Source organism: Pseudoalteromonas sp. NZS127, from assembly GCF_015864805.1.
Classification (GTDB): Bacteria; Pseudomonadota; Gammaproteobacteria; order Enterobacterales; family Alteromonadaceae; genus Pseudoalteromonas; species Pseudoalteromonas nigrifaciens.
On record NZ_JADYWN010000003.1, the window covers coordinates 55,970 to 171,312 of the forward strand.

The following is a 115,343-nucleotide window of genomic DNA, read 5'->3' on the forward strand; positions in this document are numbered from 1 at the left end:
CTTGCGTCTTGGTCTAAACTTTATTAATGATACAACTATAAACAGTAAAGATGTGACTTATGTTGGTCACTCACTGGGTTCAATTGTAGCGCCGGCGTTTATTGCCCAAGCAAATAGCCCAATGGCTGAAACACTTGACCCACTGTTTAACGTTAATACAGTTGCGCTTGCAAGTGGCGGCGGTGGTATTGCCAGTTTCTTACTAGAATCACCTGCGTTTGGCCCATTTATTCAAGGTTCGGTGTTATCACAAGCAGGTACAACCGAAGCAACGGAGTTTAATGCATTTTTACAAGGTGATGCAATTTCTAACTGCGGTGTGTTACTGCCAAATATGCAAGACTTCCTATCATGTGGTTACACCGAATATGCAACGGCTTTAACTATGGCTGGCGAAACGGGTAAGCTGGCAAATATTAAAGGCGTAATGACACAATTTGCTTTTGCAGCGCAAACTGCACTAGATAGTGGCGACCCAACTAATTATGCCGCAACCGTTAAAGCACTCGAAACGCCTGTATATATGAACGTGGTAGTGGGTGATGGCGCAGGCAATAAGTCAGATCAAGTTATTCCTCCAAGTGTTGCTAGCAATCCGCTTGCAGGTAGTTTACCACTGGCCAACTTTATGGGCTTAGAAACAGTGAGCACCTCACAAGCACCTAGTGCCACGCCGTCTAGCTATTTAGTTAAATTTACTAAAGGGCATCATGGTTCAGTATTAACACCAGCGCCTAGCGAAGAGGCGGGTTCGGATGCTGCAGGTAGCTTAGCTGCTAACTCTGAAATGCAATTGCAAATTGCAACTTACTTAGCCGCTCGTGGTCGCTTGTTGTTAATTACAAATAGTGATGTTGTGACCGATTAATAGCTTACAACGCAATTAAGTAACCAAAGCCACTGTTTAGTGGCTTTTTTTTGTTAAAAAGCATGCTAAATTAGCTGAAATTTATAAATGGAGAAAAGTGTTGGAATTTTTATACGAATACGGTTTGTTTTTCGCTAAAACGGTTACTTTTGTTATTGCTATAGCCATTATTTTAATGCTGATAGTTGGTGCGGCAGTTAAGCCAAAAGCTAAAAAGGGTGAAATACAAATAGATAATATATCTGAACAACTAGATAATATTAAACAAAGCTTTTTACACAATACTTTAGGTAAAAAAGAACTTAAAGCACATCAAAAAAAGCTTAAGGCAGACAATAAAAAAAATGACAATAAAGAGCCAAAACCACGATTATATGTGGTTGATTTTATAGGCAGTATGGATGCACATGAAGTAGAGAGTTTAAGAGAGGAAATAACCGCTATTATTTCTATTGCTGATGCGAGCAAAGATAAAGTACTGATTCGTTTAGAAAGTGGTGGTGGGGTAGTTCATGGTTATGGGCTGGCAGCTTCACAGTTACAGCGCATTAAAAATGCAGGTATACCTTTGAGTGTTGCTATAGATAAAGTGGCAGCAAGTGGTGGTTATATGATGGCTTGTGTTGCTGATGAAATTATTGCAGCGCCATTTGCTATTGTAGGCTCGATTGGCGTAATAGCGCAGATACCTAACTTTAATAAAATATTAAAGAAAAACGATGTGGAATTTGAGCAAATAACCGCAGGGGAGTTTAAACGCACCCTTACTTTATTTGGCGAAAATACTGATAAAGCGCGTGAAAAATTTCGTGAAGAAATTGAGCAAACTCATGGTTTATTCAAAACTTTCGTAAGCACACAGCGCCCAAGTTTAGATATAAGCTCAGTGGCTACAGGTGAGCATTGGTTTGCAACTCAAGCAATTGAGAAAGGCTTAGTGGATGTTATAAAAACCAGTGATGATGCCTTGCTTGAACAACAAGATGAGCGCCAAATTTATAAGATTAAATATAAGATTAAAAAAGGTTTAAGTGACAAGTTAGCACTTGGTTTTAGTAGTGCAGTTAATAAGGCCGGGGTTAATTTAGTTTCTAAGTTTAAATCATTAAACCCATAAATAGTGGATTACTTTAAGCTTAATTAGCTTTGGCCAATAAAAAACCCTTGAACTAATCAAGGGTTTTTTTAATGCGAAGTTATTTATTAACTCATAGGTTTACTTATGTTTTCTAAATCTTTCGCTGCATTAGGGTCATTATAAATAGACTCATCTAACTGACCTTCAGACTTAGCAACCACACAGGTAACCATACAGTCACCCGTAATATTAACTGCAGTGCGGGTCATATCTAGTAATCTATCTACACCAATAATTATTGCAATCCCCTCTACTGGTAGGCCAACTTGATTAAGTACCATAGCTAACATAATTAAGCCAACACCCGGTACGCCGGCTGTGCCAACAGACGCTAGCGTAGCCGTTAAAATTACCATTAAGTAATCAGAAATGGTTAAATCAACACTAAACACTTGTGCAATAAATACAGTGGCAACCCCTTGCATAATGGCAGTGCCATCCATGTTTATGGTTGCACCTAGTGGAATAGTAAATGAAGCGACAGAGTTATTAACCCCGAGTTTTTTAGTGGCTGTTTCAAGAGTAATTGGCATAGTTGCACTTGAGCTTGAAGTACTAAAACCAAATAAACAAGCGTGTTTCATTTTCTTTAAAAAAGTTACAGGGTTTAAACCCGTCAATAGTTTTAATAACAAACTGTAATTTACAAACGCATGTAATAATAAAGCGGCAACCACTACAAAAAAGTACTTAGCCAAGCTAACAATTAAGTTTAACTCTATGGTGGTAAATAACTTTGCCATTAAGAAAAACACCCCGTAAGGCGCAACGTTCATTAACAAAGTAACTAGTTTTAAAATTACCGTATTTAGGTCTTCAAAAACAACGGCTACGCGTTTTCCTGCATTACCACTAAGTGCCATAGCAATACCAAACAGTAATGCGAAAACAATAACTTGTAGCATATTACCTTTTGCCATAGCTTCAAAAGGGTTGGTTGGAAACATATCTATAATAACGCGCGCTAAGGTAGGTGCCTCAGATACGTCGTAACTTGCATCTGTTGGCAAATCAATACCCACGCCAGGGCTAAACAGTAAAGCCAAAGTAATAGCCAGAGTAATAGCTAAGGCTGTGGTAATTAAATATAAACCAATTGATTTACCACCCAAACTGCCTAATTTTTTAGGATCGCTTAAGCTACATGTGCCACACACTAAAGATACAAATACTAAAGGAACAACCAGCATTTTTAAGCTGGCAATAAATATTTGCCCACCAATGTGAAAAATCCCATCAACAAAAAAAGCTTTAATTGGCAAAGAGAATAACCCAAGTGGTATTAGGTAATCGTCTTCACCAGCTAATATAGCTTGAAATAAAAAGCCTACGGCAATACCTAGTGCCATGCCTATCATTATGCGAGTTGTTAAGCTCATTGAACGTATTTTCGACATATTCCCAATCTATTTTTTATAAATTTGGCACAGCCTACCAGCATGTAAATATTTATACAGAAAAATTTATTAATAATTTAAATTTTTTATCAAAGAAAGTATCAAAAAACTGTGATTTTAGACTAGGTTATAGGTTAACATGAGGTAAACAATATAAAGTTAATAATAATAACGCTAGGGAGAGGTTTATGCCTTTAACACGACTGCTAAGCATTATGATGCTCAGCTTTTTTATCACAGCTTGTGGTGGTGGTGGCTCACTTGAAAAGGAGGGCAGTATAGGTGATGGTAACGGAGGAACAACACCTGATGTACCCACCTACGCCGTTACGCTTCAAGGCTACTCCCAAGAGGATGGCAGTGCATCGAATACTGTTACAGCGGCCTCTGCGCTAGATTTACGGGCTACACTAAAACGAGATGGTGAAGTGGTTGCCGGTAAACGAATTACTTTTACTCTGGTTGACGATATTGGTGGTTTGAATCCTTTGTCAGCACTTACACAAAATGACGGTATTGCTACCGTGGAATTAACTGCAGGCGTTGATGCCGGAGCCGGTGAAGTTACTGCGTCATACATTGTTGATGGTGAGAGTTATGAGGGGAGCTTTGCTTTTCAATCAACAGGAGGTCAGGGCGACGATACTGGCGTGTCTGGTTCCACCACGCTAACGGTCAATATTGTTGATAAGATAGGTGAAAAGTTTTCAGACACTAATCCAGTCACTGCAATTAATCCAGGCACAGTAATAGCTACGTTACAAAATGATGGCGTAGCACTAAGTGAACAACTGATCACGTTTACAACTAAATTTACTGGTAAAATCACTCCAGACCTTGGTACTGCGATTACAAATAGCGCAGGCGAAGCACGTGTCACACTCTCTAGTGGTAATTTTAAAGGTGCTGGCCAAGTTGTTGCTAGTTATACATCAAGTAATTCAGCGTCAGTAAGTAATACAGCTGTTTTTTATTCATCGGGTGACTCTGCCCCAATTAACTTGGCACGCTTTTCGGTATCGGTTAAATTATTAACCGGATGTTTGGCTGGCTGGGATGATAATCGAGATGCGGTTAAGCTCGATCCAACTCAAGTTTCATCTGGATGTACAATAGCGAATACTATTTCATCTTCTGAGTTAGGTGAGTTATTTATAGAGGTAACAGATGAACAAAGTGGCGAAGGTACTAAGAGTTCACTAGTAAATATTTCGACTAACTTAGGATCAGTATTGCCCTCTTCTGGTACAGCACTTACCGATAATTTTGGTGTTGCATTACTTAAATTACAACCAGGAAATACAGGTGGTGCAGGAACTGTAACAGCGAGATCGTTAGGTGAAAGTGCAGCCATTAACTTTGCAGTCGGGATTGCAGATTTAACTCTTGAGGTTAACAACGGTTTAAATAAAGATGCTGCTGGAAATGTTATTCCTTTAAAAGCAGGCGGCAGTACAGTTATTGAAGTAACACTGCGTGATGAAGCAGGCAATTTATATTTAACCCCGACTGATGTTGAGTTTAGTTCAACTTGTGTTATTAGTGGTCAGTCAGTAATAGACGCCTCGGTTAAATCTTCTGGTGGTATCGCGACCTCAACGTATCGTGCAACAGGCTGTAGCATTGATGACGATATTAATATCACAGTAGAAACTGGCGGTAAAAACTTTACAATAGCGACGACTATCCCAGTAGAGACCTCAGCGGTGCAGTCAATTCAATTTGTTGATGTAAGTGAAACATTTATAGCGCTTCCTCCGGGTGAAGGCGGTGCGCCAACACAATCTATTGTTAAATTTAAATTGTTAGATGCTGACGGTATTGTATCAACACAACAACGTATCGATTTTAAACTAACCGATTCAATTGGTGCCGCTAAGTTAACATCGCTAAGTGGAAACACAGATAGTAATGGCTTTGTCCAAACTACTGTAACGTCGGGTATAGTTCCAGGCCCGTTAGTTGTTAAAGCCTGTTACATTTCTAAAGTTGATGTAAGCAATTTACCTGCAGGTGATGATTTAACCTGTTGGGTTGATGATTTTGAACTTTGCCAAACGGATCCAAACAATGCAATTTGCCCGGAAGGTACACTTAACTTAGTGCCACTATCGGAGCAAATTAGCTCAGTTTCATCACAATTAACTTTGGCATCTGGAGTAACTGATCAAAATAGTTTTGATGCAAGCCCTGTTATATTTAATACAAATTCATTAAATTATAATGGCGTAACTACAGATATTACGGTGTTTTTTGGTGACCAGTTTAATAACTATAATGGCGACGGTGTTGAAGCCACCATTTTAGCAGAAGCCGGCGTTATAGGCTCATCAAGTAATGAAGTTACCTGTAAAACAAATGATGCCACTTGTGTTGTTACTTGGCGCTCACAAGGCGACCGCCCTTTTTATGAAAAAAAATGGGGTAATCGTATTGGCGAAATTGACAACGACCCTTCAACAACTGAAGGAATTAACCCAAAAACAGGGTTAGTAAACTGTGACCCTTACTTTGGCTCAGCAGCGCCGTGTATTAATGGTATTAAGCGCGCCAAAAACAGCCCCGATGGTGTTGTTATGGGTGGTCGCGTAAGCATTCTGGCTGTTACAAAAGGTCAAGAAAACTTTGTTGATGAAGAGTCAACAGCGACAGTGCAACGCAGAAATGGCTTATTTGATATCGGTGAATACTATGCAAGTTACGACTTACCAGAAGCGTTTATTGACCATAATGAAAATGCCTCGTTCGATAAAGCTAATTGTGGTGATGCTAATGATCCAGTAAGTGACGCGTGTTCAGAACTCAATTCACGTGGCGGCCATAACGAAACTTGGCGTGATCTAAATAATGACGGAATTTATAATTTAGCCGATGGTAAATACAATGGTTTATTATGTAGTGAAGCGGCTAGTACAGCAGGTGAATGCTCACGCGAATTGATTGAAGTACGCAAGCAGTTTGAGCTAGTAATGTCAGGGGATGATCCATATTTACGTTTTTCTGTATTAAAAACTAACAATATATTGCCAGCGCCTTATGAAGTTTATGTGCCGGCAGATTGTTCAGCTTCTATTGCGGGTAATTTCGAAACCTCAGATACCATAGAACGTTGTGATGTTGATGCAATCGATTTATCTACGGTGAGTGTCGATAATCCGGCATACGATGGGACCGATCCTTCAGTACCAGAGAAAATAGATATTGGTTTAGGCGGCATCACAGTTCGTATTCATTATACTGATGAATTTGGTAATCCATTACCTGCAGGTACAACGATTTCGCTTTCAACGACAAATGGTGACTTATCCATCATTGAAAGTAGTGATGTGGTTCCGAATACTAACCGCGATACGCCAATGTATTCAGATGTTAGGATTTCACGAGAAGCCGATGGTAACGATAAATTTGATGGCATACTATCTATAACATTCGAGTTCAAAACTCAGTCGGGTAGTACAAAAACAGTTAAAAAAGGTATCGCGATATTTGATAGTAAATAAAAACTAAATTGAAAAATGCCAACCATAAGGTTGGCATTTTTTGTTTCTATTCTATATATTCCCCATCAATTACTCTAAAAACACCTGTTTGTTTAAATTAAACGCAGAAATTGTTCGTTTATTCGCTTAAAACTGAAAAGTTTGTATTAAAAGCTTGTAACAATTAGTGTTTGTAGATATACCTATAAATATTCGTGCCGCTTATGTCGGCTAAACACATTTTAAAAAACTTGGTTAGAAATAGGCAACTATGGGCAAATCGCTAGTAATTGTAGAGTCACCTGCTAAGGCTAAAACAATTAATAAATATTTAGGTAATGACTTCATCGTAAAGTCCAGTATTGGGCACGTGCGAGATTTACCTACTTCAGGTTCTGGAAAAAACAAAGTGCCAGCGACTAAAACGCCGGCTGAAGTGCGTAAATTACCGCCTGAAGAGAAAGCAGCGTATAAAAAGCAACGAGACTATTCTAACTTAGTCGCGCGTATGGGTATTGACCCTGATAAAGGCTGGGAACCACATTACGAAATACTGCCAGGAAAAGAAAAGGTAGTACAAGAGCTTAAAAAGCTTGCCGAAAACGCTGACCAAATATACCTCGCAACGGATTTGGATAGAGAAGGGGAAGCAATTGCTTGGCACCTTCAAGAAATTATTGGCGGTGAACCTGCAAAATATAAGCGTGTGGTTTTTAACGAAATTACAAAAAACGCAATTCAGCAAGCATTCGAAACACCCGGTGAGCTTAATACCGATATGGTATATGCACAGCAAACACGTCGCTTTTTAGACCGTGTTGTTGGTTTTATGGTATCGCCCTTACTGTGGGCAAAAGTGGCACGTGGACTTTCGGCTGGACGCGTACAATCGGTAGCAGTGCGCTTACTCGTTGAGCGTGAACGCGAAATTAAAGCGTTTATACCTGAAGAATTTTGGGATATTCATGCTGATGTTAAAAATGCAGAGTCAGAGTTACGCTTAGAAGTAGCCAAACAAGCAGGCAAGCCATTTAAGCCTGTAAATGAAGCCCAGGCTAGCGCAGCAGTTAAAAGCCTTGAGAATGCAGAATACAAAGTTATAAGCGTTGACGAAAAACCAAGTAAAAGTCGCCCAAGTGCGCCTTTAATCACCTCAACTATGCAACAAGCAGCCAGTACACGTTTAGGCTATGGCGTTAAAAAAACCATGATGCTAGCGCAGCGCTTGTACGAAGGCGGTTACATTACCTATATGCGTACCGACTCAACTAATCTGTCAAAAGATGCGGTTGCTATGTGTCGCGAATATGTAACAGAGCAATTTGGTGAAAAATACTTACCTAAAGATCCTATTAATTATAGTTCAAAAGGCAATGCACAAGAGGCGCATGAAGCAATTCGTCCATCTAGTGTAACTGTGCTTTCGGGTCATATTGAAGGGGTTGATGCCGATGCTAAAAAACTATATGAGCTAATTTGGCGTCAATTTGTAGCGTGCCAAATGGTACCTGCAGAATACGACCTAACGACATTAACGGTAGCAGCAAACGACTTCCAACTAAAAGCCAAAGGCCGTGTGCTACGCTTTGATGGTTGGACTAAAGTACAGCCTGCTATTCGTAAAAAGAACGAAGAAGATCAGTCTTTACCTGCAGTAACAGTAGGCGAAACATTAACGTTAATCGAGCTTGATCCTAAGCAACACTTTACTAAACCGCCAGCGCGTTTTAGCGAAGCGAGTTTAGTAAAAGAGCTTGAAAAACGCGGTATTGGCCGCCCATCTACTTATGCATCTATTATTTCTACTATTCAAGATCGTGGTTATGTACGGGTTGAAAACCGTCGTTTCTTCGCTGAAAAAATGGGTGAAATAGTTACCGACCGCTTAGTAGAAAATTTTGAAGACTTAATGAACTTTGACTTTACCGCCAAAATGGAAGGTCGTTTAGATGACATCGCCGAAGGCGAGCGCATTTGGACCGAAGTACTCGATAAGTTTTATGCCGACTTTTCAACGCAATTAACTGTTGCGAAAGACGAGCCTGAAAATGGCGGAATGCGTCTTAATGAAATGGTCGAAACTGATATTGAATGTCCGACTTGTAGCCGTAAAATGGGTATTCGTACCGCATCTACTGGCGTGTTCTTAGGGTGTACTGGCTATAACTTACCACCAAAAGAGCGCTGTACAACAACGATGAACTTAGTATCGGGCGATGAAGCCGTTGCCGCAGATAGTGCCGATGCAGAAGATCTTGAAACCGAAACATTAATGCAAATGAAACGTTGCCCAATTTGTGAAACGGCAATGGATTCATACCTAATCGACGAAACCCGTAAATTACATGTGTGTGGTAATAACCCAGCATGTAGTGGCCACGTAGTTGAGCAAGGCACGTTTAAAATTAAAGGCTATGACGGACCACTTATTGAGTGTGATAAGTGTGGCGCTGATATGGAATTAAAATCGGGACGTTTTGGTAAATACTTTGGTTGTAATAACGACGAATGTAAAAACACCCGTAAGTTACTTAAAAATGGCGAAGCTGCGCCGCCAAAAGAAGACCCTGTTCACATTACCGAATTAGAATGTGAAAAGTCAGATGCGTATTTTGTTTTACGTGATGGCGCTGCAGGTATTTTCTTGGCTGCAAATACCTTCCCTAAATCGCGCGAAACACGTGCGCCTAAGGTTGAAGAGTTACAACGCTTTAGAGACCGTATTTCACCTAAGTTTTATTACTTAGCCGATGCACCAGCACAAGATCCAGATGGAAACTTAGCTGTTGTACGCTACAGCCGTAAAAATAAAGAGCAGTATGTAATGACCGAAGTCGACGGTAAAGCGACCGGTTGGACTGCGCATTATGTTGCGGGTAAGTGGGTTGAAGAAGCGAAGAAAAAAGCAGCACCCAAAAAGAAAGCAGCTGCTAAAAAAGCGCCTGCTAAAACTAAGGCTAAAACTAAGGCTAAAGCAAAAACTAAAAAAGATGCTGAATAAATAATACTAATATAAGTATTTAATTTTTCTCTTTTTGAAAGCAATAAAAAACCGGAATACACTTTGAGTGTCGATTCCGGTTTTTTTATATCTAATTAAAAGTGTTCGCAACGGCTGTATTAGCAATAGACTTAATTAGACAATAAATTTAATTAAATTTTTACAGCAGAAACTTTTTTGTAGCCTTCTGATACAAGCTCATCATTCACGCACTTTAATACATAGCCATAAAGCTCTTCATTGCTTACGTCGTCATCTTTAGCCCAGTTAACACACATTTCTGTGTATTCTTTAACTGTTTCAGCTGAAGCGTCCGCCGCATCTTCTGCAACCACATTAAGTGCAGACAGTGCAAATAGAGGTGCTACGATTAATGCTAGCAATGCTTTGTTCATTTGTTTATTCCTAAAAAATGTTATGACAATTGTTGTTTAAAACAAGTGTACCCAAGCCAGAACAACTCTGTTGGTATGCTGATTTTTAATCGAATTTGAAATAAAAGATAACGAAATATTTTTATCGTCAGGATAAGTAAGTTGAGTGTTAAAATTTAATGGTAATTAGGAGCATACATGGACGAATCTTCAAGATCTAAGCTAACCAAAACAAATAAAATAGAATCGGTATTGGAGTGTTTTATAGTTGTAAGCTATAAAAAGCCTGAGCGTACTCAGGCTGTTGTTTTTATATTAAATGACTTTAGCTACATTGGGCGTAATAGCAGCTAAATCCGTTCATTGTTAGCTGGTTATTACTCAAAATAGCATTGTGATGCGAAAGCGTGTCATACGCTTTAGTTATAGCCACCGGCAAACTTAATGTTGCTTGTTGCGCACTTAAATTAAATACACACAGCATTTTTTCATTATTAAGTGTTCTATAAAATGCCAGAATGGGTTCAGCCGTTTGGATAAACTCAATATCGCCTGTAATCATTACCGCTTGCGTTTTACGCCAAGCCATAAATTCACGGTATGCGTTTAAAATAGAGTTTTTGTCGTCATTTTGCTCTGCTACCGATTGCGACTTATGTGCAGCATCTACAGGTAACCAAGGCTTATTTTCACTAAATCCAGCATAATCTACTTGCTCATTTTCCCAAGGAATTGGAGTTCTACAGCCATCACGTCCTTTAAAGTTAGGCCAAAATGTAATTCCGTAAGGGTCTTGTAAGTCTTCAAAGGCCACGTTTGCCTCGCCCAAGCCTAGCTCTTCACCTTGATACATACATACACTACCACGCAGTGAAGCGAGTAGGGCTGTAAGCATTTTACATTGAGCAGGGTTAATTTCGCCATTATCGCTCCAACGGCTCGCAACACGCTCTACATCATGGTTACTAAACGCCCAGCAAGGCCAGCCTTCAGTCATTTGCTGTTCAAGGGTTTGCACTGTTGTTCTAATGTATTCACTAGAGTAGTCATCAGTGAGTAATTCAAAACTGTAACCCATGTGTAGCTTATCGCCACCTTGCGTATACTGCGCCATGGTAGCGAGTGAATCTTCAGACGATATTTCACCCAATGAAACCGCACCTGGGTACTTATTAAGTAAGGCACGAATGTCTTGCATAAATTCGATGTTTTCTGGTTGGGTGTTGTTGTAATAGTGATACTGAAATGCGTACGGATTGTCTTCACTAAAACCACGGCCTTGGCGCTTATCTTTTGGTTTTGCAGGATTGTCGCGTAATTGCGCATCGTGGTAGCAAAAGTTAATTGCATCGAGCCTAAAGCCATCTACACCTTTTTTCAGCCAAAATTCCACGTTATCAAGCACCGCTTGTCTAACATCTGGATTATGAAAGTTTAAATCGGGCTGCTCGGTTAAAAAGTTATGTAAATAATACTGACCTCGGCGTGGCTCCCACTGCCATGCTGGGCCGCCAAAAATAGATAACCAATTATTAGGTGCTGTACCATCTTCTTTTGACTCAGCCCAAACATACCAATCAGACTTATCGTTAGTGGTGTTTTCGCGGCTATCTAAAAACCATTGGTGTTGATCAGAGGTATGGCTAAGCACTTGGTCAATAATAATTTTTATATCGCGGGCATGCGCTTGTTCAATTAGCGCATCAAAATCGTTTAAATCACCAAATATTGGGTCAATATCTCGGTAGTCGCTAATATCGTAACCAAAGTCTTTCATTGGCGATTTAAAAAATGGTGAAATCCAAATAGCATCAACGCCTAAGCTTTTAATATAATCAATGCGATTAATTATCCCCTTTAAGTCACCAATACCATCATTGTTGCTATCTTGAAAGCTACGCGGATAAACCTGATAAATTACCGCACCTTTGTACCACTGCTGTTGGGCCATGCTTTTCTCCGTCATTGCACACCGTATTTCGATTACGCTAAATATGGTTTGTTAACTCACCATATAATATTTCTAAAAAGCATACGTGAAGCCCGTGATTCTGTAAAAATACTGCATACGTATGCAGTAAAATACACATTTTTTAAGTATCAAAAAAATCACAAAAAACCCATTAAATATTTTAAATTGCCAACAAAACAACCTTACCAATTAAGTTTTTAAATTGATTTATCGGTATGTTTTTATTTTAATTTAATATTAACAATGGCTTGAGTGTATAGCTTCAAGGTTTCTTTGGTCTTACCAATTACACACTCAACAATAAGCGTATACAGAGCAGGGATCAGCTTAAATATGGTTATTTTTATGCAGTTTACATTTAACAACATGCGCCATTTATTGATAAATATAATTATTTAACTAAATTTATTAAGTAATTAATGCGAACTTATAAAAGCCCATTAAAAACAAGCGTTTGTGCTGTTGTGAGTGGCTTTTATGTTAATATGTTGTCAATGTGCAAGTGTTGAATACGTATGCATAAAGTTGTTAATAAAATGAAGAGAGCGTTAACATTAATCCTGACAACAAAATTAGCTCACTTTGTTTGACTATCACTCAAACAAAGCGAGGATCACACTATGGGTAACGGGAAAAACATCATGTCTATGTTCAAACCAAGTATATTAACGTTGGCATTAACAGCTGCTGGTTTATCAAGCTTTGCTACTGCGGCCGCGCAAGAAAATACAATAAAAAAAGAAGACGTTGAAGTCATCGAAGTTAAAGGTTTTCGTGGCAGTTTAGTTGAGTCAATAAACACCAAACGTTTTTCTACACAGGTTGTAGAGTCAATTTCTGCTGAAGATATTGGTAAATTACCAGACTCATCTATTGCAGAATCTATTGCACGTTTACCGGGTTTAACCGCGCAGCGTCTTGATGGCCGAGCAAGTCGTGTAAGTGTGCGTGGCTTTAGCGAAAATGAAAGTGCCACTACCTTTAATGGTCGCGAGCAAGTTTCTATTGGTGACAACCGTGGTGTTGAATTTGACCTGTACCCATCAGAAATAATGAGCGGTGTAACCGTTTATAAAACGCCTAATGCAAGTCTTGATGCAGAAGGTATTGCTGGTGTAATCGACATGCAAACCGTTAAGCCTTTAAGTAAAGGTGAGCGTGTGATCATGTTTAATGGCCAATTAGAACAAACAGGTTTTGATAAATTAAACCCAGATGGCAACGACAGTGGTTACCGCGGCACGATTTCGTACATTGACCAGTTTGCAGATGACACTATAGGTGTTGCGTTTGCCTATAATAAAATGAGTTCACCAAACCAAGAAAAACGATGGAACTCATGGGGCTACCCTGAATTTGAAGCAGCTGGCGAGCAATATTCTATATTAGGCGGTGCAAAACCTTATGTGCGTTCATCAACACTTGAGCGTGATTCAGCAATGTTTGTACTTGAAGCCGCACCAACTGATCGTTTAAACATGACGTTTGATGCGCTTTATGTTGATTTTTCAGACGAGAAGATATTACGTGGTATAGAAGTACCTTTTGCATGGGGCCAAGGCACAATAGATGCTTCAAGCGCTGAAATAGATGAGTCATCTGGTTTTATCACCAGTGCAGTTACACAAGGGCAACGAGTTGTCGTTCGTAACGATTATGAAGAGCGCAATGCTGAGCTAACGCAGTTTGGTTTTAACACTAAATACGATATTAATGATTCATGGTCGTTAGAGTTTGATGCCAGTGTGTCTGAAGTAAAACGTCAAATATGGAGTATCGAAAGTTACTCTGGTACAGGGCGTGGCGATGCAAATGGCATTGCAGATAACATAGGTTATGCCTTTGATGGTGGCAATACTGGCGCGCAATTTAGCCATGAATTAGATTACAGTGATTATGATCTTATTCAATTAGGCGGTCCATTATCTTGGGGAGCAAGTTCTGCCCTTAACGATAAATATGGTTTAACGGGCACTGCCTACGAAAATACAGCACAAGACGGCTTTATTAATGCCCCAGAAATTAACGATGAATTACAAACATTAAAGCTTGCTGCAAGCAAAGCACTCGAAAATGAGTATTTTAGTAAAGTAAGCTTTGGTATTTCATATCGCGATCGCGAAAAAAGTAAAGTGTCTGAAGGGTATTACATGACCTTAAAAGACTTCTCGCTTGCAAATCCAGGTATGTTGGCTATTCCTGAGCAATATCGTGAAGGGTCTGCTAGCTTAGACTTTATTGGTATGGGTAACATGGTTGCCTACGATACAAACGGATTAGTAAACGATGGCTACTACGACCTATTACAAGAAAGCCTTACAAACCAAAAGCACAAAACACAATCTTGGACTGTTCAAGAAGAAGTAATTGCAGTATTTGCACAGCTAGATATAAACGCAGAAATTGGCTCAATTCCGGTAACGGGTAATATTGGTGCGCGCTATGTACAAACAGATCAATCATCACAAGGCTCTGCTGCTAATACAGTTAATGGCTTAGTGGTTGTAACGCCTACCGATGTTAGCCATGACTATAGCCACTTTTTACCAAGCATAAACTTATCGTTTGCAATTGATGAAGAGCAAACAATACGTTTTGGTGCAGCAAAAACAATTTCACGCGCACGTCTTGATGAAATGAATGCATCAATAAATGCCACTTACAGCCAAACACAACCAGACGATAACGGTAATTTTTGGAGCATTTCGGGTGGTAATCCAAAGCTTGAGCCTAAAGAAGCAACAGGCTTCGACCTAAGCTACGAAAACTACTTTGATGCAGAAGGCTACTTTGCTGCAGCATTTTTCTACAAAGACATTACGCAATGGATTTTTGATGGTACCTATGATGTAGATATGACTGGTGTTGCAGACCCATCTACAGGTGAAATTCCAGCTACGTCTACCGGCACTGGTTCGGGTAAAGTAAATGGCGGTGAAGGCGACCTTTGGGGTTATGAGCTATCTTTATCATTACCATTTAGCGTATTTCACCCAAGCCTAGAAGGTTTTGGTTTAATTGCTAGCCATACAGGCGTAGAGCAAGACCTGAGTGATCAAAATGGTAATGAATATGAGTTGCCAGGCTTATCAGACCAAATCGATAGCTTAACCTTTTATTATGAGCACAGCGGTTTTCAAGCACGTACCAGTATGCGCAAACGTAGTGACTTTAAAGGTGACGTATATGGTTTAGGCTTTGAAACCACTCAAGTTGATATCAAAGGCGAAACAATTTGGGATGCACAATTAGGTTATGACTTTAGCGAAGGCGGTTTTGATAGCTTAGCTGGCTTAAGTGTTACCTTCCAAGTGCAAAATATTACCGAAGAACCTTTTGTATCGCTGCAAGGCGATAACGACCTACAAATACGTGACTACCAAGATTATGGCCGTACATTTTTACTAGGTTTTAGCTATAAACTATAGTTTTCTTTAGCGTTGAAAGGCCCTTGTGATTTGCTTTACAAGGGCTTTTTTATATCACATTCAATACTGGTTTACTCAACCATGGTGAAAAAGTAAATGAATAATAAAATAACAAATGTGGTAATCGCCGGCGGAGGCACAGCAGGCTGGATCACGGCAGCCTTATTAAATAAAGTATTGGGTAACGTGATCAACATCACCTTAGTTGAGTCTGATCAAATAGGGACTATTGGTGTAGGAGAGGCGAGTATTCCGCCAATTTTGCATTTAAATGGCGCGTTAGGCATAAATGAACAAGAGTTTATTAATGCCACTCAAGCAACGATTAAATTAGGTATTGAGTTTGAAAATTGGCGCGAGCAAAATCATAAATACATGCATGCCTTTGGTAGCATAGGTAAAGATTTTCCGTTTTGTGAGTTTCACCACTTTTGGCTAAAAGCAAAACAGCAAAACCACGCTCCCGATCTGTGGGATTTTTCTGTTAACTACCAAGCGGCAAAAGCAGGTAAATTCGCCCATTTACGTAATTTGCCTAATACCCAATTACCAGGGTTACATTATGCTTATCATTTTGACGCAACCTTATATGCCAAACTGTTAAAAAAACTTGCGCAGCAGCGCGGTGTTAAACGTATTGAAGATAAAATAAAAAGCGTGCAGCAGTGTCAGCAGTCAGGTGATATACAAGCATTAATACTAGAGAGTGGCTCAGTAATTAAGGGCGACTTATTTATTGACTGCACCGGGCTAAGTGCATTATTAATTGAAAAAACCTTAAATACAGGCTTTGAAGACTGGTCGCATTGGCTACCTTGCGACAGCGCAGTAGCAGTGCAAAGTGAATCAGCGAATGAGCCAGTACCGTATACTCGCTCTATTGCCCAAAATGCTGGTTGGCAATGGCAAATACCTTTACAGCATAGAGTTGGTAACGGCTTAGTGTTCTCGAGCCGCCATTTAACAGATGACGAAGCAAAGCAGCAATTACTCGCTAATTTACCCGGCAAAGCAATAACAGAGCCGCGGGTGATCCGTTTTAAAACGGGGCGTCGTCGCTTACAATGGCATAAAAATGTGGTTGCTATTGGACTCTCAAGTGGGTTTTTAGAGCCCTTAGAGTCAACCAGTATTCATTTAATTCAAACAGCGGCTATTCGGTTAATTAAGTTGTTTCCGCATAATGGGATTAAACACTCGCAAGTAACTACATATAACCTGCAAAGTAAAACTGAAATAGAACGCATACGCGACTTTATAATTTTACATTATAAGCTTACCACCCGCACAGATAGCGCATTTTGGCGTGAATGTAAGCAAATGAGTATTCCCGAAACGCTGCAACAAAAAATAACCTTGTTCAAACAAACAGGCAAGATCATTCGAGAAGACGACGAGCTTTTTGCCGAGCCAGCGTGGCAGCAAGTAATGATAGGACAGGGGCTTGCAGCAGATGATTATCACCCGTTAGCCAACGCCCTAACTGATGAGCAGCTGCTCGCATTATTTTCTGATTTAAAAGCTTTGATTAACCACACGGTTAAACAACTCCCTTCCCATAGTGAATTTTTATCTAGGATGAAAAATAATTAAATGAAAAAGCTAATTAAAGCACTGTTTGCTACAACATTGTTTACTGCAATACCGCTTACTGCAATAAAGGCACAGGCCATGTCTGTATCGCCACAAAATTGGTGGATTGGCATGCAAAATGAGGCACTGCAAGTTATGTTGCATGAGCCAAACATTGCTAAACAACAGTGGCAATTAACCCCCTACAATGGGGTTAAGTTAATCAGTATTGGCAAAACAGATAACCCTAATTATGCGTTTTTAAACCTAAAAATAACGCCGCAAGCAAAGCCTGGTAATTTAGTGTTTACCAGTCCAGCGGGTGAGCGTTTTGAATACCCGCTGCATACTCGCAGTAGCAATAGTGCCAAGCGTAAAGGCTTTAACAGCCAAGATACCCTTTATTTAATTAACCCAGACCGTTTTGTAAATGGCGATAGCAGTAACGACACCCTAGCAGGCATGTTAGAGGCAGCTGCTCCAAAAAGTAAAGGTGGGCGTCACGGTGGCGACTTACAAGGGGTGATCAATGCACTTCCATATTTAAATGATTTAGGGGTAACTCAATTGTGGTTAACCCCAGCGCTTGAAAACAATATGCCCAGCTACTCTTATCATGGTTATGCTATTACTGACTTTTATAATATAGATCCCCGCATGGGCAGTAATGAGCTGTACCAAGAGCTGTCAAATAAAGCGCAGCAGCAGGGTATTGGGTTAGTGATGGACTTTGTACTTAATCACTTTGGCTCTGAGCATGTGTGGATGAGTGACAAGCCAACGTCTGATTGGATTAATTTTAATGGTGAGTTTGCCAATGGTAAGCATGCCACTAGTCATGCAAGGCAAACCATTCAAGACCCTCACGCCAGCCAGTTCGATAAACGCCAATTTAGCGATGGCTGGTTTGTAGAAACCATGCCCGATCTAAACCAGCGTCAACCTTTGTTGGCAACCTACCTAATTCAAAACACCATTTGGTGGATTGAGTATGCAAATTTAAGCGGTATTCGAGTAGATACATATTCATACTCAGACAAAGCTTTTTTAGCCAACTGGACCAAAGCAATTATGAGCGAATACCCAGCGTTTAATATTGTTGGTGAAGAGTGGACTACTAACCCAGCAATTGCATCGTATTGGCAAGCGGGCAAAAATAACAGTGACGGTTATAGCTCAAGTTTACCCAGTGTAATGGATTTTTCGCTGCAAGAGGCGCTCATTCAAGCTTTAAATGAAGATGAAAGCTGGAACACAGGTTGGGTTAAAGTATACCAATCCCTTGCCAATGATTTTTTGTACCCCAACCCAAATAACCTTTTAGTATTTGCCGATAACCACGATATGAGCCGTGTTTATACTGAGCTAAAGCAAAACCTAAATAAAACCAAAATGGCGATGACCATGCTACTTACCACCCGTGGTATTGCACAAATGTATTATGGCACCGAAGTATTACTCGATAACACAGGCAGTAACGACCACGGCGATATTCGTATTGATTTTCCGGGCGGTTTTGCTGGTCAAACTGTTAATGCCTTCACTGGTAAAGGGCTCACTAATGCACAGCGCGAGATGTACCAAACCCTACGTACGTTACTTAATTTTAGAAAACAAAGCCCTGCATTAGGTTATGGCAAGCTAACGCATTTTAGTCCACAGCAAGGCATTTACAGTTATGCACGTATAGCTAATGAACAAATAGTGTTGGTATTTTTGAATAAAAATAAGCAGGCAAAAAATTGGTCGTTAGGGTATATGCAAGAGGTGGTTAAGCAGCATACAACAGCAACAAACCTGTTTACTGAGCAGCAAATTAATTTAACTGATGCAATAACATTAACACCCATGAGCGCCACAGTATTAGTGATTGAGTAAATTGCTTAACTGAATACGTATGCAGCGACTGTCAGTCAGTCGCGCTTCACACTAGTATTAAATTCATAACAAAAACGACAAAGTAGTAAAGTAGCACTATGACAATAATGAAGATAATTAAATATAGCCCTTTGCTTTTAGCCAGCAGCATTTACCTAACAGGCTGCTCAGATAGCGAAATACAAGCTAATCAAATTAATGAGCAATTAACTAAATCTCCAGATGAGATCAGCAAACCTGTTGTATATCAAGTATTCACTCGTTTGTTTGGTAACACTCAAACGGCGAATGTACCTTGGGGCACTAAAGAGCAAAATGGGGTTGGCAAATTTGCCGACTTTAATGACGCCGCATTGCAAGGTATTAAAGATTTAGGCACCACCCATGTTTGGTATACCGGCGTGTTGCATCATGCGCTGGTGGGCGATTATAGCCAATACGGGATAAAACAAGACGACCCCGATGTAGTTAAAGGCCGTGCGGGTTCGCCTTATGCAATAAAAGATTACTACGATGTAAACCCAGATCTTGCAGTAAACCCAGAGCGCCGCTTAGCAGAGTTTTCTGCACTTATTGAGCGCACTCATCAACATGGTATGAAAGTGGTTATTGATATTGTGCCAAACCACGTGGCGCGTAACTATCATTCAATTGCTAGGCCTGCTGGTGTAAAAGACTTTGGCGAGCAAGACGATACCAGTAAAGAATATGCGCGTAATAATAACTTTTATTATGTACCAGGGCAGTCGTTTCAAGTACCTAGCTCTGAGCAATATCAAGTTTTAGGGGGAGATGCACACCCATTAGCCGATGGCTTATTTAACGAAATCCCTGCTAAATGGACAGGAAACGGTGCGCGTGCAGCTAAGCCCGATATAAACGACTGGTACGAAACTGTAAAAGTAAACTACGGGGTTAAACCCGATGGCAGTTATGACTTTCCAACCCTACCTGCAAACTTTGCAACTAAAGATGCCCGAGCGCACTATGAATTTTGGCAAGACAAAAACCTACCTAACAGCTGGTATAAATTTCGCGATATTGCACTATTTTGGTTAGATAAAGGCGTAGATGGCTTTCGCTATGACATGGCCGAAATGGTGCCAGTTGAATTTTGGAGCTTTTTAAATTCGGCAATCAAAATGCAAAACCCTAATGCCTTTTTACTTGCCGAAGTATATAACCCAAAAATGTACCGAGGTTATATTCATCAGGGCAAAATGGATTACTTATACGACAAGGTGGGTTTTTACGACACGCTAAAAGCTATTATGCAAAATAAGCAAGCTGCGAGTACTATTTTTGATGCACAACAGCAAGTTGCCGATATAGAACAGCACATGCTGCACTTTTTAGAAAACCACGACGAGCAACGTATTGCCAGCCCCGATTTTGCAGGTAACGCGCTATGGGGCAAACCAGCCATGGTGGTATCTACGTTAATTAGCCGCTCGCCTAGCTTGTTATATTTTGGCCAAGATGTAGGCGAAGATGGCTCTGAAAACGCCGGGTTTGGCACGCCAACCCGTACCAGTATTTTTGATTATATTGGCGTTCCTGCACATCAAGCGTGGATGAATAACGGCCAGTTCGATGGTGCTAATTTAACACCTGAGCAAGCTAGCTTACGAGAATACTACAAAGCCATTATGGCGTTAAATAACTTACCTGCGGTAGTGGGCGGTGATATGCACGCTTTAAACGTACAGGGTAGCGGCAGGGTTGTTGCGTTTTCACGTAGTTTAGGTCGCCAAGTTATTTTGGTTCTAAGCAACTTTAGCGAGCAACAACAAACAATCACTATTAACTTAAATAGCCAAACAACTGCAAATATAGGTGCAAATTCAGCGTTACACGATTTACTCGAAACACATAGCGGTGTGTTAGTGAGTAATAATGACCAAGGTGCGAGTTTTACACTTACCCTTAATGCACTAAGTAGCGCGGTATTAACTAATAAGGTAAATAATGAACAATAATAATAGCAATAAACCCGACCTAAGCTTTTGGCAAATATGGAACATGTGTTTTGGTTTTTTAGGGATTCAATTTGGGTTTGCCCTGCAAAACGGTAACGTTAGCCGTATATTTCAAACGCTTGGTGCCGACATTGATGATATACCTATTTTATGGGTAGCCGCTCCGCTAACGGGGTTAATTGTACAACCTATTATTGGTTACTGGAGTGATAAAACCTGGGGTAAGTTAGGTCGCCGCCGTCCGTTTTTTTTATATGGTGCAATTTTAACTACACTGTCGTTATTTATAATGCCTAACTCACCAACGCTGTGGATTGCAGCCGGTATGCTGTGGATTATGGATGCGTCAATTAACGTTACTATGGAACCGTTTCGTGCTTTGGTTGGCGACAACCTACCTAAAAAACAGCGTGCAACAGGTTATGCCATGCAAAGCTTTTTTATAGGCATTGGCGCTGTAGTAGCATCAGCACTACCATGGATGATGGCTAACTGGTTTGGTATTGCTAATACCGCGCCGGCTGGGCAAATTCCTGATTCAGTAAAGTATTCATTTTACTTTGGCGCGGTAATTTTACTGGTTGCTGTAGGTTGGAGTATTCTAACCACCAAAGAATACTCGCCAGAGCAACTCGCTGCATTTAATCAACAAGAAGAGCCTGCTTCTCAAAGCCAACCAACAGCTAATATTAACTTTAGCAAAGGGGGCATAATATTTAGTGTTTTAGGCCTAGCCGTTTTAGCCTTGGTAAGCGCCTTAAATTTAGAAAAAGAACTGTATTTATTGGCTGGCGGTTTAGTGAGTTTTGGGGTTGTTCAGTTTATAGCGGCAGCCTTGCAAGCTAAACAACTTACATCGGGTGGTTTTTATCAGGTATTAAACGACGTATTTACTATGCCCGAAGCCATGAAACAGCTGGCGTGGGTGCAGTTTTTTAGCTGGTTTTCGTTATTTGCAATGTGGATTTATACCACTTCAGCGGTAACGGGGTTTCATTACGGCAGCAGCGATACCAGTTCCCCAGCTTATAACAACGGCGCTGACTGGGTAGGTATATTATTTGCCGCGTATAACGGCTTTGCAGCACTTGCCGCAATATGTATTCCGATAATAGTTAAGCGCGTTGGTTTAAAACTTGCCCATTGTTTTAACCTAATTTTAGGCGCGCTGGGCTTAGCCAGCTTTATTGTTATTAAAGATCCCACCTTACTTATTTGGCCAATGATAGGCATTGGCTTTGCGTGGGCGTCTATTTTATCGCTGCCATACGCCATGTTAAGTACCTCGGTGCCAAGCAGTAAAATGGGTGTTTATATGGGCATATTTAACTTTTTTATTGTTATACCCCAGCTATTAGCCGCCAGCATTTTAGGGCTTATATTACGCCACTTTTTTGAGAATCAACCAATTTACGCATTGTTAATAGGCGCGGTGTCGTTTTTACTGGCAGCAGTTGCTGTATTACGCGTTAAACAATCATAATTTTTATAAATAACAGCAAATTACTGCCTCTACCATTGCATTTTTAAGGCAAGGGCAGAGGCAGCAAAATAATTAACCATTAGCCTAAAACCATTCGCAACATATTACAGTTGCACTTTAATTGAATGGTATACAGCAATTAGCATAAACAACAAAAACAAAGGGGATAAAATGAAAACCTTTACTTTGAGTGCATTAGCACTGGCACTAACATTAACCGGTTGTAAGCCAGCGCCATCAACAAATACTAACACTAATAACGCTGTGACTACTGCGCAAACTAAAGCAGTAGAACAGCCAGCAGATTGGTGGCAAAGTGCCATATTTTATCAAATTTGGCCGCGCAGCTTTTACGACAGCGATAACGATGGTCATGGCGACTTTAATGGCATGACAGCAAAACTCCCATACCTAGAAGAGTTAGGTGTAAATGCACTGTGGTTAACGCCTATTTTCGAAGCGCCTTCTTATCATGGCTATGACTTTACAGAGTTTTATAAAGTTGAAAGTGACTATGGCAGTATGGCTGAGTTTGAAGCGTTTATAAAAGCCGCTGATGACAAAGGTATGAAAGTTATACTAGATTTAGTGATCAATCATATCTCTAGTCAGCATGACTGGTTTCAACAATCTGAAAAACAACAAGCGCCATTTAGCGACTATTTTGTATGGCGTGACGATATGCCTAAAGCGGGCAGTGGCTGGGGGCATGCTTGGAGCGATAACGACAAGCCAGAAGCCGTATGGCATTGGAGTGAAACGCGTAAGCAATATTATTATGGTGCATTTGGTGCAAGCCAACCCGACTTAAATTTACGCCACCCAGATGTGGCTAATGAAATGAAAAAAATGGCAAAGTTTTGGCTCGACAAAGGCGTAGCAGGTTTTAGGCTTGATGCAGTACGCTTTGCTATGGAAGGCGGTGCAAATGCACAAGCCGACACCCAAGAAACGATAGAATATTGGCAAGACTTTAATCAATATATAAAAAGTGTAAATCCACAAGCTTACCTGGTAGGCGAAGCATGGGCCGATCTTCCTATTGCGGCAAAGTACTATGGCGAAGGTAAGGGGCTAGATCAAGGCTTTGACTTTGAAGTAGGCTATAAAATTTTGAGCTTACTTAAAACCGATACCGACACAGATGTGCTGTTTGGTACTATGCCATCTAATGAGCAGCACAAAGCTAAAAATGCACTCATCCTTGATGAAAACCTACAACAACGTAAAGACTCGCAAGCACCACTGCACTTTTTCACACCGTTTTTAACTAATCACGATCAAGAACGTGTTGCTTATCAACTTAAAGAGCACGATGGTAAAGCAAAACTAGCAGCGGCCATGTTATTTAGCTCGCCAGGCACACCGTACATTTATTACGGTGAAGAAATAGGCTTAACGCAGCAGCGCATCGGTGACGATGTGTATAAACGTGCGCCCATGCAGTGGGACAATAGCCATCAAGCGGGCTTTACGCAAAGTGACAATAGTTGGGTTGAAGAAACGGCATTATTTGGTGATGATTTTGCAAACTGGTGGCCAGAGTTTCTTGCTAAGCAACTAGCAGCAGGCGATCGTAGTGTTGCAGCGCAGCAAGCGCAACCAAATTCTGTTTGGCGTTTATATCAGCACTTAATCGCAATGAAAAAGCAGCGCCCAGAATTTACTATTAACGGCAGTTACCAGCTAACGCAGCACGACAATGGCATAGTAGAAATAACGCGAGAGTTAAACGGCAGCAAAAGTGTTTTTGTACTTAACCTAACCGATAAAGCTCAAAGCATCAGCAGTATTGCACGCGACGGTTTAACAGCCAGTTGGCAGCACGATCTCAATGGCGATCAACTTGCCGGCTATGGTTTGTTGTTGCTAAATAACACACTGTAAATAGCATACTTATTATAGGGGTTAACATACGTTAGCCCCTATTTGTTACTACGCACAGTCTCCCCGTTCGCCCTTTGTAGAAACACGATTTAAAGGGAAGTTTCACAAAGTCACACATCAGATCACATTAAAGTAAAGCTGTGCATATAAGCACTTACTTGCATTTTGCCTTATAACATTATTAAAAGTCGTTTTGGGGTATTTTAATAACGGTGATTTTATAACATACGTAATTACTTGTTTACATTGTAGTTGTTTGGTGCAACTATTTAGCTATGTAATATGCGCCGTTTTGGGGAGTTATAAACCCCCATAGTGGTGTTCAATAAGCTGTTGAACAAAGCCGCTACGCGGAGCTAGCAACTTCTAGCATAATTGCCACACTTGTCATTGGGACTTCCCCCTATTCACCGGAGAAAACCAATGACCCCATTAAGACAACGCGTCATAGACGAGATCCGTTTAAGAGGCTACTCACCACGTACCGAAGAATCTTATATAAATGCACTTGCTCAGTTAGCTAATTACTACGATAAATCGCCTGACTTAATTAATAAGGAAGAGCTTGAGGCGTATTTTAGGTATGTAAATCTAACACAGCACTTGTCGCGTGCAACGATTGCATTAAAACTCAATGCCGTTAATTTTCTATATAAATATGTACTACAGCGCTCATTCAGCATTGATATCGTATTGCCTAAAAAGACACACAAAATACCGATATTACTAACACGAGATGAGGTTCATCGTCTGTTTTTAAATACGGTATCTGTACAACAAAAAGTTATGCTTTGTATTTGCTATGGGTGCGGGCTCAGAATTAGTGAATTACTGAATTTACGGGTTGTTGATATTGAATTCAGCCAAGACTGCCTATGGGTTAGAGCAGGAAAAGGTAATAAAGACCGTCGTGTCATATTACCTAAAAGTGCAGCAAGGCGGTTAAGCACTTACATAGCAGGGTTTTCCCTTGGCAGTATTCTGTTTTGTACTAACTGGGATAAAGAAAGAGCGATTGATGCAAAAACGTTTAGTCGTGGATTAAAACGTGCGGTAGAGCGTGCTGAAATTGCAAAAAATGTATCCGCGCATAGCTTGCGTCACGCTTATGCCACACATCAAATTGAAGCAGGTATGCCGCTTCATCAGTTACAAAAGCAGCTGGGACATACGAGTATTCGTACGACAGAGCGTTATTTGCATTGGTTGCCAGAGATGGCACATAGCAGCCATGATTTAATGGCTGCGTGGGAGGAAAATTAAAATGGCAACAATGCATCATGTCGCAGATGTCTTAGCGCAACACCTCTGTAACTATAAAAAAACCCATGCATTAACCTATCAACAACAGCGAGTGTGTCAGCATATACAGGACTGTCGAACCGTAAAGTTAGGTGCTCAGCAATGGCAGTGGGATCGCTGCGAGCATAGTAAAACGGTGTACTGCGCATGTAGAGATAGACACTGTCCGCAGTGCCAAGGGCATGTTAGCGAGCAATGGAGTGAACAACAAAGTAAAGATGTCATCAATGCGCCTTATTTTCATCTGGTATTTACACTCCCTCATGAGCTTAATGGGTTAGCAAAGCAATATCCGCGTGAAATTTACAGTTGTTTATTTAGTGCTGTATGGCAAACCCTCAGTCAGTTTGCGCAGCGTAAAAAACAGTTACAAGGCACGTTAGGAATGACTGCGGTCTTACACACATGGGGGCAAAGCCTTGCTCAACATATTCATTTGCACTGTTTAATTCCAGGTGGCGTATTAACATCGTCAGGTGAGTGGCGGGGTGTTAAAAAGCCGTATTTATTTGCAGTAAAAGCCTTAGCAATCGTGTTTAGAGCAAAAATGCTAGCTGCCATTAGGGCACATAAACTAACGATACCTCAAAGCGAATTGTTAATGACAAAGACATGGTGCGTACACAGCAAAGTGAATTTGACCGAAGCGAAAACGGTGTTGAAATACCTTGGACGCTACACACGTAAAGGCATGTTGCATGAAGGACGGCTTAAGCAAGTAACAAAAGATGATGTCACGTTTAGTTATAAAGACTACCGAGACAGCAAAATAAAGCGAATGACACTAACGGGCATAGAATTTATTAGGCGCTATTTACTGCATGTGCTGCCAAGTGGGTTTATGCGAATACGACATTACGGGTTTTTAGCCAGTGCGTGTAGAGCAAAAAAGCGAGGCATTATCAGCGGACAAACAGACAAGCATGAGACTAAAAATCAAGTAAAATCAGATGCAACAGGTGCGGTGAGAGTTAATTGGCCGTGCCCATCATGTAAGCAAGGGCGGCTGATATTGAAAAGCCTCTGTATAAAGGATGCAAAAATTGACGGCCTAGCGACGGGAAACATAATAATGGATAGTGGATGAATAGTAAGTCGAACAGTTAAAAGCAACTCGTTAACTAAGTTGGTGTGACACTGAATCAGCTTAGATGTGGTGCTGCCCAAAATAAATAAAAAGGATGACAGTAGACAATAAGCAGGCAGAAACGATATAAAAAAGCGTAGAAATGTAATAAATAAACAGTAATTAACCTGTCTAGTAGTAAAAGGGTGTCGAATAAATCTACAATCAACAACTTCCCTAAAAAAGAGAATTCCTATAGCATTAAGCATACCAATAAAAATGTTGGATGAGGAGCATGCTTCGTTCAACAAGGTATTTATACGATACAAACAACGTAACGTATAAATACTAAGACGTTACAAGTACCAACCTGAAACTCGGTGTATTCTGATAATGTTAACTAAAAGGATGTTTAAGTGATAATTGAAAAAGTTGAAGTTATCGGGTTCCGGAATTTTGCTCAAGCAACGATTCGTTTTAACGAGAGTACTCTGGTTACAGGTTCAAATGATATCGGAAAAACTAACCTAATCTATGCCATTAGGGTATTACTCGACAAATCTCTTTCAGAAAGAGATATTGAACCACAATCCACTGATTTTCATATATTTGAAGATGGAAGCCAGTCCAAGCAATATTCAATTACGATCTTTTTTAAAGACATTAATGAAGATGCAGCTCTATCTTCATTAAAAGGTCATGTGAGTGATGATGGTTGTTCCATTTTTAAATTCGTAGCGGACGATAGTTTTGATTATAAAATATATATCGGTAGCGACGAAGCAAACCTTGAAGAAATTCCTAGTCGCTATTACCTAAAATATATTAATTTAAGGTATGTGAAATCACGTCGTGATTTGAAAAAATTCATAGATATTGAGAAGAAGCAATTACTTAATTTATCTAAAGAAAGCCGTGACACCATAGAGTCCTCAAACGATGATTTACAACTGAGTAAAATATCAAGGGGGCTTAATGTTATTAACGAAAGAGTCAGACGTCTAAATTATGTAAAAGAGTCAACATCTTTAGTGAATGATGAATTGAAAAAACTTTCACATTCCTATGATGACTATTCAGTACATCTAGATTCAGGGGCAATCAAAGTACATCAATTTATTGATAATTTAGAGCTTGGTGCTTCTAGCGCTGGAGCGAAGTTAATGCTCGGTGGGGATGGGCGAGATAATCAAATTCTATTAGCATTGTGGAAAGCAAAAAGTGAAAGAGAATTTGATCCTGTTCACGAAGTGACTTTCTATTGTGTAGAGGAGCCCGAAGCGCATCTTCATCCACATCAACAGAGAAAGTTGGCTGATTACTTGATAAAGGAGCTGCCAGGGCAAACGATCATTACTAGTCACTCTCCTCAAATAGCTGCTAGATATAAACCCAATTCAATTGTACGTATTACAAGTAAATCTGGTAATAGCTATGCCGCAAATAATGGATGTTCTGACTGTATTAGTACTGCTTGGGATAATCTAGGCTACAGAATGAGCATTTTACCTGCGGAAGCGTTTTTTTCACATTGCGTTTTTCTGGTTGAAGGTCCCTCTGAGCAACTATTTTATCAAGAGCTTGCATATTCATCAGGCATTGATTTAGATTATTTTAATATCTCTATTCTCTGTGTTGACGGGGTTCAATTTGATGTTTACGGAAAAATACTAGATGCTCTTGAAATACCTTGGGTTATGCGAACAGATAATGATGTATCTAAAGTTCCATATAAAGACCTTAAAAACCTAGCCGGAATTAATCGATGTTTAAACATTAAGGGGTTAGCGCCATATCCTCATTATACAATTCAAACGACACCGCAGAGCCTCGTTCAAAATGGAGTTTGGGCAAATGTTTCTAATATAATAAATCCTCTAGGATTATACCTTTCACAAGTAGATCTTGAACATGATATAGCTTTGGAATTACCTCACGAATTATTAGGATATGCAAATACAACTGATATATCAGTAGCAATAAGCTATCTGCAAGCACAGAAAGCAATTCGAATGCGAGAGTTTTTGGTTCTTCATAAAAATCAGTTGAAAAATATTAGTACAGGCTTATTAATTCAACCATTAATTCATGCAAAAAGAATCGCTGAAGGAGTGAAATAAAATGATAGGTTTTGAGTTTACGCCAGATCAAAATGCAGCGATAGAATCAAAATCTAATATGGTTATTACTGCCTGCCCTGGAAGTGGTAAAACATCCGTTATCGTTGAAAAAATAAGACGAGAAGTGGTTGACTTGCAAGGGTATAAAGGCGTTATAGGTATCACTTTTACTGTTAAAGCCAGTAAAGAGTTAAAGCAACGATGTAAGCGAGGCGGATTAGAAACAAAATCAAGTTTCTTTGGGACAATAGACCACTTCTGTTTGTCTGAGTTAATATTCCCATTTATACCTAGATTATATGGAAAGTCAGATTATACCGTTGAGTGTAAATCATATAACGATCTGAATGAAAACCAAAAAATAGGCTTGCCACCGTTAGATGAAATTGGAAATGAATTTAACACTGATGACTATATGACCTATGAAGATAAATTTAGATTGTTATACGATAATGGAATTATTCTTCTAGAGTCAATTGGCATTCTTGCGGTACGAATAGTTACTAACTCTTTAGCTTGTAGAAATTATATAAGTTCTAAGTATACGTCACTGTATATTGACGAATATCAAGATTCATCTCAACCACAACATGAGTTGTTTCTTAGCATATTAGATCTTGGATTGAAGGCAGTAGCCGTAGGGGATGTAAATCAGTCTATTTATGCATGGCGAGGAAGTGATCCTCAGTATATTCAAGCTCTAATTACAAAACCTGAAGTGTTTGAGCATCATATAGTAAATGTTAATCATCGTTGCCATCCTTCAATTGTTAACTATGCAAATCGTATTTTTGACAGTAATTGTTTGCTATTGCCCACAAGCGATATACGAGTTTATCAATGGGTATTAAATGGCACACAACATGATGTAGCAGAGTTTTTGACTGAAAGTATCAATAAGTTGCTTGCTGATAAAATCGTACAATCACTTTCAAATATAGCTATTTTAGTGCGGAATAATAATAGTCTTTCCCTCCTTGAAACTAAACTAGGCGTTCCAAATAGGATATTTGGCGAAAATCCACTGAGTCTTATAAATACTTCAAAAACTAAATTAATGAGCAGCCTGTTGGCTTATTATTTGGATCATAAGGTATTAATTAATGATGTTGTTGAGGTGGTCGAACAGTATTCTTCTTTTTCACCATCAAGTTTGAAAGATTTGAGGGCTTCGATTAAATCAATTTCTGGTCGCGACAGTTCAACTATAAAAAATGCAATCTTAGAGTTAACGCACAAAATTTTGGATGAAAAAGTTATGGAGATTGAAGTGAATGCTTTAGATCGCGTGCTAGCGGATAAAAACATTTTGAAGCAATATATGCCTGAAAATAAAAATGAAGTCCAAATCATGACACTACATAAATCTAAGGGACTAGAGTTTGATATTGTTTTTCATCTAGATCTTTACGACTGGATAATGCCCAAACGTGAATTCATAAGAGGTTGTTACGATGAAGTTTTTTCTAGTTGGGAACAAGATTTGAATTTGCATTTTGTAGGAATAACTCGTGCAAAGGAACATTGTATTCTTGTTAATAGTACAAATCGATTCAACCATGAGGGCGATATAAAGCAAGGAAAAAAATCACAATTTATGATGCTTGATGGTTTGACTGGTTTATATAGATAAAACCTTAATACGATTGCTGACTAAGGTACTTGTAACAAGGCATTTAAACGGAACTAAAACAGTGGGTTACGTTTCGCTTCGCTACACATTATAACCCACTATTTTTGTCCGCTTAATGCGGCGTTGAGGCTGTAGAATTACTCTTTTTTAAGAAAAACAGCCTGTTTTATGGGTTCCAAATGCATTACCTAATGCTCTAAAAACGCTTAGAATTAATTATAGGAGCTCGTTTTTAAATTGATTTTGGCTGTTGGAGTTATTCTACAGCCTCGTTATGTACTAGGAGATACCTTGGAAGTTTTCGCATTATTTAAGAATAGATTATCAGATATATCACTAAACTTTACCGTTTATAGTGAGTTATTCGATAGCTCTGACTCGGTAAATACGCTAAATAACTTTCACTCATTCGTTTTTGGTAATTATCAAAAGTGTTTAGTTGATGTGCTCTATTTAGAAATAGCAAAGCTATTTGATCCTAAAGGTAATAAAGATAAAAACTTGTCTTTTCTATATCTAATCTCATTAACTAACAGCGATAGTAAACCTGAATTAGAAGCAGACTTTGAAGAATTAAAAATACTCTTTACGTCATCAAACTTAAAGGCTTATCGAAACAAGCTTCTTGCGCATAATGACTTAAAAGCGATTCAAGGAATCAGAGCTGTAAAGCCAGAAGTAACTACTGAAACGCTAGAAGAATTACTTAAACGGGCTTGGACATTATTTGGCAAAATTGAGTTTACTCTTGGAATTACAGAGAAAGCTTACCAGACGTCTCCATATATTCAGTTACCGACAGGCACTGGTATAGATGAGTTCATAACAAAATTGAAAAATCGTACATGACAAGGTGTTTAAAACGTAACTAAAAAAGAGGGTTAGGTTTCGCTTAGCTACACATTATAACTCATAATTTTAGTCCGCTTAACGCGGCGTTGAGGCTGTAGAATTACTCTTTTTTAAGAAAAACAGCCTGTTTTATGGGTTCCAAATGCATTAGCTAATGCTCTAAAAACGCTTAGAATTAATTATAGGAGCTCGTTTTTTAATTGATTTTGGCTGTTGGAGTTATTCTACAGCCTCGTTAGCTTTCTTTCATTATCAATCATCACATATATTAAAAGGTATTATTTATGACAATTTTCGAAGCAGGTGTTCAATATAAAGATCTTGATGGGGCTGTTCAGGCAGACCGAGACGACAATCAAAATGCAACCGATTATCTAAGAGAGCACCACAACATTCCAGAGGATAGCTTTGTACTTGGAATTCAAGTTTATTCGTCTGTACATAACGTTAGAGAAAATACTCTTACTGTTAGGTTTTTACATTCAAATGTTGGGGGTTATGACAATATCCAAGAAAAAATGAAAACTGAAGGTGATGATCTGGCTCTAAATGAAGTTGAAATTGATATGCCTTACAATGTGTTTTTTGGTTTGTTTAAACGTTTTAGTTTAACTTTATCATCTAATGGTTTGCTAGAAGGCAAGTCTTATACCGCAATATAAAAGCTAACAAGTTACTTAAAAGGAAAAATAACAGTTGGCCATCGCTTCGCGATTATATCCAACCATTATTCTCCTCTTAGCAAGGCGTTGAGGCTGTAGAATTACTCTTTTTTAAGAAAAACAGCCTGTTTTATGGGTTCCAAATGCATTACCTAATGCTCTAAAAACGCTTAGAATTAATTGCAGGAGCTCGTTTTTTAATTGATTTTGGCTGTTGGAGTTATTCTACAGTCTCGTTAGCCTGAATCGAGGGTTCTATGAAATTATTTATCTTTTTACTTTTTTCTTTGATTTCATTCTCTGTTGTATGTGATGAATTGAAAGAAGGGATCGACGTAAATCTTAATTTATTAAATTGTCTCGATGACAAAATTCCAAATAGAAGTATTAAAGATCCAGAAGATTGGGATGCAAAGTCATTAGTTCTTCTTCCTAGTGTTATCGAAAATACAATGGGAAATGACTCAAGTCATGTATCAAAAAAACTATTTGAGCTCTCGATGAAATATTGTGATAAAGAAATACTATCTTTTAAAGAGTATTTTGAGAAACAGGCTAACAACACGCCCTGAGGTGGACAGTATGCACTAAAGCCCACTTCCCATCGCAAATTTTAACAGTGGTAACCCCCTTACTTTCTAATGCCGTTAGGTAAGTTAATTCATCGTTGGGCGTATTCGTTTTACAACACCTAAATACGATTCATATTCATTTAAAAAAACCAATTAAAACAATACCAAGCTCTCACTTTATATTCTGCATAAAATACAGTAATAAATTGAACCAAAATAGGAACTCGGCTATGGTTTGTTTATTAATAAAAATAAATAAAAACGAGTTTATTTACAGGCTCGTTATTTGAAAAGGGATTTTTAATAATGGCACTTTTTTATATTTCACTCGGAGCCGTTTTCTTTTTAATAGCTATAGCTTGGTTTGGGTTTGTAGCTTTATATTCCCAAGTAGAAAATTCAGGATTCGGGTTTGGTTTTATTATGGGGGTATTTCCTGCGTTACTTAGCATGTTGCTTATAGTGCCTAGTACGCTGTATAGGACTGTTTTTGTATTTACGCAAAAGCCAAAGCAAACAATGAAAGCTAAAGTTACTTTAGCAATTGGGCTGCTAATCACCTTACTTTATAGTGGTGCCATTATTAAGTTAGCTTTCACATAACAACATGCAATATTAGTTACTTAGCGGGTTCTAATAAACTAAACACAGGTAAGCGCCATTTAAAGCGTACCGATGCCATACGTATTAAGTACCCTGTAACTAAGCTAACGATAATGCTTATATTGTCATCAATATTATAGTGATGCAGTGCTAGGTATAAACACGCCACAATAAGTGAAACGCTGGCATACAGCTCGTGGTGTAATACCAATGGCGCTTGACGACATATTAAATCACGTAACAAGCCACCAAATACGCCAGTAACTATGGCTGCAACTACGCAAATGCCATAGTGCAAACCCATATTTAGCCCAACTTGGCAGCCAATAATACTAAAAGCAGCTAGGCCAAGGGCATCTAAGCGCATAAATATGCCTTTAAACTTAACTACCCATTTAGCCAACCAAGTGGTGATAATGCCGGCCATACAGGTAATTAATAAATACTCTGGATTTTGTACCCACGTAAGCGGGTAATTACCAAGTAAAATATCTCGAACGCTACCACCACCTATGGCGGTGGCACTGGCTACCAAGCTAACGCCAAACCAGTCCATTTTCATTCGGCCAGCGCTTAGCGCTCCGGTCATGGCTTCTGCTGTAATACCAATAATATAAACAATAGTTAATAGCATGAGATAGTCACTTGAAATTTACACATATAATAAAGGCGTGATTGTATAGATAAAATAGTAAAATAACGAGTGAGAAATCACGCTAAAAACGCTTACTTCAGATAAGAAAAACTAATACGAAACTTGTGCGTAAATAGGCTGTTAAATTGGGGTGAACCTTTGGGTTGGATGTAAAAGGTGAAGGACAATAGGCCGCAAATAATAAAATAAGTTACTTTGAATTTTAAGCCGTTTTTGTCCTATAACCACTTTATATAGTAGGGAGTTATTTAAAAGCAAGGTAATGCAGGCTGTTAACTTGAGCCTCGGGCAATTAATACAGGAGGGAGTAGGGTGCTTTGTACTGCTTCGCCTCGAATTAGTTTTAATAGGTTTTCTACCAGCATTTGTCCGGCTACTGTGGTGTTTTGCTCTACTGTGGTTAAAGGTGGGTTGGTATAGCTGGCAATGGCGATGTTATCGAAACCTATTACGGCAACATCTTTCGGTACGCTAATACCGGCTTCTTTGAGTGCGCGTATTGCACCAATGGCAATTAAATCGCTGGCTGCAAAGAGTGCATTAAATTTTATGTTATTGGCTATTAGTGAGCGAGTGGCATGATACCCCGACTCTTCAGTCGATATTGCATTTGCTGTTTTACGTTCGTTTAAAGTTACGTTATTGGCACTTAGTTCATCTTTAAAACCTTGAAATCGGGCAAAAAACTCAGGGCTATGATCCGATGCGTCGCCTATAAACGCGCAGTCGGTTCTGTTGCGTGCAATTAAATGCGCTGCAGCTAGTTTTCCGCCACCATAATTGTCGCAGCACACAGTCAGGTCGGGGCGATTGTCGACCGTTGCCCCCCAACAAACAAACTTGGTGTTTTGCTCAAGTAGGGTGTTAAATTTAGGCTGGTAATCTAAGTAATCACCATAACCGAGTAAAATAATCCCATCGGCGCGGTGGCTATCTTCGTAGTCGGCTTGCCAATCGGCACTGGCCGATTGAAACGACACCAGTAAATCGTAACCTTCTTTAGCACAAGCGCGGGTAATACTGCCTAGCATGGCTAAAAAAAACGGGTTAATTTGCGATTCATCAGAGGTTGGATCTTCAAACAATAATAGCGCTAAGGTGCTACTTTGTTGGGTGCGTAAATTACTGGCGTTTTTGTCTACTTTATAGTTTAGCTTTTTAGCTATATCGAAAACGCGCTTACGGGTTTCTTCGTTTACCAAGGGGCTGTTACGTAAAGCACGAGATACAGTTGATTGCGACACCCCAGCATAATGGGCTATATCAAATGACGTTGCTTTACCTTTCATGAGCACTACTTAATAACAAAGAGAATAATGCAGCCATTCTCGTTTATTAATGATTTATTTCAAGCTAATTTATCAATAAAGCACTTTTTTAGTTGATCTACCCATGACACCGGTGTCATAATGTGGGCGTTTTATCATTTTGTTGTCAAAACGTATTGGCTGCCTATATTTTTATAGGCAGCATTTTTTACTGTGATAGCTGCTTTGGGGTGATAGCCTAAAGTAATAAAAAAGAACAATGGGTTACCCGTTGTAAAATAATAAGCATGAATCGCTTATACTAATTGTATTAAAGAGTGGACTATTATAAGCGCAAAAAAATAGCGCCAAAAAATGATTTAATCACAAGGCGAAAGTAATTATATAAGTTGCTTTATATGAATTGTTTTTAACGCAGTGAGTAATTTTTTTAGCTAAAATGTTCGTGTTTTTAATAAGGTTAGTATTATACAAAAGAGATAACACTATGAGCTTACACTCTTCTGCCCAATTTGATCCTATTTTAGTTGCCGACATTGGTGGTACCAATGCGCGTTTTGCACTAATTACTGCCTTCGATGCAGTAAAAAACGAATTTGTTATAGAATATAATCATACCTTTCCTAGCGCCGACTTTGGCTCGTTACAAAATGCCACACACCATTATTTGTCAACTGTGCCTCATATTAAACCTGCGCGCGCGTGTTTGGCGGTGGCAGGCCCTATAAAAGCAGGGCAGGTGCACCTTACTAATTTAGGTTGGCATTTTAGCGTTAGTGAGTTTAAACAGGCTTTTTCTTTTTCGCAGCTTGAAATTATTAACGACTTTGCTGCATTTGCCTACGCTGCCCCTTATTTAGATAGTAAGCAAAATGTGGTTATTAAAGCAGGCCAAGCCGACGAAAACTCTAACATTGCTGTTATGGGGCCAGGCACCGGATTTGGTGCAGCTTGCCTAGTTAGAACAGCGCAGTCTAGTGCGGTGCTTAGCTCTGAAGGCGGGCATATTTCTCTGGCTGCCGTTACTGATTTAGATGCAAAGTTACTTATAGAATTACGCAAAGACCATCCGCATGTGTCTTTAGAAACTGTTTTTTCAGGCCCGGGTATTGCCCATTTATATAAAGCGATGGCGGCGGTTAATGGTATTACTGCTAAGCATTTGGATGCCGCGCAAATTAGTAATTTAGCCAATACCGGCGAGTGTGAAGTGTGTGATGCAACTCTAAACCAGTTTTGTGACTGGCTTGGTAGTGCCGCAGGCGATTTAGCATTAGCTTATGGTGCGTTGGGCGGTTTATTTATTGGCGGTGGTATATTGCCACGCATGCAATCGCGCTTGTTAGAGAGTCGTTTTGTTGAACGTTTTTCACAAAAAGGTATTATGTCGCAATATAACGGGCAAGTTCCTGTTACGCTAGTAACCCAAGATAATATACCTTTGATTGGCGCTGCGGCGTGTTTGCATAATAGTAAGCAGGAATAATAATGCTGCTGGTATTTGGAAGTAAATAGATGAAAAAAGTCACCATAAATAGTGTAGCGAGTTATGCGGGGGTTTCTAAAAAAACAGTCTCTCGGGTGTTAAATAACGAGCCAAATGTAAGTGCAGCTACCCGCGAAAAGGTACTTAAAGTATTTAAAGAGCTTGATTATACGCCTAATCCTATTGCCCGTGGTCTTGCTCAAAATCGCAGTTTTATTATTGGTTGTATTTACGATAATCCAAGTAAAAGTTATATTACCCGCGTGCAAACAGGCGCATTAGCTGCCTGCCAAGAAAACAATTACAATTTATTAATTCATCCTTGTGAGCTGCGCGGCGAAGCACTAATTAATAATATTGATCAGTTACTGCAGTCATCACGCTTAGATGGCATTGTATTAACGCCGCCTTTTTCGGACTTTGCTGAACTAGTTGATTTTTTAAAATCGAAACAAATACCTTATGCGCGCGTTGCCTCTGCAGTACTTGAAGATGATTCTATTTCGGTGCGTAGCAATGACGAACAAGGAGCATTTGAAATAACCGAGCATTTAATTACACTGGGTCATAAATCAATTGCTTTTATTAAAGGTCATCCCGATCACAGTGCCACTGAGCAGCGTTTTAAAGGCTACCGACGTGCGTTAGCAAGCCATGGTATTGAATTTGAAGAGCGTTTAGTAGAAGAGGGTAACTTTAGTTATCATTCAGGGGTAGACAGTGCCCGTAGTATTTTAGATTTATCGCCACGGCCAACCGCAGTATTTGCCTCAAACGATTACATGGCAGCCGCCGCACTTAAATTAGCAACTCAACGTAGCTTACGTGTGCCCGATGATATTTCAATTGCTGGCTTTGATAACGCTCCTATAGCACGCCACATTTGGCCTGGGCTAACTACCATAGCGCAGCCAGTTGAAGAAATGACCAAACAAGCGGTTACTCAGCTTATTGCTCATATTATTCAGCCACAAGAGGTTGCGTATCAGGTAACCTTAGAGGCGCGTTTAATTACTCGCGAGTCGACGGCGCAGGTTAAATAAACTCAATTTAAAAAAATATTTACAGTAGCCCGAATGTGCACAAAGCATATTCGGGCTTTTTGTTGGCTGTTGTTAAATATAAAGATGCCGTACAACATTATTAAATGACTATTTATAAAAAATAGTTGGCTATGTTAAAAAAAGTGACTATTTTTATTAGACAGGGTTGACACCGGTGTCATGGTCGTGCGTTAATACAGTGACACCGGTGTCAGGGTGGTTGTGAGAGGCCCTCTGATAAGGTACCTTTGAACGGGTAAGCCAAAGATGCTCAGTGCAATTAATTACGTGGAGTCTTTAATTGCCACTGAGCCTTTATCCTCTAACGAATAGAGCTGAGTTTAATTATGTTGCATCCACGAATTCAAGAAGTCACCGAACGTATCATTACGCGCAGTAAAGCAACCCGCCAAGCTTATTTAGATCGCATTTCGCACGCAAAAAAACAAACAAGAGTTCGTGCTGGATTAGGTTGCGGTAATATTGCCCACGTTATGGCTGCGTGTAGCACCGATGATAAAGCGCGTTTAAAAGCCGATGAGCAACCAAACCTTGCAATTATCAATTCATATAACGATATGCTTTCGGCACATGTGCCTTATAAAGATTACCCAGATTTAATTAAAAGCATTGCTACTAAATACGACGCTACAGCCCAAGTGGCAGGCGGCGTACCAGCAATGTGTGATGGCGTTACGCAAGGGCGTGATGGCATGGAATTGTCACTTTTTTCACGCGATGTAATTGCTATGTCTACGGCAATATCGTTATCGCACGATGTGTTTGATGGCGTTTTTTGTTTAGGCGTATGCGACAAAATAGTCCCAGGATTATTAATTGGTGCACTGTCGTTTGGCCATTTACCGGTGTTCTTTTTACCGGCAGGACCAATGCAGTCAGGCATTCCAAATAAAGAAAAAGCCCGTATTCGTCAAAAGTTTGCGCAAGGTTTAGTAAGCCGCGAAGACTTGCTAGAAGCCGAAAGCGCGTCTTACCACAGTGCTGGTACCTGTACTTTTTACGGTACTGCTAACTCTAATCAAATGTTAATGGAAATAATGGGCTTACACCTTCCGGGTAGCTCGTTTATTAACCCATACACAGAGCTTCGCGATGGCTTAACCGGTAATGCGGTAGAAACCATGCTTAAGCAATTAACCGACGATAAAGACAGCCCGTGTTTAGCAGATGTGATCAGCGAAAAAACCATAGTAAATGGTTTGGTTGGTTTGCTATCTACTGGTGGCTCTACAAACCACGCCATTCACATTGTGGCTATTGCCAAAGCGGCAGGTATTCAAATAACGTGGAAAGATATGTCTGATTTATCAGCTGAGGTTCCACTATTAACGCGTATTTACCCTAATGGTTCTGCTGATGTAAATCATTTTCAAGCAGCAGGCGGTATGGGCTTTTTAATGCGCGAACTTGCCAGCGCAGGCTACTTACATACCGACGTTAAAACTATGCTAGGCGATGGCTTAGCACCTTACATGACCGAGCCTCGTCTTGATAAAGACAATAGCTTAATAATGAGTGATGCAACCGGCCCAAGCAAAATTAAATGGGTAGCTTGCCCTGATAACTCACACGATGAAGATGTACTTCGCCCAGTGAGTAATCCGTTTAGTAAGCAAGGTGGTTTACAACTGCTTACAGGTAACTTAGGCAAAGCGGTTATTAAAGTATCGGCAGTAGCAATTGAACACCAAGTAGTTACCGCCCCAGCTAAAGTATTTAGCTCGCAAGGTGAATTACAAGATGCTTATAGCCGCGGCGAACTAAACCAAGACTTTATTGCAGTGCTAAAAGAGCAAGGCCCTAAAGCTAAAGGTATGCCAGAGCTACATAAATTAACGCCTGTAATGGCAACGCTACAAGATCAAGGCTTTAAAGTGGCTATTGTAACTGACGGTCGTATGTCGGGCGCATCGGGTAAAGTACCTGCGGCGATTCACTTAGCGCCAGAGGCAGTTGAAGGCGGCATAATTGCTAAAATTCATGAAGGTGATTTAGTTACTTTAGATGCGCCAAACGGCATATTAAAAGTACATGTTAGCGATGAAGAGCTTGCTAAACGTGAACTGCAATTAAGCCTACCAAGCTTAACCTTTGGCACAGGCCGAGAGTTATTTACCGGATTTAGAAATATCGTAAGCAGCGCCGATTTAGGTGCGAGTGCTTTCGGAATTGAAGAATAGTCAGCCATTGTGGGTAATGAGGAACACGTAATGAGTATTGAAAAAATATTAGCATCGGCGCCAGTTGTGCCAGTAGTGGTAATCGAAAAATTAGAAGATGCAGCGCCACTTGCTAGAGCCTTATATAACGGTGGCTTAAAAGCGCTGGAAATTACTTTGCGCACGCCCATTGCGGCAGAAGCAGTAAAACTAATGAAAGCAGCTGTACCTGAGGCCTATGTAGGCACAGGTACGGTAGTTGATAAAGCAAGCTTTGATGCATCAGTAGCTGCAGGCGCTGACTTTATGGTGAGCCCAGGGGTTAGTGACGAGCTACTTGAATTGATAAAAACGAGCGATATCCCGTTTTTACCAGGCGCTGCTACGCCAAGCGAAGTTATGAAACTAGCGTCGTACGGTTTTAAGTATTTAAAGTTTTTTCCGGCAGAAGCAGCAGGCGGAACCGCCATGCTTAAATCGATCGGTGGGCCATTACCCGATATTACATTTTGCCCAACGGGCGGCATAACGCTCGCTACTGCACCTAACTACTTAGCACTAAATAATGTTATTTGTGTGGGTGGTACGTGGATGTTAGATAAACAACTAATTGAAAATAAAGACTGGCAAGCTATTGAAGCGCTTGCTCGACAAGCTTGTGAAGTAAATAGGAGTCAAAAATGATTAACGTAGCAATTAATGGCTATGGCCGTATAGGTCGCAATGTATTGCGTGCACTTTACGAGTCGGCACAAAATAATGAGATTAAAATTGTTGCAATTAACGATTTAGCCCCAGCTAATGTTAATGCTCATCTTACGCAATTTGACTCAGTACACGGACAATTTTCACATAAAGTAACGCTAGCCGATAACACTATGCTAATTGGCGACGATGTTATTACTTTAACGCAAGAGCGCGACCCAGCAAATTTACCGTGGAAAGCACTCGATGTTGATATTGTTTTAGAGTGTACCGGTTTGTTTACTACGCGCGAAGCAGCCGCTAAGCATATTACTGCTGGCGCTAAAAAAGTAATTGTTTCGGCACCGGGCAAAGATATGGATGCAACCGTAGTGCATGGCGTTAACAGCGAAGTACTTAATGCACAAAGCCAAATTATTTCAAACGCTTCGTGTACTACTAACTGTTTAGCACCGATTGCTAAAGCAATTAACGACACGGTAGGCATTGATCAAGGCAGCATGACCACAATTCATGCATATACCAACGATCAAAACTTATCGGATGTATATCATCCTGATCTATACCGTGCACGCAGTGCAACGCAGTCGATGATCCCAACTAAAACCGGCGCAGCTGCAGCTGTTGGCTTAGTGCTACCAGAACTTGCAGGCAAGTTAGATGGTATGTCGGTACGTGTGCCTACAATTAACGTATCTTTGGTTGATTTTACGTTTATTGCTAAGCGCGATACCAGCATTGAAGAAATTAATGCAATTATGAAAGAAGCGTCAACGGGCTCAATGAAAGACATTTTACAATATAATGAGCTGCCGCTTGTTTCTATTGATTTTAACCATAACCCAGCGTCTTGTGTGTTTGATTCAACGCAAACCAGAGCGAATGGTAAGCTGGTTAAAGTAATGGCTTGGTACGATAACGAATGGGGTTTTTCAAACCGGATGTTAGATCAAGTTAAAGCGTTAGGTAAGTTTTTATAATTTTAGATTATATAAATAACGTTAAAAACCACGCATAGCGTGGTTTTTTTGTGCCATTTATAAGTTTACGACATTTTACAACTGTGTAGTTAGCTGTGTGCTTAACTGCGAAAGTGTGGGGCGCTGTATAATATCAGTTGTCATGCATTGCTTAGCTAGTTGCGCAAGCTTAACGGCTATTGCATTATTGTCGCTGCAAACACTTAGTAAATCATCAATTAAACAACCTAGCGCGCGTACTTCAATTAATTGCATTTGCTGGCGCTGATATTCACCCAACATAGCTAAATTAGTTGCTGCACCAAAATCGCCAAATAACACATCTGCGTCTTGGTTTACCATAGTGTTATGCGCATACACATCGCCATGGCTTACTTTATTTGCATGCAAATGTTGTAGGGTACTGGCCATTTGTTGCACAATTTTATAAATAGCTTGGCTACTATAATTACAGCCATCTGCGAAGGTGTCGCGAGTGCACGTTTGCAAGCTTGGCGGTAATCCTAAATTGCTAAAGCTATTATCTATTAGCTCCATTACTAAACCAAGTTGCTTGTCTTGCTCTATATAGGCAAGTACCTTAATTAAATTGGCATGTTCATTTGCCTGCAAGCAGCAATTAACTTCATCAAGCGGATAACCATCGCTGGTTATTGCGCCTTTAAACAACTTAATAGCTACCGCTTTATCTGCTGCTTTTGCAAGGTGAATAACGCCAGAGGCGCCTTGGCCAATAACCTGCTGTAATGTGTAATCATTCAGTGGCTTATTCTCTAAACTACTTTTTGTTAGGCACTGCGCTTTATTAAAGGTGTTACCAGCAAAGGCGAGCCAAGTAAGTTTTGGTAATTCAAATAACCAGTTACCTAGGTGCGTTAAGTTATTGGCTGATAAGCGCACTAATTCTAAGTTTGTACACTGCTGCATACTGCTTGGCAAAGTGCGTAACCGGTTACCCGCTAAAGCAAGTTTGCGCAGCTGTTTAAGCTCGCCGAATGACTCGGGTAATTGCTCAATACGGTTGTCGGTTAATATTAACCACTGTGTTGTAAGCGGCAGGCTATGCTGGGCAAACTCACTAATTTGATTGCCTTTAAAAGCGATCATAATAAGTGCTGGGCATTGCGCTAAAACAGCAGGTATATGCTTAAACTGATTAAACGATAAAAACACCCGTTTAAGGCGGGTTAAACTGGCAAACTCTGCGGGTAAATCACTCAGGTTATTATTAGATAAGTCGAGTACTTCTAGGGTGTCGGCAAGGGTAAAAATTTCTTTTGGGAAATCAGTGAGGTCTTCCACCAATTGTAAGCGGCGAGCGCCACTTAAAGCACCGCTGCGTAGTTGTTCAAGGGTATTCAAAATTAACTAATCCATTTTACAAAAACAAAAAGGCCAAACTAAGTTGGCCTTTGATCACGTTTTATTTTTAACGCTTAAAACTCTGCGTTGTGGTAAACGTTTTGTACGTCGTCGCAATCTTCTAGCATAGCTAAAAAGCGCTCCATAACCTCAACATCTTCGCCTTCAATAGGCGCTGCTATTTGTGGTACAAACGAAATTAAATCTTCGTCAAATTCAGTCACGCCCATTTCTTCAAGTGCTGTGCGAGTATTGTTGTACTCAGTATGTGGTGCAAATACAGTTACCTTGCCGTTTTCAACTTCTACGTCGGTTACATCAACATCAGCCATCATTAGTGCTTCAAGTACTGTTTCGTCGTCATCACCGTCAAATACAAAAATTGCAAGGTGATCAAATAAATGCGAAACCGAGTTCTGTGCACCAATTTTAGCGTTAGCTTTAGTAAAGCAAACACGTACATCAGCAAAGGTACGTTTATTATTGTCGGTTAAACAGTCAACAATAATCATACAGTTACCCGGGCCGTAACCTTCGTAACGTGTGGCTACGTAGTCTTCACCGCCGCCGCCTTTTGCTTTGTCTATTGCGCGGTCAATAACGTGCGCCGGAACTTGGTCTTTTTTAGCGCGCTCAATTAAACGACGTAGCGATAAGTTACCGTCTGGATCGGTACCGCCATTTTTAGCACAAATATAAATTTCTTTACCGTACTTAGAATAAACTTTAGTTTTAGCACCCGCAGTTTTAGCCATTGAATCTTTTTTGTTTTGGTAAGCTCTTCCCATCTGCGTTTCGCCTTTAAATATAAGTATTAAAATAATTTTCAGGGGCATAGTTTAAAGGTAAAAGTGGGGTAGGGCTAGTAACTATTAAATAGGATGAGTTGAGTTTTATACTAAGGGCTATAAATATAACTGAGCAGAAAAAATATAACCCGCAATGGCGGGTTATATTTAATTGCAATTTAGCGCTTTATTACCAAATGCGTACGCGTTGATCTTCAGGAAGATACAGCTCATCGCCTGGTTTTACATTAAATGCTTTGTACCATGCGTCGTGGTTACGCGGGGCTTGTGCTCTAAAGCGACCCGGCGCATGCGTGCCACCGCGCAGCTGATTTAACATGCTTTGCTCGGTGCGTTTTTCTTTCCATACTTGTGCCCAAGCAAGAAAGAAACGCTGATCTCCAGTAACACCGTCAATAACCGGTGCTTCTTTACCGTTTAGGCTCAGTTTGTAGGCATGATAAGCCATGGCTAAACCACCCACATCACCAATGTTTTCACCTAGGCTATTACGCCCGTTAACAAAGTTATCTTCGATTGGCTCATACTTATTGTACTGCGCTGCTAACTGGTCGGCTTTTGCGTCAAATGCGGCGCGATCGGCATCAGTCCACCAGTTACGTTGGATCCCGTTTTCGTCTGACTTAGAACCTTGGTCGTCAAAACCATGGCCCATTTCGTGGCCAATTACTGCGCCAATGCCGCCGTAGTTTACTGCTGCGTCGGCATTTGGATCGAAAAATGGTGGTTGTAAAATTGCCGCCGGAAATACAATTTCGTTAAATGAACTGTTGTAGTAAGCGTTAACGCGCTGTGGTGTCATACCCCAACGGTTACGATCTGTTTTTTGCAGCTCTTTTGCAACGCTTTCGGCTTGAAAAAACTCACGCATGTTTTTTACGTTGCCGATTAAGTCGTTGTTGCTAATAGCTAAACCTTCGTACGACTGCCATACATCGGGGTAACCAATTTTTGGTACAAATGCAGCCAGTTTAGCGCGCGCATTAACTTTGGTTTCTGCGCCCATCCACTCTAGGTTATCAATACGTTCACCCAATGCGGTACGTAAGTTTTCTACCAGTTCAGACATTTGTTGTTTTGACGATTCAGGAAAATAACGTGCTACGTATATTTTACCAATAGCAAAACCAAGTGAATTGGTACTCGACATTTCATCTATAGCGCGTTTCCAACGTGGACGCGGCTCTTGCTGACCATTTAACTCTTTACCAAAAAATGCAAAGTTGGTATTAAAAATATCTTCAGATAGTAAGTTAGCGTTACCACTTATTGCGTGGTAGGTTAAATAATCTTTCCATACAGCTAAGTCTTCTTGATTGATTAATTCAATCATGGCTTTTATTGGCTCGGGCTGCGATACATTTAACTGCGGTACTTTGTAGCCTGTTTGAGCAAAATATGCATCCCAATTAAAGTCAGGGTAGGCAGTGCTTAGCTCGTCGCGTTTAATTTGATTTAATGTAAGGTCGCGGTTACGACGCTTTTCGCGTGGCCAATGGCCTTGTGCAATTTTGGTTTCTAGATCTAAAATTGCCTGTGCGCGCTCATTGGCGTTATCTGCATTGGCAAATTTAAGCATGTCGGCAATATGTGCCACATAGGCGCTACGCGTATTAACAAAACGCTCTGAGTCTTCAAGGTAGTATGAACGATCGGGTAAGCCTAAACCGCCAGCACCTAACGACATTTCGTATTTATTAGGATCTAAGCGGTTAAACCACATGCCACCACCAAGCGGAGCTTTAACACCGGTTAACCAAGACTGACCAAACATTTTGGCTAAGTCGTCGGTTGATGATATTTCACTTATTTGTGTTAAAAGCGGCTTAATTGGTGTTACGCCTAGCTTATTAAGTGTTGCGGTGTCCATGTAGGCGTTGTAAAAGTCGGCTACTAGTTTTTCATCGGCATTTAAATCTTTACGCGCGGCAATTTCTTCAATAATTACTTTAACGCGGTCTTCGCTGCGCTCGGCCAATGCCGAAAATGCGCCATAGCGGGTTTTATCAGCAGGCATGCTGTAATTGTCATACCAAGTGCCACTGGCGTACATAAAAAAGTCGTCGCCTGGTTTAACCGCTTCGTTACGTGCAGCTAAATCAACACCAAAACTACCCAGCTCTGCTTTTTCTGTTGTTGCGGCTATTGGTGCAGTAGGTGCTGGTTGTACTTGTGTTTTTGTTGTTTGTGGCTCTGAACAGCCGGTAATAAATATGGCAGCTAATGCAGCTGCAATTAAACTCTTTTTCATTATGTTCCCCTGAGCTTTCACTCTGTTTAATTAATATTTTTGTTATTGTAAATATTATCTTAACCTAGGTTCAGGTTATTTTAGTAATTGTTGTTTATAAGAGGCTGCTAAACAAACCTTTTGAGGTGAATCACCCTAGAGGTCGATAAAATAGCAAATAAAGCCTTTATACGAGCAATTTTAATGGTTTATGTGTTTTTTGCTTGTTCTTGCTGCAATTGCCACATTTGTGCATATTGGCCGTTAAGGGCTAGCAACTCAGAATGTGTGCCTTGTTCAAGTAGCTCGCCTTTATGCAATACTAAAATATTATCGGCATCAATTATGGTTGATAAGCGATGGGCAATTACTATGCTGGTATGGTTTTGTGTGACAGCGCGCATAGCCGTTAAAATAGCTTGCTCGGCATGCGAGTCAAGGGCTGAGGTGGCTTCGTCAAAAATTAAAATAGGCGATTTTTTTAAGATTGCGCGGGCAATGGCTATGCGTTGTTTTTCGCCGCCCGACACTTTTAAACCACGCTCGCCTACTAAGGTTTTATCGCCTTTATCAAGGCTGTTTATAAACGCTGTTAAATGCGCCATAGCAATGGCTTGATCTATTTCGGCCTCGCTGGCTGTTGGCCTGCCATAAGCAATGTTTTCGCGTATTGAGGTATTAAATAGCACGGTATCTTGCGGCACTATGGCTATAGCTTGGCGTAAACTGTGCAAAGTTACGGTGTTTATAGGTTGCTTATCTATAGTGATATTACCCGACGACACCTCATAAAAACGATACAAGAGCCTAGCTAATGAGCTTTTTCCTGCGCCACTTGCTCCGACTATTGCTACTTTAGTACCGGGTTTAACACTAAAACTAACATTATTAAGAATAGGGCGGCTAGCATCGTAACTAAAGCTTACATTGTTAAAGCTCACTTCACCTTTTGTAAGTGTTAGTAGCTGTGATGCAGGGGTGTCGGTAATTTGTGGTTTTTTGTTGAGCAGACCAAGCATGTTTTCAAGGTCGGTAAGGGCACGTCTTATTTCGCGATATACAAAGCCTAAAAAGTTAAGCGGTAAAAACAGTTGGATCATATAGGCGTTTATCATTACGAGTTCACCAATGCTAAGTGTACCGGTTACTACTTCGCTTGAGCCTAGCCACATAAGTGCGGTGATGGCGCTGGCTATAATTAACGCCTGCCCAGAGTTTAGTGCCAATAACGACATGCGGTTTTTTAATCGGGCTTTTTCCCAGCGCGCTAAAAAGGTGTCGTAGGTGCTGGCTTCAAACTCTTCATTGTTAAAGTATTTTACTGTTTCGTAGTTTAGTAAGCTGTCGATAGCACGGGTATTACTTAAGTTGTCGGCGGTGTTAGCTTCGCGAATAAAGCGATTTCGCCACTGAGTTACGGTTACTGTAAAGGTAATATATATGGCAACGGCAAGTAGGGTTATAAGCGCAAACCAGATAGAAAACAAAGTGCCAAAAATTAATGCCACGGTAAGAATTTCAAATAGAGTAGGGACAATGTTAAACATTAAAAATCGCATTAAAAAGCTCAAACCGCTGGTGCCACGCTCTATGTCGCGGCTTATGCCACCGGTTTGCCTATCTAAATGAAAAGCCAGTTCAAGCGAATGCAAATGCTTAAACACTTTTAGGCCTATGTCGCGCATGGCATGCTCGGTAACTCGCGAAAAAACCGCATCGCGTATTTCACCTAAAAATACACTGGCAAAGCGCAGCGCACCATACATAATAAGCAGTAGGGTAGGAATAAAAAGCACTGGGTGAATAGATTTATCAACGCTATCAATAATTTCTTTTAGTGCCCACGGCATAAGTAAAGTAGCGCCTTTAGCGCCTACCAACGCCATAGCTGCAATAAAAACTCGCCCTTTAAATTGTGTTATATACGGCCAAAGTGTTTTTATACTTTGGCGCAGGTTCATTGCATCGGGGCGTTTTACTGAGCTTTGTTTAGAGCGCATGAGTGATCTCGGTTTTTATAGTGGGTATAAATTGCTGTGGATTTAATTTTGTATCAAGCTAAATTCTTAATTAGACTATTGTATTTTAAATAGCTGCCCTTATATACTAGTAACCCTTAATTAAAGTTTGAAAATTAATGTTTAAATTTCGTTTGTTTTTAACTGCATTTTTACTTATTACTGCACTTTTTAGTGCATGTAGCGAAGCCGCGCCAGTTAAACAAGATTTAAACACTGCAAATTCTACTTTAATATCTACTGCTTTTTCAGCAGGAAATTTCTCATTAGATACTACATTATTAGACATAAGTCATCGCTCTACATTAGTTAAAGTATTGCATGCTAAACAACAAACTAAGCCTGATAAAACAGCGTTTGACGCACTGCAACCTAGGCTAACTGCCAGTAATTCATCGTTGTTTTTATTTAGTGCGCAAACAGAGCCTGAATACGATGTTATTTATGAGTTTTTTATTCATACGCTTGCAAGGCAGTTTTATTTACAACCTAAAGCTATAAGCACGGCACTACCTTGGTACACGGTTGTTTCTAATAGTAAAAAGTCTCGTATTAGTGGCTGGAAAGAAGCCAACTTACTTTACAGGGCTACCAACACTCACCACGCTTAATTTCCTTATTTAATAATTAATAGGCTTTAACTTTTAAAGTTTTAGCTTGCAGATTAATTGTGCTTTTTAAAAGCGCTTATCAGCTAGTTGCTGATAGTAAGGAATAAAAATGTTGAGTTTTAAAAAAAATAAAAAGCCGTTTATGGCTAAGTTTAAATTAAGCACCTTTGCTATGTTGGTGGTATTACTGCTATTGGCAATGAGTGCGTTACCTAACTTATATCCAAACCAGTCATGGTTGTATGTTAGCGCAGCCCCACACAGCGAAATACAAACACCCCCGAGCACCAATACGCTAGTTACATTTTTAAATGAGCAAGGCTTAAATGTGGCGCAAGCGCATGAGTCGCAAGCAACAATAAGTGTGCTGCTTAACGAGCCTACAAAAAGTGCCCAGGCCCAAGCGGCTATAAAAGCGCAATATGCTAATACTCAGACTAAAATTGTGGAGCGAGCTACCAGCCCAAACTGGTTACAAAGCTTTGGACTTTCGCCAATAAAATTAGGCCTAGATTTAAACGGTGGGGTGCTATTTGTACTCGATGTAGATTTAGATAAAGCCATTGATGAGCAATTAGTGAGTGCGTATCAGCAAGCTAAATCAATCATAATTAAGCAAAAGGCACATGGGGTAAAAGCGCTGCAAACTCAAACCGGGTTTGTAATAAATGCTCTACCTAATGCAGCTGATAAATTACCCTCTGTTATTAAAGAGCTACAAAGCCGCTTTGCTAACTTAGCAGTAGTAACAAACAATAATGGCACAGTTAAAACGGCGCAATTTAGTTACTCAGAGCAAGGGCGTAGCGCGTTTGATAAAGAAGTAATGAGCCAAACCCTCACAACTCTGCGTTCGCGAATTGAAGAGCTGGGCATAACCGAAGCGGTAACGCAGCGCCAAGGTAAGCAGCGCATTCGTATAGAATTACCCGGAGTGCAAGATCCTACCGAGGCGAAACGCATTATTGGCGCAACGGCATCACTGGGGTTTTACCAATTAAAAGCTGTGGGTGGGCAAACCTTTAATTTACAGTCGGGGGGGACTATAAAACTTGACCCAGTGCCAATTTTTACCGGTGAGCATATTAATAACGCTCATGCTGGGCGCGACGATTGGAGCAAACCACTAGTGCAGTTAAGCCTTGATAGCCAAGGCGGCGATGCTATGTCGGCATTTTCTAAAGCTAATATAGGTAAACCTATGGCAACGGTTTATTCAGAGTATTCTCAAAATGCAAAAGGAGAGGTAGTTAAAAAGAGCGAAGTTATTAATGTAGCCAATATTGCTCAACACTTAAGTTCGCGTTTTAGCATAACCAATATGCAAAGCCCACAAGCCGCGGCCGACTTAGCGCTACTGCTACGTGCAGGCTCGTTAAGTGCGCCGGTTACTATAGTGCACGAACAAACCATAGGGCCAAGCTTAGGCAGCGAGAATATAAGTAACGGCTTAGCCGCCCTAATGTTAGGTATGGGTATTACTTTGGCATTTATGGCTATGTGGTACAGACGGTTAGGCTTAATTGCAAACGTAGCACTTATTTTAAATTTAACCTCGTTAGTGGGCTTAATGTCGTTATTGCCAGGGGTAGTGCTTACGCTTCCCGGTATTGCCGGATTGGTGCTAACCATAGGTATGGCAGTAGATACCAACGTAATAATATTTGAACGTATAAAAGAAGAGCGCCGTAAAGGCCGCGCGCCTTATCAAGCTATTGAGCAAGGGTATAAGCAAGCATTTGGCACTATTTTTGATGCCAATATTACCACTATGATCACTGCACTTATTTTATACGGTATAGGTTATGGGCCAGTGAAAGGCTTTGCAATTACTTTGGCGCTGGGTTTAGTAACCAGTATGTTTACTGGCGTGTATGTATCGAAAGTGTTGAGCCAAAGTTTGTATTTAAAATTGGGTAAAAAAAGCGGAGTAAGTACAGATGCTTAATTATTTTTTAAAAGGCGAAACCGGCACACGCATGCGTTTTATGGGCTTGGTTTTAAGTACAGTATTAGTATTGCTATCGGTAGTAACCTTGGCGCAAAAAGGGCTTAATTTTGGCCTAGATTTTACCGGTGGTTACTTAACAGAATTTACGACTAGCCAAAGTATTGAGCTAGAGCAGCTTAAAACTTTTATAGCTAAAAACCACAGCGGTGAGTTTGAGCTAACAGCACAAGGGAATAACCATTTTCAATTAAGAGAAGCGCCGGCTATTAACCAATCTGCGAATAATAACAGCAACGATTGGCAAAGTGCGGTAACACAAAGCACCGATATAAACGCCACGGTATTATCATCGGCTTATATTGGCTCGCAGGTGGGTGATGAGCTATTTGAGCAAGGCTGTTTGGCATTATTAGCTGCTATGGTTGCAGTAATGCTGTATTTAGCGATAAGGTTTGAATGGCGTTTAGCCCTTGGCTCGGTAGTTGCCTTAACACACGACCTAATATTGGTGCTGGGTTTGTTTTCGCTATTACAGCTTGAGTTTAACTTAACCGTTTTAGCCAGTTTATTGGCAATTATAGGCTACTCACTTAATGACTCTATTATTGTTGGCGACAGAGTACGTGAGTTATTAAGAGTTAAATTAAATGCCAGTATTAGCGTATCCAGCATTATAAATAGTGCGATTAAAAGTACCCTAACGCGTACCATAATTACCTCAGGCACTACCTTAGCCACAGTAGCAAGTGTGTGGCTATTAGCTGGTTCACCGCTGCAAGGCTTTGCTATTGCGTTATTTAGTGGCATTGTTGTGGGTACATTTTCATCTATTTGCATTGCAGCCACCTTGCCCGAGCTAATGGGATTAAGTGCTAAAAACTACGAAGTGAAAATAGATAGCCAAAGCCAAGCGCTCATGGATATGCCATAAAGGCTTAAAGCATACAAATAAACAAAGCTTAGGGGCTAAACTATTGTGGTTAGCCCTCGTAGCAATGTTAAACTGCTCGCAATATTTTTACTGTATGTGTAAACCTCATGAACAAAGCCCACGTTATTGAACACCTTAAGTTTGCCCTAGAGGCGCAGCTTACCACCGCAAAAGTGGCCGCTAAAACAGCACACGACACCGCCACGCACGAAGAAAACATAGCAGAAAATAAATACGATACCCTAGGGTTAGAGGCCGCTTATTTAGCCCAAGGCCAAGCGCAGCGCGTAAACGATTGCTATAAAAGCATGGAATTATTTAAGCCCATATTTAATCAGCCAGCCAGCAGTAAAATAGCCATTGGCTCGCTAGTGTGTCTGGAGGATACAAATGAGCAGCAAAAATGGTTTTATTTAGGCCCAAGCGCAGGCGGATTAACCGTAGAGGTTAAAGGTTTAACGATTGCCGTTGTAACCCCCGGCGCGCCCTTAGGTAAGCTGTTATTAAATAAGCAACTCGATGATGGCATAAGTTTAACCATTGCCGATGTAAAGCACGATTATGACATTGTAGAAATCTTATAAAATATTGGTTGTAAGCAAAGCTCATTTAAAAAACCACAAAACTTATTTATTCCCCCTCATTTTATTGTCGGATGGCGTGGCTTCGTCACTTATCCGACCTACTTCAATGTTTTATTGTGATTGCTATAAAAGCATGGAATTATTTAAACGTAGGTCGGATAAGCGAAGCGCCATCCGACAATCAAGCACCATCACGATAATATTTTGCAGGATAATTAAGCAGACACCCATCTTAATATTTGCAATTTCAGCATGCTGGGTTCAAACATGAAGTGGATGTCATGTTAAAGATTATGTTAAATATTTAAATCCCACATTAAATCTTTAATAAAACATTTATCATCATCGACTCTACTACCGATAAGTTGTATTACACGCTATACCTACTACACTTATCAATCGAAAGCATCAATACATACAGGGAGCAACTCTGGTTTACATCGACGTACATCGGCGGTTCAGAATGTGACTGATGTTAAGTTGTAACTATCATCGGTAGAGGCTTACATTAAGACTCTGTCGTTGTTTATTTTACTGAAGATGCGTCCAACCAGGTACGCATAAAAGGAAAGAGATTATGACCAGTTCTTATACAGGTGGCTGCGAACACGTTCATATTAAAGCTAAAGCTGAGCCAATCGATAATCATGTTTGTCACTGTAATGTTTGTAAGGGCGTGACAGGCCAGCAGAGTACGCATGTGGCGTTCTTCAAATACACAGATCTGTCTGCCGATCACCCTGAAAAAATAAAGCGTCAGCCGTTCAATAAGGACAACCCAGAAGGACCACTTGAGCTTTGTAGCTGTACTGATTGTGGCGCTGCACTAATGCTTGATGATAAACAGAAACGCATTCGTGTTGCCGTGCCAAATGTTATGGGTTACAAAGAAGCAACGTTTCCTAAGGCCACATATCACGCATTCTACGACACATCAAAGGGCTACCCCAAACCATCCGACGGTCGTCCGGTTTATGAAGGGTTGCGTCCTGAATTCGCTTGGCCTGAACCTGCTTAATCGGATGCTTTTATACTCGAACAGGAGAGGTTAACCAATCAATCCTACTATTGACCTTGGCATCATTATAGCGAACCGTATAACAATTTCACGGCATGGTATTACAGTTTTCGATACATGAAGGTAGTGGTGCCCGTTTTTTGCAGTAACTGATTTGGTAGGTATTACATCAGGGATATACGCGATCTCTTTAAATAACCGATAAAAGGGGGGCCACCCATTAGAAAGTTCCGGTCAAGCAGGCAGCTGCGTTTTCTTGAACTTTTATTTAAAAGCTAAGTGTTCTTACTTTTTAAACTCAATTTAAATATGACTGTGCGTTCAGTAATAATAAGTTTTTAGTGGGCTGTTGGACAATATCCATCCGTTTACGCATTAAGTCACGAACAGCTCTAAGCTTGCGTGGATATATGTAATTTCCAGGGAGTATATTTAAGCGTAACATTTCACCCAACCAGCGCACATCACTATGATCGTCAGCATGTTTTAAGCCTGAATGTTGTTGGATTGCAGCGAGATTCGCTAAATATATTTTAAACTTTGCATCCATTAATGCATCAACTAGCCAATACCAATTAAATGTTGATTCAACAACAAGTTCTGTTAGCTTGTCTTTATAGGGGATAAAAAAGACAAAATGACAGACACGTCATTATTTAAACGCTTTGCTCATTAATGATAGCAATAACATTATTATTTGAATGTAAGTCAATTCCACCATATAGCTTCATACTAAACTCCTCGATATACTGTTTATTTTTTTGCTCAACACAACTGTATTGAAAAACGCTAGGAGCTTTCTATATGGTTATAAATATTTAACTTTTGTAAATCAGAGTGTTGAAAGCACACAGACTTTATCTTATCTATGAGAAACATTTAAGCCAGCGAACTCTAATAGCGCATTTTACATTCTAAACGATATATAAAATGTGAACACACTAACCTATACGATTAAGATGGCTTTTGCTGCAAATGAGTGACCTGATTAGAACGAATAAGCACATAACTTTGTTTTAATAAGCACTTCAACCTTCCCGCAATTAAAATTATTAAATACTAACCAGGCAGCAATCCGACATTAAGATTACAGCTTTGTCATGTTTGTGTCATGTCAATGACAGGTTGAACTTTTATACTCATGCTTATATTCCTTCTATATTTTAATATAAAAGGCTAGGAATAAAAATTAATGAATAATTGCAATCGATCTTGCCAGTAAGGCATTACTTAGTTCAAGGGTTAATAGCAGCGATCTCTTAACTATTATTAATAATATGGCTTTATTTTAGCTGCAATTATTATGATAAATTTGAGTGTTAAGAAGAGTAATATCGCTTTGATACACCTAAACAGGCCTCAATAGAATTTATAAATCTAGGAGTTAACCATGAATATTTTAACAAAATTAGCTTTAGTTTTGATACCAACAATTACCTTATCTACATCAGCTCTAGCGCATAACCCATCAATGCATGTAAAGAAGGCAAAAAAGGCGGATTGTACCAAAGTGAATCATAGTAAAATGGATATGAAAGATCCTGTTGCAATTGCCATAATGAAAAAATGCATGAAGCAGTCGAAAATCGATAAACATGACATGAAAGACATGGATCACAGTAAAATGAAGCAAGAAGAGCATAAAAAATCTAAGGAAGATGATGATGGTCATAATCATTAACCTATCTTATTGAGTCATTTAGCAAATGTTTAAGTGCTGATACGTTATATGGCGTCTTAAAACCTTAGTATCTCAAGGGGGATTGTATGAAAATCATTAGATTACTATTATTGTTTGTTGTTTTAGGTCTTGCTTCAGCAGCTACTGTTATTTACTCCGGTATTGTTGATGTTGCTGCTGATGAACCGCACAGTGATCTTGTTTATTGGCTATTAACAGAAACTAGAGAAAACTCTATTAGTAAGGCTTCACAAGATATAATTGTACCTGATTTGAATGAACCCGAATTACTACTAACCGGTGGAAGTGATTATGAATATATGTGTTCTAGTTGTCACCTAAAGCCAGAGCAGCGTGAAAGTGATATGAGTTTAGGCTTATATCCGGCGCCACCTAACTTAACTATATCGAGTAACGAGCATATAAATCATGCGCACGACGAAGATGAAGACAAGCTAGCTCGTAGGAATTTCTGGATTATCAAACACGGTATTAAAGCATCTGGCATGCCAGCATGGGGGAAAACCCATGACGATAGGCGTATGTGGGCAATGGTTGCTTTTATTAAACAGCTACCTACCTTAACACCAGAAGAGTATCAAATACTCACTGCTATAGACTAACCCAACACTATAAAGGAAGAAATATGAAAAGATATACTGCAGCAATACTGATACTTGTTCTGAGTTTTTCTACGATTGCTCATGATGATAAAAATCATAACACACAAGATAAACAAGCAATTATTGATATCATCTCGGGTATTAAACTTGGTTGGGAAAATGGTGATGGTACGCCATTTAGAAAAACTTTTCTAAATTTTAAAGGTGCTAGATATATAGAGTCTGGTGGTCAAAACTCAGGGTTAGACAGCTTAGTTAATCATCACGTTGAACCAGAGAAAGATGCAATGGAATACCTAAAATTAGACTTTTCTAATATAGAAGTAACTTTTGAAGGAAGTGAGAAAGAATTTGCTTGGGCTATTGCTGATAGTGCGGTGCAGGGAAAAGTTAAAAGTTCAGGTAAAGAGTTTGATAAAACAGGCTATCAAACCTTCTTATTTCGTAAGATCGATGGTTATTGGAAAGTTATTCATAGCCATTCATCGACTCGCGACAAAAGACCAAAAGCGGCTCATAAACATTAAGGTTAGGTATTTGAATGTAATTTACGCAGCTAGTATTTAAGTTAGGTATTTTTGTAAAATAAAATAGTACCAAGGCTATAGCGATAATACTAATCGCTATAACCTTGGTACTATTTTGGAATTAAAAAGCATATGAAAATAGTTTACTTCGGAAACAATTTATTCTCTTCGTGTTTAAAGTATTTATTAGATGAAAATCATCAAATATTGCGAGTATATAAAAATAGTCATGCGCATGAATCATCTATTATGGATAGGTTATGTGAAAAAAATGATATTGCTATTTATGAGCACAGACCTAAGTTAATAGAGCTCAATGATTTGATCTCCTTAGGTGCAGAACTGTTCATAGTAGCTGAATATGCTTACTTAGTACCTGATACAAATGTGAAATATGCAATCAATATACACCCATCTTTACTACCTGAAGGTAGAGGGCCGACTCCTTTACCATATTTAATAAAAAACCCTGATTTTTCAGGAGTGACTATCCATAAGATAACTAATAACTTTGACTCTGGAGATGTGATTTTACAAGCTAAAGTTCTGCAATCTACTAGTAAAAGCATAACAACTTTAATGATAAAAATGCACCTTGAATCTGTCAAATTATTGAAACTTTTTATTGAAAATATTAATAACTATTACGAATCTGCAAAGGCCCAAGTAAACTACTCTTATTGGTCAAAAATTGAAATGTCAGAGAGCGTTTTAGATTGGAATACATCAATAAATGAGATCAAGATATAGAAACGGTGTTTTGGGCATCTAGGCTTAATTATAAAATTAGATCAAGTATTATGGGTTGCATCTCATCTGGAGTTCATAAATGAAAAGCAGACACCGCGACCTGGATGTGTAGTTTTTGAAGATGATAGTTTATTGGCTGTCACAGCATTAGACGGAATAGTCTGTATACATAAGCGCTCAATGTTCTCTTTGCCTGTATAATAGAAACTAAGAAACGAGAGATTTGCTAGAGTGAAACTTTGTTATATTGGAACTCGGTCATAATTTTTGTGTTAAGCTAAAAATTAAATATCTAAAACACAGTCTAATTGCTCTTCAAAATAGATGATTAACCGCGTCAATGTCTGGAGCCAATTATGTATAGGCATTGTCTAGTTTTTTGTAGCCTTTAATATATTATTATAAAATTTTAGCAGGTTGTTTTCATTTGGAAACCCGCCCGCTTTTGGTTTTTGTTAATTTTCGAAATTTTCAGGGCTTAGGTTCAATCGCTTTAAAAACATCCTTTAAATTTACACACCGCGATTATCTAAATCGTTTAAACCTAGGTCGGATAAGCGAAGCGTCATCCGACAATCAAGCCGCATCACAATAATATTCAGCCATCCGAAGAGCCAAGTTAAGGTTATAAACTCTTACCGTTCCCATAAATTATGTGTCGGATGGCGTGGCTTCGTCACTTATCCGACCTGCATCAATAATTTTCATCTTCACGCTAAAAATATCTCGTTTGTTAGTTTATCAAAAAGGCCTTATAAAGCAGATGTGGTTTAGGATTACCTAAACTAAAGCACCCATCTTATTAAGTGACACGCGCAATGCACCACTTAGTACGATGGGTGTTTCTATTTTTAATGCTTAATTATAAAAAATTAAGCATGCTTTTATAATTAGACTTAACTAGGAAAAGTCGTGTTTAAAACCTTAATTGTGGTTGATAACAACGAGCAAACTCTTGCTCAATCATTCGAAAATGTTATTACGTTTAATACTTACCTACGTGACTATCCAAAACGTGATGAACCTAAAACTCGCATTATTAACTTATGTGACTCAAGCCAATACTTGAGCAAAGGTTACTATTGCTCGCTACTCGCTGAGGCGCGTAAGCACCAAGTATTACCAAGTGTAAAAACAATAAATGCTCTACGTAGCGGCCAAGCACCTATGCACAATGTTGGCCAAATAGATGGCGCTCTATACTTTGGTAATGCCACTAACGATGAGCAAACAAAAGCGGCTAAATCGGTATTTAAACAATATCCGGCGCCTATTTTATTTGTTGATAACCAAGGCTTATTACAACAAGGGTCGTTATCCTCATTAGATGAGCAACAGTACAGCGATTTTGTAGCTAAGTTGAATAACTTTACCCAAACGCAATGGCGCATTACTGCAGAGCGACGTCGTTTTCGCTGGGACATGGCAATACTTGTTGATCACAATGAAAAGGTGCCACCAAGTGATAAAGACGCAATAGCAAAGTTTATTAAAGCAGCGGCTAAACATGGTATTAATGCCCAAGCATTAAGCTTTGACGAGATAGACAATATAGCCCAGTTTGATGCGTTATTTATTCGTCAAACTACAGCAATTGATCATCCAACATATCGCCTTGCTAGCAAAGCTCAAAGCTTAGGCTTAGTGGTTATTGACGATGCGGAGTCTATTTTACGTTGTTGTAATAAAGTGTATTTACACGATGCGTTTAACTATCAAAAAGTACCAAGTTTAAAAACAGTGGTTGTGGCTGATCAGTCAAGCGACACCCTTGAGCAGTTAGAAGCCGCGTTTACCTACCCGTTAGTATTGAAAATGCCAGAAGGCTCGTTTTCAAAAGGGGTATATAAAGTAACAAACCGTGCTGAGCTGGAAGCTAAGTTAACTGAGCTATTTGAATTTAGCGCTTTAGTACTTGCACAAGAGTATATGTACACCGAATACGATTGGCGAGTAGGGGTATTAAATGGCCGTGCAATTTACGCGTGTCGTTACTTAATGGCGCGTAACCATTGGCAAATTTATAACCACGATGCAAAACGGTTTTTTTCGGGTGGCTTTGAAACATTGCCTACATTTGAATTACCAAAAGCGGTATTAGATGCAGCATTAAAAGCGTGTAAAACAGTGGGTAAGGGTTTATATGGCGTTGATGTAAAAGAACATCAAGGGCGTGCTTACGTACTTGAAGTAAACGATAACCCTAGTATTGATCACAAAGTAGAAGACGGCTATTTAGGCGACGAGCTTTATATGATCATTATGGATGAGTTTAAACAACGCCTTGAAGCGAGGGGGCGTGGTTAATGGCAAAAGCCATGGTTGAGAGTATGATTAATGAACAGGTTGAGCAAGTGGTTATTCGCCAAGCGCTTATCAGTGATTTAACTGCGCTCACTGCACTTGAAAATGCCTGCTTCAGTAACGACAAGCTTAGCCCGCGCAGTTTAAAGCGCTGGCTAAGTGCTAAGCACGGTATTTTATTAGTTGCCGAGCAAAATAATGCGTTATGCGGTTATGGCCTAATTTGGTGCCATAAAGGCACTCGCTTAGCGCGTCTTTATTCGCTTGCGGTATTACCTACCATGCAAGGCAAAGGCATTGCTAAAATGCTACTTACAGCACTTGAAAAAGCCACCGCAGAGCGTGGGCGAATTTACCTGCGTTTAGAAGTTGCAGTAAATAACGTCAGCGCAATTGGTTTGTATAAAAGCTTAGGTTATCGAGTGTTTGGTCAGTATAGCGATTATTACGACGATCACAGCGATGCGCTACGGATGCAAAAAAACATTCGTAAAACCAGTGAGCTGAAGTTAGCACGGTTAACACCCTGGTATCAGCAAACTACTGAGTTTACCTGTGGTCCTGCGGCGTTGTTAATGGCTATGGGGAGCTTAGATGCTAGCACTGAACTGACTCAGTCGCATGAGTTGTCGTTATGGCGAGAGGGCACTACTATTTTTATGACCTCTGGGCATGGCGGCTGCCATCCGTTTGGTTTAGCACTGGCGGCACATAAACGTGGTTTTAACAGCGAGGTAATTGTTAATACCCTAGAGCCGTTGTTTTTAGATGGCGTGCGCAGTGAAAATAAAAAAGTAGTATTAGCAACGGTGCATCAGCAGTTTGTAAATGGCATAACCGCTGCCAATATACCGCTTAATAATAAAGATGTTGAGCTTGAAGACATTGAGCGTTGGCTGAAGCAAAATTTTAGCGTGTTGCTCTTAATCAGTACTTATCGGTTTGATGGTAAAAAATCGCCGCATTGGGTGTGCGTTACGCATTTAGATGAGCACTGTGTGTATGTTCATGACCCGTTTTGTGAGCCAGGAAGTGATAGTCAATTGGCTATAGATTGCCAATACGTGCCTATTGCCCGCCGCGACTTTAGTAAAATGTCGGCGTTTGGTAGCCAACGCTTAAGAACAGCAGTGGCTATTGCTAAATCAAAAGATTGTTAATATAAAATTAAACTATTCATATATGAATAACGAGGAAATTACGTGTTTTTACCTGATTTATTTGATGTCGCTCCGTACTCATGGGCTGCAATTGGTACGGCGGCATTTTGTGGCGCTATTATTGGTATTGAACGCCAATTACGTGGCAAACCTGTGGGTATTCGTACTTCTGCGTTAATTACTTTAGGTACGTATTTATTTTTATCGACCGCGTTTAATTTACAAGGCGATGTAATTGACCACTCTCGCGTAGTGGGGCAAATAATTACTGGTATTGGTTTTTTGGGCGCAGGCGTAATGCTAGCTAAAGACGGCGCAGTGGTAGGAGTAACATCGGCAGCAACCATTTGGGTGTTGGCATCTATTGGTGTAATGATAGCCACCGAAAACTTGGGCGCAGCTATTAAGCTTTCTGTGCTGGTGGTCGGTATTTTATACGGTGTTGATGTGCTTGAAGCTAAGTTTAAAAGCTTAAGTAAAGGCGTGCACACTAAAGTTAAAATTTATTCAAAACGCTATTATCGCAAAAGCGAAAATGAAACAGAGCGCCACTTATAAAGTGGCGTTTTTATAATTAAGTTTATAACTAACTTAAAACTAATTTTTGATGCACTAAAGCATCGCAAAGTGCTTGTGGGCGGCCTAAATAATAGCCCTGAACCTTGTCGACATTTAGTTTGCGTAGGGTGTTTATTTCTTCTAGTGTTTCTATGCCTTCGGCAATAATATTACAGCCAATATCTTTAGCAAATCCGCATAACGCTTTAGCTAATAAATATTTACGACGATCGCTATTAATGTTTCGGGTAAGGCTAATGTCAAGTTTAATAATATCTGCTTGTAGCTCCAAAATATGCTGAAAAGAAGAATACCCCGCACCAACATCATCTATAGCTAAGCGTATGCCTTTTTTACGCAGCGGCGCGAGTGCCGTTAACATTTCATCGTAGTTGGCAATAGGAGAGTGTTCAGTTATCTCCAGTACTATATTACTGCAATCAGAAATAGCAGCTAATGCATTAGCAACGGCACCACTTAGTATATGCTCTGGTGAGGTGTTAATTGACACATACACATCTTTATTAAAATGACTCATATTGCCTAAAACATTGTTAATTGCCAACATTTCTAGGGCTTCACCTAAACCAAACTGTGCAGCTTCATCAAACCAAATGTTAGGTGTTCTGTAGGGCTCAACAAAAAAGCGAGACAAGGATTCGTAACCCGAAATTTTATTTGTGCTTAAGCTATATATAGGCTGGTAGTAAATTTCAATATTGTTTGTGTTTATAATATTAAGTACGTTAGATTTAATACGTTGCTTTGCTTCGTTGTTTTGTATTTGCGTATCAATAAGCTGCGAAGCCAGATCTGAAATTAAATTTAAAAACGCCAGATCACGTTTGTTTAATGTGTCGTCTTTTTGTTCGTTGTAGCAACAAAATGTACCGTAAATATCGCCGTTGGATAAGGTAATAGGCACCCCAATATAAGCACCAATATTAAGCTTTTTAGTAACCGGCATATCGCGGGTTATACTATTTTTACTGGTATCAGGTATTATATTATCTAGTTCATTATTGGCTAATTTATTACAGTAGGTTTCGTTTATGGGATCAAAATTACCTACTTTTACAATGTCGTTAGGGCGTTTGGTATCAACTAATTTAAATATACGTTTAGAGTCTGTAAACTCAGAAATAAAAGCAACGTCCATATCAAGGTGCTTACGAATAAGGGCTAGCAACCGAGTTAGTCTAGTGTTGAGATCAGTCTCTGTTTCAAGATCTAATAGTAAATTCTCACTAAAATTTACATGCATATTTCCAACTTCCTTGTGTTTTAGTTAATGGTTTATATTATTACAGTAGGCTGGCTTGTTTTTAAAGTATTAGCCAAACAATTTTTTTCTCACTACTTTACGATACTCACTGGGTGTTTGGTTCAGTATTTTTCTAAATATTCGCGTTAAATGACCTTGATCGTTATAGCCAACTTCTAACGCTACTTCTTGAATTGATAAATTTGACGAAGCGAGCAGCTCTTTTGCGCCTTCTACTCGTAACTGTTGCCAATACTCAATAGGGCTTTGGTTGGTAGCTGCTTTAAAGCGCCGTGTAAAAGAGCGATAGCTTAAATTAAACTGCGCGGCCACATCTTGTAAATTAAGCTCTGTTGCTAAGTTGGTTTTTAACCAAAATTGAATTTGGGCAATTAACTCATCGGGGTGGCGATCAACCGCGCCTTCAAGATAGCGCTGATCTTCGTAGGGTTTGCGTATTTCGTGGGAAAAATTGCGCTCAACATGCTGCGCTGCAGCTTTGCCATAATACTGGCTAATAATATGCACCATTACATCGGCTAGGGCGTTTAGGCTGGCTACAGTATAGAGTCGCTCGGATTGAGTAATAAAAAAGTCAGGCTTTAACAGTACCTTGGGGTAGTCGTGACTAAATTGTTTAGCGTAATGCCAATGAGTAGTTGCAGGGTGCCCGTCAAGTAACCCTGCCTCTGCTAGTAAACAATTGCCAGTGCCTACACCTATAATATGGCTGCCATTTGTAAAACTATGTTCCAGCCAAGTAACTATATTTTGATTAGTGCGTACAACTGGGCGCGGGTTTCGCCAAATACCGGGCACTATTACTAAATCGCAATTGGGGGTATTGCTGGTGGCGCAATCGGGAAGGATTGCCAAGCCGGTACGATTACTTATTGGTTCATGGTTTTTAGCAACTAAATGAATAGCGAGTGGCCTAAAATTTTGTTTATTAATATGGCCTTTTGCAAAAGCTTCGCCCGCTCTCAACATTTCTATAGGAAGGGTTAAACTCGTTATTAATAAGTGTTGGTAAACAGCAATAGCTATATTTAATGGGGGGTTACTCTGTTTATCAGTCATATAGATGCTCCGACCAGTTAGGGTTGGCCTTTTATGCTTAATATTTGGCTATTAAAGCACAAAGCGTGGTGCGTAATCCATTTAAACTAGTGTCATATTCTTATAACACGTTTTTTAAAAGGTAAATTATGACCGCATTACCCGTAATTGTAGGCATGGGAGGCATTAATGCCGCTGGCCGTACTTCTTTTCACCAAGGTTACCGCCGTATTGTGTTAGACAGTTTAAATGCACAAGCTCGCCAAGAAACGTTTTTAGGCCTCGCCACCTTAATGAATTTAGTTAGTGTTGTTGATAATCAACTACAAGACACTCAAGGTAACAATGTTGAGCAAAGCGACATAGAAGCACGTTTTGGTGAACAAATAATTGCCGGTACGCTTATTCGTAAAATTGAAAACGAACATTTTGATCCAGACGCAACACCATGGCAGCAAAAAATGACGCTTAATGCATCAGCCGAAAACGCTATTGTGTTTGAAACCCGTGCTCGCGATTTACCACAACCGATACCTGCAAGCTGGCAGGTAGAGCAGCTGGAAGGTAAAAAAGTTAAAGTTACTATTGCCGCAGATATAGATGTTAAACACGCTTCAACTCGTGATAACCCGATTAAATCGGCAGGGCAGTTTCCTACAGGGTTTGATCCGTCTGTAATGTATAACAGCCGCTATCAGCCACGTGGTTTGCAAGCGACTATTTTTGCTGCTACCGATGCAATAAAATCAACCGGGCTTGATTGGCAACATATAATGAATAGCGTAGAGCCAGACAAAATAGGTACTTATTCGGCGTCGGTTATTGGCCAAATGGATGACAAAGGTTTAGGCGGCTTAGTTAAAGCTCGCCAGCAAGGCGACCGCGTAAGCACTAAGCAATTAGCGCTGGGTTTAAATACTATGTCGACCGACTTTATTAATGCATATGTAACGGGCAACGTAGGTACTACGTTTTCAACATCGGGCGCATGTGCTACGTTTTTATATAACTTACGCGCAGCGGTTAACGATATACAAGCAGGGCGCACCCGCGTTGCTGTGGTAGCAAGTGTTGAATGTGCTATTACGCCAGAGGTTATAGAAGGCTTTGGTAACATGAGCGCCCTGGCAAACGTTGAAGGTTTGCGCCGTTTAGATAACCTAAGTAATACAGATGAGCCCGACTATCGTAAAAGTAGCCGCCCATTTGGCGAAAACTGTGGCTTCACGTTAGGTGAAGGCGCGCAAGTAGCTATTTTAATGGATGATGCTCTAGCACTAGAGTTAGGCGCCGACATTATGGGGTGTGTGCCAGATGTATTTGTAAATGCCGACGGGATTAAAAAGTCAATTACCTCACCAGGGCCTGGTAACTACATTACTATGGCAAAATCGGCGGCATTGGCAAGTAGCTTATTAGGTAAAGAAGCCCTGCAACAGCGCAGCTTTATATTAGCCCATGGTTCAAGTACGCCGTTAAACCGCGTAACCGAGTCATTAATTTACCATAAAGTGGCACAAACCTTTGCTATTGATAATTGGAAAGTAACTGCGCCAAAAGCGTATGTTGGCCATACTATTGCTCCTGCAAGTGGCGATCAGTTAGCTATAGCATTAGGTGTATTTAGCCACAATATTATGCCTGGTATTACGACTATAGATAAAGTAGCCGACGATGTTTACGCTGATCATCTAGATATTAGAAACAGCCACTATGATTGCGGTGATATGGATATTGCATTTATTAACTCAAAAGGCTTTGGCGGTAACAACGCTACCGCTACAGTATTGTCTGCAAAAATAACACTGCAAATGCTTGCCAAGCGCCATGGCAAAAGCGTTATGAATGATTATGCTAATAAAAATGTGGCTGTAAAAGCAGCGCAGCAAAGCTATCAATCACAAGCTGATTTAGGTCAATACCAACTAATTTATCGTTTTGGTGATGGCTTAATCGATGATAACGACATTGTAATAGATGAGCAAAGCATACACCTTCCTGGCTTTGAAAAAGCGATTGCTTTTAATACAAAAAATCCCTATCAAGACATGTTTTAAGCACACATTCTTGTTTGGTAAGGCGCTTTTATAGCGCCTTTTTTGTTTTTATGAAGATATAAAATTGAAAACTTATTTAAACTTTTTAATATAGCGCAATGTTATAAAGTTAATAATGGCTAGTAAAATAGCTATTTCGTAGCGGCTGTAGGCCACCGCAATACCAATTAAACCCATATTCCAAATGCTCGCCGCGGTGGCGGTACCTGAGATAGATTGGTTATTTTTTAAAATTGCGCCACCGCCAATAAAGCCGATACCGGTAATGATCCCCTGCAACATTTTTGACTGTGCTTCAGAGGAGTCAAGAACAGACAATGCAATTAACGCATAACCACACGATGCCACTGCTACTAACGGAAAGGTACGCAGCCCCGCCCCATCTTGGCTGCGCTCTCTGTCGTAGGCCATTGGCAAAGCAAGTAAATAAGCTATGCCTAAGTGAATCAGGTTATCAACGATTTCGTGCCACTGTAAATCAATTTCCATGATCTTGCCTTTTTAGTTAATCTTAATAACTAGCTAGCAATCTGTAAGCCATTTATTTAATATTTTAAATTCAGTAATTTAGATTAATCTTTACTTTTATTCTGTGAGGCTTGGTAATAGTTACATTACTATTTTACTTTTTTACCAAAAAGTTAGTTTGATATCGCTTTTAAATATCCGTATTCTTTTACTTATAGTAAAAGATAATTATGTGAACCACTTGCCTTTAAACAAAGTAATTAATACAGCCACTAAACTTGAAAAAACCGCGTTACTACTGTGCGTTAGCTTATCTGTTGTGGCATTTTTATTTCCGGCATTACTTACGGCTCATTTGCAGCCTGTTATTAGCCGACTTTTAAGCTACTTGGGCTCGCCATTTTTTATTTTGGTTAACCTATTACTCTTTATTGTAATTGCCGTTGCTATAAGCCCGTTAGGGCGGCGTAAAATAGGTGGAGAGCAAGCAAAGGTTGAATTTGCTTTATTTGGCTGGCTCTCTATGCTTTTTGCTGCAGGTATGGGCTCGGGCCTCGTTTTTTGGGGAGTAGCAGAGCCTGCACTACACACTATAAACTCACCTTTAAAACAGGGTTTATACCCTAATCCACACACCAGTGGCTTGGCATTAACTTTAGTTAATTGGGGGGCGCATGCTTGGGCACTTTACGCGGTATTTGGTTTGGTACTTGGCGGGCTTAGCAGTAATAGCGGCAAAGTAGGCGATATTAGCGCGCCGGTTATAAGTGTGTTTAAAGGTGTTATAAATAAAGACTGGCAAATTAAGCTGGGCTTTGGCATTAAGTTAATTGCTATATTCTCGATATTTTTTGGGGTGGTTGGCACTATCGCAAACTCTACTTTATTACTGCGTAAAGGCTTGGCGGTAAAGTTAGGTGTTGAATCGGCTTTGTTGTCGGGGTTTATAATTATTAGTTTAATTGTAGCTTTATATACGTTATCGGCAACTTTGGGGCTTAAAAAAGGGATTCAAACACTCAGTAAGTTTAATATGCTTTTAGCATTAGCACTTATGGTTTGGCTGCTGTTTATTGTGCCTATTGAGCCCATTATAAATATAGCTATTGGTGGCACCTGGGATTATTTACAGCTTATTTCTATAGGAACATGGCAACTTGCCAGCCAGCTAAACGATCCAAAGTGGGCGAATGGCTGGACCTATAATTATTATTTTTGGTGGTTGGCTTGGGGTCCATTTGTGGGCGTGTTTTTAGCCAAAATAAGTCAGGGTCGCCCGGTGTGGCAATATATTTTAGGTGTTGTTTTAGTACCTACACTGGTTACTATTGTATGGTTTAGCGTGTTTTCTGGCTCTGCTATAGCCTGGGATGAAGCGCACCAAAGTGGCATTTTACAGGCAATAAAAGCAGATTATACCCAAGGCTTATTTGTATTTTTTGAGCAATTAGGTTGCCAAGGTGCCGTACTTATTTGGTCTAGCTTATTACTGTTACTTATTTTTGTAGCAACCTCTGCTGATTCTGCCGTTTTGGTTATACGCCAATTAAGCGGCGCAAATAAAACATATACTTGGAGTTTATACGCTTGGTCGTTTGCATTGGGATTGTGTGCTTACGTATTATTGGTTCAAAATAACGAGCCTTTAAACCGCAGTGTTGCGATTATTGGTGCATTACCTTTTTTGATTATATTTTTACTGCAATTAATTGGTTTTGTTAAGGAGTTTATAAAAGAGGAAGTGCATGAGTAATGTGCTTTGTTTAACGCCGTATAACGTTAAAATTTAAACTTTGATTTTATTTTACAAGGCCAGCATGCTCTAAATAAGCTTATGAGTAGAGCCACAGCAAGTAGGGTAATAAAAGGCGAGTGAGTACTGATACAAGTAAGGACGTTTTTTTAATAGTTTAAAATAATGTGTAGAGGGTTATAGCTCTACACATTATTACTGCAAACAATAATATTATTATGCAGACAAATACTGATGATGAAATACCAAGTGCTGATCAATAAAGCTACTGATAAAGAAGTAACTATGATCATACCCGGTTTGCATTTCTAGGGTCAGTGGGTAATCTTTTTGCTTTGCAACAGCCACTAAATTTTGTGGCTTTAATTGCTCGTCTAAAAAGTTATCGGCATCGCCTTGGCTCACTAACATTGGCAAGTAATTATTTTGCTCAGCTTTAGCCATTAATTTGCAGGTGTCGTATTGTGCCCACGTCGTTTTATCGGCTCCTAAATAACCCGTAAACGCTTTAACGCCCCATGGGCAATTAATAGGATTTACTATAGGGCTAAATGCCGAGGCACTAACATAATCCTGTGGGTTTTTAAGGGCGATCATTAACGCCCCATGGCCGCCCATTGAATGACCACTAATTGCTTTTGTGTTAGTCACTGGAAAGTGCTGCTCTATAAGCGCAGGTAATTCATTCACTACGTAGTCGTACATATTAAAGTGAGTGTTGTAAGGGGCTTGTGTCGCGTTAACATAAAACCCAGCGCCTTGAGCAAAATCGTAGCTGTCTTCGTTAGGAACATTATCTCCACGAGGGCTAGTGTCGGGTGCCACAATAGCAATACCTAGTTCAGCTGCTTTTTTGAATGCGCCTGCTTTTTGCATAAAGTTTTCGTCGGTGCAGGTTAAACCTGAAAGCCAATAGAGTACTGGTACTTTATTGCTTTCGCTAGCGCCGGGTGGTAAAAAAACGGCAAAACGCATAGTACAATGAGTGCTTACAGCGCTGTGCGTATATTGTTTATGCCAACCACCGGCTACTTTTACACTTGAGATATTTTCTAACATGATAATCCTCAAAAGCCGCTTATATCCACACAGTGAATACAAGCGATTGGTTTATTGCTTAGTAATGAATAACGGTACGAATGCTTTTGCCTTGGTGCATTAAATCAAATGCTTCATTAATATCTTCAAGACCCATTGTGTGGGTAATAAAGTCATTTAGTGCAAACTCGCCAGCCATGTAACGTTCTACAATTTCAGGTAGTTGTGAGCGGCCTTTAACACCACCAAATGCGCTACCACGCCATACACGCCCAGTAACCAATTGGAATGGACGAGTAGAGATTTCTTGGCCAGCGCCTGCTACACCAATAATTACCGACTCCCCCCAACCTTTATGACAACACTCAAGTGCTGAGCGCATAACATCAACATTACCAATACATTCAAACGAGTAGTCAACGCCGCCATCGGTCATTTCAACAATTACCTCTTGAATTGGCTTGTCGAAGTCTTTTGGATTAATTAAATCGGTTGCGCCAAGCTTGGTTGCTAACTCGTATTTAGAGTTGTTTATATCGATACCGATAATACGACTCGCACCGGCCATTTTTGCGCCAATAATAGCTGATAAACCTATGCCACCTAAACCGAAAATAGCCACAGTGTCGCCCGCTTTTACTTTAGCTGTGTTTGTTACTGCGCCCATACCTGTTGTTACGCCACAGCCTAGTAAGCATATTTCTTCTAAAGACGCTTCTTTGTTTACTTTAGCTAAAGAGATTTCTGGCAGTACTGTGTACTCCGAGAAAGTTGAGCAACCCATGTAGTGGTAAATTGGCTGACCGTCTTTATAAAAACGTGTTGTACCGTCTGGCATTAAGCCTTTACCTTGGGTTTCGCGCACAGCAGAACATAGATTAGTTTTGCCCGAGGTACACATTTTACATTCACCACATTCTGCAGTGTATAAAGGTATAACATGGTCGCCAATTTCTACGCTGGTTACGCCTTCGCCGATTGCATATACAACACCAGCGCCTTCGTGGCCTAAAATTGCAGGGAATATACCTTCAGGATCTTCCCCCGATAATGTAAATGCATCGGTATGACATACACCAGTAGCGGTAATTTTTACCATTACTTCGCCTTTTTTAGGCATCATCACATCAACTTCTTCAACGCTAAGTGGCTGATTTGGACCCCAAGCAATAGCTGCTTTTGATTTAATAAATTCTGACATGTGCTTATCCTTTGTAGTGGGTAGATAATAATTGTAGACCCAATTTGCTTGGGTGATGTAGCTATTGTATTTGTTTCTCAAATAATGATAATCTCAATTTTATTAAAACACTTTTTCAGAACTGTAACAATGGCACGATGGGATGGAATAGACGAGTTTATTGCGGTAGGTGAAGAGGGTAGCTTTACCGCCGCAGGCAAAGCAATTGGGTTATCGGTTGCGCATATTAGCCGCCATGTTAGCGCGCTTGAACAACGCTTAAATACACAGTTACTAACACGCACAACGCGTAAAGTGGTTTTGACCAAAGAAGGTGAGGTGTTTTTACACCAAATAAAGCATTTACAACATGCAATGGATGATGCCACGCAAAGTTTAGCGCAACAGCAAAGTACGCCAAAAGGTAAAATTAATCTAACAGCCCCGGTAATGTATGGCGAAAGCTTTATTATGCCAATAGTGCATAATTTTATGCACGATCACCCCGATGTAGAAGTTGTTGCTACGCTCAGTAATGAGCAAGAAAACTTATTAGAAGGTGGTTTTGATCTGGCTATTAGGCTGGGGCATTTAAAAGACTCGAGCTTAAAAGCACGGCGCTTAAGTGCACGACGCTTTATTATGTGTTGTGCCCCAGACTATTTAACCCGATTTGGCGAGCCACATACATTAGGTGAACTTACAAATCATCAATGTTTAGTGGGTAATAGTCGTTATTGGCGGGTAAACGAAGGCGGGCGCGAAAAGCATATTAAAATAGCTGGGCGACTGCATTGTAATAGTGGCTGGGCGTTGGTAGATGGCGCTAAAAAAGGCTTAGGGATTATTCAGCTTCCCAATTACTACATTGAAAACGAGTTAAAAACAGGGCAACTAGTGCCTATTTTAACATCCTATCAGCCGCTGCAAGAAGGCGTATGGGGGGTGTATCCGCCTCGCCAGTTTGTGGCAACCAATGTAAGGGTGCTACTTGATTATTTAGTCGCAGGGCTAAAAACTTAATAGCGGGTTAATAACTTAATTTTTATTTTAGCCAAGTATCAGATTTTTAAATGTTTATTACATTTAGTGGCATACCCAAGTACGGATTATTCGTGTTATTATAAATTACTATTTTTAGGATAAGTGTTTAAAAACAATATGTTTCAACCGGTTAGTTTGTTTATTGGACTTAGATATAGTCGCTCCTCAAAAGGGAATGCGTTTATTTCATTTATCTCGTTTTTTTCTATTGCCGGTATTGCGATTGGCTTAATGGCATTATTTACTGTCAGCTCAGTAATGAATGGCTTTGAAAGCAGCTTAAAAACCAATATGCTTGGGCTTATTCCGCACGTTGAAGTGCAAGCAAATAAGCGTACTGCAGCGCAAATGAGTAGTTTAAAAGCAGATCTTGAACAATCTCCTTATGTAAGTACTGTAAGCCTTTATCAGCATGGTGAAGCCATATTACAAACCAATAAAGATTTACACGGTGTGTTGCTGCAAGGCTTGTATGGCGATGACGGCTCACTTTATAAAATTACCGATAAAATAGTACAAGGGAATTGGCAAACAGTACTTAATAAAAACTATAGCATTGCCATTAGCCGCTACCTGAGCCGTAAATTAGGTGTAGGCTTGGGAGATAAGCTGCGGGTTATTATGCCAAATGCTTCTACCTATACACCCCTTGGACGTATGCCTAGCCAACGTTTGTTTAAAATAGCGGCCATTTACGAAACCGGCTCTGAAATTGACATGGGACTGGCCTTTACCAGTGGTACGTCGTTGCAACGCGTATTAAAGCTGGATCAAAACACCGCACCTAATTTAAGTATTTCTTTGTATGAACCCTTTGCATTAGATGAATTTATACAAGCCAGTACACTTATATTAAAAGATCATACCTATACAGATTGGCGCAGCAGCCAAGGCACATTATTTGCTGCTGTAGCAATGGAAAAGCGGATTATGTCGATGTTGTTAGGGCTTATTGTGTTAGTTGCGGTATTTAATATTGTCTCTGCGCTAACTATGATGGTAAGTGAAAAACAAGGCGAAGTCGCTATTTTACAAACTTTGGGTTTAACACCATCGCAAGTACAAAAAGTGTTTATGGTGCAAGGGCTTTATAATGGCGTGATTGGCACCGCAGTAGGGGCATTTTTAGGTGTATTACTTAGTTTATATATTAATGAGTTATTAGCATTAGTAGGGTTAAATTTGATGGCAGGTATAGAGTTGCCGGTAAAATTTGATGTACCAAGCCTAATTGTTATCGCTTGTTCGAGTATTGCTATGAGCTTTTTAGCCACTGTTTACCCTGCGCGCAAAGCCGCAAAAGTAAAACCAGCCGAGGTATTGCGTTATGAATGATTTAGTTATTAGTTGTGAAAATTTAAACAAAGTTTATCAAGATGGTAGTAACCAAGTTGCAGTATTAAAAGGGGTTAATTTAGCCCTGCAACAAGGTGAAATGCTGGCGATAGTGGGCAGCTCTGGTTCGGGTAAAAGTACCTTATTGCATATACTCGGTACGCTCGATACTGCAACCTCGGGCAGTGCTAAAATTAAAAATCAAGAAGTGGCTAAGCTCTCTCGTACAGAGCAAGCGGCATTTAGAAATAAAAACTTAGGTTTTATTTATCAATTTCATCATTTACTTATGGAATTTAGCGCGGTAGAAAATGTAGCCATGCCGCTTTTAATTAAAGGACTAAGTGCTAAAGCTGCGAAAGTAGCTGCATTAGAAATGCTTGAAAAAGTGGGCCTAGCGCATCGCAGCTCTCATAAGCCGTCGGCACTGTCTGGCGGTGAGCGCCAACGAGTGGCAATTGCGCGCGCGCTCGTTACTAAACCGGCATTAGTGCTTGCCGATGAGCCAACCGGTAATTTAGATAAACAAAACGCGATTAAAATATACGACTTAATAAATGAGCTTAATAAAAGTTTAAATACCAGCTTTGTGGTGGTAACTCATGACTTAGAGCTGGCCGACAAGCTCGGTAAAATAGCGTATTTAGATGATGGCAAACTTACAATTAAAGAGTCGCAACATGTTGCTTAGTGCGTTTATAAGTAAACGCTTTAGAGCGTATTCTGGTCATAAAGATGAAAAAAATGGTTTTGTAAGCTTTATAGCTAAAGCATCTACTGTGGGTATTTTATTGGGCGTTGCGGTTTTAATCGTTGCGCTGTCGGTAATAAATGGCTTTGAGCAGCAATTAGTGCATCGCTTATTAAGCGTTGTACCACAGGTTGAATATGTAGCGCCGAATAGGCCAATTGCTAATTGGCCACAAAAAATTGAGCAGCTGCAACAGCAAGATCATGTAACCGGCGCTGCGCCATTTATTGCCGTTAACGGTATGGCGCAATTTAAAAGCCAATTAAAAGCAGTAGAAATACGCGGAGTTGAGCCTTCATTGGAGGGGAGCGTGTCGGCTATTAATCAATTTACCAAAGGCAAGTTGGTGAGCCAGCTTGGTATTGATGAAGTTATTTTAGGCAAACAAATAGTAAACCAGCTCGATGCCAGCGTGGGCGATAGTATTACCTTACTTATTCCTCAAATAGCTCAGCAAGGGCAGTCGTTATTAGCGCCTAAGCGAGTAACGCTGTTACTTGCAGGTATTGTTGAAATGGGTGGACCAATAGACAGCACAGCTGCATTTATCCACCTTAATAAAGCGCAGCAAACATTAGGTTACGATGAAAGCCAAGTAACGGGGCTTCGCTTAAGCGTTGATGACGTATTTACCGCGCACCAAATAGCGCTACGGGTGGGGCAAACCCTAGACGACTATGTATACATTTCTAGCTGGTTTAGAACGCAAGGCAGCTTATACCAAGATATACAAATGGTGCGTACCATAGTTTATATTGTGGTTTTTTTAATTATAGCAGTGGCGAGTTTTAATATTGTGTCGTCTTTGGTAATGGAAGTACGCGAAAAACAAGGCAATATTGCTATTTTAAAAACCATGGGCGCAAAAGACAGTACCATTTTAGCTACCTTTGTAATGCAGGGTTTAACGCAAGCTTTTGTGGGTGTGGTATTAGGCAGCTTAATTGGCGTAGTACTGGCAATCAATATTAGCGAATTATTTACTTGGCTTAGCCAGCTGTTTGGCGCAAACCCACTCCAAGGGGTTTATTTTATAGAGTTTTTACCCAGTAAGTTAGTGTGGCAAGATATTGTGATAACAGTTGCTGTTACTTTTATTTTAGCGGCGTTAGCTACTATTTACCCAGCGTGGCAAGCAACAAGAGTTGACCCTGCAAAGGTGTTGGGTAATTAACGCCATTGGTAGCGTGTGCGCTACTAAATAAAAACTAATAGGGCAGTATTGGCAAGTCTGTTAAACTAGGGCGCTTATTTACAAGCTAACAATAACTAACCATTGGGTTAGCATTTACTACTCTGGGATTTACTTTGACAAATAACGATATTTTACGCCGCATTCGCTACACTTTTAATTTAACCGACACCGCTATGGTAAATGTTTTTGCTGCAGCTGAGCATACGGTTACTACAGAGCAAGTAATTGCTTGGTTAACTAAAGAAGGCGAAGAAGCTTACACTGAAATAAGTGATACAGAGTTTGCAACTTTTTTAAATGGTTTTATTAATACTCAACGTGGTAAGCGCGAAGGCGAACAACCTGTTCCTGAGAGTAAACTAAATAACAATATTATATTTATGAAGCTGCGTATTGCCTTAAATATGAAAGCGGAAGATGTAATTGCGACGCTGGCACTCGTTGACTTTAATTTGAGTAAACATGAGCTAAGCGCTTTTTCTCGTAAAGTAGATAACAAGCACTACCGTGTATGTAACAACCAGGTACTTCGTTTATTTTTAACGGGTGTACAACAGCAGGTTCGTCCAGAAAGCCCTGCTGAGTAAGCAAGGCAAAGCCATTACTCTTTCAAAACGCTAAAACAGCCCTTGTTTTAGCGTTTTGTTGTTTTTAAGTTAAATACTTTTCAACTTATTGCACACCGACTTTAAAATTGTTCAATACCGCTTAATAAACTAGCAATTGAATGAGATCATTTAAATATCAAGCAATTACCTCCTTCCTTAGCCGTTTGTTTAGTTTTAGCAACCGCGCACTGTATTTTTATATTGTTAAAGTGAATAAAAATGCGGCTCATCACTGTTTTATTTTTAAACAACAGTAAAATAATTCAACTTGAATGACGTGCAACACGACTCTTTCTAATGGTAAGGTATATGAAAATTATGATTTTAAAATAGACTTATATTCAAAAAACAAACTCAATCATACTTACCCAAATTCTCAAATTTTAAAAATAGCTTACACGGAAGAATAATTATGAATTATATACATAGTACGATAGCTCAATTAAAGCAAACGAGCCCTGCGCAAAGTGAGTTTTATCAAGCTGTTGAAGAAGTACTAGAATCGTTAGAGCCTCTTTTTGCAAAAACTACAAATTATCAAAAAGAAGCCATTATAGAAAGAATGGTAGAGCCAGAGCGTCAACTAATGTTTCGTGTACCTTGGGTTGATGACGAAGGTAATATTCAAGTAAATAAAGGCTATCGCATTGAGTTTAGCTCAACCTTGGGCCCATATAAGGGGGGCTTGCGTTTTCACCCGAGTGTTAATGCCAGTATTATTAAGTTTTTGGGCTTTGAGCAAGTGTTTAAAAACTCATTAACCGGCCTACCTATTGGTGGTGGTAAAGGCGGTGCTAACTTTGATCCAAAAGGGCGCTCAGACGGTGAAATAATGCGTTTTTGCCAATCATTTATGAACGAGTTATACCGCCACATTGGCCCAACTACCGACGTACCTGCAGGGGATATTGGTGTTGGTGCACGCGAAATTGGTTATTTATTTGGCCAATACAAGCGTTTAACAGGGCGTTACGATGGCGTATTAACCGGTAAAAGCTTAATGTGGGGTGGCTCGTTAGTTCGTAAAGAAGCAACTGGCTATGGTGCAGTGTATTTTGCAAACTACATGCTGCAAAACCGCGACGATAGCTTAGCAGGAAAACGTTGTTTAATTTCGGGCTCGGGTAATGTTGCTATATATGCGATGGAAAAACTGTATCAATTAAATGCAAAACCAATTACCTGTAGTGATTCTCGCGGTACGTTATTTCATGACGCGGGTATAGATTTAACACTTATTAAAGAGTTAAAAGAGCAGCAACGTGGTTGTTTAAGTAAATATAAAGAAAGCTACCCAGAAGCCACTTATATTGCTCGTGCAGATTATCCAGAAGATGGGCATGCAGTGTGGCGCTTTAAAGCCGATGCTGCGTTCCCGTGTGCCACTCAAAATGAGTTAACTCAAGCCGATGCAAAAGTGCTGTTAAGCAATGGCTGTATTTTGGTGAGTGAAGGCGCAAACATGCCTTCGACCAAAGACGCGATTGACTGCTTTATTAAAGCCAAAATAGCTTACGGCCCAGGTAAAGCCGCTAATGCGGGCGGTGTTGCAACCAGCCAATTAGAAATGGCGCAAAATGCCAGTATGCAAAGCTGGACTTTTGAAGAAGTGGATGCAAAATTACAACACATAATGAAAAACATTTTTAATATTGCGAACGAAACAGCGGCAGAGTTTGGCCAACCTACTAACCTGTTACTTGGCGCTAATATTGCTGGTTTTCGCCGTGTTGCCGATGCAATGATAGAGCAAGGCGTGGTTTAATTAAATTAGTTTAGAGCAATTGCAGCTCATTGCTGTGAGAGCCTGTACTTAAAAACACCCCATAAATTTAGCTATTTATGGGGTGTTTTATTTAAATAACCGCTTAAGTTAGTTATAACGCTATAAAGCCAAGCTATAACAGCGTAGGATCAGGCTACTTTCGAATGAAAATAGGTTTGCACTTCGCGGTGCATTAACATAAAAACTATGCAACTAACTGCAAAAGCATCACTTCCTAACGCATTACTTATTTCTATTAGTACACCTCACTTTAAAGGCGATGAAGCAACTGAGTCGCTTGCAGAGTTGGCACGCCTAGTTACCACTCTTGGCTTTAAAGTCGTTGGCACACAATCACAAAAGCAAAGCTCTACCCAAAAAGTAAATGTACTTGGCTCAGGCAAACTGGCTGAAATAGCGCACCTTACTGGTAATAAAGGTTCTGCTGCAGATGAGGATGAAAACTTTCTTGATGACGATCCATTATCCGACATGCCGTCAGAAATTCCATCAGACGGTTTATATTTTGCTTGTGCCGATGTTGTCGTTTTTGACTGCGACTTAACGCCTTCTCAACTACGTAATGTTGAGAACCAGTTAGGTGTGGAAGTATTTGACCGCACCGGCATAATTATTGAAATATTTAGCCGCCATGCGCGCACTAAAACAGCAAAATTACAAGTTGAAATTGCTCGCCTTAACTATGTAGCGCCGCGTCTGCGTGAAACATCTACCGGCGATAAAGAACGCCAAATGGGTAAGGGCGCAGGGGAGACAACGCTTGAGCTTAACCGTCGTAAAGTACGCGACCAATTAGCCGAGTTAAAGCGTGAACTGGTAAATGTTCAAGATGTAATGATGGACAGACGAGAACAGCGCTCAGAGCTATTTTCGGTTGCTTTGATTGGTTATACCAATGCGGGTAAATCGTCGATGATGCGCGCAATTACGGGCAGTGATGTAGAGGGCGAAAACAAACTTTTTGCTACGCTGGACACCACAGTGCGTGCTTTGTATCCAATAACGCAACCACGCATATTGGTATCCGATACAGTTGGCTTTATTAAAAAATTACCGCATGACTTAGTGGCTTCATTTCATTCAACTTTAGCCGAGGCACATGATGCGTCGCTGTTGTTATATGTAGTTGATGCCTCGGATGCGTCTTTTCGCTCACAACTAGATGTAGTGCATAATGTATTGGCAGAAGTGGGCGTACAAGGTAGTAAAAAGCTGTTAGTACTGAACAAGTCAGACCAACTTAGCGATGAGCAACAACAAGCATTAATGGCTGAATTTCCTGATGCTATGATGACATCAACACGTAACCCAGCTGATATAGCTAAATTACATAAATACATTGTTGATACAGCACAAAGCGACATGATTGAAGAAGAGGTTATTATTCCTTATACCGCCAAAGGTATAGTGGGTGAAATTCGCTCGAGCATGAGTGTCGTTAAAGAAGAATATGAATATAGCCATATTAAGCTCACCGTGCGCTCCAACGCGATTGACTTAGAAAGGCTAAAAAAGCGTATGCTTAATTTATAGTTAGTGCACGTTTGGTATAATAAAAGCACAGCCCAAAACAGGCTGTGCTTTTTTAAAACTGATAATTATGAAAACGCTTTTTCTGCTAACTCTTCTTGCATTTGTTCGCGCATTTTAAACTTTTGCAGTTTACCGGTTACCGTCATAGGGTAATTTTCAACAAAACGAATATGGCGCGGTACTTTAAAATAAGCTAGTTTGTCTTTTAAAAACAACCGTATTTGTGCTTCATCTAGTTGTGCATCTTCTTTGGGTTGGATCCAGGCGCATACTTCTTCACCGTATTTTTCGTCGCTAATACCAAATATAGCGGCATCTTGAACACCTGGGTAGGTATAAAGCACTTCTTCTATTTCACGGGGATAAATATTTTCGCCGCCGCGAATTATCATGTCTTTAATGCGGCCAACAATACTAACAAAGCCTTCGCTATCCATTACCCCTAAGTCGCCAGAATGCAGCCAACCATCTTGATCTATGGTCGCTTTGGTTTTTTCTTCATCGTTCCAGTAGCAACGCATAATTCCTGCGCCGCGACTACATACCTCACCCGATAGCCCCACGGGTTGAATGTTACCTAGCTCATCAATTATTTTAACTTCGGTATGCGCTAATGCACGGCCTACTGTCGTTACTTGGCGCTCAATAGATGAGTCGGTTTCAGTAATATTATTAATAGGGCTGCATTCAGTTTGGCCATATGCAATAACTACTTCGTGCATATTCATTAAAGTTTGTACTTTGCGCATTACTTGCTCGGGGCAGGTAGAGCCGGCCATTACACCAGTGCGTAATGTACTTAAGTCGTAATCATTAAAGTTACTTAATTCAAGCTCACTAATAAACATGGTCGGTACACCATGCAGTGCTGTACAGCCCTCATTTTGTACTACTTCGAGAGTTGTTTTCGGATCAAATGCATCCCCAGGATAAACGGCTGTAGCGCCTTTGCTCATAGACACTAAACTGCCAAGTACCATACCAAAGCAATGATAAAGTGGCACAGGTATGCATATTTTATCTTTATTGGTAATGTGCATGGCTTCACCAACAAATAATGCATTATTTAAAATGTTTTTGTGAGTAAGCGTTGCGCCTTTGGGGTTACCAGTGGTGCCAGACGTAAATTGAATATTGATATCTTGATTGCAATTAAGAGTAGCGGCTACTGAATCTAACTGCTGTTTATGCTCTTGAGTTGCAAGTGCGGTTACTTCAGCGAATGAAAACATACCAGGGCTTGCTTCATCACCAATTCTAATGACGTTTTTAAGCGTGGGAAGAGCAGCGGCATTAAGCTGCCCTTTTTCGCACTCTGCTAGCTCTGGCGCTAAACTTTGTAGCATTTGCAGATAGTTGCTGCCTTTAAATTCTGAAGCGGTAATTAAGGTAGTGCACTCAACGCTGTTTAAAGCGTACTGTAATTCGCTGGGGCGATAAGCTGGGTTTACACATACCATAATTGCGCCAATTTTAGCGGTGGCGAACTGAGTTAAACACCATTGAATGTTATTTGGCGACCAAATGCCCACTCTTTCACCTGGCTTAATACCCAGTGCTAGTAAGCCCATTGCTAATTGGTTTACTTGATGTTGAAACTCTTTATAGCTCAAGCGTATATTTTGATGGTGTACAACCACGGCTAATGCGTCGGGGGCATTGTCGACAATGCTGTCGAAGTAGTCACCTATGGTTTGCTTGGTTAATGGGGTGCTTTGTATTCCTTTAAAACAACTCTGCAATAGCGGCATAGGGTTTATTTTTTCTATTTCTTTAACCGCTTTTGTTGTTACATTCATGTCATTCTCCGTATCAGTAGATATGAATAGCTTGAATGATAAATAAACATATATTGTCGACAAAGGGAAGAGGGGTAGACTAATGTCTTAGGTTTGTTGCTGAAAATGAAATAAGTAAAAATAAAGCAAAAAAAAACGCGCCTTACACTGTAAGTACGCGCTTTTAGCAATTACTAAATGAGGTTACATTTCGTCGCTGCGGTAAGTTTTTTTCATAATATAAACGTAAGCGTTTACAAAAGCATTTTCTTGATATTTTTTAAGACCGGTATCCTCAAAATCAATAGGGATAGGGTTGCGCTTAACTTGCTCTTTAATTTCGGTTGTTGTAAATAATTTTACATCAAGGTTTTCGATTAGCTGAATCGCGGTTTCCATTTTAAAACCATTAGCACTACCAGCAAACTTACCTTTTGGAGCACGTTGACGTATTGCTACAGAATCAATTTGGTAATCTTGCATTAGCTTGGCAAAATCAAACTGAAACTTGCGCATTACTTCTGTGTCGTTACCGTTACCTAAGGTAAAGCGTGTTTGGCGCACGTCGCGAATATCAAATACGTCATTATCTTTACTTAAAATACAAAGTAGTACATCACTACCGGTAATATCTACACCACATGTTCTCATGTCTATTCTCTAATATAACTTAATTACCCAGTATTATACGCAACATCTATTAAATTGCGAGAGTAAGCACTTAAGTCTGTTGTAAATTTAACGACGATTAGATTTATTATATTGATGTTATAAAATCGGCGCTAAAACATTATTAATTTAGCCTTTATAACAAAATAGCAGGTGTTTTAGCCGCTTTAAACTTGTAATTAGTAGCGTTGCACGCGACAATATCTTTTTTGTAGTTGAGCAGACTCAGCATCTACATTAGCTAAATTTGGCGAAAAATAGTCAATGCTTATTCGTAAGAGCGTTGTCGAGTCATTCTCATTTAATTAATTTAAAAAATACACGTGATACATTGTAGGTGTCACCACTGTAGCAAGGATTTATAATGCCAGTTATTACTCTCCCTGACGGAAGTCAACGTAGTTTTGAAAACCCAGTAAGTACGCTAGATGTTGCCAACGATATTGGCCCAGGGCTCGCTAAAGCGACCATTGCTGGCCGTGTTAATGGCGAGCGTGTTGATGCATGTGACCTAATAAGTGAAGATTCGCGCCTTGAAATCATCACCGCAAAAGACGACGACGGCTTAGAAATTATTCGTCACTCGTGTGCACACTTAATTGGGCATGCGGTTAAACAGCTTTTCCCAGATGCAAAAATGGCAATTGGTCCTACTATTGATAACGGCTTTTATTACGATATTGATATGGAACAATCGTTATCTCAAGATGATCTTGACGCGATTGAAAAGCGTATGTTGCAACTTGCTAAAACAAACTACGATGTAGTTAAAAAAACCGTAAGCTGGCAAGAAGCACGCGATGTATTTGCAGCGCGTGGCGAAACATACAAAATAGAAATTTTGGATGAAAACATCGCTAAAGATGACCGTCCAGGGTTATATCATCACGAAGAATATGTAGACATGTGTCGTGGCCCTCACGTACCTAACATGAAATTTTGCCAAAACTTCAAAATAATGAAAGTAGCGGGTGCATATTGGCGTGGTGATTCAGAAAACAAAATGCTACAACGCATTTACGGCACAGCGTGGGGCGATAAAAAGCAACTTAAAGCGTATTTAAAACGCCTTGAAGAAGCTGAAAAGCGTGATCACCGCCGTATTGGTAAAGCACTTGATTTATGGCATTGGCAAGAAGAAGCGCCAGGCATGGTATTTTGGCACAACGATGGTTGGAGCATTTACCGTGAGCTTGAAGAGTTTGTACGTGAAAAGCTACGTGAATATGATTACGAAGAAGTAAAAGGTCCAATGATGATGGACCGTTCGTTATGGGAAAAATCAGGTCACTGGGAAAAATATGCAGATGCTATGTTTACCACAGTATCTGAAAAGCGCGAATACGCGATTAAACCAATGAACTGCCCAGGCCACGTACAAATATTTAATCAAGGTTTAAAATCGTACCGCGATTTACCACTACGTATGGCTGAATTTGGTTGTTGCCATCGTAACGAGCCATCGGGTGCACTACATGGCTTAATGCGTGTACGTGGCTTTACCCAAGATGATGCGCACATTTTCTGTACCGAAGAGCAGATAATGGACGAGGTTTCAGCGTGTATTAAGATGGTTTATGATACATATGAGACATTCGGTTTTGAAAAAATCGTGGTTAAGCTCTCAACACGTCCAGAGCAACGTATTGGTGAAGACCATATGTGGGATAAAGCAGAGCTTGCATTAGCCGAAGCGCTTAAACTAAACGAGATTGAATTTGATTACCTACCAGGTGAAGGCGCATTTTACGGCCCTAAAATTGAATTTACTTTGTACGATTGTTTAGACAGAGCGTGGCAATGTGGTACAGTGCAACTAGACTTTGCATTACCGGGTCGTTTAGGCGCAACTTATGTTGCTGAAAATAACGAACGCCGTACCCCAGTTATGATACATCGTGCTATTTTAGGTTCGATAGAACGCTTTATTGGTATTTTAACTGAAGAATACGCTGGTTTATTCCCTACGTGGCTTGCGCCAAAGCAAGTGGTAATTATGAATATTACCGATAAACAAGCCGATTATGTTAAAGAAGTTGTACAAAAATTAAATAAACTTGGAATTAGAGCCACTGCTGACTTGAGAAATGAGAAGATTGGCTTTAAAATCCGAGAGCATACACTTAAGCGTATTCCTTACTTACTTGTTGTTGGCGATAAAGAAGTTGAACAACAAGAAGTAGCAGTACGTACTCGCACAGGTGAAGACCTTGGCAAATTTAATGTTGATGACTTTGTAGCTAAAATTAGCGAAGAGATAAAAAGTCGACAATAAAAAATCGAGCGTGTAAGGCATTTACAAACAGCCAGTTACACGCTTACTATTATTGATATTCTTGGAGGAACGTACTATTAGAGGCGGCAAGAAAGGGCAACAAACAGCCCAAAAAAATCGTATTAACGAAGAAATTACAGCTCAAGAAGTTCGCTTAATTGACATTGACGGCGAGCAAGCTGGAATTCAGTCATTAAAAGACGCGCAAACTATGGCTGATGCAGCAGGTGTTGATCTTGTAGAGATTAGCCCGAACGCTGAGCCGCCTGTTTGTAGAATCATGGACTACGGTAAGTTCATCTTTGAAAAAAGCAAAGAACTAAAAGAGCAGAAGAAGAAGCAAAAGCAAATCCAGATAAAAGAAATCAAATTCCGTCCTGGTACGGATGAAGGCGATTATCAGGTTAAGCTGCGCAACTTACGTAAGTTCTTAGAAGCTGGCGATAAAGCTAAAATTACGATTCGCTTCCGTGGTCGTGAAATGGCTCACCAAGAAATTGGTATAGAATTATTAAACCGTATCAAAGGCGATTTGGAGGAGCTTGCAGTTGTTGAGTCTTTCCCTAATCGCGTTGAAGGTCGCCAAATGGTTATGATGATGGCGCCTGTTGCTAAAAAATAATTTTTAAGCGATAATACGCACCGAAAATAGCTCAGGTCTGCAAGTAATATGTAAATATTCACCTGAGTTAACCGGTTTTAAAGTAAGATTGCAGCATTTATGCTGGGTTTTCACCGGAACATGGCAGTAAGTTAGGCCTGAAAGTGGAGCTATAGCAATATATCTCACGCCTGCTTACTAATTTAAATGCAATACAATTTGGAGTTATTGCAATGGCTTATAAGCTAAAAAGTCACAGAGGCGCAGCTAAGCGTTTCAAAAAGACTGCTTCTGGCGGTTTCAAGCGTAAACAAGCGCATCTTCGTCACATTCTGACTAAGAAAACTTCTAAGCGTAAGTTACACCTACGTCCTAAGATGATGGTTCATAAAAATGACCATGGTCTAGTTTCACGTATGTTACCGTTCGCTTAATAGGGGTTTTTAGAAATGGCAAGAGTTAAACGCGGCGTTGTCGCACGTGCACGTCACAAAAAAGTTTTAAAACAAGCAAAAGGTTATTACGGAGCACGTTCACGTGTTTACCGTGTAGCTTTCCAGGCTGTTACTAAAGCGGGTCAATACGCTTACCGTGACCGTCGTGCGAAGAAACGTACTTTCCGTCAATTATGGATTGCACGTATCAATGCTGCTTCACGTCAAAATGGTCTGTCTTACAGCCGTTTTATCAGTGGTCTTAAAAAGACATCTGTAGAAATCGATCGTAAGATCCTTGCAGATATCGCTGTTTACGACCAAGTTGCATTCGCAGCGCTTGTTGAAAAAGCAAAAGAAGGCCTAGCGGCCGCTTAAGCTTTTTTATATAAGTATTAAAAAGGAGCCTATGGCTCCTTTTTTTGTGTCTGGCATATAGTCATTATTATGCAACGTGCTTTTATCATTAGTATAAACTGCATAGTAGATTGAATTTTAGTAAATTTATTGCTCCCCTTAAGAATTAGCAAACACAAACAAAGTGCTAAATGTTATTGGCTGCTTTTTTTTGTTGAATCACCGCACTTTCATCATATAAAAATGTTTAATTGATATAATTTACTTAATTAAGGCGTTTGTTAGAGAATTTTATGTTTGCAAGTTTATTAGTTTTATCAGCTAGTGTGGCGTATGACAGCCATTTACCTCCTTTGTTGCCATGGCAAGGGCAAAGCATATCCCTAATGCAAAAAGCAGGTCCGCTGACCACTGACTTTGAACTATCCTCTGGTGAAGCCTCACCAAGTTATGCCGATACGATGGCCTTTGTAGACAGACTGGTTGCTGCGAACCCAACGCAATTTAAAGCTCAAACAATTGGTTACAGCAATAGCAAACGGGCTATAAAAATGTTGATCGCCAGCGAGCAAGGGTATTTTCAAGCCAGTCAAATAGCAAACGATACTAAACCGACCATTTTTGTTCAAGCGGGTATTCATGGCGGAGAAATTGACGGTAAAGATGCCATGTTTATGTTGCTCAGAGATATAGCAACAGGTAAGCGCCGCGATATTTTAAAAAACGTTAATATTTTATTTATTCCTATTTTAAACGTAGATGGCCACGAGCGCAGCAGTGCATTTAATCGTATTAATCAGCGCGGCCCGGTAAAAATGGGCTTTAGAACCAATGGCAATAATCTAAATTTAAATCGTGATTTTACTAAACTCGATACACCAGAAATTAAAAGTGTTTTAACAGTAATTAACGACTACAACCCTAATTTGTATATTGATGTACATGTAACCGACGGTGCAGATTATCAATACGATGTAACCTATGGCTACAATCCGGTGTTTGCTAGCGAGTCGCCGGCGGTATCAGATACACTCAATCAGCTTTTTAAACCTTTAATAGATGAAAAGCTGGTATCGCAAGGGCATATACCAGGACCACTGGTATTTGTTATGGACAAGCGCGAGTTTAAAAGTGGCCTAGCGGGTTGGGTGGCTACGCCAAGGTACTCTAACGGCTGGGGAGATTTAAAGTCATTACCGACGATTCTCGTTGAAAACCATTCATTAAAACCTTATAAACAACGAGTTTTGGGGACGTATGTGTTTTTAGATGGCGCAATAAGTGCACTTGCAGAGCATAGTAATGAATTATTAGCTGCGGTAAAAAAAGAGCAAGCATTTATTCCTAAGCAACTTAGTGTTAAGCGCGGCTATGCTGAACAAGCAAACGAAATAGAATTTAAAGGCATAAGTTACGCGCGAGAACAAAATGCACTTTCTGGGCAAGTAGAGGTTAAATATTTAGGTAACAAGCAAGACTACGCTAATCTTCCTATTTATTGGCAAAAAGAGGTGCTGCATACAGTTGAAGTACCTAAAGCATTCTTTATTCCGCCAGTGTATAGCGACCTTGTAGAAAAACTTAAATTGCATGGTGTGGAGCTTACTCAGCTTGAAGGGGTAAATACTCAACCATTAAAAGTAGCGAAAGTAAAAGATTACACTTTTGATAAAGTCCCCTTTGAAGGGCGATTTAGAGTCTCGGCAAACTTTGATTATGTTGCCGCAATTAATGTTGATTTAAATGGCTGGTATCAAGTGAACACGCAGCAAAAAGCAGGCGAGTTGGCGGTGCATTTATTACACCCCGAAGCGCCTGACTCATTTTTTGCGTGGGGCGAATTTAATACTATTTTTCAGCGTACTGAGTACATGGAAAACTATGCATTAATTCCTTATGCTCGCCAAATGCTTAAAAACAATCCTAAATTAGCGCTCGCGTTCGATAAGAAGATTAATGACGATAAGGTATTTGCCAAAGATGCCGATGCGCGTTTAAATTGGTTGTATGAGCAGAGCCCATTTTACGATCAAGCTTATTTAAAATATCCAATATTAATGTCTTTTGAAGAAGACATTGTACTTGCTGAGCAAAAAGATAAAGAAATTTAAGATGCATATAATTACAATACCCGTTACTGCTTTTTCACAAAACTGTCGCATTATTGCATGCTCGCAAAGCAAACAAGCTGTGGTAGTAGACCCAGGTGGCGATTGCAACAAAATTGTGGCGGCATTAAAACAGCACGATTTAACGTTAACAGCAATTTGGTTAACGCATGGCCATTTAGATCATGTTGGCGCCGCTGATGCCTTGCGTAGTACCTATAATGTGAAAATAATTGGGCCACATAAAGATGAGCACTTTTGGTTTGAAAACTTACCAATGCAAGCACACATGTTTGGTTTTGCAGCGGTTACTGCTTTTTATCCAGATGAGTGGCTAGTACACGACGATATAATACGCGTTGGGGAGTTGAGCTTTACCGTAAAGCATTGTCCTGGGCATACTCCAGGTCATGTGGTGTTTTATCAGCCGCAACAGCAGTGTGTTATTGTGGGTGATGTAATATTTAAAGGCTCAGTAGGGCGCACGGATTTCCCCAAAGGGGATGCTCAGCAGTTAATTACCTCAATTAAAACGCAAATAATGACGCTCCCCGATAATACCCGCATACTTGCAGGGCATGGCAGCGACACGAACGTAGGCTACGAAAAACAAAACAATCCTTTTATAAGTGGGCAGTTTGGTTAATGCTGAGTAAATAATTTTTTTGCCAAAAACAAGCAGACTGTTTTTTAAAACGCATGTATAATTTAGCCAGTTTATCTGATAAATAAGAAATAAAATGTCTCTAAATCACGTAGATCGCCAAATTTTGGCACTTTTGCAGCAAGATGCTAGTTTATCAACCGCTGAAATAGCAGATAAAGTAGGTTTGTCGCAATCTCCTTGTTGGCGCCGTATTGCTAAGCTAGAACAAGACGGTTACATAAAAAGTAAAGTTGCACTCTTAGATGAGAAAAAATTGGGCTTTGATATGCTGGTTTATGCTCATGTGCGTTTATCGAACCACGGTAAAAAGAACCTTGCTGAATTTGAAAAACTAATATTGAGTTACGATCAAGTAACGGAATGTTACACTATGGCCGGCACCATGGACTTTATGCTGCGTATTATTTCACAAGGTATTGAGGGCTATGAGCACTTTGTACGTGATAACTTGCTTAGCCTAGAGTACGTTCAAGAAGTACATTCTAATGTGACCATGACTTGCGTTAAACGCAGTACCGCTCTACCTCTGTAACCAAATATCTATTAACGCTAGGTACTTATTGCTTAGCGTTAATGCAGTATTGACAATTGTTAACTGGGTGCTTTTTTGATAGAATTCAGCGCTTTTTTTGTTACCCGTCTATGAAAACACTTGAGGAACTCAATGTTTAACTTACTCAGCAAAGCGCCAAGCTCTGCTAAAAACGATATCCTATCTGGATTAACCGTGGCATTAGCCTTGGTCCCAGAAGCTGTTGCGTTTGCCTTTGTTGCAAATGTAGAACCTTTAGTTGGACTCTATGCCGCGTTTATCGTTGGTTTAATTACGGCTATTTTCGGTGGTCGCCCTGGTATGATTTCTGGCGCAACCGGTGCCTTAGCTGTTGTTATGGTAAGTTTAGTGTTTGATCATGGGGTTGAATATTTATTTGCCACTGTGCTGCTAATGGGCATACTGCAAATACTTGCTGGAGTTTTTAAGCTCGGAAAGTTTATTCGTATGGTGCCGCACCCAGTAATGCTCGGCTTTGTTAACGGCTTAGCCATAGTGATATTTTTAGCTCAGCTGGGGCAATTTAAAGTTCCCGATGGCATGGGTGGTCAACAATGGATGACAGGTAATCCATTGTTTATTATGTTGGGGTTAGTAGCACTAACCATGGCTATTATTCACTTTTTACCTAAATTAACTACAGCAATTCCATCGTCATTAGTTGCGATAGTAACGGTTACAGCCATTGTAATTGGCTTTGATTTGGAAGCGCACACCGTACTTGATTTCCTAAAAGGGATGACAGGCGATGAAGCGGTAACGATTGCTGGCGGTTTACCAGAATTTCATATTCCTATGGTGCCATTTACCCTAGATACTTTTATTATTATTTTCCCTTATGCACTTATTTTAGCAGCGATTGGTTTAATTGAATCTTTATTAACGCTTAGCCTAATTGACGAAATTACAGAAACGCGTGGGCATAGTAACAAAGAGTGTATAGGCCAAGGCGCTGCAAATATTACCTGTGGCATGTTTGGTGCTATGGGTGGTTGTGCCATGATAGGTCAGTCAATGATCAATATTAACTCAGGTGGGCGTTCGCGTTTATCGGGCATTAGTGCTGCGCTAATATTACTCGCGTTTATTATTTTTGCCTCAGGTTTAATTGAAATGATCCCACTGGCTGCTTTGGTTGGTGTGATGTTTATGGTGGTGTTGGGTACTTTTGAATGGGCAAGCTTTAAAATGATGAAGCGTGTACCACTGTCTGATGCCTTTGTAATTGTATTAGTGTCGGGTGTTACCGTTATTACCGACTTAGCCATTGCAGTGTGTGTGGGTGTGATTGTATCGGCATTGGTATTTGCTTGGCAGCATGCAAAGCATATATACACAACCAACTATATTGATGAACAAGGTGCTAAAGTATATGAGTTACATGGGCCGTTGTTTTTTGGTTCGGTGAAAAACTTTGTTGAATTATTCGATGTAAAAAGCGACCCTGACGATATTATTATCGAATTTAAATATAGTCGTGTGGCCGATCACAGTGCCATTGAGGCAATTGATAGCTTAGCTGATAAATATAAAAAAGCAGGCAAAAAATTACACCTACGACACTTAAGTAAAGACTGTACGCAATTGCTACATAAAGCACGCGATTTAGTTCAAGTTAATGTAATTGAAGATCCAACCTATAAAGTGGTATCTGATAAGCTTGCTTAATTTAAATTAAGCAATAATTTAGTAAATAAATACGTTAAAAGCGAAAGGTTTATTCCTTTCGCTTTTTTATGCGTACCAATCGATGCGATCAATACCTGTTTGCGGTAAGGCTCTTAAAAAGCAAGACAGTTGGTAGTGCTAAGCGTTTATATAACTCGATATAATAGTGACAAATACACAGGGTAATAATTTATTTTGAATTGGCAATCTTTGATTGATAACAGACAGCGTTTTTTTTGGCTCTTGCAAGTAGCAGGCTGGATTGGTTACGCCTTGGTAAATTATATCGGCTCTAAAGTATTTGAGATGCGCGATATTTACGTATTTGTTATTTTATTAAATGCCTACGCAGGCTGTTTAATGACAGTGCCACTGCGCTATATTTACCGAAAAATTTGGCATGCCTCACCCTGGGTGTTAATGCTGGTTGTATTTAGTGCGTCGTATATAACGGGCACCTTATGGGCTGTGGTACAAAAATTTAATTTATGGGAAATATACCGCCATGGCTATCGGCCAGAAGAGTGGTTTTACTACCTGCAGCAAGGCTTAGATTCGGTATACATAATTTTATGTTGGAGTGGTTTATACTTTGGCGTTAAGTATTACCAGCTATTACAAAGTGAGCGTCAAAAAGCACTAAAAGCCACTACTATGGCGCACGAAGCTCAATTAAAAATGCTCAGGTATCAGTTAAATCCCCACTTTTTATTTAATACCCTCAATGCTATTTCTACATTAATTTTGGTAAAAGAGAACAAAGATGCTAATTTAATGGTGTCAAAATTAAGCGACTTTTTACGTTATACACTTAACACAGATCCAATTAAAAAAGTGCCGCTAGAGCAAGAGTTACATGCCTTAATGCTTTACTTAGAAATAGAGCGAGTGCGGTTTGATGAACGCTTAAAAGTAAATGTAGAAATTAGTGAGCAAGCAAAGCAGGCATTAGTGCCGAGCTTGATTTTACAACCTATTATAGAAAATGCGATTAAGTATGCAATTGCACACTTAGTAGAGGGCGGTGTAATAGATATTAAGGCGCAAGTGTTTGCTAATGAATTATTACTTGAAGTAGGTGATAATGGACCTGGAACAGAATTAATTAATGGTCAGTTGGTAAATGCTCAAGGTGTAGGCGTTGCAAATACCAAGGATAGATTAAAAACGCTCTACGAAAATAATTATTCGTTTGTATTATCGCATAATACGCCAAGTGGATTAAAAGTTAATCTGCGAGTACCGTTTGAGAAGGCAGTAAAGTAATGATAAAAATAAAAACACTTATAGTTGATGATGAGCCGTTAGCACGTAGGGGCTTAGCTGTAAGGCTTGAAGAATTTGCTGACATTGAAGTGATCAAACAATGTAGTTCCGGTGCAGATGCGATTGAAATATGTAAAAGTCAAAAAATAGATCTCATTTTTTTAGATATTCAAATGCCTGGCATGAACGGCTTTGAAGTTGCACGCGCGTTAAGCGAAAGTACGCGAGTATTACCAGCTATTGTTTTTGTTACTGCTTTTGATCAGTTTGCAGTTAAAGCATTTGAAATACATGCTTTAGATTATATTTTAAAACCCGTTGATGACAACAGACTTAAGCAGGCGGTAGAAAAAGTGCATACTTATTTAAAAACGCAGCAAGACAACGCTCATAAGAAAAAACTAGCAAGCTTTGTCGCTGGGATCACAGGTAATAATTGCGAAGAAATACTTAAAAAATTAGCCACAGGCGACACATTAACTGATAGACGTTATCCAGAGTCGCTTGCCGTAAAAGAGCAGGGCGAAATAATTCGTGTGCCAGTTGTTACTATTCAATGGGTTGATGCTGCGGGTGATTACATGTGTCTACATTGCCAAGATGGGCAAACACATATATTACGCAAAACCATGAAAGAGCTTGAACAAGAGCTTGATCCACAGTTGTTTGTACGCGTGCATCGCAGTGCAATTGTAAATACTAAACAAATCAGTAAATTGGTTACTCAAGTAAGTGGTGAATATTTATTAGTACTTGAAAACGGCCAAGAGCTTAAAGTGAGCCGTAGCTACCGCGATAAAGTAAAAGCAGCATTAGCGAGTTAATATTGCAGTTAGTTGTTGTAGGGTAAATACAAAAAAAGCGAGCTAAGCTCGCTTTTTTGTATTTAAGTTACTGTATTAAGTATTAGCTTACAGTAACAATTTTCATGGTGTTAGTTGCGCCCACAGTTTCCATAGAGTCACCGTGAGTAATAATAACAGTATCACCAGACTCTAAAGCACCTTGTTCAACAAGTGTTGCAAGTGCCGCTTTAACCATGCCGTCTTTTTCAGTTTTAGTAGAATCAAAAAATACTGGATAAACACCACGGTATAGTGCAGTTTGCCCTAGTGTACTGGCGTGGCGAGATAACGAGTAAATAGGTAACCCAGAGCTAATACGCGACATTAACTTAGCCGTACTACCGGATTCAGTTAAAGTTACAATTGCTTTTACTGAATCTAAGTGGTTTGCTGCATACATAGCCGAAAGGGCGATAGATTCTGCGTTACTTGAAAAACGACTGTCTAAACGATGTTTAGAAACATGAGTTTCTTTTTGCGACTCAGCACCTAAACAAACACGTGCCATAGTAGCAACAGTTTCTTCAGGGTAATCACCAGCGGCTGTTTCAGCCGAAAGCATCACTGCATCAGTACCATCAAGCACAGCGTTGGCAACATCCATTACTTCAGCGCGTGTTGGCATTGGATTGTCGATCATCGATTCCATCATTTGCGTCGCAGTAATAACGGTACGGTTTAATGAACGCGCACGGCGAATAATGAGTTTTTGCTTGCCCATTAGCGCGGCATCACCAATTTCAACACCTAAATCACCACGGGCAACCATCACCGCATCAGACGCGAGAATAATATCATCAACGGCTTCTTGTGTTTCAACGGCTTCTGCACGTTCAATTTTTGCCAATAACTGCGCTTTCGAACCTGCGGCTTCTGCTAGTGAGCGTACGTAGCGCATATCATCGCCACTGCGTGGGAATGAAACGGCTATATAATCAACGTCAATTTCTGCAGCAGTAAGTAAGTCTTCTTTGTCTTTTTCTGTAAATGCAGGAGCAGTTAAGCCACCGCCTAAACGGTTAATCCCTTTATTGTTAGATAAAACACCGCCAACAGTTACAGTACAATGTACTAAGTGGCCAACAACTTCGTTAACGCGTAGCTGAATAAGGCCATCGTTTAACAGCAGTAAATCATTAGCGCTTACATCGTTAGGTAGTTCTTTGTAATCTATACCAACAGCGTTAATATCGCCTTCGCCTAATCCCATTTTTGCATCAAGGGTAAATTTGGCACCAACAGCAAGGGTTACTTTACCTTCTTTAAAGGTAGAAACACGAATTTTAGGGCCTTGTAAGTCAGCAAGAATAGCAATATGTTTGCCTAAGCGTTTAGCAATTTCGCGTACCGCTTGGGCACGGTCTTTATGATCTTGTGCCACACCGTGTGAGAAGTTTAAACGTACGACATTTGCACCTGCGCAAATAATTTTTTCTAAGTTGTTATCTCTATCAGTAGCAGGCCCTAGTGTCGCGACTATTTTTGTGCGTCTTAGCATTTAATTCTCCTGTATGCTTAATTTTAAGCAGATTGACGGTTATTTTGTTTTATAAAGCAGTTACCATTAGCTGGTAAGTTTTAGTTATGGACAATTTTTATTGTATTGCCACTATTATATACAAAATGAATGTGCGATCATTATGACACCGGTGTCAGGGGGCGTCAATGATCTATAAATTTTTAATCTAGCGACTATTTCTCCCCCTGAGTCCGCTGTTGTTTGATATAATTACATTGTAATAAAAGTATATTTTTTTGCTCATGATATAATACACGTGCCAAAGTATTTATTTAAATTAACTAACCAATTAGTTGTTACCGAGGAGGGCACTAAATGCAAGTTGCATTAGTAGGGTTAGGCGTTATGGGGAAAAACCTTGCCCTAAACTTAATTGAAAAGGGCATAACGCTGGTCGCTTATGACAAAAACCCCCATGCGGGTGAAGAGTTATTGAGCTGCGCTAAGTCAGAAGGTTTAGCTGATAAGCTGCATATTGTTTCTGATTTAGGAGACATGGTTAGACGTTTAGAAGCACCGCGTTCTATTTTGTTGCTTGTTCCTGCGGGCGAGTTGGTTGATGCTGTATGCAGTGAGCTCATAGAAGCAGGTGTACAGTGCAGCGATATTATAGTTGACTGTGGTAACAGTAATTATAAAGACGGTATTAACCGTAAGCTTAAATACCAAAATAAATTTGAGTTTGCCACTATGGGGATTTCAGGCGGCGCAGAAGGTGCTCGTCATGGTCCTGCTATGATGGCAAGCGGATCTGAAGGTGGTTGGGAGCGTGTCGAGCCATGGTTTACAAAGGTTGCTGCAAGTTATAAGGGTGAATCGTGTTTCGCTCGTGTAGGCCAATCAGCCAGTGGTCATTTTGTAAAAATGGTTCATAACGGCATTGAATATGCGCTAATGCAGCTTATTGCTGAAGTGTATCAATTGCTGCGTCATGGCACTGGGCGCTCACCTAAAGAAGTAGCAGAAATTTTTAACGACTGGTCGCAAGAGCATTTAAACAGTTACTTATTGTCTATTTCTAGCCACATATTGTCACTTGAAAATCAAAATAATGTACCACTTGTGGACTTAATTGATAATAAAGTAGGCGCTAAAGGCACAGGTTTATGGACTGCACAAAATGCATTAGAGTTAGGTATTGCGGTACCGTCTTTAGTGGCTGCAGTGCAAGCACGTCATTTAACGAATGTTTATGACACAACTGCTGCGCAAGAGATGACTTACGCCGATAGAGCAACCACTAAAGTTGAAATTGACTTAGTTGAGCTTAAAGATGCATTTACTTTAGCCAGCTTACTTGCTTATCGCCAAGGTTTGGCTTTAATTAAAGGCGCGTCGCGTACGCATCAGTGGAAAGTAGATTTATCTAAAACACTGCAAACATGGCGTGCGGGTTGTATTATTCGTGCTGATTATTTAGACAGTGTTGCACAAGGCGTTGAATTTATTGACACCCTTGATAAAGAAGTATTTGCACTGCGTAAAATAACAGGTCAAGCAATGATGACAGGCTTAGCGTTTCCGGTGCTTAGCTCATCGCAAACTTACTTTGCTACATTAACCACTCCAAGTAATGGGCATTTAGTACAAGCCCAGCGTGATTACTTTGGTGAGCATGGGGTTAAAACCCATACAGGTGAAGTGTGTCATTTAACAGACCTAGTTGAGATTGACGCGAAAGTACGTTAATCAACCTGAGCTCCGGATAATAAACTTATCTCAAGCAGCTATTGACGCGTAAATTCGTCTTGTTTTCACTGAAAATCTCTGGCTAGAGAAAATAAAATTAAATATAACGATGATTCAATACGTTAGTAAATCTCTTAACCAGAGTTCAGGTTAATTATTAAAACTACAAAAAAGCACGCTAAATTTAGCGTGCTTTTTTAATTTAAGTCCGCTGAATTAACGGGTTAACTCACCGCGTAAATTGTCTTGCATTAAATGGCGAATTGTCTCTACTTCAAGGTTTTGACTTAATAAGTAATGCAGCTTAGTTAAGCAAGCCTCTAAAGTCATATCGTAACCACTGATCACACCTATATTAAGTAGCGCGTTACCCGTTGCATAGCCGCCCATATTTACATGGCCTTTCATGCATTGAGTTAAATTTATAATAATAACGCCGCGCTTACTGGCTTGCTCTAAAATAGTTAAAAACTCAGGATCTTGTGGTGCATTGCCTACGCCAAAACTTAATAACACCAATGCTTTAATGCTACCGTTTACTAAACTTTTCACAACTTCAGTACTAATGCCCGGATATAAATGCAGTATCCCAATAGGCTGCGTAGTAATGGGGGTTACCTGTAAATCGTTTTCAACATAGGGACTTAATTGGCCTTTTATAAGTTGAATATTAATTCCTGAAAGTGCTAAAGGCTCAAGGTTTGGCGAGGCAAATGCATCAAATCCATCGGCATGGGCTTTAGTAGCACGATTACCACGAAACAACTGATTATTAAAAAATAAGCTTACTTCAGCAATAGGGTAATTTGCTGCTAAGTACATGGCATTGAGTAAATTTACTTGCCCATCTGAGCGCAGTTGCGACAAGGGAATTTGTGAGCCGGTAACGATTACAGGCTTGGTTAAATTTTCAAACATAAAAGATAATGCGGCGGCGGTATACGCCATAGTGTCGGTGCCATGGAGGACAACAAAGCCATCATAGTCTTGATATTTGTTTTTTATATCATCTGCTATTAACTGCCAGTGGGCTGGCGTCATATCAGAGGAATCAATTAAAGGGCAATACTCGTGAATATCAAAAAGTGGCATTTCTTCACGGTTAAACTCTGCATTATTGACCACAGTCTGAGTTAAGAACCCTTCTGCAGGAATATAGCCGCGACTCGATTTTTTCATCCCAATTGTACCGCCAGTATAAGCGATGTAAATGCGTTTACGTTTCATAAAAAAGCCCAGTAAAATAACTGGGCTTAGTATAACTTTAAATACAACTGCTTATAAAGGCAGATGCACTTTTATTGTGCGACAGAGCAAGCTAAACAGCGCGCATAAACACCTTGTGGATCGTTATAATCTTTAAGGTTATCTATTTCGCTACTTAAACGCTTAACCACACTTTGTAAGTTAGCTTGCGTTGCAAGCACCGAGGTTGTTGCGTTGTTACTGCCAAGCATTGACTTAACTGATGCGTTACCCAAAATATCTTGAATCATTTTTTGTTGCGGGCTCAAGCTTTGTTTAATCGTTTTCACATCGTAATGATTTAGTTTAGCAAGTGCTGCTGCCGCTTTAATCGCGTCTTGCTTATCACCGAGTTTATCGATTAAGCCTAGCTCTTGTGCTTTTGCTGCAATCCATACACGGCCTTGCGCTATATTATCAACTTGCTCAGGTGTCATGTTACGTGCATCTGCAACCACATCTAAAAAGCGTCCGTAGGCCTCCTCAACACTCATTTGAATTACTTGCGCCATTTTGTCATCAAGCGGGCGAGTAATAGAAAACCCAGCCATGTCGGTAGTTGCCACGCCATCCGAGTAAACACCAAGGTTAGATAAGGTGTTTTCAAAGGTCATAAAGGTGCCAAATACGCCAATAGAGCCGGTAATTGTGCTTGGCGCAGCCCAAATTTCATTTGCTGCTGAAGCAATCCAATAACCGCCAGAAGCTGCAACAGAGCTCATTGAAGCAATAACAGGCTTACCTGCTGCTTTAAGTGCTAACACTTCAGCGCGAATAACTTCAGAGGCAAACATACTGCCGCCACCCGAATCAATGCGCAGTACTACGGCCTTAACTTTGTCATCTAAACGTGCATTACGTAGTAGCGCCGCTGTAGAGTCGCCGCCAATTTCGCCGGCTTTGCGCTCACCATCTACAATTGTACCTCTAGCAACAACTACCGCGACTTTTTCTGTCATTGGGTTATCAAATACAACCGGGGGCTTAACTAAGCTTAAATATTGACGAAATGAAACTTGTTTAAAGGTTTTGCCTTTTTCATCAGCGCCAACTAAATCAATTAATTGTTGGCGAACTTGTTGATTGGTTTTTAATGTGTCGACCCATTGATTATCAAGCGCATATTGGCCCGCGTCGCCATTTGCGGCTGTCATTTTTGCTAAAAATACATCCATGGTTTCGTCAAAGTTTGATTCATCAAAAGGACGTACTGCAGCAACATCTTGTTTGTACTCATTCCAAAGTGCAGTTAACCATACGCGGTTAGCTTCTTTAGCTGCATCCGACATGTCATTGCGAATAAATGGCTCAACAGCCGATTTAAACGTACCAACACGGAATATATGCTGCGTTACTTTTAACTTTTCAAGTGCTTCTTTAAAGTACAGTGGGTACATACCAAAGCCTTCAATTGCTACACTGCCATAAGGGTGCATAGCAACTTCATCTGCATGTGCTGCAATATAGTATTGAGCTTGAGTATAGTAATAACCAGAGGCAATAACTTTTTTACCCGTTTGTTTAAATGCTTCAAGTGCCTTGGTAATTTGCTTTAATTTATTTAAATGCGCTTTTGGCATTTCTTGTAAATCTAACAGTATTACGCTGATACGGTCATCTTTTGCGGCTTCGTTAATAACCTCAACTATGTCATCAAGTAAAATTTCACCCGGTGATTCAGCGTTTGAAGTAGCATCACTAATTGCCGCTTCAATAGGATCTATGTAGGTTTTTTCTTCAACAATAGGGCCGTTTAGATTTAGTCTAAGTACTGAGCCATTTTCTACAACTATTTTATCGCCGTCACTTGAAAGAGACACAATAAAAACAATAACCAGTAATAAAAATAAAATGTTTAGTATTAAACGACGAGAAAAATTTATCCCAGTCCAAATACCTTTAAATACTTTTGCAATCAAAATAGATCCTTAATTTGGTACAACTAATACATTACAAGCATCTTAGCTCAGAATATAAATAAATTTAACTGCTAAATCGTAACGAAGTATTTATAAAGCTAATTATGCCACTGTTGCTATTCACATTTTTATCAAAATAAACTTCAATTTCGTTTTTTGGAATTTAAAAAGTAGGCTTGCAATAGCCGAAAAGTGGGTATTGTTAGCCTAATGTGTAACAGTTTATTAAAATACTAAGTTCAGATATTGCTTATTGGTCGGTATTAAAGCAGAATTGATCAATGCACACAGGTTAGACCAGTTAATGGGGCACAGGATGTTAGAACAACAATTACAATTAAAACACACACAATTACGTAACCGCTTAGTAATGGGCTCAATGCACACCGGCCTTGAAGAAGGTTGGCACAACCGCAAACGCCTACGTGCCTTTTACGAAGCACGTGCTAAAGGTGGTACTGCCATGTTAATTACCGGGGGCTATAGCCCAAATTTACGCGGTAAATTAACGCCTATTTCGTCATCCTTTAATAGTTATTACGATGTTTTTAAACATCGTGCTTACACCAACGCAGTACATAAACATGGTGGCAAAATATGTTTGCAACTACTTCACGCCGGGCGTTATGCGTATCACCCTTTTAATCAAGCTCCGAGCGCAATTAAAGCACCTATTAGTCCTTATAAGCCAAAGGCAATGTCGTTAAGCTCAATTAAAAAAACCATTAAAGACTTTGCACATTCAGCCTACATGGCTGAAAAAGCAGGTTACGATGGCGTTGAAGTAATGGGCTCTGAAGGGTATTTAATTAACGAGTTTATGGCGCCGTATACTAATAAACGAGACGATGAGTTTGGTGGCAGTTTAGAAAATAGAATGCGTTTAGCCGTTGAAATAGTTAAAGCGGTTAGGGCTAAGGTATCGGAGCAGTTTTTAATTATTTTTAGGCTGTCGGTTATGGATTTAATTCCTAATGGCTCGACCCCTGACGAAGTAACTATTCAAGCGCTTGAACTTGAAAAAGCGGGTGTTGATATTTTTAATACTGGAATAGGGTGGCACGAAGCGCGCATTCCTACAATTGCTAGTATGGTTCCGCCAGGGGCGTTTAAAGAAGCGTCAAAACGCTTAAAAGATGTCATTAAAGTACCCGTTATAGCGGTAAACCGTATTAACACCCCAGAAATAGCTAACGAAATACTAAACGCAGGTGATGCCGACTTAATTTCGATGGCGCGGCCATTACTGGCTGATGCGGAGTTTTTTAATAAATATAATAATCAGTTATCAAAGCATATTAATATTTGTATAGGGTGTAACCAAGGATGTTTGGATCACGTATTTAAAGGCAAACGTGCGACTTGTTTAGTTAACCCACAAGCTGCTTTTGAACTTGACTACCCACTAGAAAAAACCACTAAAGCTAAAAAGGTATTAGTAGTTGGTGCAGGGCCTGCGGGTTTATCATCAAGTTGTTATTTGGCAGAAAAAGGCCATACGGTAACGCTGATTGATCAAAAAATGCAAATGGGTGGCCAATTCAATTTAGCCATGCAAATACCTGGAAAAGAAGACTTTAATCATACCTTAGCGTATTACACTAATGAGCTTGAGCGTTTAAACGTAACGGTTGAGTTAGGTAAAGCATACAACGACAGCATGCTTGCACACTATGATGACATTGTATTTGCCACAGGGGTAAGGCCGCGTGAGGCAAGTATTGAATGCAGTGATGGTAAACGCGTATTTGCCTACGATGAAGTTATTCGTGGTGAAGTAGAGTTAGGTAAATCAATTGCTATATTAGGCGCCGGTGGAATCGGGTTTGATATGGTGGCTTTTTTAAGCGAGCAAAAGTCGCAAAGTATTAGTGACTTTAAAAGCCAGTGGGGTATTGAGTGCGAAGCTAAACCCCATAAAGATGATCGCCAACTGTATATGTTAAAGCGCAGTGCAGGGCGCTTTGGTAGTGATTTGGGTAAAACAACAGGCTGGATACATCGCCAAGTAGCTAAACAACATAGCGTTAAACAAATTGCTGATTGTCAGTACCATAGTTTTGATAAAAATGGTTTAACCGTTACGGTTGCAGGAGATAAGCAAGTATTAGCTGTAGATACTGTGATTGCCTGTATTGGTCAGGTTTCTAATAATGAAGTATTGGCAAATCAAAGCGACAACGCCAAAGTGCATGTTATTGGGGGGGCTAAGCTTGCCACCGCAATTGATGCCAAACGTGCTATTTATGAAGCGCTGCAAATTGCCAGAGAGATATAACACCCCAGCTTAACCAATAGGTTAGTCTGCTTGTTATAACCAATTAGCTACTGCATACTATACCCCGCTATTAAGGCGGGGTATAAGTTTATCCCGCCTGTAAATATACAGCTTAGGCTGTTTATCTATTATTCTTGCTAAAGTGAGCACTGATATTACAGCGCTTTATTTTTCTATGTTAAATCAATGCTATGCTAGCTTTTATTTTGAGAGATGGTTATGAACGCGATTGAATTATTATTGACCCGTCAATCTGACGCCAAATTAACAGAGCCAGGCCCTAATGAAGAGCAACTCGCAGTGATCCAGCAAGCTGCGCTGCGTGTTCCCGATCATGGTTGTATTGCACCTTGGCAATTTATTGTTGTAGAGGGTGATGCGCGCCATAAATTAGGCGACATTTTTCAGCAAAGTGCAATTGCAGAGCAACAAGCCGAAAAAATGATTGAGCGCACAAAAGAGCACCCGTTGCGCGCGCCTATGATTATTATTGCTATAGCAAAGTATCAAGAACACCCAAAAGTCCCTCGAATTGAGCAAATACAAAGCGCAGGGTGTAGCGTGTTTGCTATGCAACAAGCGGCTTTTGCTCAAGGGCTTAGTGGTATTTGGCGAACTGGTTTTTTTGCGCAAAGCCCTGCAGTTAAACAGGCATTAAAATTAAATGAGCAAGACGAAATAGTAGGCTATTTGTATTTAGGCACACCTGCTGTTGAGTGTAAAAAGTCGCCTCGTCATAAAACTGCTGATTTTTTCAGCTACTTATAAAATAAGATGAACTTTTTGCCCTACTTATACTCATACACCATTAACGCTTGTATGTTAAAGTAGATGTGTAAGAAACTGAACTCTTGATAATAAATTTATCTCAAGCAGCTATTTTCAGCGTTAACTGCGTTGAATTTACTTGTAATAGGCCACTGAAAATCTCTGGCTAGAGAAAATACGTTTAAATATCATTATTATTAAAGTTGTTAGTAAATATCTTAACCAGAGTTCATGTTAAGTAGTTTAGCTGTGAGAAGTGCTAGGATGCGTAATCTATAAAACTCCTTCTGCAGTTTGTTTTTTAATCGATTGTTTTTTGATAAAGTATGGAAAGTCTTAATAAAAACAAAGATAAAGAAGACGAAATTAATGGGAAATTTATTTTTACGTGAAAAAGAAAGTTGGCTAGCCTGGTCTTTTTGGGGCGCCATAGGCGCTTTAATAACCCTTTATGTTGCAATTAGTACCAGTAAAGCACATTTTATTGTTGCCTCATCAATGGCTGTATTAGTTGTTTTAACCTGGTGGATGCAACAATCTAAACGCTATGACTTTGGTCGTGCATTTAAAATATGTTGTTATGTGTTATTACTAACCGTATTGCCTGCATTTGTGGTTGTAGTAGTGCCTAATGATGATTTAAATCGATTTGATTTAATATTTCAAAGTGTAACATTTTTAACTTTAAGTTTATTTGTGTGTTTGCTTTGTTCTTGGATTGCACGCAGGCCAAAGCAATATTACTAAAATAAACACCTTTGTTAAATTTAGCAGTCGCTAAATTAATAACCCTTGGTATTTTAATAGATTGCTTTAATTTTAAGCATAAAATTATTTTTAACGATTTTATGCTTTATAAGCCTTTACAAACTTGGCATTTCCCCCTATCATTCGCGCCGTGCGGAGAGATGGCAGAGTGGTCGAATGCACCGGTCTTGAAAACCGGCATGGGTTTATAGCCCATCTAGGGTTCAAATCCCTATCTCTCCACCATTATTTAAAAAAACCGCCTTATTGGCGGTTTTTTGCTTTGTGGAACTTGTATGTCAAAAACAACTAACCTTTCAACCTCACAGCAATTAGTTAAACACGTTTTATTATGGATTGTGTTTGCTTATTTATATCAAAGTGCAATAAGTTTATTAGTCAAAATGGCACTTGATGCGCAACCAAATAACCCTGTTATTACCGCCTTTGTTTATGCCCTCGGTTTTAATATTTTAGTGGCTCATTTAATTACTAAATACGATAAATTTTGGCCGGTTATTGGCTCAGTATTTATAGGTTTAGTTGGGCTTGTGGTAATTCCGTTTTTATTATTTGGCGCCAGTGGATTACTCACTTTAGCGCTGCTTGCTGGAATTTTATGCAGTTTACCAGTGAGTACCTATATTGTTGGCCTAATTAAAGTAAAACACAGTAAAAACTAGCCCCAAAGCGGGTTTATTTTGTGATAGCATAGTCGCGTCTTTTAACTAACAAAACGTGAAAAACACATTATGTCAGATAATTTTACTACAGATGCTGAAAAAGCAAGTTACGGTATTGGCTTACAAATGGGTGAGCAACTTAAGTCTAATCCTTTTGAAGGCTTAAACCTAAATTCAGTGTTTGAAGGCATGAAAGATGCGTACGCAGGTAGCGCTTTTCAAGTTGAGATCCCTGAGATCCAAGCTGCTTTTGAAAAAATCAATGAAGAAATTCAAGCTCGTCGTGAGCAAGAATCACAAGTACTTGCTGCTGAAGGCATTGCATTTCTAGAAGAAAATGCAAAACGTCCTGAAATCACAGTAACTGAGTCAGGTCTTCAATACGAAGTAATTACTACAGGTGAAGGCGATAAGCCAACAGCTGAGTCTACTGTACGTGTTGATTACCACGGTACATTAATTAACGGTACTGTTTTTGATAGCTCATACGAGCGCGGTCAACCTGCTGAATTCCCAGTAGGTGGCGTGATCAAAGGCTGGACTGAAGCATTACAAATGATGCCAGCGGGTACTAAATGGCGTCTTTACGTTCCTCATGACCTTGCTTATGGTGAACGTGGTGCCGGTGCTGCAATCGCACCTTACTCAACACTAGTATTTGATGTTGAGCTACACGAAATTATTGCTTAAGTTTTCTTAAACAATAAATAAAAAACCGCATTCATTAAATTGAATGCGGTTTTTTTGTGTCTAGCGGTATATTTAACTTTTTATCTGCTTATTTACACTCATTTTTCTTTTTGTGAAAAGTATTTAAAGTGAAATATGTATAAAGAAGATGTAAAAAACTGCACTTTAGCAAGCAATAAGCCCCAGCATAGCAAGGGGGCTTATTAATGATTAGCGGTAGTTAAAGTATATTGTTAAAAGTAGCCGCGAATACCAAAGCGCAAGTTTCTACCTGGTAATGGGGCGGTGTCTTTAATAAATGAGCTATGTACTAAGCCAAGCTCATCAGTAATATTATCAACGTTGATATACAGTTGTGTATCAAGGTTGCCTAAATCTAGCTGATAGTTAGCTTGTGCATCAAATAAAGTATAACCATCGGTTTTAGTCTCATAGGCGGTAATATCGCTTTGTGAAAAATAATGGGTACCGGTTAATGCGAATTGCCAATTACCTAAGGTGTATTGCAACTCAGAGCCTAATTTATTAGCAGGGATACGAGGTAAGTTTTCATCGTCTTGCTTTAGTTTTGCTCGCGTAGAGTCACCAAATACTTTAACCAAGGTGCTTGCGTTAACTTTATAATGCGCATCAAACTCTAAGCCATACAGCTCGGCGTCTTTACTGGTAAACTGATACACCGCCACACCATGGTCGTGGCCGTTATCAGCCGCTTCTAAACCATGTTCTTCATCAAATACTAAGCCAGTATTTTCTTGAAAGTAAAAGTTTTTAATATCATTATAAAAAAAGTTTACAGAGTAACCAAAGTCACCGCTAAAGCGTCTAAAACCTAAATCAATATTGGTTGAGGTTTCTTGTTTGATATTCTCGGGTTCAAAATGCGCTTCACCGTCTTCAATATGATAGCCTAGGCCAAGCTCATAGGTACCAGTTGCAATGTGTAAGCCATTAGATAATAGCTCTGCAGAGAGCGGGGCACGTTCTGAATGTGAAAGGCTCATTGCTATACTGTATCCAGGGGTATATTGCCAAATGGCACCCATAGAAGCGCTTAGGTTAGTAAAGCTTTTAGTGTAGTCAAGTACTTCAGCATTGCTTGTTTGCGTGTCATCATGGCTATGCTGTTGCGCTGCTATTTGGCTTTTTATTTTATAGTCTTCAACTCGCGCACCTAACTCAACAGTTACATCACCAAACTCACGTTCTTCTAATAAATATAAAGCATTAGTGGTGGTTATACTGGCTGGCGTAAATGCTTCTTCGCCGTTGGCATCATAGTCTGAGTCGCTGTAATGGTAGCCAATCATGCCATGCCAATTGGCAAACTTATGCTCTATGTTTAAGCGTGCTTCAGTGGTTTTGTTTTTAAATGTAGTGCCTATTTCACCATTTTCAATTTCACTATGTAAGTAATCTGTATAGCCTAAACGCAAGTTAATGGTTTCAATCCAATTATTATGCAGCGCATAGCTTAATAGGCCTTGCCAGCGATCTTGCTCTAAATGTGCGTAAACGGGGATTTCTTCATCTTCATCGGCAACCGGCTCTTCGTCGTGTGCATGAGAATGTTCGTCACCTGGAATGCCATAATCCGTTTTTATTTTACCGTAAGAAAACCCAACCGTTAAATGCTCACCTACGTAGCTAGTACCAAAGTTAACGGTTTCACTGTCGATAAAGGTGTTTTCTACAGAATCTTTACTCTCAACATCACCATCTTCGTGAAGCTGGTTAAATCGTGGTGTTTGATAGTCATCGCCGCTGCGTTTAGTGCCATCAAAATGAAAGTTAAAATTGTTATAACCCGTCTCTAACTTTGCAGCGTAGGTATTCGCGTTGGATACCGAATCGTGACTGTATTCTACCGCACCGGTTAGTTTATCTATGTTATTAGTAGGAATGCGGTTATCAACTACGTTTACCACACCACCAATAGCACCTGAGCCATACAGTAGAGTACTTGGACCACGTAGTACTTCTATTTGTTCAGCAGCTAAGCTGTCGCTAGAAGTAGCATGATCAGGACCAATGCGCGATGCATCACTGCTGTCTAAGCCATTTTGCATAATTTTAACACGAGGGCCATCTAAACCACGAATAATTGGGCTTGATGAAACAGGGCCAAAATAACTCGCGTTAACGCCCGGTAAGCCTTTTAGGGTTTCGCCAAGCGTTGGTTTTGACTTGTTTCTTAGCTCATCACCCGACAGTACATTCACCGGAGAAATCATTTCTAAGCTACTTTTGTGCAAGGCTGATGCAAACACAACTACGGTTTCAATAGAGGTTGGCTTTAAAGCAATTGCAATATTGTTTGATGACTCGGTTACCGTAATGCGTGAATCGCTATAGTTATCTTTGCTAATATGCAGCTGGCCGCTCGCATCAATATCAATGGTAAACTCGCCAAGCTTGTTAGTTTTAACGCTTTGAGATTTACCGTGTACATGAATAGTAGCGTTTTCAATAGGTTGATTTTTTTCATCTATTACTTTGCCATTAACAGTGGCAGCAAGTGCAGAGTGAGAGCATAAAACAGAAAAAATTGCAGAGGAAATTAATGTTAGCTTAGTCATGAGTCTTTAAGTTCGTGGTTGTTATGTTGTGATATAATATAACACTACAAAAGCGACGGTTCAATGATGTTATAGTATAACCTTGCTGGTTTTAGAAATTAATTGGTGATTTTATTTTTAAGATGTTGATTATTAAGTGTTTATAAAAAGTAATTAATTTAGTTTATGGGTATGCTTTTTAAAAAGGGCTAATAAGTACTTTTAAACTAAGTGGTTTAAAAGTACTTGAAATTGATTAGAAGGTGAGTTTTAGACTGTTTGGTTTAAATGAAGTTGAAGTTGAAGTTGAAGTTGAAGTTAAAGTTTAATATGTATGTCGCCATTAGGTTTACAGCAACACAACAGTATTTCACCATCGCGTACAAACGCTAGAGGCTCTTCGTTATAATCAACTTTACCCGACACTAAAGTTGCTCTACAAGCGCCGCAATAACCTTCTCGGCATTGAAAAGCTGCGTCTATTTTCATGGATTCTAAGCAATGTAAAATTGAAGGGCAGCCAGCACTAAACTCTAAGCACTGGCTGGTTTCTGCAAGCGTAATGCTTGCAGTAGGTCGATCAGTCATTATAAATCAAAGTCACCAAATTCAGAGGCATCAACTTGTGAGTCTATTTGACCAACAAGGTAGGAGCTAATTTCAGCTTCTTGTGGTGCTACTTGCACGTTATCAGACACCAACCAAGAGTTTATCCATGGGATAGGGTTACTGTTGTTTTTAAACTGTGCAGGAAAACCTATGGCTGTCATTCGAGCATTGGTAATGTATTCAACGTACTGACATAAAATGTGTTTATTTAAGCCAATCATTGAGCCATCTTTGAATAAGTACTCGGCCCATTCTTTTTCTTGCTCTGCAGCATCAACAAACATTTTAATTGCTTCGTCGCGGCACTGCGCAGCAACAATCGCCATTTCTGGATCGTCTTTACCGTCTTGCATAATATTTAAAATATGCTGAGTGCCAGATAAATGTAGTGCTTCGTCGCGGGCAATAAGCTTGATTATTTTAGCGTTACCTTCCATCAATTCACGCTCAGCAAACGCAAACGAACATGCAAAGCTGACATAAAAGCGAATCGCTTCTAAAATATTTACCGACATCATTGCCAGGTAAAGTTTCTTTTTCAGCTCAAATAAATTAACAACAACAGATTTACCGTTAATCTCGTGTTTGCCTTCACCGTATAAATTGTAAAGCGACACTGAGTTAATTAAATCATCGTAGTATTTTGTTACCGCATCGGCACGTTCGCTAATTTTATCATTGCTAACTATGTCATCAAAAATAAGTTCAGGTGCTTGGGTAACATTACGAATAATATGCGTGTACGAGCGGCTGTGAATCGTTTCACTAAACGCCCACGTTTCTATCCATGTTTCTAACTCTGGTAGCGATACAATAGGCAGTAGGGCCACGTTTGGTGAACGCCCTTGTACGCTATCAAGCAATGTTTGATATTTTAAGTTACTTAAAAATATATGCTTTTCATGATCAGGTAATGCTTGAAAGTCTAAGCGGTCTTTGCTTACGTCTACTTCTTCTGGGCGCCAAAAAAACGAAAGCTGCTTTTCAATTAGTTTTTCAAAAATAGGGTATTTTTGTTGATCATAACGAGATACGTTAACGGTTTGGCCAAAAAACATTGGCTCTTCCATTTGGTTATTATGTTTACGACTAAAGGTAGTATAAGACATGTTTATCACTCAAAAAACTATCAGAATAAAGCGGGCTTAGTGCCCGCTTAAAATAAAAACTCAAAAATTAAATTTTACATGCGCCGCCTGCGCAATCATCATCTTCAAGATCCGGTGTATCTTCTTGTGCATCAGATGCACCATCGCGGGTATTGTGATAGTACAAGGTTTTAACACCCAGTTTGTAGGCGCTAAGCAAATCTTTTAATAAGACTTTCATCGGTACACGACCGCCTTCAAACTTACCAGGATCATAATTTGTATTGGCCGAAATAGACTGGTCAATAAATTTTTGCATTATACCCACAAGTTGTAAGTAACCATCGTTTGAAGGAATATCCCACAGTAACTCGTAGTTATCTTTTAAACGTTCATATTCAGGTACAACTTGCTTTAAAATACCGTCTTTACTCGCTTTAACGCTAATATGTCCACGTGGTGGCTCAATACCGTTTGTTGCGTTAGAAATTTGCGACGATGTTTCTGATGGCATTAGCGCACTTACCGTTGAGTTACGCATACCGTGCTCTTTAATGCTGGCACGTAATGCATCCCAATCAAGGTGCAGTGGCTCATCACAAATTTTGTCAAGATCTCGCTTGTACGTATCTGTTGGCATTATACCTTGAGAGTAGGTTGTTTCGTTAAACTTAGGACATGCACCACGTTCTTTAGCAAGCTCGTTTGATGCTTTCATTAAGTAGTATTGAATTGCTTCAAATGTTTTGTGCGTAAGTGCATTTGCGCTGCCATCTGAATAACGCTTACCGTTTTTAGCTAGGTAGTATGCGTAGTTAATTACGCCTATTCCTAGAGTACGACGACCCATAGTGGCATTTTTTGCAGCCGGTACAGGGTAGTCTTGAAAATCAAGTAAGTTATCTAAAGCGCGTACAGCAAGCTCAGCTAATTCTTCAAGTTCATCTAGTGACTCAATAGCCCCTAAGTTAAACGCAGAAAGTGTACATAGCGCAATTTCGCCTTCTTCGTCGTTTACGTTATCCAACGGCTTAGTTGGTAATGCAATTTCTAAACATAAATTAGATTGACGAATAGGTGCCACTTTAGCAATGAACGGGCTGTGCGTATTACAGTGGTCAACGTTTTGTAAGTAAATACGACCGGTACTTGCACGCTCTTGAGCAAACATTGAGAACAGTTCAATGGCTTTAATGCGTTTTTTACGAATTGATTCGTCTTGTTCGTATTTTACGTAAAGCGCGTCAAACTCGTCTTGGTCTTCAAAAAATGCATCGTAAAGGCCTGGCACATCAGAGGGGCTAAACAAGGTAATGTAGTCGTCTTTAATTAAACGCGAGTACATTAGTTTATTAAACTGCACACCGTAATCTAAATGACGCACGCGGTTGTCATCAACCCCGCGGTTATTTTTAAGCACTAACAGGTTTTCTACTTCTAAATGCCAAAGCGGGTAGAACAAGGTTGCTGCGCCGCCACGTACACCACCTTGCGAACAGCTTTTAACCGCTGTTTGAAAGTGCTTATAAAAGGGAATACAACCCGTATGATACGCTTCGCCATTGCGAATATGGCTGCCCAGTGCACGAATACGACCTGCGTTAATACCAATGCCGGCACGTTGCGATACGTATTTAACAATTGCAGACGAGGTAGCGTTAATAGAATCAAGGCTGTCGCCACATTCAATTAATACACACGAGCTAAACTGGCGTGTTGGGGTACGCACACCTGCCATAATTGGCGTAGGTAATGAAATTTTAAACAATGAAATCGCATCGTAAAAACGTTTTATATACGCAATACGTGTGTCGCGAGGATAGTCAGCAAATAAGCTAGCAGCGACTAAAATATATAAAAACTGTGCGCTTTCATAAATCTCACCGGTTACACGGTTTTGAACTAAGTATTTACCTTCAAGCTGTTTAACCGCAGCATAACTAAAGTTAAGGTCGCGGCTGTGATCTAGGTATTCGTCTAATTCGTCAAGCTCTTGCTCTGTATAATCTACCAGTAAATGAGCGTCGTAGCGTTTGTCGCCAACCATTTTTGTTACATGATCAAATAAACGTGGTGGCTCAAATTGGCCATACGCTTTTTTACGTAAATGGAATACAGCTAAACGTGCAGACAAATACTGATAATCAGGAGATTCTTTTGAAATCTGATCGGCTGCAGCTTTAATGATGGTTTCGTGAATATCTTTAGTACGAATACCGTCGTAAAATTGAATGTGTGATTTTAATTCAACTTGCGAAACCGAAACGTTATTTAACCCTTCGGCGGCCCATTCAATAACGCGATGGATCTTGTCAAGATCAAGTGGCTCTTTACGGCCGTCACGTTTGCTTACAGATAACTGTTGGTTCATAGTTTTGCCTGTATTCCTTGGAAATTAAGTATTTTGACCAATGATTAATACTCCAAAATAACAGAGTATCTATTCATTTATTATTGTTTACACCAATTCAGGCGATTTTATTGAATAACATTTAGCCACAATATCTGGTGTTGTTCAAATTAGAGATCACAAGATAGTGTGGTCCGCGTTGTTTTGCAAGGGACAGAATTGCCCCTAATTGTGGATAACGTCGGGATAACACATTTGTGTTAGTAAGCATTAACCTTCGAACATTCGGTTAAGTTGAAATTTACAAAAATCAACTAAGGATCTACTAAATTTACGCTTTTTAAAAATATATTTTGACTGCTTTTTTTATCAGCAGGCTTTGTGTGAAAACTAACACAATCACAATATATAGTGTTTAATAATTAACATAGCACTATATATGGTTAAAACCTTCAATAGGGCTTTGCCAATTAAAATCGGCCTGCCAGCTCAAAACTTCGGTTAAGTTAGGCACGTAACCCCAAAGAGCAGTTGCGGTGTGCATACCCGCCGCTTTACCTGCTTGAATGTCACGCAAAGCATCGCCAATGTACAAGCAGCGATTTGGCGCAACGTCCATTAGCTTGGCACAATGCAGTAAAGGTAAAGGCGAAGGTTTAGCTTCAGCTAAAGTATCGCCACTAATAACCACACAGGCATTTTTTAAAGCAGGGATCGCGGCCACTAAAGGATCGGTTAAAAATCCGGGTTTGTTAGTCATGATCCCCCATTTGATGTTTTTTCGCTCCAGTTCGATAAGTAGTGGCTCAATACCAGCAAAGCACGTGGTGTGTTTGGCTATGTTAGCCGCGTAAGCGTCAATTAATTGCTTAACGAGTTGTGCTTGTGGTTGCTCAACCCATTTATCTTTAAAGCCGACTGCTAACAAGGCTGCTGCGCCATTAGATGCAGCAGCGCGATATATCTCACGACTTACTGTATCTAATTGCTGTGAACGCAGCACGGTATTTAAAGCTGCACCTAAGTCATCAGCGGTATCGAGTAAAGTGCCATCTAAGTCAAATAAAAAAGCATCGTACTCTATAGTAGGTGACGTTGATTGAGAGCTGGCCATTACGCTAACTTCTCAAAATGCAGAATATAATTTACGCTTACGTCGGTATTAAGCGAGTACTGCTTAGATAATGGATTATAAGATAACCCAGCACTGGCGCGCACTTTTAAACCCGCTTGTTCAGCCCAGGCAATTAACTGTGCTGGTTTAATAAACTTTTTGTGATCGTGAGTACCTTCAGGCACCATTTTTAATAGCTTTTCTGCACCAATAATGGCGTACAAATAGGCTTTAGGAGTTTTATTAAGTGTTGAAAAAAACACATCAGCACCGGGTTTTGCAAGCTCTGCAACAGCATGAATAATAGAAGCCGGATCGGGTACATGCTCCAGCATTTCCATACAGGTTACTACATCAAAGCGAGCAGGGTGCTCGGATGCGTATTGCTCAGCAGGTACTTTAATATACTCTACATGTACGCCTGTCTCTAGGCTGTGTAATTTAGCAACAGTTAAAGGCTCTTGCCCCATATCTATGCCGGTTACCTTTGCCCCCATGCGCGCCATGCTTTGGCTTAAAATACCGCCGCCACAACCTACGTCTAGTGTTTCTTTGTCAAATAAACCGCCAGTTTTATTGGCTATAAAGTCTAAACGTAAGGGGTTTATTTCGTGAAGCGGTTTAAATTCCCCGTCTAAATCCCACCACCGCTCTGCGATGGCCTCAAATTTTGCAATTTCTGCGTGATCTACATTTTGATGTTCGGTCATAAAATACTTCCTCGTCAATCTGGGGGCATTATATAGGGCTAAATTGGTAAATCGCAAAGTTTTGCGCCTGTAAATCTAAATAAATTGTGGTAGCATGTTTCTTTAGCAATAATAACAAATTCTCTTGATACCTAATAGTGGGTGTTTAAGAGCTGATACTGAAGGAATGTGATATCAATGACTGATCTCGCCCATGGCATTCTGCCAGTCAATATTGAAGACGAGTTAAAAAACTCCTACTTAGATTACGCAATGAGCGTAATTGTAGGACGTGCATTACCAGACGTGCGTGATGGCTTAAAACCTGTTCACCGCCGCGTTTTGTTTGCAATGAACGAGCTTAGTAATGATTGGAACAAGCCTTACAAAAAATCGGCACGTGTTGTCGGTGACGTAATCGGTAAATACCACCCACACGGCGATAGTGCTGTTTACGACACTATAGTACGTATGGCACAGCCATTCTCACTGCGTTATATGCTAGTAGATGGTCAAGGTAACTTCGGTTCGGTTGATGGTGATTCAGCAGCGGCAATGCGTTATACAGAAGTACGTATGGCAAAAATGTCGCATGAATTATTAGCCGATCTTGAAAAAGAAACGGTTGATTTCGTTCCTAACTACGACGGCACTGAGCAAATCCCTGACGTTTTACCGACCAGAGTTCCTAACTTATTAGTAAACGGTTCATCGGGTATTGCGGTAGGTATGGCAACAAACATTCCACCTCATAACTTAACTGAAGTGGTAAATGGCTGTTTAGCACTCATTCAAAACCCTGAATTATCTATTTTAGAGTTAATGGATTATATCCCGGGCCCAGATTTTCCAACTGCTGCAATTATCAACGGTAAAAAAGGCATAGAGCAAGCCTATTTAACTGGCCGTGGTAAAGTGTACATGCGTGCCCGCGCTGAAATAGAAGTAGATGAAAAAACGCATCGTGAAACTATCATTGTTCACGAAATACCTTATCAAGTTAACAAAGCGCGCCTAATTGAAAAAATTGCCGAGCTGGTTAAAGATAAAAAAATTGAAGGTATTAGTGCGCTGCGTGATGAATCAGATAAAGACGGTATGCGTATCGTTATTGAGATTAAACGTGGTGACGTAGGCGAAGTTATTTTAAATAACTTATATGCGCAAACGCAGTTACAAACTGTGTTTGGTATGAATATGGTTGCGTTAATTAACAACCAGCCTAAGTGCTTTAATTTAAAAGAAATGCTTGAAGAGTTTATTATTCACCGCCGTGAAGTAGTAACTCGTCGTACTGTTTTTGATTTACGCAAAGCGCGTGACCGTGCACATATGCTAGAAGGCTTAGCAATTGCACTTGCAAACATTGACCCAATTATTGAGCTTATTCGTAATTCACCAACACCTGCTGAAGCAAAAGTTGCTTTAACAGCGCGCTCGTGGGAATTAGGTAACGTAAAAGCCATGCTTGATAAAGCAGGCGAAGACAACGTTGCACGCCCAGATTGGTTGGCTGCTGAGTTAGGTATTCGCGATGGTCAATACTTTATTTCTGAGCAACAAGCCCAAGCAATCCTAGATTTACGCTTACATAAGCTAACGGGTTTAGAACACGAAAAGATTCTAACTGAATACCAATCGTTATTAGATTTAATTGCTGAGCTATTATATATTTTGGCAACACCAGAGCGTTTAATGGAAGTTATTCGCGATGAGTTAGTTGAAATTAAAGCGCAATATGGTGATGAGCGTCGTACTGAAATTAACGCCGCAGCACACGATATTAGCCTTGAAGATTTAATTACCGAAGAAAACGTAGTAGTAACGCTTTCTCACGAAGGTTATGTTAAGTATCAGGCTCTGTCTGATTACGAAGCACAGCGTCGTGGTGGTAAGGGTAAATCGGCAACTAAGATGAAAGATGAAGATTTCATTGAACGTTTATTAGTTGCTAATACGCACGATACTATATTGTGTTTCTCAACGGCTGGTCGTTTATATTGGCTTAAAGTGTATCAGTTACCACTTGCAAGTCGTGCAGCGCGCGGCAAACCAATTGTTAACTTATTACCACTTGAGGCAGATGAGCGTATTACCGCTATATTGCCAGTACGCGAGTACGCAGAAGATAAATACATCTTTATGGCAACCGCATTTGGTACAGTGAAGAAAACACCACTAACGGCATACAGTCGTCAACGTGCAAGCGGTATTATTGCGGTTAACCTAAATGAAGGCGATAGCCTAATTGGTGTTGATGTTACCGATGGCAGCAACGAAATTATGTTGTTTACCGATGCAGGTAAAGTAGTACGCTTTAAAGAAGCTGAAGAAACAACGGTTGTTGATGAAAACGGTAATCCAGTATTAGATGAAGAAGGTAATCCTGATATTCGCTTCAAAGGTGTTCGTCCTATGGGCCGTACAGCTACAGGTGTTCGTGGTATTAAAATGCCTGAAGGACAACGCGTAGTATCGTTAATTGTGCCTAAAACAGATGGTGCTATTTTAACCGTGACTGAAAACGGCTACGGTAAACGTACTTTACTTGAAGACTACCCAGCGAAGAGTCGTGCGACTCAAGGTGTGGTGTCTATTAAAGTAAGTGAGCGTAACGGTGCGGTTGTAGGTGCTGTACAAGTTGACGATAACGATGAAATAATGATTATTTCAAATCGTGGTACCTTAGTACGAACTCGCGTTAATGAAGTTTCTACGGTTGGACGTAACACGCAAGGTGTTATTTTGATCAGAACTATTGACGAAGAGCAAGTAGTTGGTTTACAACGTATAGAAGAGATTGAAGTTACCGAAAGTGACTTAATCGATATCGAAGACGTCGAAACAGTTGATACGGTTATTGATGAAGTAGCGGATGATAATCCTCCTTCAGAATAATTGAGATTAAAAAAGCGGCCTTGGCCGCTTTTTTTAATCGTGTTGAATAAAACTAATATTAATAATACTGCGCAATAAAATAATTATTACAATAGCAAAAAGACTCAATTGCAAGACGTTAATTTATATATATAGTTGTTCTCAGTAATTGTTTTATATTGCTCTGTTGGCTGCATTAATGCAGCCTTATAGGTAATGAAAGCTTAAATTCTATAAGCGAGAATATAGCCTGCTTAATGATCATAGCTTTAATTTAATGTGTATAACCTGATTAAATAGTAATCGGGTGTTTAGTTTTTTAATTACTGGAATGAGGAAAAGGTAATGAGTAAGTATAACTTTTGTGCGGGGCCGGCCATGTTACCGCCAGCAGTAATGAAAAAAGCACAACAAGAATTTATAGATTGGCAAGGTTTGGGTGTATCGGTGATGGAAATGAGTCACCGTAGTAAAGAGTTTTTAGCGCTCACAAAAAAATGTGAAGCGAGCCTGCGTCGTTTAATGAATATTAGCGATGAATTTGAAGTGCTGTTTATGCATGGTGGCGGTCGCGGTCAATTTAGTGCTGTGCCATTAAATTTACATCAGGAAAATAAATCAGCGGTTTACTGCGAAAACGGCGTTTGGTCAAAAAGTGCAACGGATGAAGCAAATAAGTTTACCCAAACTACTGCTATTGATGTACGTAACGATACCGATGGTCAGTTCTCGATTAAAGCAGTGGCTGACTGGCAATTACCAGCAGATGCGTCGTACATTCACTATTGCCCTAACGAAACCGTTGATGGCTTAGAGATTTTTGATGTACCGAGTCATCCAACAGCGCCAATTATCGCAGATATGTCGTCAACTATTTTATCGCGTGAAATTGACGTTAATCAATTTGATTTAATTTACGCCGGCGCACAAAAAAATATAGGCCCTTCTGGCATTGCAATCGTTATTGTACGTAAAACATTACTAGCACGTGAAGGACTTCCTAAGCCAGGTATTTTAGATTATGCACTAGAGGCCAAGCAGGGCAGTATGTTTAATACGCCACCAACATTTGCATGGTATTTAGCGGCTGAAGTATTCCAATGGCTTGAGCAAAATGGCGGTGTAAAAGCCATGGAAGCACAAAATATTGCAAAAGCTGAACTACTTTATAATTTTATTGATAATTCTGATTTTTATTCTAATAAAGTAGTTAAGCATAGCCGCTCGCGTATGAACGTCCCTTTTTGGTTAAATGACGAAAGTTTAAACAGTAAATTTGTTGCTCAATCAAACGAAGCGGGCTTGCTAGCACTCGAAGGCCATAGAATTGTAGGTGGAATGCGTGCCAGTATTTACAACGCAATGCCACTTGAGGGAGTGCAAGCGCTTGTTGACTTTATGGCTGCCTTTGCAAAGGAAAATAGCTAATGGAACAATTACGCTTAGAACCTATTTCGCGTGTTAATGGCAGCGTCACTCTGCCAGGTTCAAAAAGCTTATCAAACCGTATATTGTTATTGGCGGCATT

90 protein-coding genes and 1 tRNA gene (2 of these 91 running past the window's edge) are annotated in these 115,343 nt (G+C 39.9%); 65 read left to right on the forward strand and 26 right to left on the reverse strand.

What is annotated here, in order from left to right; all coding sequences use genetic code 11:
- Window positions 1–868: the final stretch of a VolA/Pla-1 family phospholipase gene (locus tag I6E78_RS03870; protein WP_197181976.1), read on the forward strand. Its footprint begins 1,562 nt before the window's first position; only the last 868 of its 2,430 coding nucleotides appear in the window; the start codon falls outside the window, past its left edge; the stop codon is at window positions 866–868.
- Window positions 869–968: 100 nt separating this feature from the next.
- A complete protein-coding gene (gene sohB, locus I6E78_RS03875; protein WP_197182083.1) occupies window positions 969–1,985 on the forward strand; it encodes a protease SohB in 1,017 nt (338 codons plus the stop codon).
- 86 nt (window positions 1,986–2,071) lie between these two features.
- On the opposite strand, the gene I6E78_RS03880 is transcribed toward sohB, so the two are convergent.
- Window positions 2,072–3,403 (reverse strand): dicarboxylate/amino acid:cation symporter, encoded by a 1,332-nt coding sequence (locus I6E78_RS03880; protein WP_058373270.1) that lies wholly within the window; start codon window positions 3,401–3,403, stop codon window positions 2,072–2,074.
- Window positions 3,404–3,591: 188 nt separating this feature from the next.
- On the opposite strand from I6E78_RS03880, the gene I6E78_RS03885 reads away from it, so the two are divergent.
- Both I6E78_RS03885 and topA read left to right on the forward strand, forming a co-directional pair.
- Window positions 3,592–6,903 (forward strand): hypothetical protein, encoded by a 3,312-nt coding sequence (locus I6E78_RS03885; RefSeq protein WP_197181977.1) that lies wholly within the window; start codon window positions 3,592–3,594, stop codon window positions 6,901–6,903.
- 250 nt (window positions 6,904–7,153) lie between these two features.
- Window positions 7,154–9,883 (forward strand): type I DNA topoisomerase, encoded by a 2,730-nt coding sequence (gene topA / locus I6E78_RS03890; protein WP_197181978.1) that lies wholly within the window; start codon window positions 7,154–7,156, stop codon window positions 9,881–9,883.
- Between the two features lie 152 nt (window positions 9,884–10,035).
- Here topA and I6E78_RS03895 read toward each other — a convergent pair whose 3' ends face one another.
- Window positions 10,036–10,278: a hypothetical protein gene (locus I6E78_RS03895; RefSeq protein ID WP_011328030.1), complete on the reverse strand. Its 243-nt coding sequence runs from the start codon at window positions 10,276–10,278 to the stop codon at window positions 10,036–10,038.
- 177 nt (window positions 10,279–10,455) lie between these two features.
- Here I6E78_RS03895 and I6E78_RS03900 point away from each other — a divergent pair, with 177 nt between their 5' ends.
- On the forward strand, window positions 10,456–10,611 hold the full coding sequence (locus I6E78_RS03900; protein WP_197181979.1) for a hypothetical protein: 156 nt from the start codon (window positions 10,456–10,458) through the stop codon (window positions 10,609–10,611).
- Here I6E78_RS03900 and I6E78_RS03905 read toward each other — a convergent pair.
- Complete coding sequence (locus I6E78_RS03905) at window positions 10,583–12,208, reverse strand: alpha-glucosidase family protein (RefSeq protein WP_197181980.1); 1,626 nt, start codon at window positions 12,206–12,208, stop codon at window positions 10,583–10,585. The two genes, I6E78_RS03900 and I6E78_RS03905, sit on opposite strands and share 29 nt — an antisense overlap.
- Before the next feature lie 662 nt (window positions 12,209–12,870).
- On the opposite strand from I6E78_RS03905, the gene I6E78_RS03910 reads away from it, so the two are divergent.
- The 14 genes from I6E78_RS03910 to I6E78_RS03975 all read left to right on the forward strand — a co-directional run bounded on the left by I6E78_RS03910 (window position 12,871) and on the right by I6E78_RS03975 (window position 33,266).
- The gene (locus I6E78_RS03910) at window positions 12,871–15,657 is read left to right on the forward strand and encodes a TonB-dependent receptor (protein ID WP_058374554.1); all 2,787 of its coding nucleotides are present in this window, start codon (window positions 12,871–12,873) and stop codon (window positions 15,655–15,657) included.
- 96 nt (window positions 15,658–15,753) lie between these two features.
- The gene (locus I6E78_RS03915) at window positions 15,754–17,250 is read left to right on the forward strand and encodes a tryptophan halogenase family protein (RefSeq protein WP_197181981.1); all 1,497 of its coding nucleotides are present in this window, start codon (window positions 15,754–15,756) and stop codon (window positions 17,248–17,250) included.
- A complete protein-coding gene (locus tag I6E78_RS03920) occupies window positions 17,251–19,107 on the forward strand; it encodes a glycoside hydrolase family 13 protein (RefSeq protein ID WP_197181982.1) in 1,857 nt (618 codons plus the stop codon).
- A gap of 98 nt (window positions 19,108–19,205) precedes the next feature.
- Window positions 19,206–21,086 (forward strand): alpha-amylase family glycosyl hydrolase, encoded by a 1,881-nt coding sequence (locus I6E78_RS03925; protein WP_442960313.1) that lies wholly within the window; start codon window positions 19,206–19,208, stop codon window positions 21,084–21,086.
- The gene (locus I6E78_RS03930; RefSeq protein ID WP_197181983.1) at window positions 21,076–22,569 is read left to right on the forward strand and encodes an MFS transporter; all 1,494 of its coding nucleotides are present in this window, start codon (window positions 21,076–21,078) and stop codon (window positions 22,567–22,569) included. Before I6E78_RS03925 ends, I6E78_RS03930 begins: the two co-directional genes overlap by 11 nt.
- 171 nt (window positions 22,570–22,740) lie before the next feature.
- Window positions 22,741–24,456, forward strand: coding sequence for an alpha-amylase family glycosyl hydrolase (locus I6E78_RS03935; protein WP_197181984.1), 1,716 nt, complete (start codon window positions 22,741–22,743; stop codon window positions 24,454–24,456).
- A 423-nt stretch (window positions 24,457–24,879) separates the two neighbouring features.
- Window positions 24,880–25,719: a tyrosine-type recombinase/integrase gene (locus I6E78_RS03940; RefSeq protein WP_197181985.1), complete on the forward strand. Its 840-nt coding sequence runs from the start codon at window positions 24,880–24,882 to the stop codon at window positions 25,717–25,719.
- Window position 25,720: 1 nt separating this feature from the next.
- Window positions 25,721–26,845 (forward strand): IS91 family transposase, encoded by a 1,125-nt coding sequence (locus tag I6E78_RS03945; RefSeq protein WP_197181986.1) that lies wholly within the window; start codon window positions 25,721–25,723, stop codon window positions 26,843–26,845.
- 395 nt (window positions 26,846–27,240) lie between these two features.
- The gene (locus I6E78_RS03950) at window positions 27,241–28,944 is read left to right on the forward strand and encodes an ATP-dependent nuclease (protein WP_197181987.1); all 1,704 of its coding nucleotides are present in this window, start codon (window positions 27,241–27,243) and stop codon (window positions 28,942–28,944) included.
- A 1-nt stretch (window position 28,945) separates the two neighbouring features.
- Window positions 28,946–30,577, forward strand: coding sequence for a UvrD-helicase domain-containing protein (locus I6E78_RS03955; RefSeq protein ID WP_197181988.1), 1,632 nt, complete (start codon window positions 28,946–28,948; stop codon window positions 30,575–30,577).
- Window positions 30,578–30,868: 291 nt separating this feature from the next.
- Window positions 30,869–31,426, forward strand: a complete 558-nt coding sequence (locus I6E78_RS03960) for an AbiU2 domain-containing protein (RefSeq protein WP_197181989.1) — start codon at window positions 30,869–30,871, stop codon at window positions 31,424–31,426.
- A gap of 287 nt (window positions 31,427–31,713) precedes the next feature.
- Window positions 31,714–32,091 (forward strand): hypothetical protein, encoded by a 378-nt coding sequence (locus I6E78_RS03965; RefSeq protein ID WP_197181990.1) that lies wholly within the window; start codon window positions 31,714–31,716, stop codon window positions 32,089–32,091.
- 257 nt (window positions 32,092–32,348) lie between these two features.
- Window positions 32,349–32,663 (forward strand): hypothetical protein, encoded by a 315-nt coding sequence (locus I6E78_RS03970; protein ID WP_197181991.1) that lies wholly within the window; start codon window positions 32,349–32,351, stop codon window positions 32,661–32,663.
- 306 nt (window positions 32,664–32,969) lie between these two features.
- Window positions 32,970–33,266 (forward strand): hypothetical protein, encoded by a 297-nt coding sequence (locus I6E78_RS03975; RefSeq protein WP_197181992.1) that lies wholly within the window; start codon window positions 32,970–32,972, stop codon window positions 33,264–33,266.
- A gap of 16 nt (window positions 33,267–33,282) precedes the next feature.
- Here the strand turns inward: I6E78_RS03975 and I6E78_RS03980 are convergent, their stop codons facing one another.
- Both I6E78_RS03980 and I6E78_RS03985 read right to left on the reverse strand, forming a co-directional pair.
- Window positions 33,283–33,900, reverse strand: coding sequence for a trimeric intracellular cation channel family protein (locus tag I6E78_RS03980; protein WP_197181993.1), 618 nt, complete (start codon window positions 33,898–33,900; stop codon window positions 33,283–33,285).
- A 293-nt stretch (window positions 33,901–34,193) separates the two neighbouring features.
- Entirely contained in the window at window positions 34,194–35,210 is a 1,017-nt protein-coding gene (locus I6E78_RS03985) for a LacI family DNA-binding transcriptional regulator (RefSeq protein WP_197181994.1), read from the reverse strand.
- Window positions 35,211–35,676: 466 nt separating this feature from the next.
- Here I6E78_RS03985 and glk point away from each other — a divergent pair, with 466 nt between their 5' ends.
- From glk to gap, 5 genes are all read left to right on the forward strand, one after another.
- Entirely contained in the window at window positions 35,677–36,675 is a 999-nt protein-coding gene (gene glk / locus I6E78_RS03990) for a glucokinase (protein WP_197181995.1), read from the forward strand.
- Window positions 36,676–36,704: 29 nt separating this feature from the next.
- Window positions 36,705–37,718, forward strand: coding sequence for a LacI family DNA-binding transcriptional regulator (locus tag I6E78_RS03995; protein WP_058373282.1), 1,014 nt, complete (start codon window positions 36,705–36,707; stop codon window positions 37,716–37,718).
- Between the two features lie 347 nt (window positions 37,719–38,065).
- Complete coding sequence (edd, locus tag I6E78_RS04000; protein WP_193038526.1) at window positions 38,066–39,919, forward strand: phosphogluconate dehydratase; 1,854 nt, start codon at window positions 38,066–38,068, stop codon at window positions 39,917–39,919.
- A gap of 30 nt (window positions 39,920–39,949) precedes the next feature.
- Window positions 39,950–40,582 (forward strand): bifunctional 4-hydroxy-2-oxoglutarate aldolase/2-dehydro-3-deoxy-phosphogluconate aldolase, encoded by a 633-nt coding sequence (eda, locus tag I6E78_RS04005; RefSeq protein WP_197181996.1) that lies wholly within the window; start codon window positions 39,950–39,952, stop codon window positions 40,580–40,582.
- Complete coding sequence (gene gap / locus I6E78_RS04010) at window positions 40,579–41,583, forward strand: type I glyceraldehyde-3-phosphate dehydrogenase (RefSeq protein ID WP_197181997.1); 1,005 nt, start codon at window positions 40,579–40,581, stop codon at window positions 41,581–41,583. The genes eda and gap overlap by 4 nt, the downstream gene beginning before the upstream one ends.
- A gap of 75 nt (window positions 41,584–41,658) precedes the next feature.
- Here gap and I6E78_RS04015 read toward each other — a convergent pair whose 3' ends face one another.
- The 4 genes from I6E78_RS04015 to I6E78_RS04030 form a co-directional block, all read right to left on the reverse strand.
- Entirely contained in the window at window positions 41,659–42,945 is a 1,287-nt protein-coding gene (locus tag I6E78_RS04015) for a leucine-rich repeat-containing protein kinase family protein (RefSeq protein ID WP_197181998.1), read from the reverse strand.
- Between the two features lie 74 nt (window positions 42,946–43,019).
- Window positions 43,020–43,733, reverse strand: coding sequence for a YebC/PmpR family DNA-binding transcriptional regulator (locus I6E78_RS04020; RefSeq protein ID WP_011328051.1), 714 nt, complete (start codon window positions 43,731–43,733; stop codon window positions 43,020–43,022).
- Between the two features lie 190 nt (window positions 43,734–43,923).
- Window positions 43,924–46,005 carry a M13 family metallopeptidase gene (locus I6E78_RS04025; protein ID WP_197181999.1) on the reverse strand — a complete coding sequence of 694 codons (2,082 nt, stop codon included), beginning with the start codon at window positions 46,003–46,005 and terminating at the stop codon, window positions 43,924–43,926.
- A 188-nt stretch (window positions 46,006–46,193) separates the two neighbouring features.
- Window positions 46,194–47,984 carry an ABCB family ABC transporter ATP-binding protein/permease gene (locus I6E78_RS04030; protein WP_197182000.1) on the reverse strand — a complete coding sequence of 597 codons (1,791 nt, stop codon included), beginning with the start codon at window positions 47,982–47,984 and terminating at the stop codon, window positions 46,194–46,196.
- Between the two features lie 137 nt (window positions 47,985–48,121).
- Between I6E78_RS04030 and I6E78_RS04035 the strand changes: the two genes are divergently transcribed.
- From I6E78_RS04035 to I6E78_RS04055, 5 genes are all read left to right on the forward strand, one after another.
- Window positions 48,122–48,613 (forward strand): hypothetical protein, encoded by a 492-nt coding sequence (locus I6E78_RS04035; protein WP_197182001.1) that lies wholly within the window; start codon window positions 48,122–48,124, stop codon window positions 48,611–48,613.
- 109 nt (window positions 48,614–48,722) lie between these two features.
- Window positions 48,723–50,561, forward strand: coding sequence for a protein translocase subunit SecD (secD, locus tag I6E78_RS04040; RefSeq protein WP_197182002.1), 1,839 nt, complete (start codon window positions 48,723–48,725; stop codon window positions 50,559–50,561).
- Window positions 50,554–51,495 (forward strand): protein translocase subunit SecF, encoded by a 942-nt coding sequence (gene secF / locus I6E78_RS04045; protein WP_197182003.1) that lies wholly within the window; start codon window positions 50,554–50,556, stop codon window positions 51,493–51,495. The genes secD and secF overlap by 8 nt, the downstream gene beginning before the upstream one ends.
- Window positions 51,496–51,602: 107 nt before the next feature.
- Window positions 51,603–52,079: a transcription elongation factor GreAB gene (locus tag I6E78_RS04050; RefSeq protein WP_058373292.1), complete on the forward strand. Its 477-nt coding sequence runs from the start codon at window positions 51,603–51,605 to the stop codon at window positions 52,077–52,079.
- Between the two features lie 577 nt (window positions 52,080–52,656).
- Window positions 52,657–53,097, forward strand: coding sequence for a GFA family protein (locus I6E78_RS04055; RefSeq protein WP_058373293.1), 441 nt, complete (start codon window positions 52,657–52,659; stop codon window positions 53,095–53,097).
- 298 nt (window positions 53,098–53,395) lie between these two features.
- Here the strand turns inward: I6E78_RS04055 and I6E78_RS18625 are convergent, their stop codons facing one another.
- Window positions 53,396–53,647, reverse strand: coding sequence for a hypothetical protein (locus I6E78_RS18625; RefSeq protein WP_231617939.1), 252 nt, complete (start codon window positions 53,645–53,647; stop codon window positions 53,396–53,398).
- Window positions 53,648–54,487: 840 nt separating this feature from the next.
- Between I6E78_RS18625 and I6E78_RS04065 the strand changes: the two genes are divergently transcribed.
- The 7 genes from I6E78_RS04065 (at window position 54,488) to I6E78_RS04095 (ending at window position 60,700) form a co-directional block, all read left to right on the forward strand.
- Window positions 54,488–54,778, forward strand: a complete 291-nt coding sequence (locus I6E78_RS04065; RefSeq protein ID WP_197182004.1) for a hypothetical protein — start codon at window positions 54,488–54,490, stop codon at window positions 54,776–54,778.
- Between the two features lie 86 nt (window positions 54,779–54,864).
- Entirely contained in the window at window positions 54,865–55,401 is a 537-nt protein-coding gene (locus I6E78_RS04070) for a c-type cytochrome (protein WP_197182005.1), read from the forward strand.
- A gap of 23 nt (window positions 55,402–55,424) precedes the next feature.
- A complete protein-coding gene (locus I6E78_RS04075; protein WP_197182006.1) occupies window positions 55,425–55,928 on the forward strand; it encodes a nuclear transport factor 2 family protein in 504 nt (167 codons plus the stop codon).
- Window positions 55,929–56,060: 132 nt separating this feature from the next.
- Window positions 56,061–56,678, forward strand: coding sequence for a formyltransferase family protein (locus I6E78_RS04080; RefSeq protein ID WP_231617940.1), 618 nt, complete (start codon window positions 56,061–56,063; stop codon window positions 56,676–56,678).
- A gap of 912 nt (window positions 56,679–57,590) precedes the next feature.
- Window positions 57,591–58,985: a RimK family protein gene (locus I6E78_RS04085; protein WP_011328058.1), complete on the forward strand. Its 1,395-nt coding sequence runs from the start codon at window positions 57,591–57,593 to the stop codon at window positions 58,983–58,985.
- Window positions 58,985–60,142: a GNAT family N-acetyltransferase/peptidase C39 family protein gene (locus I6E78_RS04090; RefSeq protein WP_197182007.1), complete on the forward strand. Its 1,158-nt coding sequence runs from the start codon at window positions 58,985–58,987 to the stop codon at window positions 60,140–60,142. Before I6E78_RS04085 ends, I6E78_RS04090 begins: the two co-directional genes overlap by 1 nt.
- 42 nt (window positions 60,143–60,184) lie before the next feature.
- Entirely contained in the window at window positions 60,185–60,700 is a 516-nt protein-coding gene (locus I6E78_RS04095) for an MgtC/SapB family protein (protein ID WP_011328060.1), read from the forward strand.
- Window positions 60,701–60,728: 28 nt separating this feature from the next.
- Here the strand turns inward: I6E78_RS04095 and I6E78_RS04100 are convergent, their stop codons facing one another.
- Both I6E78_RS04100 and I6E78_RS04105 read right to left on the reverse strand, forming a co-directional pair.
- Entirely contained in the window at window positions 60,729–61,964 is a 1,236-nt protein-coding gene (locus tag I6E78_RS04100; protein ID WP_197182008.1) for a sensor domain-containing phosphodiesterase, read from the reverse strand.
- Window positions 61,965–62,033: 69 nt separating this feature from the next.
- Window positions 62,034–63,044 carry a GlxA family transcriptional regulator gene (locus I6E78_RS04105; RefSeq protein WP_197182009.1) on the reverse strand — a complete coding sequence of 337 codons (1,011 nt, stop codon included), beginning with the start codon at window positions 63,042–63,044 and terminating at the stop codon, window positions 62,034–62,036.
- A gap of 128 nt (window positions 63,045–63,172) precedes the next feature.
- On the opposite strand from I6E78_RS04105, the gene I6E78_RS04110 reads away from it, so the two are divergent.
- Window positions 63,173–65,080, forward strand: coding sequence for a beta-ketoacyl synthase (locus I6E78_RS04110; RefSeq protein ID WP_197182010.1), 1,908 nt, complete (start codon window positions 63,173–63,175; stop codon window positions 65,078–65,080).
- Between the two features lie 72 nt (window positions 65,081–65,152).
- On the opposite strand, the gene I6E78_RS04115 is transcribed toward I6E78_RS04110, so the two are convergent.
- Complete coding sequence (locus I6E78_RS04115) at window positions 65,153–65,569, reverse strand: MgtC/SapB family protein (RefSeq protein WP_197182011.1); 417 nt, start codon at window positions 65,567–65,569, stop codon at window positions 65,153–65,155.
- 211 nt (window positions 65,570–65,780) lie between these two features.
- On the opposite strand from I6E78_RS04115, the gene I6E78_RS04120 reads away from it, so the two are divergent.
- Window positions 65,781–67,301, forward strand: coding sequence for a BCCT family transporter (locus I6E78_RS04120; RefSeq protein ID WP_331459135.1), 1,521 nt, complete (start codon window positions 65,781–65,783; stop codon window positions 67,299–67,301).
- A 216-nt stretch (window positions 67,302–67,517) separates the two neighbouring features.
- Here the strand turns inward: I6E78_RS04120 and fghA are convergent, their stop codons facing one another.
- Both fghA and I6E78_RS04130 read right to left on the reverse strand, forming a co-directional pair.
- Complete coding sequence (gene fghA / locus I6E78_RS04125; RefSeq protein WP_197182012.1) at window positions 67,518–68,360, reverse strand: S-formylglutathione hydrolase; 843 nt, start codon at window positions 68,358–68,360, stop codon at window positions 67,518–67,520.
- 58 nt (window positions 68,361–68,418) lie between these two features.
- Window positions 68,419–69,540: an S-(hydroxymethyl)glutathione dehydrogenase/class III alcohol dehydrogenase gene (locus tag I6E78_RS04130; protein ID WP_197182013.1), complete on the reverse strand. Its 1,122-nt coding sequence runs from the start codon at window positions 69,538–69,540 to the stop codon at window positions 68,419–68,421.
- Window positions 69,541–69,669: 129 nt separating this feature from the next.
- Between I6E78_RS04130 and I6E78_RS04135 the strand changes: the two genes are divergently transcribed.
- From I6E78_RS04135 to hflX, 7 genes are all read left to right on the forward strand, one after another.
- Window positions 69,670–70,542 (forward strand): LysR family transcriptional regulator, encoded by an 873-nt coding sequence (locus I6E78_RS04135; RefSeq protein ID WP_197182014.1) that lies wholly within the window; start codon window positions 69,670–69,672, stop codon window positions 70,540–70,542.
- A 138-nt stretch (window positions 70,543–70,680) separates the two neighbouring features.
- Window positions 70,681–71,898: a lipoprotein-releasing ABC transporter permease subunit gene (locus tag I6E78_RS04140; protein WP_058374559.1), complete on the forward strand. Its 1,218-nt coding sequence runs from the start codon at window positions 70,681–70,683 to the stop codon at window positions 71,896–71,898.
- Entirely contained in the window at window positions 71,891–72,589 is a 699-nt protein-coding gene (gene lolD / locus I6E78_RS04145; RefSeq protein ID WP_058373302.1) for a lipoprotein-releasing ABC transporter ATP-binding protein LolD, read from the forward strand. The genes I6E78_RS04140 and lolD overlap by 8 nt, the downstream gene beginning before the upstream one ends.
- Window positions 72,579–73,823 (forward strand): lipoprotein-releasing ABC transporter permease subunit, encoded by a 1,245-nt coding sequence (locus tag I6E78_RS04150; protein ID WP_197182015.1) that lies wholly within the window; start codon window positions 72,579–72,581, stop codon window positions 73,821–73,823. Before lolD ends, I6E78_RS04150 begins: the two co-directional genes overlap by 11 nt.
- A 134-nt stretch (window positions 73,824–73,957) precedes the next feature.
- Complete coding sequence (locus tag I6E78_RS04155; RefSeq protein WP_058373303.1) at window positions 73,958–74,431, forward strand: DUF1456 family protein; 474 nt, start codon at window positions 73,958–73,960, stop codon at window positions 74,429–74,431.
- A gap of 433 nt (window positions 74,432–74,864) precedes the next feature.
- Window positions 74,865–76,217 carry an NADP-specific glutamate dehydrogenase gene (gene gdhA, locus I6E78_RS04160; protein ID WP_058373304.1) on the forward strand — a complete coding sequence of 451 codons (1,353 nt, stop codon included), beginning with the start codon at window positions 74,865–74,867 and terminating at the stop codon, window positions 76,215–76,217.
- A gap of 207 nt (window positions 76,218–76,424) precedes the next feature.
- A complete protein-coding gene (gene hflX / locus I6E78_RS04165; protein WP_197182016.1) occupies window positions 76,425–77,771 on the forward strand; it encodes a GTPase HflX in 1,347 nt (448 codons plus the stop codon).
- 65 nt (window positions 77,772–77,836) lie between these two features.
- On the opposite strand, the gene I6E78_RS04170 is transcribed toward hflX, so the two are convergent.
- Window positions 77,837–79,570, reverse strand: a complete 1,734-nt coding sequence (locus I6E78_RS04170) for an AMP-binding protein (protein ID WP_197182017.1) — start codon at window positions 79,568–79,570, stop codon at window positions 77,837–77,839.
- A 183-nt stretch (window positions 79,571–79,753) separates the two neighbouring features.
- Complete coding sequence (locus I6E78_RS04175) at window positions 79,754–80,200, reverse strand: DUF3010 family protein (RefSeq protein WP_011328076.1); 447 nt, start codon at window positions 80,198–80,200, stop codon at window positions 79,754–79,756.
- A 382-nt stretch (window positions 80,201–80,582) separates the two neighbouring features.
- On the opposite strand from I6E78_RS04175, the gene thrS reads away from it, so the two are divergent.
- The 10 genes from thrS (at window position 80,583) to I6E78_RS04225 (ending at window position 90,971) form a co-directional block, all read left to right on the forward strand.
- Window positions 80,583–82,493 carry a threonine--tRNA ligase gene (thrS, locus tag I6E78_RS04180; RefSeq protein WP_089368226.1) on the forward strand — a complete coding sequence of 637 codons (1,911 nt, stop codon included), beginning with the start codon at window positions 80,583–80,585 and terminating at the stop codon, window positions 82,491–82,493.
- A gap of 61 nt (window positions 82,494–82,554) precedes the next feature.
- Window positions 82,555–83,115: a translation initiation factor IF-3 gene (infC, locus tag I6E78_RS04185; protein ID WP_080516827.1), complete on the forward strand. Its 561-nt coding sequence runs from the start codon at window positions 82,555–82,557 to the stop codon at window positions 83,113–83,115.
- A gap of 212 nt (window positions 83,116–83,327) precedes the next feature.
- Window positions 83,328–83,528, forward strand: coding sequence for a 50S ribosomal protein L35 (gene rpmI, locus I6E78_RS04190; RefSeq protein ID WP_004587840.1), 201 nt, complete (start codon window positions 83,328–83,330; stop codon window positions 83,526–83,528).
- Between the two features lie 15 nt (window positions 83,529–83,543).
- A complete protein-coding gene (gene rplT, locus I6E78_RS04195) occupies window positions 83,544–83,906 on the forward strand; it encodes a 50S ribosomal protein L20 (RefSeq protein WP_011328079.1) in 363 nt (120 codons plus the stop codon).
- A 272-nt stretch (window positions 83,907–84,178) separates the two neighbouring features.
- Window positions 84,179–85,996 (forward strand): M14 family metallopeptidase, encoded by a 1,818-nt coding sequence (locus tag I6E78_RS04200; protein ID WP_197182018.1) that lies wholly within the window; start codon window positions 84,179–84,181, stop codon window positions 85,994–85,996.
- A gap of 1 nt (window position 85,997) precedes the next feature.
- On the forward strand, window positions 85,998–86,639 hold the full coding sequence (locus I6E78_RS04205; protein WP_197182019.1) for an MBL fold metallo-hydrolase: 642 nt from the start codon (window positions 85,998–86,000) through the stop codon (window positions 86,637–86,639).
- A gap of 94 nt (window positions 86,640–86,733) precedes the next feature.
- Complete coding sequence (locus I6E78_RS04210; protein WP_011328082.1) at window positions 86,734–87,192, forward strand: Lrp/AsnC family transcriptional regulator; 459 nt, start codon at window positions 86,734–86,736, stop codon at window positions 87,190–87,192.
- Window positions 87,193–87,324: 132 nt separating this feature from the next.
- Window positions 87,325–88,881: a SulP family inorganic anion transporter gene (locus I6E78_RS04215; RefSeq protein ID WP_197182020.1), complete on the forward strand. Its 1,557-nt coding sequence runs from the start codon at window positions 87,325–87,327 to the stop codon at window positions 88,879–88,881.
- 195 nt (window positions 88,882–89,076) lie between these two features.
- The gene (locus I6E78_RS04220; RefSeq protein WP_197182021.1) at window positions 89,077–90,147 is read left to right on the forward strand and encodes a sensor histidine kinase; all 1,071 of its coding nucleotides are present in this window, start codon (window positions 89,077–89,079) and stop codon (window positions 90,145–90,147) included.
- Complete coding sequence (locus I6E78_RS04225; RefSeq protein WP_058373312.1) at window positions 90,147–90,971, forward strand: LytR/AlgR family response regulator transcription factor; 825 nt, start codon at window positions 90,147–90,149, stop codon at window positions 90,969–90,971. Before I6E78_RS04220 ends, I6E78_RS04225 begins: the two co-directional genes overlap by 1 nt.
- A gap of 82 nt (window positions 90,972–91,053) precedes the next feature.
- Here the strand turns inward: I6E78_RS04225 and pyk are convergent, their stop codons facing one another.
- Entirely contained in the window at window positions 91,054–92,490 is a 1,437-nt protein-coding gene (pyk, locus tag I6E78_RS04230; protein ID WP_058373313.1) for a pyruvate kinase, read from the reverse strand.
- A gap of 336 nt (window positions 92,491–92,826) precedes the next feature.
- Here pyk and gndA point away from each other — a divergent pair, with 336 nt between their 5' ends.
- Window positions 92,827–94,200 carry an NADP-dependent phosphogluconate dehydrogenase gene (gndA, locus tag I6E78_RS04235; protein ID WP_058373314.1) on the forward strand — a complete coding sequence of 458 codons (1,374 nt, stop codon included), beginning with the start codon at window positions 92,827–92,829 and terminating at the stop codon, window positions 94,198–94,200.
- A 216-nt stretch (window positions 94,201–94,416) separates the two neighbouring features.
- On the opposite strand, the gene ansA is transcribed toward gndA, so the two are convergent.
- On the reverse strand, window positions 94,417–95,427 hold the full coding sequence (ansA, locus tag I6E78_RS04240; protein ID WP_197182022.1) for an asparaginase: 1,011 nt from the start codon (window positions 95,425–95,427) through the stop codon (window positions 94,417–94,419).
- A gap of 71 nt (window positions 95,428–95,498) precedes the next feature.
- Window positions 95,499–97,364, reverse strand: coding sequence for a signal peptide peptidase SppA (gene sppA, locus I6E78_RS04245; protein WP_197182023.1), 1,866 nt, complete (start codon window positions 97,362–97,364; stop codon window positions 95,499–95,501).
- A gap of 316 nt (window positions 97,365–97,680) precedes the next feature.
- Between sppA and I6E78_RS04250 the strand changes: the two genes are divergently transcribed.
- The 6 genes from I6E78_RS04250 to I6E78_RS04275 all read left to right on the forward strand — a co-directional run bounded on the left by I6E78_RS04250 (window position 97,681) and on the right by I6E78_RS04275 (window position 102,530).
- Window positions 97,681–99,642 carry an oxidoreductase gene (locus I6E78_RS04250; RefSeq protein ID WP_197182024.1) on the forward strand — a complete coding sequence of 654 codons (1,962 nt, stop codon included), beginning with the start codon at window positions 97,681–97,683 and terminating at the stop codon, window positions 99,640–99,642.
- 219 nt (window positions 99,643–99,861) lie between these two features.
- Window positions 99,862–100,410 (forward strand): NAD(P)H nitroreductase, encoded by a 549-nt coding sequence (locus I6E78_RS04255; RefSeq protein WP_197182025.1) that lies wholly within the window; start codon window positions 99,862–99,864, stop codon window positions 100,408–100,410.
- A 369-nt stretch (window positions 100,411–100,779) separates the two neighbouring features.
- Window positions 100,780–101,157: a hypothetical protein gene (locus tag I6E78_RS04260; protein ID WP_197182026.1), complete on the forward strand. Its 378-nt coding sequence runs from the start codon at window positions 100,780–100,782 to the stop codon at window positions 101,155–101,157.
- Between the two features lie 155 nt (window positions 101,158–101,312).
- A tRNA-Ser gene (locus I6E78_RS04265) sits at window positions 101,313–101,403 on the forward strand.
- A gap of 50 nt (window positions 101,404–101,453) precedes the next feature.
- A complete protein-coding gene (locus I6E78_RS04270) occupies window positions 101,454–101,840 on the forward strand; it encodes a hypothetical protein (protein WP_197182027.1) in 387 nt (128 codons plus the stop codon).
- A gap of 69 nt (window positions 101,841–101,909) precedes the next feature.
- The gene (locus I6E78_RS04275) at window positions 101,910–102,530 is read left to right on the forward strand and encodes an FKBP-type peptidyl-prolyl cis-trans isomerase (RefSeq protein ID WP_011328094.1); all 621 of its coding nucleotides are present in this window, start codon (window positions 101,910–101,912) and stop codon (window positions 102,528–102,530) included.
- 233 nt (window positions 102,531–102,763) lie between these two features.
- Here the strand turns inward: I6E78_RS04275 and I6E78_RS04280 are convergent, their stop codons facing one another.
- From I6E78_RS04280 to ubiG, 6 genes are all read right to left on the reverse strand, one after another.
- A complete protein-coding gene (locus I6E78_RS04280; protein WP_197182028.1) occupies window positions 102,764–105,109 on the reverse strand; it encodes a TonB-dependent receptor in 2,346 nt (781 codons plus the stop codon).
- 297 nt (window positions 105,110–105,406) lie between these two features.
- On the reverse strand, window positions 105,407–105,676 hold the full coding sequence (yfaE, locus tag I6E78_RS04285; protein ID WP_197182029.1) for a class I ribonucleotide reductase maintenance protein YfaE: 270 nt from the start codon (window positions 105,674–105,676) through the stop codon (window positions 105,407–105,409).
- Window positions 105,676–106,806, reverse strand: coding sequence for a class Ia ribonucleoside-diphosphate reductase subunit beta (gene nrdB / locus I6E78_RS04290; RefSeq protein WP_011328097.1), 1,131 nt, complete (start codon window positions 106,804–106,806; stop codon window positions 105,676–105,678). The genes yfaE and nrdB overlap by 1 nt, the downstream gene beginning before the upstream one ends.
- A gap of 67 nt (window positions 106,807–106,873) precedes the next feature.
- Window positions 106,874–109,156: a class 1a ribonucleoside-diphosphate reductase subunit alpha gene (nrdA, locus tag I6E78_RS04295; RefSeq protein ID WP_011328098.1), complete on the reverse strand. Its 2,283-nt coding sequence runs from the start codon at window positions 109,154–109,156 to the stop codon at window positions 106,874–106,876.
- 412 nt (window positions 109,157–109,568) lie between these two features.
- Window positions 109,569–110,249 carry an HAD family hydrolase gene (locus I6E78_RS04300; protein WP_197182030.1) on the reverse strand — a complete coding sequence of 227 codons (681 nt, stop codon included), beginning with the start codon at window positions 110,247–110,249 and terminating at the stop codon, window positions 109,569–109,571.
- Window positions 110,249–110,959, reverse strand: coding sequence for a bifunctional 2-polyprenyl-6-hydroxyphenol methylase/3-demethylubiquinol 3-O-methyltransferase UbiG (gene ubiG, locus I6E78_RS04305; protein ID WP_086996055.1), 711 nt, complete (start codon window positions 110,957–110,959; stop codon window positions 110,249–110,251). The genes I6E78_RS04300 and ubiG overlap by 1 nt, the downstream gene beginning before the upstream one ends.
- A gap of 177 nt (window positions 110,960–111,136) precedes the next feature.
- Between ubiG and gyrA the strand changes: the two genes are divergently transcribed.
- The 3 genes from gyrA to aroA form a co-directional block, all read left to right on the forward strand.
- Window positions 111,137–113,836 (forward strand): DNA topoisomerase (ATP-hydrolyzing) subunit A, encoded by a 2,700-nt coding sequence (gene gyrA, locus I6E78_RS04310; RefSeq protein WP_197182031.1) that lies wholly within the window; start codon window positions 111,137–111,139, stop codon window positions 113,834–113,836.
- 324 nt (window positions 113,837–114,160) lie between these two features.
- Window positions 114,161–115,243, forward strand: coding sequence for a 3-phosphoserine/phosphohydroxythreonine transaminase (gene serC, locus I6E78_RS04315; RefSeq protein ID WP_197182032.1), 1,083 nt, complete (start codon window positions 114,161–114,163; stop codon window positions 115,241–115,243).
- Window positions 115,243–115,343 carry the 5' portion of a 3-phosphoshikimate 1-carboxyvinyltransferase gene (gene aroA / locus I6E78_RS04320; protein WP_197182033.1) on the forward strand. It continues 1,177 nt past the right edge of the window, so the window shows 101 of its 1,278 coding nt (coding positions 1–101); its start codon is at window positions 115,243–115,245; its stop codon lies beyond the right edge, outside the window. Before serC ends, aroA begins: the two co-directional genes overlap by 1 nt.

What these genes read in the sequence shown, in the direction of transcription:
- I6E78_RS04205 (WP_197182019.1), top strand. Translation starts at nt 85,998, where the DNA reads ATGCATATAATTACAATACCCGTTACTGCTTTTTCACAAAACTGTCGC.
- I6E78_RS04280 (WP_197182028.1), bottom strand. Translation starts at nt 105,109, where the DNA reads ATGACTAAGCTAACATTAATTTCCTCTGCAATTTTTTCTGTTTTATGC.
- I6E78_RS04140 (WP_058374559.1), top strand. Translation starts at nt 70,681, where the DNA reads ATGTTTCAACCGGTTAGTTTGTTTATTGGACTTAGATATAGTCGCTCC.
- ansA (WP_197182022.1), bottom strand. Translation starts at nt 95,427, where the DNA reads ATGAAACGTAAACGCATTTACATCGCTTATACTGGCGGTACAATTGGG.
- yfaE (WP_197182029.1), bottom strand. Translation starts at nt 105,676, where the DNA reads ATGACTGATCGACCTACTGCAAGCATTACGCTTGCAGAAACCAGCCAG.
- I6E78_RS03895 (WP_011328030.1), bottom strand. Translation starts at nt 10,278, where the DNA reads ATGAACAAAGCATTGCTAGCATTAATCGTAGCACCTCTATTTGCACTG.
- lolD (WP_058373302.1), top strand. Translation starts at nt 71,891, where the DNA reads ATGAATGATTTAGTTATTAGTTGTGAAAATTTAAACAAAGTTTATCAA.
- topA (WP_197181978.1), top strand. Translation starts at nt 7,154, where the DNA reads ATGGGCAAATCGCTAGTAATTGTAGAGTCACCTGCTAAGGCTAAAACA.
- gap (WP_197181997.1), top strand. Translation starts at nt 40,579, where the DNA reads ATGATTAACGTAGCAATTAATGGCTATGGCCGTATAGGTCGCAATGTA.
- thrS (WP_089368226.1), top strand. Translation starts at nt 80,583, where the DNA reads ATGCCAGTTATTACTCTCCCTGACGGAAGTCAACGTAGTTTTGAAAAC.
- I6E78_RS03925 (WP_442960313.1), top strand. Translation starts at nt 19,206, where the DNA reads ATGACAATAATGAAGATAATTAAATATAGCCCTTTGCTTTTAGCCAGC.
- serC (WP_197182032.1), top strand. Translation starts at nt 114,161, where the DNA reads ATGAGTAAGTATAACTTTTGTGCGGGGCCGGCCATGTTACCGCCAGCA.
- ubiG (WP_086996055.1), bottom strand. Translation starts at nt 110,959, where the DNA reads ATGACCGAACATCAAAATGTAGATCACGCAGAAATTGCAAAATTTGAG.
- nrdA (WP_011328098.1), bottom strand. Translation starts at nt 109,156, where the DNA reads ATGAACCAACAGTTATCTGTAAGCAAACGTGACGGCCGTAAAGAGCCA.
- I6E78_RS04250 (WP_197182024.1), top strand. Translation starts at nt 97,681, where the DNA reads ATGTTAGAACAACAATTACAATTAAAACACACACAATTACGTAACCGC.
- I6E78_RS04025 (WP_197181999.1), bottom strand. Translation starts at nt 46,005, where the DNA reads ATGAAAAAGAGTTTAATTGCAGCTGCATTAGCTGCCATATTTATTACC.
- I6E78_RS04115 (WP_197182011.1), bottom strand. Translation starts at nt 65,569, where the DNA reads ATGGAAATTGATTTACAGTGGCACGAAATCGTTGATAACCTGATTCAC.
- I6E78_RS03900 (WP_197181979.1), top strand. Translation starts at nt 10,456, where the DNA reads ATGGACGAATCTTCAAGATCTAAGCTAACCAAAACAAATAAAATAGAA.
- edd (WP_193038526.1), top strand. Translation starts at nt 38,066, where the DNA reads ATGTTGCATCCACGAATTCAAGAAGTCACCGAACGTATCATTACGCGC.
- I6E78_RS04215 (WP_197182020.1), top strand. Translation starts at nt 87,325, where the DNA reads ATGTTTAACTTACTCAGCAAAGCGCCAAGCTCTGCTAAAAACGATATC.
- I6E78_RS04035 (WP_197182001.1), top strand. Translation starts at nt 48,122, where the DNA reads ATGTTTAAATTTCGTTTGTTTTTAACTGCATTTTTACTTATTACTGCA.
- I6E78_RS03930 (WP_197181983.1), top strand. Translation starts at nt 21,076, where the DNA reads ATGAACAATAATAATAGCAATAAACCCGACCTAAGCTTTTGGCAAATA.
- glk (WP_197181995.1), top strand. Translation starts at nt 35,677, where the DNA reads ATGAGCTTACACTCTTCTGCCCAATTTGATCCTATTTTAGTTGCCGAC.
- secD (WP_197182002.1), top strand. Translation starts at nt 48,723, where the DNA reads ATGTTGAGTTTTAAAAAAAATAAAAAGCCGTTTATGGCTAAGTTTAAA.
- I6E78_RS04260 (WP_197182026.1), top strand. Translation starts at nt 100,780, where the DNA reads ATGGGAAATTTATTTTTACGTGAAAAAGAAAGTTGGCTAGCCTGGTCT.
- I6E78_RS04090 (WP_197182007.1), top strand. Translation starts at nt 58,985, where the DNA reads ATGGCAAAAGCCATGGTTGAGAGTATGATTAATGAACAGGTTGAGCAA.
- I6E78_RS03940 (WP_197181985.1), top strand. Translation starts at nt 24,880, where the DNA reads ATGACCCCATTAAGACAACGCGTCATAGACGAGATCCGTTTAAGAGGC.
- I6E78_RS03975 (WP_197181992.1), top strand. Translation starts at nt 32,970, where the DNA reads ATGGCACTTTTTTATATTTCACTCGGAGCCGTTTTCTTTTTAATAGCT.
- I6E78_RS04130 (WP_197182013.1), bottom strand. Translation starts at nt 69,540, where the DNA reads ATGTCAGAATTTATTAAATCAAAAGCAGCTATTGCTTGGGGTCCAAAT.
- gdhA (WP_058373304.1), top strand. Translation starts at nt 74,865, where the DNA reads ATGAATTATATACATAGTACGATAGCTCAATTAAAGCAAACGAGCCCT.
- I6E78_RS04080 (WP_231617940.1), top strand. Translation starts at nt 56,061, where the DNA reads ATGAAAATAGTTTACTTCGGAAACAATTTATTCTCTTCGTGTTTAAAG.
- I6E78_RS04100 (WP_197182008.1), bottom strand. Translation starts at nt 61,964, where the DNA reads ATGCATGTAAATTTTAGTGAGAATTTACTATTAGATCTTGAAACAGAG.
- I6E78_RS03980 (WP_197181993.1), bottom strand. Translation starts at nt 33,900, where the DNA reads ATGCTATTAACTATTGTTTATATTATTGGTATTACAGCAGAAGCCATG.
- I6E78_RS04055 (WP_058373293.1), top strand. Translation starts at nt 52,657, where the DNA reads ATGACCAGTTCTTATACAGGTGGCTGCGAACACGTTCATATTAAAGCT.
- I6E78_RS04135 (WP_197182014.1), top strand. Translation starts at nt 69,670, where the DNA reads ATGGCACGATGGGATGGAATAGACGAGTTTATTGCGGTAGGTGAAGAG.
- I6E78_RS03935 (WP_197181984.1), top strand. Translation starts at nt 22,741, where the DNA reads ATGAAAACCTTTACTTTGAGTGCATTAGCACTGGCACTAACATTAACC.
- I6E78_RS04170 (WP_197182017.1), bottom strand. Translation starts at nt 79,570, where the DNA reads ATGAATGTAACAACAAAAGCGGTTAAAGAAATAGAAAAAATAAACCCT.
- secF (WP_197182003.1), top strand. Translation starts at nt 50,554, where the DNA reads ATGCTTAATTATTTTTTAAAAGGCGAAACCGGCACACGCATGCGTTTT.
- I6E78_RS04065 (WP_197182004.1), top strand. Translation starts at nt 54,488, where the DNA reads ATGAATATTTTAACAAAATTAGCTTTAGTTTTGATACCAACAATTACC.
- I6E78_RS04110 (WP_197182010.1), top strand. Translation starts at nt 63,173, where the DNA reads ATGACCGCATTACCCGTAATTGTAGGCATGGGAGGCATTAATGCCGCT.
- I6E78_RS04225 (WP_058373312.1), top strand. Translation starts at nt 90,147, where the DNA reads ATGATAAAAATAAAAACACTTATAGTTGATGATGAGCCGTTAGCACGT.
- I6E78_RS04275 (WP_011328094.1), top strand. Translation starts at nt 101,910, where the DNA reads ATGTCAGATAATTTTACTACAGATGCTGAAAAAGCAAGTTACGGTATT.
- I6E78_RS04070 (WP_197182005.1), top strand. Translation starts at nt 54,865, where the DNA reads ATGAAAATCATTAGATTACTATTATTGTTTGTTGTTTTAGGTCTTGCT.
- I6E78_RS03915 (WP_197181981.1), top strand. Translation starts at nt 15,754, where the DNA reads ATGAATAATAAAATAACAAATGTGGTAATCGCCGGCGGAGGCACAGCA.
- I6E78_RS04255 (WP_197182025.1), top strand. Translation starts at nt 99,862, where the DNA reads ATGAACGCGATTGAATTATTATTGACCCGTCAATCTGACGCCAAATTA.
- I6E78_RS03955 (WP_197181988.1), top strand. Translation starts at nt 28,946, where the DNA reads ATGATAGGTTTTGAGTTTACGCCAGATCAAAATGCAGCGATAGAATCA.
- rplT (WP_011328079.1), top strand. Translation starts at nt 83,544, where the DNA reads ATGGCAAGAGTTAAACGCGGCGTTGTCGCACGTGCACGTCACAAAAAA.
- I6E78_RS04200 (WP_197182018.1), top strand. Translation starts at nt 84,179, where the DNA reads ATGTTTGCAAGTTTATTAGTTTTATCAGCTAGTGTGGCGTATGACAGC.
- I6E78_RS04075 (WP_197182006.1), top strand. Translation starts at nt 55,425, where the DNA reads ATGAAAAGATATACTGCAGCAATACTGATACTTGTTCTGAGTTTTTCT.
- fghA (WP_197182012.1), bottom strand. Translation starts at nt 68,360, where the DNA reads ATGTTAGAAAATATCTCAAGTGTAAAAGTAGCCGGTGGTTGGCATAAA.
- pyk (WP_058373313.1), bottom strand. Translation starts at nt 92,490, where the DNA reads ATGCTAAGACGCACAAAAATAGTCGCGACACTAGGGCCTGCTACTGAT.
- hflX (WP_197182016.1), top strand. Translation starts at nt 76,425, where the DNA reads ATGCAACTAACTGCAAAAGCATCACTTCCTAACGCATTACTTATTTCT.
- I6E78_RS04210 (WP_011328082.1), top strand. Translation starts at nt 86,734, where the DNA reads ATGTCTCTAAATCACGTAGATCGCCAAATTTTGGCACTTTTGCAGCAA.
- I6E78_RS04020 (WP_011328051.1), bottom strand. Translation starts at nt 43,733, where the DNA reads ATGGGAAGAGCTTACCAAAACAAAAAAGATTCAATGGCTAAAACTGCG.
- I6E78_RS03905 (WP_197181980.1), bottom strand. Translation starts at nt 12,208, where the DNA reads ATGGCCCAACAGCAGTGGTACAAAGGTGCGGTAATTTATCAGGTTTAT.
- eda (WP_197181996.1), top strand. Translation starts at nt 39,950, where the DNA reads ATGAGTATTGAAAAAATATTAGCATCGGCGCCAGTTGTGCCAGTAGTG.
- I6E78_RS03885 (WP_197181977.1), top strand. Translation starts at nt 3,592, where the DNA reads ATGCCTTTAACACGACTGCTAAGCATTATGATGCTCAGCTTTTTTATC.
- I6E78_RS03945 (WP_197181986.1), top strand. Translation starts at nt 25,721, where the DNA reads ATGGCAACAATGCATCATGTCGCAGATGTCTTAGCGCAACACCTCTGT.
- I6E78_RS04150 (WP_197182015.1), top strand. Translation starts at nt 72,579, where the DNA reads ATGTTGCTTAGTGCGTTTATAAGTAAACGCTTTAGAGCGTATTCTGGT.
- I6E78_RS03970 (WP_197181991.1), top strand. Translation starts at nt 32,349, where the DNA reads ATGAAATTATTTATCTTTTTACTTTTTTCTTTGATTTCATTCTCTGTT.
- nrdB (WP_011328097.1), bottom strand. Translation starts at nt 106,806, where the DNA reads ATGTCTTATACTACCTTTAGTCGTAAACATAATAACCAAATGGAAGAG.
- I6E78_RS04270 (WP_197182027.1), top strand. Translation starts at nt 101,454, where the DNA reads ATGTCAAAAACAACTAACCTTTCAACCTCACAGCAATTAGTTAAACAC.
- I6E78_RS03995 (WP_058373282.1), top strand. Translation starts at nt 36,705, where the DNA reads ATGAAAAAAGTCACCATAAATAGTGTAGCGAGTTATGCGGGGGTTTCT.
- I6E78_RS18625 (WP_231617939.1), bottom strand. Translation starts at nt 53,647, where the DNA reads ATGGATGCAAAGTTTAAAATATATTTAGCGAATCTCGCTGCAATCCAA.
- I6E78_RS04030 (WP_197182000.1), bottom strand. Translation starts at nt 47,984, where the DNA reads ATGCGCTCTAAACAAAGCTCAGTAAAACGCCCCGATGCAATGAACCTG.
- I6E78_RS04175 (WP_011328076.1), bottom strand. Translation starts at nt 80,200, where the DNA reads ATGAGAACATGTGGTGTAGATATTACCGGTAGTGATGTACTACTTTGT.
- I6E78_RS03920 (WP_197181982.1), top strand. Translation starts at nt 17,251, where the DNA reads ATGAAAAAGCTAATTAAAGCACTGTTTGCTACAACATTGTTTACTGCA.
- gndA (WP_058373314.1), top strand. Translation starts at nt 92,827, where the DNA reads ATGCAAGTTGCATTAGTAGGGTTAGGCGTTATGGGGAAAAACCTTGCC.
- I6E78_RS03985 (WP_197181994.1), bottom strand. Translation starts at nt 35,210, where the DNA reads ATGAAAGGTAAAGCAACGTCATTTGATATAGCCCATTATGCTGGGGTG.
- I6E78_RS04300 (WP_197182030.1), bottom strand. Translation starts at nt 110,249, where the DNA reads ATGGCCAGCTCTCAATCAACGTCACCTACTATAGAGTACGATGCTTTT.
- rpmI (WP_004587840.1), top strand. Translation starts at nt 83,328, where the DNA reads ATGGCTTATAAGCTAAAAAGTCACAGAGGCGCAGCTAAGCGTTTCAAA.
- gyrA (WP_197182031.1), top strand. Translation starts at nt 111,137, where the DNA reads ATGACTGATCTCGCCCATGGCATTCTGCCAGTCAATATTGAAGACGAG.
- I6E78_RS04050 (WP_058373292.1), top strand. Translation starts at nt 51,603, where the DNA reads ATGAACAAAGCCCACGTTATTGAACACCTTAAGTTTGCCCTAGAGGCG.
- I6E78_RS03910 (WP_058374554.1), top strand. Translation starts at nt 12,871, where the DNA reads ATGTCTATGTTCAAACCAAGTATATTAACGTTGGCATTAACAGCTGCT.
- I6E78_RS03965 (WP_197181990.1), top strand. Translation starts at nt 31,714, where the DNA reads ATGACAATTTTCGAAGCAGGTGTTCAATATAAAGATCTTGATGGGGCT.
- I6E78_RS03880 (WP_058373270.1), bottom strand. Translation starts at nt 3,403, where the DNA reads ATGTCGAAAATACGTTCAATGAGCTTAACAACTCGCATAATGATAGGC.
- I6E78_RS04105 (WP_197182009.1), bottom strand. Translation starts at nt 63,044, where the DNA reads ATGACTGATAAACAGAGTAACCCCCCATTAAATATAGCTATTGCTGTT.